Raw genomic sequence first — 113,708 nt, forward strand, 5'->3', positions numbered from 1 at the left:
ACTCATTCCCAAGATGCCCCCAGTCTCTCCTGAGCGTCTCAACCGTCTCTCCGGCCCGTCCCACCGTCTCCCCGGTGCGCCCCCAGCGCCTCAGCAGCGCCGGTGAAGGGGGTTCTAAGGATAACCGCATACCTCCGCAACCGAAAAATGACGTCTTGAACGATTTTTTTGCATTTTCCTAATTAGTTTAATGATTTCAAACAATTAAATAAGACCGATGACCACTTAGAAGCTCCAATTAGACCGCTCTCGGCCGAGGGCGCCTTTACCCTTACTGCGTCGCATTCAAGCCCCACGCTATATATAGTCCAACGCCCGCACTCGACCACAAGACTCAACCGAGTCGTCATTATCCCAATGAGTCGGATTTTGGGAAATTTCCGGTTCCGAGACGTGATTCAGGTTCACAGAGAAGACATCTCGTAACCCCGACTCTTGCGCATTCGCGCAGGATGCTGTGAGGTCGCCAATTAGAGATGCCCAGGCTTACCGCAATATGATATCCAAACACGCTGACACTTTTCCTCGCATTAGCACCGTTGGTTTTGACGGCCTTCTGATTTCCTTCGCCGATACGATGGCCGAACCGTCGAACCGTGCGGCGCTGGCTTTTCGCGGTGCAATCGATTCAGCCTCGTGGGACGGCATTCTCGAAACCTCCGCATCTCTGGCATCGGCCTATGTCCGGTTCGACCCGGACAAGTTAACCCACGCCGAGATCCGGGATCGCGTGCAGCGCCTATTGAAGCAACAAGACTGGTTTGAGGCATCACTGCCCTTGGGCCGCAGACTGTGGCGCGTCCCTACGGTTTATGGCGGTGAACTTGCGCCGCAACTGGATGAGGCCGCGGCAGCCGCAGGACTGGACCCGGCCGAGGCTGTAAGGCGCCTCGGTGAAACGAGGGTTCGCGTATTGACCATCGGCTTTGCGCCCGGTCAGCCGTATCTTGGCCCGCTTGGGCCGGAGTTCAACATTCCGCGGCTGAAGGAACTGACACCGATGGTGCCCGAGGGGGCTTTGGTTTTGGCCATTTCTCAATTCGTGCTGTTCTCGGGGCCCACGCCGACCGGATGGCGGCACGTGGGCCAAACGGCTTTTCGCTGTTTCCGTCCCGAGGCAGCGCAGAGTTTCGCGTTAAGACCGGGCGACGAGATGCAATTCCTGTCAGTGTCCCGCGACGAGTTGGAAGCCATCCGTGCCAATGACGCGGACGGATCAGGTGGGGCCACCTGCGAGGAGATCGTGTGATGAGCTTGATCGTCCACCGCATCGGTCCGGCTTGCACGATACAGGATCAGGGGCGCACCGGATATCTGGATCAAGGGCTTTCCCGTTCCGGGGCTGCAGATCTGCTCGCCTTGCATGAAGGCGCGGCGTTGTTGGGTCAAAGCCCCGAGCTTGCGGCGCTGGAGATGGCGGGCCTGGGTGGGGAGTTCGAGGCGACGCAACCGACGGGCATTGCCCTGACCGGCGCGACGATGCAGGCCAGCATTGACGGATCGCCAGTCGTTTGGAATGCGTCTCACCATATGGAAGCGGGGCAGCGGTTGACGATTGGCGCTGCGACGCGCGGGAACTATGGCTACCTGCATGTAGGCGGCGGAATTGCCTCGGAAGAATTCCTGGGGTCACGCTCGGCGCATTTGACGGCCAAAATTGGTCAGGCCGTTCAGGCCGGAGATACTTTGCCCGCCCACGGTGAACCCTGCACAACCGCCATGAAGCTTCCGCCCGATGACCGGTTTTCCGGCGGTGTTCTGCGTGTGGTCGCCAGCTTTCAGACCCCATTGTTCGACACGGACACTCTGAACCGCTTTACCCAGACCGAATTTCAGCGCGGCAGCAGAGCCAACCGAATGGGGATGCAGCTGGATAGTGATGGGAAAGGGTTCGCGGCCAAAGGGCAGCTGAACATATTGTCCGAAGTCATCACCCCTGGGGACATACAGATGACAGGCACAGGGAACCCGTTCATCCTGTTACCCGAATGCCAGACCACCGGCGGGTATCCTCGCATCGCGACCGTCCTGCCCTGCGACCTGCCGCGGGCGGCGCAGACACCGGTCGGCGTAAATGTCAGATTTCAGTTCGTGCCACTGGACGAAGCCACTGTGCTGCAAGCCGCCTACAAGGCAGAGCTGGCCAAGTTGCCCACGCGGATCGAACCATTGGTCCGTGACCCGCATGACATCCCGGACCTGTTGTCCTACCAATTGATAAGCGGAATGATCTCTGCCGCCGACTAAGGAGAGTTGCCGATGCCAAGCGTCGATCTGAATGCCGATATGGGAGAGAGCTTTGGCCCCTGGAATATGGGCGATGACGAAAGCCTGCTGAAGATCATCACTTCGGCCAATATCGCGTGCGGTTTCCACGCAGGGGACCCGGACGTCATGGCAAAGACAATGACTCTGGCCGCTGACAACGGTGTCGGCATAGGGGCACATCCCGGATTTCCAGACCTGCAGGGCTTTGGCCGGCGCAACATGAAAGTGCCGCACAATAGCCTGCGCAATCTCGTGCGTTATCAACTGGGCGCAGCCCAAGGTATGGCGGCAGCCGTCGGTACGAATGTACGGCATCTGAAACTGCATGGGGCGCTGGCTAATATGTGCTCGGTCGACATTGATATGGCGCGGGCCTGTTACCAGGGCGCTTTGGATGTCGACCCGGATATCATCATCATGGTTTTGGCTGTCACCAAACAGGAAGCGGCCGTACGCGACCTGGGATGCAAATGGGTCGGAGAGATTTTTGCCGACCGCGCCTATAACGACGACGGCACTCTGGTAGACCGCAGCCTGCCCGGCGCAATCATCCACGACCCGGAAGTCGCCGGACCCCGCATCCTGAACATGGTGCGAGAAGGCGCCATCATCACCGAAAGTGGGCAACGGCTGGACACATCCATCGACACAATTTGCCTTCACGGCGATGGCCCCACTGCAGTTCAAATTGCCCGTTCGGTCCGGGAGAACCTGATTGACGGCGGTGTCGAAGTGACAAAATTCACCCGTTAGACAGGCAATCGTAAGCTCAACGACCCACTTTCTTACTGTTGCCTGCACGGGATTCAGCCCCTAGCATGCCTGCAAGTGCATGTTCTGAATACCACAATTCCAAGCAACGCCATGCCGGATTGGTATGGGCAAGGAGGTTGGCCAATGTCTTTTGATCTGAAGTCTTACGAACCGCGCGGTGACAAGAAGAACTCGGAATTCTTCAACGAATACCTGCCGATGATCTATGAACGCCGCAACAGTTCGGGCGTGGCCGAACAGGTCGGCCCCATGAGGGCGATCGTGATACAGGTCGAGGCGGATGCGGTGTTCGACACCCTGCTCGAGCTTTATGTCATGACGCCCTATCGCCATACAGCCAGCTATCTGGGGCAGACCCACAGGTTTTCGGTGCTGCACTCACATGCCGACTATCCGGCAATGATCGTGATGGCACCGCTGAGCCCGACATTCGAGGACTTTATCCCTCGCATCAACCGCATGTACCCGCTGGCTCGAAACACGCCCCAGACCCGATATGTTGGAGAGGTGTTTGGCGCCAGGGACCTGAACACCCTCAGCAAAACGCTGGAAGATCAAAACATCCGGTTCGAGTATAAGGGCGACACTGAGAATCCATTCTACACGATGGAAGGGTTTCGCTTTACCACGCCGTCGGATTTCACGTGTAACCGGGTCGGCTATTCGACGCTGGACTTCAACGACCCCGATAGTTTGGGCCTTGGAGACCGGGTATTGTTGAGCGACGACGAACAGGCACGGCTGGATCAGGCGGCGGCGTTTGGGGCGGACAGCAAGATCGCACCCTTAATGCTGGGGATCGACCATCTGGCCACGCGGATTCTGGCGGGCGAGCGTGAGGACGCGATCCTCGAATTCCTGACAATGGTTCCTTATTATTTCTGGGGCGCGTACAACATCTTCGACATGAACTCGTCGACCAATGTGAACCGGAACGCGAATGTGGATGACGACAAGAAATCCCCTGCCAAGGTCTTCACCGCCAACAACACCCCATCCTTTGTGAACTCATTCGAACAGCTGCCCATGCCGACCGAGGATTTCGTGCGGAACTTTGGGCGCCGCCTGCATCATATGGCCGTCGAGATCCAGGACGGCGATCATGGCGCGGGCGAAAAGAACGTCGATTTCGTGGTCAACACGCTTAAGGACAAGGGCGTGCCGTTCCTGGCCCACGTGGTGGGTGAATGTAAGGACGACCCGAACCTCAAGCAGATTTTCTCGAAACACTCGAAATACACCCTGCTGATCACCGAGTATATCGAACGCTGCCACCACTATGACGGGTTCTTCACCAAGGACAACGTGGCGGCCCTGACTGCTGCGGCGGGTCAGGACGAACAGTACGAACACGGCCACGTCTTTGATTAAAAAAGGCTGCGAGTTGCCTCGCAGCCCAGATCCGTTCAGGAGAGTATGTCGAGCCTTATGACGGCCCGATCATGAAACAAGTGACGTTCCGGGCCTGAAGCCGGCGACAGGCCAGATCGGCCTGTTCACGGGTCATGCCCTGGAACGTCGCATCAAAGCCGCGCGAGCTTTGGTTCACCTTGCGCAGCGTGCCTTCCAGAGTGGTCATTTCCGATAGCGCGGTTTTCAGCAAAACCTTTTCCGCCTCATATCGGGTGGTATAGCGGCCCACATTGACGCCCCAGAGGCGTCCGCCTGATGTGGACAGTCGGGTTACAATCTCTTGTTCCGGCTCTGGTTGCGCTGCCGGGTCGGTTGAGGCCAGAACCAGGTCTTCCGGGCGTGCAGCCGGACGCGGTGCGTCCCCGTCGCCAGCCGGTTGGATGTCGGCGGCCGCAATGGCTGCGGCGATTCCATTCTGAATACGAGCACCGTTCTTGGCGGCGGTTTCCGCCACCGTGCCTGCCACCTGAACAGCTGCTCCCGGCCCGGGGCGTAGGACCGGCCGCAGGCTGTTCTTCGGTGCGCCGACCAGACTCGCGACTTTTACTGCGTCGCCCAGCCCTACATTTCCGGCATATGCCGGGCGCGCGGGTTTACGGATTGGCGCGCGCGACGGGGCGCGGCGGAATCCCATGTCCAGCAACTCTGCCACTTTGGCGTTGCGAGACGCACCGGATTGCCCGCCAAAAACCGTGGCGATGATGCGTTCGTCCTTACGCTTGGCCGATGCAACCAGGTTAAAGCCAGCGGCCCGCGTGTATCCGGTTTTGATTCCGTCCGCACCTTTGTAGGCAGCCAGAAGGCGACGATTTGTGTTGGGGACCGTCTTTATCCCTGCATGAGTCGATTGGCGCGAAAACAGGTTGTAATACTGCGGGTAATCATAAAGCAGATGCCGCCCCAGCGTGGTCATGTCCCGCGCGGTGGACAAATGGCCGGACTCGGTCAAGCCATGTGCGTTCTTGAAGGTCGTGCGGCTCATGCCCATTGCCTTGGCGGTACGTGTCATGCGGCGGGCGAATGCGGCCTCGGACCCGCTGATTGCAATCCCGATGGCCGTTGCCGCGTCATTTGCGGACTTCACCGCAGCCGCGCGGATCAGATAGCGGAACGCAATCGTCTGCCCGGTACGCAAGCCTAGTTTCGAGGGGGGTTCGGACGACGCCTTTTTTGTGATTCGAACCGGAGTGTCCAAGGTGATCTCGCCATTCCGCACCGCTTCGAACGCGATGTAGAGCGTCATCATCTTGGTCAGTGATGCCGGATGCAGCCTTGTGTCTGCGTTGCGCGAATGCAGAACCTCTCCGGTTCGTGCGTCGATGACCATCGCCGCATATGGTGCTGCTATCCCTTGCAACGGCGCAAAGGAGAGCAGCCACAAGAATGCTATAAGAAATAAGCCCATTCGGGCCGGAACTGTCCGCCGAACCTGCACGATCTTTGCCTCTGTCTACCTCTGGCCGCCGGGTTTTCCCGGTCAGCACCAATTTTGTTTTATTACCCTCAACGGTATCACAGAGACCCAATGAAATAAACCGAAAGCGTTCAATTTCGCTGTTTCGTTATTCCCCGCGCCGGACACCACATATGGGCCACAGGGCGCGGCGAACCACTAAATCCACAGGGTCGGCGCGCGGAAATCCCTGACCTCAAGTCGTTTTTCAAAAACTGCGGCCAATTGGCAACATCAACTCAGGCGCTGAACATACTCCGCCAGATCGCCCAAATCTCGAAGCTCTTTATAGCGTGGATGACCCGCCGGTATTTCGGCCTTCTCGATTTCCCAGACCAGCCCGTGCGGAACATAGACGCCCCAACACCCGGCCTGAATCGGGGCAACCACGTCGGATCGCATCGAATTGCCCACCATCATTGCAGTTTCCGGCCCCTCACCATGTCGCGCAAAGATATCGCGGTAGGTTTGTTCCGATTTCTCGGACACGATCTCGACCTCATCAAACAGATCGCCAAGGCCGGACTGCGCCAGCTTTCTTTCCTGATCGATCAGATCTCCCTTGGTGATCAGAATCACCCGATGCGTTTCCGCCACCGCCTCAACGGCGTCTCGCGCGTGCGGCAAAAGTTCAATCGGATGGGCCAGCATGTCCTGTCCGGCCTCGATCAATTGACGGATAACCGAGGATGGAACCCGGTCTTCGGTCACTTCGATCGCGGTTTCGATCATCGACAGAGTGAACCCTTTGATTCCGTACCCGTAGTGCCGAATATTGCGCTTTTCCGCCGCCAACAGCCGGTCCATCAGGTGGTCGCGATCGGCGTGATCAGCCAGCAATTCGGCGAAATGCGCTTGTGTCAGCTGGAAAAACCGTTCGTTATGCCATAAGGTATCATCCGCATCGAACCCAACCGTGGTCAGCGTTTTTTCCATTTCGATTACGTCCTGCTGGCTCTTTTCTCTGACCCCCTGCACGTTATATAACCGACCAGACAAACCGAAGCCTGAATCGGACAAAGGCGCGCAATGACTGAATACCAATGGATGATGTCTGACAAACCGGACGACGACGGTGACCCGTCGCTGTTGGTGCAGACGCGCCCCAAGACCAAGCGCCCGCCTTTGTACAAAGTGCTGCTGCTGAATGACGATTACACCCCAATGGAATTCGTGGTGCATGTGTTGGAGCGGTTCTTTGGCATGACCCATGCCGAGGCGTTTGAGATTATGCTGACTGTCCATAAAAAGGGCGTAGCCGTCGTAGGCGTCTTTAGCCACGAGATTGCCGAGACCAAAGTGGGCCAGGTCATGGATTTCGCCCGCAGACACCAGCACCCCCTGCAATGCACAATGGAACGTGAAGAGTAAGGTCATTGCGACCCTCTCTTGCGAAATTGCCGATGTCCCCTCGCCTAGACCTTGCCTTGCAAAGCGGCCTTGAGCTGTCGCAGCCACTGACCGTTTTGGGGCCGACGCTGGCCAGTGAACTGTCAACATTGCCACACGACACGCAGGTGGTGCAGCCGTTTAAGCCGTTTCACGACCACTTTGCCCAACAGGGTTTTGCGGCCACGCCGGAATCTCATGAGCCTTGTCAGGATGCCATCGTGATCCTACCTCGCGCCAAGGCTCTGGCGCGGAGCATGGTGTATCAGGCCTGTCAACGTGCAAGCGGGCAGATCATTATCGACGGGGCCAAAACCGATGGGGTGGACAGCCTGCTGAAAGACATCCGCAAACGCGTCGATGTCGAAGGGCCCATTGCCAAGGCGCATGGCAAGATCTTCTGGTTCCGATCCGCACCCGAAGCGTTTGCCGACTGGTCCGCGCCCGAAGTGCAGACCGTCGACGGATTTCGCACCGCGCCCGGTGTATTTTCTGCTGATGGAATCGATCCGGCTTCGGCGCTGTTGCTGAAATCACTGCCCGACAAGCTGGGTGCCCGGATCGCCGATCTGGGCGCAGGCTGGGGGTATCTGTCGGCCGGAGTGCTCAAGATAGCCAACCCACGCACACTGCACTTGGTCGAGGCTGACCACATCGCCCTGACCTGCGCACGCGCCAATCTGGCCGATACCTGTGCTCAGTTTCACTGGGCCGACGCCATTACCTGGACCGCGCCGGAACCGCTGGACACGGTGATCATGAACCCACCGTTTCATACCTCGCGCGCTGCCGACCCGGAATTGGGTCAGGGCTTTATCAAATCCGCCGCTCGAAACCTGACCCGCAGCGGCAACCTGTGGATGGTTGCTAACCGGCACCTGCCCTACGAGGTCACGCTGACCGAGAATTTTGCACAGGTTCACGAAGCGTCCGGCGACAATCGGTTCAAGGTGTTTCACGCCTCTCGCCCTCGACGGTGATCCCGGTTAATCTTCACCGCAAATCAGGAGGCAACGCATGTCCTTTTCCATCGCCGGCAAGACAGCCATCGTCACAGGCAGCGCCAACGGCGTCGGACTGGCAATCGGGCGCCATTTCGCGGAGGCAGGAGCCAACGTCATGTTCGCCGACATGGATGAAAAACGGCTGGCCGAAGAACTGGGCGAACAGGCGGACGACAGCAATATCAGGTTCTTCGCTGGCGATCTGCGGGAAAAGCTGACCATTGCGAACCTGCTGTCAGCTACGCTTGATGCCTTTGATCAGGTAGATATTTTGATCAATGGCGCACGACAGGTGATCCCGTCCGATCCGCTGGACACCGAGGATGACTCGGTCCGTTCGTTGCTTAACCAGAACCTAATGCCCGCCCTGCGTCTAAGCCAGGCGGTCGCCAAACGAATGATCAAACAGGCAGGTGACGATGACGAAGGCCCCGCCGGATCAATCATCAATTTGTCCTCGATTGCTGCGCGGCGTACGCACCCAGACCTGATGGCCTATTCCGTGTCCACGGCGGCACTGGATCAATTGACCCGATCGCTGGCAGTGGCTTTGGCCCCTAACCGAATTCGCGTCAACTCCATCGCGCTTGGATCGGTGATGAGTGCCTCGCTGCAGTCCACCTTGAAAGAGAACCGAGATTTTCGGGACGATATCGAAAAACACACACCACTCGCCCGGATCGCGGCTCCGAATGAACTGACCGAAACGGCGCAGTTCCTGGCCTCGGACGCCGCCGGGTTCATCACTGGCCAAATCCTGACAATTGACGGCGGCCGCACCCTGCTGGACCCCGTTGCAGCCCCTGCACACTAATCCCCATGTTTGATTCAGAAAAAGCAACCGCCGCCACCTGGTTCCGCCAATTGCGCGACGAAATCGTCACCGCCTTCGAGGCGCTTGAAGATACCCACAACACCGGGCCCTTCGCGGATGCCAAGCCCGGGCGGTTTGAGGTCAAGGAGACCAAACGCCAATCGGATGACGGCTCCGATGCGGGCGGCGGATTGATGTCTGTGATGCGCGGCGGACGGGTATTCGAAAAGGTCGGCGTCAATGTCTCGACCGTTTTCGGAACTCTTGGCGAACGCGCGCAGCATGCCATGGCGGCGCGCAAGGGTATCCCGGGGATGACGGAAGATCCGCGTTTCTGGGCCTCGGGCATTTCCCTTGTTGCGCATATGCGTAACCCGCATGTTCCAGCCGTTCACATGAATACCCGCATGTTCTGGACACCGCACGCATGGTGGTTCGGTGGTGGTTCAGATCTGAACCCGTGCATCGAATATGATGAGGACACGGCGCATTTCCACGCCACCCAAAAGGCGCATCTGGACCCGCATGGGTTAGGTCATTACCCCCGCCTGAAGGACTGGGCAGACGAGTACTTCTATATCCCGCACCGAAAGCGCGCCCGTGGCGTCGGCGGGATCTTTATGGATGACTATTGCACCGGAGACTGGGCAGCGGATTTCGCGCTGACTCAGGATATCGGCCGCGCGTTTCTGCCGGCCTTCCTGCCACTGGTCGAAAAACGCCGGGTGCAGGGCTTTGGAGAGGCCGAGAAAGACACGCAACTGGTGCACCGGGGCCTGTATGCGGAATACAACCTCGTTTACGATCGGGGCACGAAATTCGGGCTGGAAACCGGCCATGATCCGGATGCTGTACTGATGAGCCTGCCGCCATTGGCCAAATGGGTCTGATGACTTACCGGAAGCCAAAGTCCATGAAATTGTCCCAGCAATAACCTTGAGCGGACCCCGCAGACATGTTCTCGCCCACGCGTTTCACGGTGACCGAATAGCCCGGAGTGGTATCGACCCCTTCGGGCGGAGTTAAAGAGAACTGCACTGTGCGGGTCTGTTTTTCATAGGCACGGGTGATATAGATGCGCTGCGTTGCCTTGGTCCTGAGCGTGCGAATGGCAAAGTCGCCAATACCACACCAATAGGAAACCGGAGCGGACGACCCGCTAACAGAGACTTGGTAATCCCCATTTTTCAGTGGCGTGACGGTGGTTTGAAAAGCCGGATAAACACCAACACCAAACCCGATTCCCTGCGCGAATCCCGGCCACAGCATCACTGTTGCCACGGCGGCCATTTTCAAAACTCGCATAGTCGCAATACCCATTTTTTAAACAGAACTATCCAAAGATCATAGTCGGCCATTGGGCTGAGTAAAGCCGGGGCACATCGGTCTTGGATTTGACCATCAACGCCCCAGACTGTACCCACACGGCCAAAAAAGTATATTTCCGGGCAACAAGAAACTAAAATCCAGAGCTGTACTAGGCAGGGGATTGTATTGAGCAAAGCGTTTCCTAAAGACTGGTTTGACATCCCGCCCGAAAAATACGCGGATTTCGGTGCCATGTTCTATTTGGCGGGTCTGACCAAAGCCCATCAGAAACGCAGTCTCGCTCAGGTTCTTTATGCCTTCGAAACTCCGCTCCGGTTGGGGCAATACCACATCTTTCGGCAAAACGGCTTCCCACGCGGGTTCGTAACATTCGCTGGGCTCAGCGCAGAGGCAGAGTACAGATATGCGGTCGAGGAAAAACCTCTGACCGATAAAGACTTCACCAGTGGCAACTCATTCTGGATCGTAGATCTGGTTGCTCCGTTCGGACAAACCAATCAGATTGTAGATATGCTGAAGAAAAGCATCCCCCATCCGCGGGTTCGTACGAACCGGATGGACAGTGACATGTCGCGAAACCGGATCGTGGAATGGACCCGCGACGATGCGGGCGAAGTACACATGCAGTTGTATCGCAAGCAAGAGTTCGAGCGGATTCTGGCGGGAGAGGGCATGTAGAATGGTTTCAATCACTATCACTGGCGACACAACCGGCAATGTCACCGGCGACCCACCAAACCAGGAGACTGGCGACCTGGTTCTGGATAGCAACGTTACCATTCTTTCACAGGAATGGACTATCTCATCGCAACCAGCTTTCGGAACCGCCAGCATCCTTCCTAACGGAGAATGGACCTATACGGTCGACCCCACTTTCTTCGATAGTCTCGATTTTAACGAGACCGTCGAGGATACATTCACGGTTCAGGTAACGGGCGAATACAGTGGTTTTTTTGGGCCAGTAGGTTTCGTACGTGAGCAGAATATAACGATCACGATCGAAGGAGTCTGCTTTACAGCGGGTACCATAATCGACACAGAGGAAGGCGCGCGACGGATCGAGACCCTTTCGGTTGGCGACTATGTGCTTACCGAGGACAATGGCCCGCAACCGATCCGTTGGATCGAAAGCAGCGCCCTGCCCCCAGACCGGTTACGAGACAACCCCGCGATGCGTCCCGTTCGGATCAAATCGGGCAGCTTGGGAGCGGGGCGGCCAAAACGGGATCTGTTGGTGTCACAGCAACACCGCATTCTGGTCAGTGGGCCGAAAGTGGAGCTGCTGTTCGGCGCACCCGAAGCCTTGGTTGCGGCCAAGCATCTGTGTTCCTGGCCTGGTATCGCAATTGAAACCACAGACGATCCGGTCGAGTATTTTCACATCCTACTGGACAATCACGAGATACTGACGGCCGATGGAGCATTGGCCGAAAGCCTGTTTCTGGGTGAAGAATCCCTATACACCCTGTCATCAGACGCATTGCAGGAGCTTTCCGCCATCTTCCCCGACACACCTGCCCCAGACGGCATGGGTTTTGGACGCGCCGCCCGCCTGATCCTGCGTGAATTCGAGGTGCGTGCGCTGGCTTAGTGTCCGCCCAAGTGCCCGCCGACGTCCTGAGGCGCCAACGCAACCGTTTTGATAACCGCAAAACACGGTTTATCCGGGGCCAATCCCAGCGCGTCGACCGAACGCCGGGTAACACGCGCCAGAATGGTGCCAGCAGGCGTTTTCACCGACACAATCGCCCCCGGCCCCTCGCCCGCGCGGATTGTGTCGACGGTGCCCGGCAAAACGTTCAAGGCAGACAACCCTTCGGGGCGTTTGCTGGACAGGATGACCTCTTGCGCCGGAATACGGATGCGCAACTCTTCAGCAACCTCATGTGGAATGCGCGGCAGAAACAACTGGGCACCACCCGCGTCCAGTTCGGTCAGCCCGTCCGAATGGTGCTTGGCCACCCGAACCTGAAGCACAGCACCGACTGCCCGAACACCGGCCGGAGCGACCGATGGATCCGCCAGAACCTCCGAGGCAGGACCGTGCCTTAGCGCTTTGCCGTCCTGCAACGCCACAACCGACGTGGCCAGTCGCGCAACCTCGGCTGCCGAATGGGTGACGTAAAGAATCGGCACCGAGACTTCATCCCGCAACCGTTCGAAATAGGGCAAAATCTCAGCCTTTCGCGCGTCGTCCAAAGCTGCCAGCGGTTCATCCGCCAAGATCAGGCGCGGGCTGGCCAGAAGGGCGCGGCCAATGGCGACACGTTGCTTTTCGCCACCAGACAATCCCGCAGGACGGCGATCCAGAAGGTGCCCGATCCCCAGCATTTCGATCACCTTGTCCGGGTTTTCACGCCGCGCGCCCCTTGGCGCAAACCATTGCCCATAGAAAAGGTTCTGGCGAACGGTCAGATGCGGAAACAGACGGCCTTCCTGAAAGATGTAACCCAGTCGCCGTTTGTGCGGCGGCAACCAGAGGCCCCGATCCGTGTCGAACAGATCCCACCCGTCTACAGACACCCGCCCAGCCTTTGGCCTCAGCAGTCCGGCAACTGCGTTGACGACGGTTGTTTTTCCCGATCCCGAACGCCCGAACAGAACCGTCACGCCGGGAGGGGCGTCAAAGCTGAGATCCAGCTTGATGTCGGGCAGGTCATGCTGCAGGTGGACAGACAGGCTCATGATCCGGCCACCCGAGCCGCAACGCGCCTGCCGACGAACTCGGACAGTAATAACGCCCCCATGGCGATAACAATTGAGATCACAACCAGCCGGGTCGCCGCAGCTTCGCCACCCGGCACCTGCAGGAAAGCGTAGACGGCAGACGGCAACGTCTGGGTCTGGCCAGGTATGTTCGAGACAAATGTGATTGTGGCACCGAACTCTCCCATCGCCTTGGCAAAGGCAAGGATCGCACCCGCGATGACGCCGGGCAGGATCATGGGCAAGGTAACCGTAGCGAACACAAGCGGACGCGAGGCACCAAGCGTCGCGCCCGCTTGCTCAAGCTTGGGGTCGACGGCCTCAATAGACAGGCGGATAGCCCGCACCATAAGCGGGAAAGCCATAATCCCGGCAGCCAGCGCCGCCCCGGTCCAACGGAAAGCAACGACGATTCCGAATTCGGCTAGCAGCTTGCCCAACGGCCCCTGAATTCCGAAGGTCAGAAGCAGCAGATAACCGGTCACCACCGGCGGCAGAATCAAGGGCAAATGCACCAGCCCGTTCAACACCTGCCGACCTGGAAACCGCCAGCGGGCCAGCGCATAGGCAACGAACACTCCGAACGGCAATGTCACCAGGGTAGCCCAAAACGACACACGCAGCGACAGCTTCAGTGCTTCCAGCTCTGCAGGTCCCAGCCAACCCATGCAGTTACCCGTTCGGCAGGGCAAAACCCTGCTTTTCAAAAATGGCCCGGGCAACCTCAGATTGCAGATGTGTCAGAAAAACCTGCGCGTCCTGTGCGCCTACTTTCGTCACAGCCGCAGGGTAGACAATGGAAGGATGCAAATCTGATGGGAATTCCGCAACAACACGCACCCTGTCCTCGGCCTGCGCATCGGACCGATAAACGATCCCCAGCGGAGCGGCCCCCGCCGCAACAAGCGCAAGTGCTGCACGCACGTTGTCGGTCTGCGCGATCTGACCCTGCACGCCTTTCCACAGCCCCAGGCTTTCCAGCGCCGCCTTTCCGTAAATCCCGGCCGGAACAGCGTCGACCAGAGCCATAGCCAGATACCCTCCATCCAGTGCCGTGTTCAGATCGACCTCGGGGCTCATCTCGCCGAGATCCGAACGATCAGCGCCGCCGATGAGAACCAGCCCATTGCCCAGAAGGTCCACACGGGTGTCCGTGTCAATAAGGTCCTGTTCTTCCAGAACATCCATCCAGTCTTCATTGGCCGAGATGAACAGGTCCGCCGGAGCACCCAACTGAATCTGTCGTGCCAAAACAGACGAAGCCGCATATGAGACGATCACTTCGTGGCCCGTCTGCTGCTCGAAATTGGCGGCAACCTCGTCCAATGCGTTTTTCAGGCTGGCAGCGGCAAATACCAATATCCCCTCAGCCCCCGCGCGAAGCGGAGCCAGCGTCAATACGCCCAGGACCAGGGCCGCGATCAAAACTCGGCGCGCGTGGGACAGGATCTTTCTACTCCCAACCGGAAAGTTGCAGTCCCTCCGGGGATATCTGAGGCGGCAGGTGACACGCAAGCGACTTTGCAAACATCGGCAATGCTGAACTTGAGCCGAAAGCGCAGACCCCCGGTCAAACCGGGTTCAGGGATCATTTCAATCTCAAACAAAGAAATTGTGTCACACCCTCTTGCGCCCGGGCGCAGGCTTGGCTACATGCACCGTCACGGGTGATTAGCTCAGTTGGTAGAGCGCTTCGTTTACACCGAAGATGTCGGGAGTTCGAGTCTCTCATCACCCACCATTCTCCTCAGATGTATCGCAGGGCCTCGCGTCACACGGATTGCCACTTTGCAACCGATTGCAAGTCTGATGCAATAGTGCATAGTATTTTCACCATGAATTCACGTATCAGCCATACCCCGAACCGCGGGCGCCAATCATGAGTGTCACCTTAAAAGACGTCGCTGCATTGGCCGGTGTTTCGCGGTCTGCCGTTTCCAGAACATTCACCGAGGGTGCGTCCGTTTCAGCCAAAACACGGAGCAAGGTGGAAAAGGCCGCGCAAGAACTGGGGTATAGCCCGAATGCGCTGGCTTCTTCATTGACGACCGGCCGTACAAAGTTGATCGGGCTGATATCCAACAACTTCCACAACCCCATTTTCCTTGAGGTGTTCGACCAGTTCACTCGGGCTCTACAGGAACGGGGTCTGCGTCCCCTCATCGTGAATCTGACCGATGAAACGGAACCAGCCAACTCGGTTCGAATGCTGCGGCAATACTCGGTCGACGCCGCGATCGTTGCCTCGTCCACCCTGCCGCCCAGCTTTGCAAAAGCGTTCCACGACGCCGGAGTTCCTGTCGTGCACACGTTCGGACGCTCGGCCACGTCGCCAGAAGTCCACGTTGTGGGAATCGACAACGTCGAATGCGGTCGGATGGCAGCACGGGAACTACTGGCACGCGGGTATCGGCGCGTTGGGTATCTGGGCGGGCCCAAGGATGCGACCTCGTCCATGGATCGGTATCGCGGCTTCATGGAAGAGGTCGAGAAACATTCCGATCTCGAAGTGTCTCACTCTTTTGCAGGCGCGTATTCTTTCGAGGCCGGGCGCGAGGAAATGCTGAAGCTGTTAAAGGATGAACCGGCAGACGGGTACTTCTGCGGCGACGACATCCTGTCTATCGGGGCGCTATCCGCCCTGTCGGATCATGGCCTGAAGCCCGGCGAAGAAATCGGAATAATCGGCCTGAACGACATGGAAATGTCCCGCTGGGAGAGCGTGAATCTGACGACGATTCACCAGCCGATCAAGCAGATCATCACGTCTTCGGTCGATCTGGTCGAGGAAATGCTGAAAGACCCGCAGCGCTATCCTGAGGCACGGATCTTTCCCTGTCGCGTAATCGAGCGAGGCACGCTGCGGCCCCGCCCATAATCAACGAAACATCGGTGGGCGCGCGTCCGTCCAGGCGCCGTCGGCCTTGGACGAAGCGACCGCTGCATGGACCGCCGCAATCGAACGAACCCCATCGGATGGCGTTGGAAGACCGTCCCGGACCTCTCCTTGAATCGCGTCGGCCAGATCGCAATAGATGTTTGCAACTGCTAGCGGGAACCCTTCGGGATGCGCGATGGCGACACGGGACAGGCGCTGCGCTTCGTCGTGCAGCCCACCTTCGCCCTTTTCAATGATCTGCGTGCGGCCGCCAACGGGTGTGTGAATCAGCTGATTGGGTTGCTCGGACGCCCAGCGAAGACCACCAGTTTCACCAAACACCTGAATGTCAAAGCCGTGCTGACGCCCGATGGCCACGGAAGAGGTCCACAACCGGCCAACCGCGCCGCCTTCTGTGCGGAAGTTGATCATCGCATCATCTTCCAATTCACGGCTTGAGATGGTCGAAGCCATGTCGGCTGACAGGGTTTTCACCTCATCATCACTGATGAAGCTGGCCATGTGCAACGCGTGAATACCGCAGTCGGCGAACTGTCCCGATACACCCGCCATCGCCGGATCATAGCGCCAGCGGACGCGTGGATTGTCGGCGTCGGTTGCGTCGCCGTGGTGGCCGTGGCTGAAATTTGTCACAACCAGCCGGACTTTGCCGATTTCCCCGGCCCGCACCATTGCACGGGCCTGTCGGACCATCGGATAAGCGGAATAACAGTAGTTCACTGCACAAATCTTGCCCGAGGCTTCGGCCACGCGCACGATCTCTTCCCCTTCTTCCACTGTCATGGTCATGGGTTTTTCGCACAGCACGTTGAATCCGGCCTCAAGAAACGCCTTGGCGATCTCGAAATGAGTCGAGTTCGGCGTTGCAATCGTCACCAGATCAATCCGATCCGTGCGGTCTTTTTCGCCTGCCAGCATCTCTTGCCAGTCGCCATAGGCGCGGTCTGCCGCAACGCCCAGCCTTTGGGCATATTCGCGACCGACATCGGGCCGGTGATCCAGCGCACCGGCGGCGAATTCGAACATCCCGTCCGCCAATGCGCCCAATCGGTGCGCTGGTCCGATCTGGCTGCCTTCGCCACCACCAATCATTCCCCATTTCAACTTTGCCATGGTTCTCGTCTCTCTTAGGTGTATTCGTTTTTCAGTGTTCAGAGCCCGCTGACCTGTTGCCACTGGCGTTGCTCTGACGACTTCAAAGCCGCAGCTAGCACGCAGTTGACCTCATGCCCGTCGCGGAATGTGGGCCAGATCGCTTTTCCGGTATGGATGGCTTCAAGGAAGTCCTTGGCCTCAATGATGATCTGGTCCTGATATCCGGTCCCATGTCCGGGTCCCTGGCAGAACGGCTCATAATCCGGATGGGCCGGACCCGTCAGGATCTTGGTAAAGCCTCTTTCCGCCTCAGGCCCTTCGCAACGATAGAGCCACAGGGCATTCTGATCTTCCTGATCGAACCGGATGGCGCCTTTTGTACCTGATATTTCATAGGCATAGCCCATCTTTCGGCCCGTCGATATCCGGCTGACGTAAATGTTTCCCATCGCGCCACTGGCGAAGCGGCACATGATCTGGGCGTGGTCATCATTGGTCACCGGGCCGCCGGGACGCTCGTGGTGAACGGTTTCCACTTCGGCCATAACCTCGACAATCGGCCCGATCAGAGCCATGGCGCCATTGACCATATGCGGAGCCAGATCGCCAATCGTACCGTTGGCCATTCCGGTTGTGCGCCATGTGGCCGGAGCCTCAGGGTCTGCATAGAAATCCTCGGTATGCTCGCCGCGGAACCAGGTTATGTCCCCCAGCTCACCCTGCGCAATCAGCTGGCGCGCGAACTGGGTCGCCGGGGTACGCACATAGTTGAACCCGACCATGTTGGTGACACCGGCCGCCTCAGCCGCTGCAACCATGGCCTGACCGTCCTCCAGCGACGAACCAAGCGGCTTTTCACACAGGACTGGTTTGCCTAGCGCAAACGCCACCTCTGCGATCTGTCGATGCGTTGTTTGTGGCGAGGCAATCACCACAGCCTCGACCGCCGGGTCGTTGACCAGCACGCGCCAATCCTCGGTCGCGCGTCGGAAACCATAAGCCGCGCGATACCGCTCGGCGCTTTCCGGGCTGGACGCACAGATCATCTCAAGACGCGGTCGCAACGCAGTATTGAACACCGCGCCGACGGCAGACATCGCGACCGAATGAGCCTTGCCCATATAGCCGCCACCAACGATTCCAATTCCGATTTCAGGCATCTGTCACGGCTCCGAACAATGTATTTGCAACCGGTTGCAAAATCAGTATCGTGTGAATCGATTCAACGCAAGGACCAACGATCCTTGCCAGCCCCTTTTTGCCGGAGGTGACGACGTGAGCGCTTTGATAGACGGTATCAAAGGAAACCGGTTTGCGGTCTTTGGCCGTGCGGGCATGGACGTGTACGCAGACCCTGTTGGCGTCAAAAGCGAAGACGCCGACACGTTCCACGCCGATCTGGGTGGATCGTCTGCGAATATCTGCGCCGGGTTGGTCAAACTGGGCAGCCAGGCGTCGCTGATCACTTCGGTCTCAGATGACGCCGTAGGCCGGTTCTGCATGAACAAGCTGGCGCATTACGGCGTCGACACCTCTTACATCCGGGTCGTCGGTGGCGAATACCGTATGTCACTTGCCGTCTATGAAAGCCGGATCGAGAATTTCCAGAATGTTATCTATCGCAACGGTGCCGTCGACTTTCAGGTGACCGAGGGCGATATGGATAAGGTCGACTACGACAAGTTCTCGGCGGTGATCTCGGCCGGAACAGTGTTCGCCTCGGAACCGTCGCGCAGCGCCACGTTTCGCGCATTCGACAACGCCCGCAAGGCAGGCTTGCCGATCATATTCGACATCGACTACCGCCCCTACAGCTGGCCATCACCCGAAGTCGCAGCAGAGGTTCTATCGCGTGCGGGCGAGGCCAGCGACCTGATCGTCGGCAATGACGAAGAGTTCGGATTTATGGCCGGAGGCATCGAAAAGGGCTTGGACAAGGCAAAGGAACTGGCAGCAAAACCGGGGCGTATCGTCATCTACAAGATGGGCGAAAAAGGCGCAGTCACGTTGGTGGACGGACAGGAAATCGAAACCGGCATCTATCCGGTTACCGCCGTCAAACCCAATGGTGCTGGCGACAGCTTTATGGCTGGCCTGCTGGCCTCAATCGCCGCGGGCAGCCAGCTCAAAGACGCCGTCATGCGCGGCTCGGCCTGCGCATCAATTGTCGTATCAAAACCCGGGTGTGCCCCGGCCATGCCAACAATACCGGAACTGGACGCGTTTCTCGCCTCCCATCCCGGCCCTACGACATAGGAGACTCCCATGCATATCGCACCCTATGACAATCAGAACAAACCCATCGTCGATGCGGACGATCCCACGGTGCCGCTGAACTATTTCAACATCGTCAAACTGAAAAACGGCGAAGCGTTCGAGTATCAGGTGCCGGGTTATGAGACCTGCATCGTTCCCGCCACCGGCAGCGTCGATGTTGACGTCGAAGGGGTACACTTTGCCAAATTGGGCAACCGGGGCGAAGACGTTTGGGACGGCGACCCGGAAGGTGTTTACGTGCCGGTCGGTGCCAAGGTCCAACTGGTCTGCGTGTCAGATGAAACCGAAGTTTTCATTGCGGGCGCCAAGCACGACAAGGTGCTGGATCCGTTCGACGTGCGTGAACATGATTTGGTTCAATACGGCAGCGACGACACCAAAACTCATCGCAAGATCAAGCACATCCTCGGCCAGAAACAGCACGACAAGGTCGGTCGCCTGCTGGTCAGTGAGCTGTTCACCGTTGGTCAGGGCGGTTGGTCCGGCTTCCCTAGCCATAAGCACGACACCGACCGTCTGCCGGACGAAACCCGGCACGACGAGACCTATAACTTCCGCTTCAAACCCAACTGGGGGTCCGGCCTGCAGATGCTGCAGCGCGAGGACAACGAGCCAGGCGATGCGTATCACATCGTCGACGGCTCAACGATCTGCATCGACAAGGGATACCACCCCTGCTGCGTGTTGCCGGGGTACGAGATGTATTATTTCACCATCCTCGGCGGCCTGACGCAGCGCTCTCTGGTCCAGTTTTTCCAGCCCACCCATGCCTATCAGGTCGAAACGATCCCGGGCATCAAAGACATGATTGCCAAGTTCAAATGACCCTAGTCACTCTCAGAGACGTTCTGACCCCGGCATACGAACAAGGCTACGCCGTCGGGGGCCTCGTCACCCTTGGGTGGGAAGACATGCGAGCCTATGTGGCCGCAGCCGAGGCTGAAAACGCACCAGTGATCCTGCAGGCAGGCCCAAGCTGCCGCGAGCATACTCCGCTGCCCATTCTGGGTAAGATGTTTCGCCACCTGGCCGAGAACGCCTCGGTTCCGGTCGCGGCCCATCTGGACCACGGTTACACGTTCGAGGACTGCAAGATCGCGCTGGACAGCGGGTTCACATCGCTGATGTTCGACGGCTCGCGCAAGCCCCTGCAACAGAATATCGACGAAACCGCCGCCATTGCCGAAATGGCACATGCGGCCGGTATATCCTGCGAAGGCGAGATCGGGTTCGTGGGCTATTCCGGCGGTGAAGGGTCGAACGGGACCGATCCGTCCGAGGCCGCAAAGTTCGCCCGTGAAAGCGGCGTGGACGCAATGGCCATCTCGGTCGGCAACGTCCACCTACAGCAAAACAAAGAGGGCGGGCTGGACGAGGCTCGCATTGCAGAAATCGACGCCGCGACCGATGTGCCGCTGGTCATTCACGGCGGGTCTGGCGTGCCGGTAGAACAACGTAGCCGGTTGGCGCGCGAAACATCGATCTGCAAGTTCAACATCGGAACTGAGTTGCGTATGGCGTTTGGCAATGCCCTGCGCGAGGCGGTCAACCGAGATCCGGAACGGTTCGATCGCGTGACGATCCTGAAAGAAACCCATGACCCGGTTGAGGCCGCAGCCCGCATGGTGATCCGCGCCTTTGGAGCCCCGCCGCAAGGGTAAATCCTTGGGGCGGGATCGGTTTCGACTATCCGTCCCGCTCCATAATCCATTCGACTTCGGGGGCCGGGACGAACCGCCATTTCCGCAGCGGTCCGGCCATGACGTTCAGATAGTACATTTCGAACCCGTAAGGCGCACCGCAAGGGTGATGGCCGCGCGGGACAGTCACGACGTCTCCGTCCGAAACAGCCATGGTTTCATCCAGTTGGCCATCATCAGTGTAGACCCGCTGAATGCCAAAACCGTTGGCCGGGTTCAGACGGTGGTAATAGGTCTCTTCCAGATAGGTGATCCGGGGATAGTCGTCCTCGTCATGGCGGTGGCTTGGGTAGGACGACCAGTGACCGTTCGGCGTAAAGACTTCGGTCACGAGCAAACTGTCGGCGTAGTCCTCGGCTTCCATCGCAATGTTGTTGATGTAGCGCGTATTCACGCCCTTTCCCCGCTCGGTCAGGGTTATACCTTCCGGCCCGATCCGGCGCGCCTCGTGACCACCTTTGCCCGGCGCTGAACACACGGCGATCACACAATCGGTTTCGGCCACGGCCGTCCAGTCGGTGCCATTCGGAAAGTACAGGCAATGCGGCGGCGTCTTCTCGAACACATTCATCCGGTCACCCAGAACGCCCCAATCCTGCCCTGCTCCGGTGATCCTGGCCTTACCCTCGACCATGACCAGGATGACCTCACGATCACCGGTTACCTCACTGGCTGTGTCCCCCGGCTTCAGGTGGTAAAGACCGAAGCCGACATAGCGCCAGCCGGCGCTGGCCGGTGTAATGTCGTGCACCTTGCCCCGGGTTCCGAACGGTTTTTTCAGCAGGTCTGCCATGTGCATTCTCCTTATTGGGCGGGCCTGAATGGCCCACCGGGTCTTGAATTCAGGCAGCTTGCCTTGTTCGCAGGTCCGAGAGCGCCTCGGACAACCGCACCTCGGTCCAGCCTTCGGAAACGGCCCGACGCAGAATATCAGCCTGACTTTCCGGAGCGTTGCCATTGATCGGAGGATCTGTATCCAGATTGGTCGGGAAGGGGTAACCCTCTGCCGTGGCGGCAATGGCTGCGTCCAGCTCGGCTCCAGCCAGTTCACCACGCTGTTTCAACGCGACAAGCGAGGGGAAGACCGCCTCGGACATAGATCGCCGATCAACGGCTTCCATCGCGCGTCCAAAAGCGGATGAGATTTGCAACAGGTTGGCCATCCGGTCGATATCGACGCTGCGGTTTTCCCCCGCTGCGTGAAATAGCGCGGGGTTGAAAAAAACGGCATCTCCCTTATCCAGCGGCAACTGAATGCAGTTTTCTTCGAAATGGACCCGATGGCTCTCGTCGTGGAACGCAAGGTAGCCCGGCGGATACAATTGGGAAAACGGCAACAGCTTGGTTGGACCGCTTTCCACCGGCATGTCACAATGGGCAACGGCGCCTTGCAGCGTCAGTGATGCCGTAACCAGATGAGCCCGCGCAGGATAAAGCGCTGCCCTGTCCGCGCTCTGAAACCCCAGATGGTAATCCCTATGCGCCTGTTGCGCTTTACCGCCCGGACGCACCTGATTAATCTGAGCGGTGACCTGATAATTTGGCCCCAGCCACGCCTCACACGCCGCCGCGATCGCGGTGTTCCCGAAATAGAGCGCGAAACCTTCGGGGTCGCGTAGGCACTGCTTTTGCAGCGCATTCCAGATCCGGTCGTTCGCACCAGAGGCAGCAAAGTGATCACCTTCCCCGGCGCCGCTTTGACGTTCCTCTACGATGATCTGGCGAAAAACATCGCTTGCACGGTCGATTACGGATGTATCTGCGAACGCTCCCTTTAGCGCGATTACTCCGGCCGATTTGCCCAGAACACGGCCCCACTCCGCCAACAGAACTCTGCGCGAGCCTGCATCCTCCAGCGCGGGGCGCAACGCGTGCATGTCGTAAATCGGGACATTCTTCTTAATTGCGGCGGCATGTGGCACCGCCTCGGTTACCAGGCTCTGCGAGGTCAACACCTTGAATTCATCCAGATCACAGGATTCCCGGTCGAAATAACCGACGAAATCTAGTTCCTGACTTACCATGATACGTCTCCTATTTTCATGGCTTCGGTGTTGCCCCGCAGGGCTGGATGTTACGCTTGGACCTCCAATCCTGCTTTTGCGCAGACGTCGAGGATATGCTCGTAACCCTTCTTAGAATACTCGTGGGGCGGCGCCTTGGCGGGGTCCTGCTCGGCCTCGACGACGATCCAGCCGTCGTAATCCATGGATTTCAGGGCATTCGCTACCGCCTGAAAGTCGATGCAACCATCACCCGGAACTGTGAACGCACCTGCGACGACGGCGTCCAGAAAACTGAGGTCGTTTTCGCGCACATCCCGTACGACCGTCGGACGGATGTCCTTGAAATGAACATGATGCACCCGGTCCCCCCAACGGTTCAGGGTCGCCATGACATCGCCGCCGCCAAACAGCAGGTGGCCGGTGTCAAAGCACAGCTTTACCTCGGAGCCTGATCCTTCCATCACCCAGTTCACGTCATCTTCGGTTTCGATGATCGTGCCCATGTGGTGGTGGTAGGCCATTGTCATACCCTGATCACCCATCCATTTGGCCAACTCGGTAATCTTGGCGGCATAGGCCAAGATCTCGTCCCTGGACAGTTTGGGGCGGTTGTTGACCGGAGTACCGGCCTGCCCCTGAACGGTATTCGAACATTCGGCATAGACGATGCAGGGACTATTCAGTGCCACGAACTGCTCAACCTGCTCACGCACCGCTTCGCGTTCTGTGGCGAAGTCGTTGACCAGCGACGCGCCCGAGCACCACCCACCGCACAGCGCGATATCATTGCCTTCCAGATAGGCGCGCAACCCTTCAGTATCGCTGGGCATACGCTGCCCCCGCTCGACACCTACGTAACCGATCTCACGCGCCTCTTTCAGCGCCTGTTCCATGGTGTAAGCAGCCGTCAGATCCGGCAGATCATCATTCTGCCAGGCGATCGGAGAAATCCCGATTTTCACGCTCATTTCGTGTTTCTTTCCTTAATCGCCAGCTCATAGGCTGCGCGTTTTTCGTTCACTTCGGGGCGGATGCTGACTTCCGGAACGGCCACTTCCCACCACGTACCTCCGTATTCGGTCGAGGGGTACGGATCGGTGTCGATGACCACCACATAAGGCCCTTTGACATCGCCACGTTTAGAAAGCGCATCTTCGAGTTCGGCAATCGAGCTGACCTTGACCGAGGTCGCACCCATCGCCGCAGCGTGGGCCGCAAAATCGATGGCCGAGGGGTTCTCATGCACGGCATGATCCAGCAGGTTGTTAAACTCGGCTCCGCCGGTGCCCATCTGAAGACGGTTGATGCAGCCAAAGCCCCGGTTATCGGTGATAACCACGGTGAACGAGATGCCCATCATCGCCGCCGTCGCCATTTCCGAGTTCGCCATCATATAGGTGCCGTCGCCGGTAAAACAGATCACATCGCGATCCGGCTGCGCCATCTTGATGCCCATAGCGCCGGCAATTTCATAGCCCATACAGCTAAAGCCGTACTCCATGTGATAGGCGCCGGGACGCGGGGCTTTCCACAGCTTGTGCAGCTCTCCGGGCATGGTGCCCGCCGCGCACATGACGACAGTGTCATTGTTCGAAGCACGCTGAACTGCACCAACAACCTGCATATCTGTCGGCAATGCGTTCCCGTCGCCGGGGGCATCGGTCAACTTGTCGACCTTGCCGAACCAATCCGCTTTGGTCGTATCTGCAAAAGGATCGGCGCGGTATCCCTGCAAGGCCGCTCCCAGCTCCTCCAGCCCAACGCGGGCATCTGACTGCAGTGGCATCGCGCCGTGTTTTTCCGCGTCATAGGCAGCCGTATTCAGGCAGATCATCTCGCGTTCCGGGTTGGAAAACAGCCCCCAAGACCCGGTGGTGAAATCCTGCAAGCGCGAGCCAATGGCCAGCACCAGATCCGCTTCGGCACAGACCGAGTTGGCCGGTTCGCCACCGGTCACGCCGACGGGTCCAAGGTTCAGCGGATGATCCCATGCCAGCGCGGATTTGCCCGCCTGTGTCTCGGTAATCGGAATATTGTGCGTTTCCACGAAACTCTGCAGCGCGTCGGTTGCGCCCGAGTAATGCACCCCGCCCCCGGCCACGATGACCGGGCGCTTTGCCGCCTTGATGGCCGCCACGGCACGGGCCAACTCGCCCTCATCCGGACGGATACGGCGCTGATACCAGACACGCGGCTCAAAGAAGCTTTCAGGATAGTCATAGGCCTCGGCCTGTACGTCCTGACAAAAGGCTAAAGTCGCCGGCCCGCAATCAGCCGGGTCCGTCATGGTGCGGAACGCGCGCGGCAACGCGGTTAACAGGTGTTCGGGCCGCGAAATACGATCGAAGTACCGGCTGACGGGCTTGAAACAATCGTTGGCGCTGACCGTTCCATCGCCAAAGCTCTCGATTTGTTGCAGCACAGGATCAGGCCCACGCGTCGCAAAAACATCCCCAGGAATGATCAAAACCGGCAACCGGTTCACATGCGCCAGAGCGGCCGCCGTCACCATATTGGTCGCACCCGGCCCGATGGACGAAGTTACAGCCATAGCCCGCGTGCGTTGCATTTGCTTGGCATAGGCGATGGCAGAATGCGCCATGGTCTGTTCATTGTGGCCACGGTACGTCGGCAGGCTGTCCTTGACCGCGTGCAGCGCCTCGCCCAGCCCAGCCACGTTGCCGTGACCAAAAATAGCCCAGACACCTGCGATAAAGGGCTCTCCGGCCTCATTCATCTGCGCGCCCAGATAGCGGACCAGAGCTTGCGCTGCGGTCAGTCTGATAGTCTTGCCCATTGTGATCCCTTTCAACTTAAGGCCACCCCGGCCAGTCGGTTGAATTACAGTTTCTTCAATATGTCCGGTCCGCGCGGGAACGCGTCAGACCGTGCCGCCCAAAGACCCTTCCAGCTCGGCCAGTTCCTGACCACCTGCCATCAGATCCTGCAGTTCCTCGGGCGAGATTTCGCCGCGTTTGGCCGTGCCCAGCGTCTGGCCCCGGTTCAACACGGTAAAGCGATCGCCGACAGCCAGTGCGTGGCGTACGTTGTGACTGATGAATACCACGCCCACACCCTGACTGCGCACCTTGTCGATGGTCGCCAGAACGTTCGATGTCTGACGCACACCCAGCGCCGAAGTCGGCTCGTCCAGGATCAGGATTTTGGCGCCGAAATGCACCGCACGTGCAATCGCAACCGTCTGACGCTCACCACCGGACAAGGTCCCCACGGCCTGATCCGGCCCACGCAGGTTGATGCCCATCTTGCGCATCTCTTCCATGGTGATTTCGTCGGCCAGTTTCTTGTCGAAGAAGTTGATCCCGGCGACTTTGCGCGTGGGTTCATTGCCCATAAAGAAGTTCCGGCTGACACTCATCAGCGGGATCATCGCCAAGTGCTGGTGCACCGTCGCGATACCGGCTTCGATGGCATCGCGCGGGTCCTCGAAATGCATCGGTTTGTCTTCGAATATGATCTCACCCGAAGTCGGCTTATGCACCCCTGACATGGTCTTGATGAAAGTCGATTTGCCTGCACCATTGTCGCCCAGCAGGCAGTGACACTCCCCCGGTTTCAGATCAAAGCTGACCCCTGCCAGAGCGATCACCGAGCCAAAGTGCTTTTGGATGTCGATCATTTGAATGATCGGCTTCTGATTCTGAGCATCGCCATGATGGAATTTTGTATCTTCGGTCATCTCAGCGTTCTCCTGTGATGATGCGACGGATGTAGGTGTTCAGGATCACAGCACCCAGCAGGATCACGCCGAGGAACACCCGGAACAGAGAGCTTTCGACGCCGGCGAAGAACAGCCCCTGCTGCACCACACCAAAGATCAGCGCCCCGAGGGCCGCACCCAGCACCGAACCATACCCGCCGGTCAGCAACGCGCCACCGATCACCACGGCAATGATGGCCTCAAACTCTTTCAGCAGACCGCGATCCGCACCGGCCGAGCCAAACTCCATCACCTGACAGGTGGCGAAAACCGTTGCGCAGAAGGCCGTGAACATGAACATCAGGATTTTGACCCGGTTCACAGGAACACCTGAGTTCCTTGCGGCCTCGGCGTCTCCGCCCGAGGCAAAGATCCAGTTACCGAACTTGGTTTTGGTCAGCAGCACATGGCCAAAGATGATAATCAACAACGCCCAGATCAGCAGCATCGGAATCCCGTCGACCACAGGTTGGCCCTCGCGCGTGCCGCGTTCGAATGTTTCAATCAGGCCGTTGTCACCGAGCCAGACGAAAAAGCCCTGCCCAACCTTGCCGCCGAAAACCGACGCCAGCCAGTCGCCCTCGGCCACATCGCGGATGCCGCCGATGATGGTTTTCCGCTCGATCGTCTGGGGCAGGTAAATGGTGAAGCCGCGCAGAATGAACAGGAAAGCCAACGTCACGATAAAGCTGGGCAGGCCAGTGCGCACGACGATGTACCCGTTGACCGCCCCGATCGAGACGCAAAGTGCAAAGGTTACGATGATGGCCATCCAGACCGGCCAGCTGAGCGTGACCGAAAAGATTGCGATCATCATGCCGGCAAAGCCGATCATCGAACCAACGGACAAGTCGAACTCGCCTGCGATCATCAGCAAGCACGCACCAACGGCGATGATCATGAACTGTGCGGAAACCACGGACCAGTTCATCACGCCCTGTGCGGTGAACATGCCGCTGTCAAAGGCAAACAGCAGGAAAAACGTGAAGACTGCCACCGTGCCTACCATGCCGCCCAATTCCGGGCGGATCAGGGCTCGGCGCAGGGGTGAGATCTCTTTGATCCGCTCGTCGCCGCCACTTGCGGTTTGCGCTGACTCAGCCATTGTTGCCTCCTTCGCGCGTACTTCTGAATGCTTAAATCAGGGGGTGCGGACGCATGCAGGGCGTCCGCACCGTTATGAAGATCAGCGGTATTCGCCCGCGAATTCTTCGATCTTTTCCAACCCGTCTGCGGTCACGAAACCGGGGCCCGAGTTGATGTTGTTGCCCGGCAGAACGCCATACCGGTGGTAGTTGGCCATCACCACGACCGGCAGGTAGGCCTGCAGGAAGGGCTGCTGGTCGATGCCCCACTGGATCACGCCGCTTTTGATGCCTTTGACGATCTCGCCACCCAGGTCGAATGTGCCAAAATAGATGTCACCGGCCATGCCGTTTTCTTCCAGCGCCAGAATGGTCGGGTCGGCCGAGGTTGGGCCAAGCGTCAGAACGGCGTCGGTTTCAGGGTTGGCCGACAGGTAGGCCAGAACACGGTTCTTGATCTCCGCCGGGTCCTGACCTGCGTCGATCATCTGTTCACCCAGTTCGACACCCAGACCGTCTGCAAAACCCTGGCAACGCTCCTGGCTGGACGGCTGCACGATATAGTGGTTCACGCACAAGAATGACCCGATGCCGTCATCCTTGGCGCGCTGACCCGCTGCGAACCCGGCGTCATATTCCGGCTGACCCACATACATCAGCGCGCCAACTTCACGCGCCTTTTCCGGTGTGCCGGTGTTCATGATGATGACGTCGATCCCAGAGTCCACGGCCGCCTTGATCGGGCCTTCCAGAATGTCCGGGTCGGCCAAAGTTGTGATGATGCCGTTTGGCCCCGAAGCTGCAGCCTGATCAATGATCCGCGCCATGTCGGCAAGATCCCCGGTCGGCGGGTTGCGGTATTCGACCTCAACGCCCATCTGATCACCCGCCAACGCGATGCCGTTTTTGATGGTATTCCACCAGCTGTCGCTGTCCGGAGCGTGGCTGATCAGAATATACTTTTCGCCTTCTGCTGCCGCGCCAGTGGCGCCGGCGAACGCGACGGCGCTGGCCATCAGAACCCCTTTAACGAACGTTTTCATTTCCATTCCTCCCAATAGAACTGTCAATCGTATTGTCTGGGCGTCAGCCCCAGTCATTCGGCTCGGGCCGAATCTCCTCTGCCCCTAGGTAAACCGGGGCTTTCATTAGTTTCCGGAAATCCGATCATTTTGCAACCGGTTTCAAAACTTCATCCAATATGACCGGCCTTCCGGATTGCGATGACCGGGTCGCAGCCTCGGCCATCGCCAGCGCGGCAACACCGTCTTCCAGAGTGACCGGCATGTCTGAACCGGACTCGACAGCGTCAACAAATGCACTCCATTCCGCCCGATAGGCATTCATGTAGCGCTCCAGGAAGAAATAGGTCGGCTTGGCACCAACAACACCGTCGGCCGTGGACTTAACAACCGAGTTTTCCAGAACGTTATGCGCCTGGAGCAGTCCCTCTGACCCCAACAGTTCGACGCGCTGATCATATCCGTAAACTGCCCGTCGAGAGTTCTTGATGACCGCGATCCGACCATCCGCATAAGTCATTGTAACAACAGCCGTATCGACATCTCCAGCTTGACCAATCTCAGGATCGACAACGGAGGTTCCGACTGCCGAAATCACCGTAGGCAACTGCCCCATGAGATAGTTCGCCATATCGAAGTCATGGATCATCATATCCCGGAACAACCCGCCCGAGACCTTGACGTAGCTGACCGGAGGCGGCGCCGGGTCAAACGACGTGATCGACAGCAACTCAGCCTTGCCGATCTCATTGGCATTAAAGGATGCTTTCATCGCTGCAAAGTTAGGGTCGAACCGGCGGTTGAACCCGACCATGACCGGCCGACCCGTGTCCGACGCGACTTTCTGACAGGCGATGGCCCGTTCAAGGTCCAGATCGACAGGTTTCTCACACAGAACGGCCTTTCCGGCCCGAGTCGCGGCCTCGATAAGGTCAGAATGCGTGTCCGTAGGTGTGGCGATCAGAACCGCATCTATCGAGGAATCGGCTATGATGTCCTCGGAACCGCGCGTTTCGGCGTTGTATTCACCCGCCAGGCTTTCCGCAGCCTCTGAAACGGCATCGGAAACTGCGACCAGTTGGCTTTTGGAGTGCTCTGAAATGGCACGCGCATGCACACGACCGATACGTCCGGCCCCCAGTAGTCCAATCTTGAGCATACGGCTTCTCCGAATCCATTCTTTGCCGCGCAGAATGTTTCGCTTTGCAACCGGTTGCAAGAATTTTTTCACCAAGTTGGAAAATTAGCGAGTCACCGCCCCGATTACCTCGGGATGCCAAACGCACAGGTGCGCACCTGATACGGACCTTGGCCGTAACAAAACCAAAGGAATGCGTGAATTTTTCAGGCAATGGCGATCCCGGAAGGACTCGAACCCTCAACCTGCTGATTAGAAGTCAGCTGCTCTATCCAGTTGAGCTACGGGACCGCTGTGCCCTTCTTGCGGTTTTTATTCCCGGGGTTCAAGTGCCAAGCGCATGAAGGCGCTGTTCGGGTCGCTTTCATAACCGAATATCGGACCGCAATAGGAAAAACCCAGACGCTCATAGAGTTTACGGGCGGCAGAGTATTCGGTCAGATGCTCTGCCCCCGTTTCCAGAATCAGGGCTGATACCCCCTCGGCGCGCGCGACGTCCGTCAGATGGTTCATCATCACTTGCGCCAACCCGCGTCCCCGGGCCCCAGACAGGATATGAACGGACTTCACTTCGGCCGTGCCATCGGGCAGAGCCTTCAACGCCCCACACCCAATGGGTTGCCCACTTTCATACATGGCCCAGAACCGAATCCCGTCTCCGGCCAGCGCATGGGCATCCATGGTGTGATTACTTTCCGCAGGTCCTGCCGTTTCGCTATGGGCAAAATGCGCCTCGACCACCGGGCGCAAATCATCCGCGGTCGGATCGGCCTCACGGATTTCGATCATTCAGTGCGTCCAGGGCGCGCGCCGGTCGGTGGCAAAGTTCTCGCCATAGCCACGCGCGCGCAGATTGGGTTTGCGCTTATGAGGCTCACTGACCTGAGCGTCGATGCCATTGTCCTTGGCATAGTCCAGCGCCTCTTCTTTGGTGTCGAATTTCAGGCGCACCTGAGTCTGTGTATCCGACGAAGACGTCCAGCCCATCAGCGGATCAACCTCACGCGCTGATGCGGGTGCGTATTCCAGAACCCACTTGCGGGTCTTGCCCATCCCCGAAGTCATCGCATTCCTTGCAGGCTGGTAAATCCGTGCGCGCATGTCGCCTCTCCATACTCACTTTGATGGGATTGTTTATGCGTCAGAGCGCGATCCGGAACAAGGTGGCAATTGTCGCGGCTGTTCACGCACCTGATGTCAGGAACTGTCATCAGGGCCGGTTATAGATTGCGAGACCCCACAATGAGGACAAGACGATGATCCACCACGAAAGAAGTTTGGAAATCGACGCTCGGCCCGACGCGCTGTGGGCCATCCTGAGCCGGTTCATGCATATCGACGAGTTTGCACCTCAGGTCGTTTCCGTAGACGCCTTGACGCACGGGGAAAACGGCATTGGGTCAATGCGGCGTTGCCACTTTGAAAACGGGACCTCTTTGGTTGAGGAAGTCACAGATTGGCATGTTGGCAAAGGCTATCGTGTCCGCTTGTCCGAGATGTCGGCTATGCCTTTGACTGAAGCATACGCAGCGATCGCCATTGAGCCACTTTCCGACTATCGCTCGCGTGTGATCTGGAGCATGGATTGCCAGATTATGTACGGTCCATTGGGCTGGATGATGGGGCAAACCCTGGTGAAAACCATGATGGGCCGGGTTCTGGATAGCAACCTGAAAGCTCTCGCCGAAAAGGCGCAAGCGGATGAAATCCCTTACATGCAGTTTGCCTACTACTGAAACTGAGTCTCCAGATCGGATCAGCCCTTGCAGTTGGACAAAATAAGAACAAATGTAGGGGCCTGACCCGGAGCCTGCCTATGCCCTACGCCCATTCCGACAAGACCCAACTGACCGCCGAAGACGTCCGCGCGCGCCTGAAACTCGAGGGCGGCAAGCAGTTCGTCATGCATACTGAGTTCGCCCCTGCAGGCGACCAGCCCACGGCGATCAAGGAACTCGCCGGAGGGGTTTTGGACGGCGAGCGCGATCAGGTTCTGCTGGGGGCGACCGGTACGGGTAAGACATTCACCATGGCTAAGGTGATCGAGGAAACCCAGCGCCCTGCCATCATCCTCGCGCCAAACAAGACACTCGCGGCGCAGCTGTATGGAGAGTTCAAGGGCTTCTTCCCGGAAAACTCGGTCGAATACTTCGTCTCGTACTATGACTACTATCAGCCCGAGGCCTATGTGCCGCGGTCGGACACGTATATCGAGAAAGAATCGCAGATCAACGAACAGATCGACCGGATGCGCCACTCGGCCACGCGGGCACTATTGGAACGCGATGACGTGATCATCGTGGCTTCGGTCTCGTGCATCTACGGTATCGGCTCGGTCGAAACCTACGGGGCAATGACCCAGGATCTGAAGGTCGGCAACGAATACGACCAGCGGCAGGTGATGGCCGATCTGGTCGCCCAGCAATACCGGCGCAACGATCAGGCGTTTCAACGTGGGTCGTTCCGGGTGCGGGGCGATTCCCTGGAAATCTGGCCCGCCCACCTTGAGGATCGCGCCTGGAAATTCTCGTTCTTCGGCGAAGAACTGGAACAGATCACCGAGTTCGACCCACTGACGGGCGAACGCGCCGCGACGATGGAGCAGGTGCGCGTTTACGCGAACTCGCACTACGTGACGCCGAAACCGACGATGCAGCAAGCGATCATCGGCATCAAAAAGGAACTGCGTATCCGGCTGGACCAACTGGTGGGCGAGGGCAAACTACTGGAGGCCCAACGTCTGGAACAGCGCACCAACTTTGACCTTGAGATGCTTGAGGCCACCGGCGTCTGCAACGGGATCGAGAACTACTCGCGCTATCTGACCGGGCGCGCTCCGGGTGAACCGCCCCCGACCCTATTCGAATTCATCCCTGACAATGCGATTGTTTTTGCCGACGAATCCCATGTCAGTGTCCCCCAGATCGGCGGCATGTACCGGGGCGACTATCGGCGTAAATTCACATTGGCCGAACACGGGTTCCGCCTGCCCTCCTGCATGGACAACCGCCCCCTGAAGTTCGAGGAATGGGACGCCATGCGCCCGCAATCGGTCTTTGTCTCGGCCACCCCGGCGAAGTGGGAGATCGAGCAGACCGGCGGTGTGTTCACCGAACAGGTGATCCGCCCCACTGGCCTCTTGGACCCCGAGGTCGAAATCCGACCCGTTTCGATGCAGGTGGACGATCTGCTGGACGAGGTGCGCAAAGTCGCCGCCGATGGCTATCGTACGCTGGTCACCACGCTGACTAAACGCATGGCCGAAGACCTGACCGAATACCTGCACGAACAGGGCATCAAGGTCCGCTACATGCACTCGGACATCGACACGCTGGAACGGATCGAAATCCTGCGCGACCTGCGGCTGGGGGCCTTCGACGTGCTGGTCGGGATCAACTTGCTGCGCGAGGGGCTCGACATCCCCGAATGCGGACTGGTCGCCATTCTGGACGCGGATAAAGAGGGCTTCCTGCGCTCGGAAACCTCGCTGATCCAGACCATCGGCCGCGCCGCGCGCAACGCCGATGGCCGGGTGATCATGTATGCCGACAAGATCACCGGCTCTATGGAACGCGCCCTGAACGAAACCAACCGCCGCCGGGCAAGGCAGATCGCCTATAACGAGGAGAACGGCATCACGCCTGCGACGGTGAAAAAGAATGTCGAGGATGTTCTGGCCGGTCTCTACGAAGGCGACGTCGACATGAACCGCGTCACCGCCACCATCGACAAACCGATGCACGGCGCGAACCTCGAAGCCCATCTGGACGGTCTGCGCGATCAGATGCGCAAAGCCGCCGAGAATCTGGAATTCGAAGAGGCCGCCAACATCCGCGATGAGATCAAACGTCTGGAAGCGGTCGATCTGGCCATCGCCGACGACCCCATGGCGCGCCAATGGGCGGTCGAGAAAGCCTCGGAAGACGCGGTGAAATCGCGCGGACGCTCAACGGCCGGCAGGCCGGGGCAGCGGGGTGGGAATGTGAAGAGGAGGAAGCGGTAGCTTGGTGTTGCCTTACGGGGATTGACAACCTTAAGAGGAAGTTCATTAGTGGCCGTCCAAGAAAAAGAGACGATAAACTTGTTGGATTTTAAAGACGAACTCCTACCCGACCTCCATTTTATGTTTGATCGGGCAATGGCTGAAGTATCTGAATTTGAAGAAAATATCTCCCCCGGGGACTTAAGCGCATCGGATGTTCTAAAATCCCATTTTTCGATTGTCGACTTTTTTTGAAACAAGGTGAAGGGGATGGCGTAGGTGGCTTCGGCCCCAAAGACGTAGGGCTTCTACTCTCAGCCCTAAGCCGGCAATTCGTCGGCTACAATGGTGAAACGAAGTGGAACACAATACCTGAAAAGGCAGCGACACTTTTGTATGGGCTCATTCAAAACCACCCATTCCACGATGCCAACAAGAGAACCGCGTATCTGAGCACTGTTCACTACTTGTACCAAAATGGGTTGATCATCACGGTCTCTGAAAAAGCTCTGGAAGACATGACCGTTAACGTTGCGAACGGCAAGCTCACTAAATTCCCAAGGTTTCGGGATTTGCAAAAAAAGATGCCGATCCTGAAGTACGGTTCCTAGCGCATTGGTTAAGGCAAAATACTCGTAAAATCGATAGGCAACAGTACCTCATCACCTACCGCGAGTTGGACAAGATACTTAAACGATACGACGCTTGGCTGGAGAATCCGAACAACAACCAAATCAACGTTATGCGTTGGGAATGGGTAACCCAAAGACCCGGAACCTTCTTTCGGAAGGAAGTTAAAACAAAAGAAATTCGACGTGCTTGCGTCTTAGGGTTTCCCGGTTGGACCAAGCAAGTAGGTAAAGGAAGAATTCGACACGTTCGCGAAGCGCTTGGCCTGATGCCCGAGAACGGAATTGATTCACAGTCTTTTTTCAAAGACGTTGACGACATGAAAATTCTCATTGAGCTTTACGAAGGCGCGCTAAAACGGCTTGCTTTTCGATAAGCTGCAGCAACTCGCTATCGGGGTTTATGACCTTTGATTTATTGGTTTTTCTCTGTGCTGGTGAAATGAGAAACCATCCCAAATCCCAGTTTCACAAAGTATTTGCCACACACACTTCAAACTTGCAGCCCAGCGCCCTCTGCTTCACGTTTGAAATCACAAATTGTGATTCCAAACGGTTGCCATGACGAACCCCAACACCCTGCCCAGCACGCATGAGGTCCAAAGCGCCATTCACAGGGTGCTCGGTACCCGCGTGGTGCTGGCCGAGGATCTGGCGCAGTTTCTTTTGCAAAGAAAAGGGCGGGTCCATCCCCGCCCAAACCTTTACCCCTTATCCCAATGGGCAATCACATCGTATCCGACCGGTGAGGGCGGGCCTTCCATGAATTCGGCGAAATGGCCCCACAGTTCGGCCACTTTGGGCGCGTTTGCGTTCGAGGTTGCCTCGCTCTCGACGACTGAGATCACATAGCCCGAACCGTCCTCGTTCATCACGTTGGTAAAGCAGTGCATCCCGGGCATACCCATGATTTCGGATTTCAATGCATTCATCTTCGCCGTCGCCGCCTCCCGCGTACCGGGCTTCATTTTGTATTGAGTAATTCGCGCAAACATCACTTTCCTCCCTCGTCTGGCGAAATTGCCATGTAGCGGGCCGGAGCGGCCTCGCCGCGCGCACCCTAGCATGACAGCGCGAAATCTCGCATTGACACAAGGGATTTGTGGGCGTTTTCAACTAGACGCCTGACCGCATCCGGGCGGCTGACACTTCAAGGTTGCAGCCCAGCGCCCGCTGCTTCACTTTTGAAATCACAAATTGTGATTCCAGACGGTTGCCATGACGAACCCGAACACCCTGCCCAGCACACATGAGGTCCAAAGCGCCATCCACAGGGTGCGCGGTATCCGCGTGGTGCTGGCCGAGGATCTGGCGCAGTTTTATGGAAAGTCCGTCAGCGCCTTCAATCAGGCCGTGTCGCGCAACAAGGACCTGTTCGAGGGCTACCGCTTTCAGCTGACCGATGCTGAAGTCGCCGATTTGCAATCACAGAATGTGATCTCAAAACCCAAGGGTCGCGGCGGGCGGCGGGTCAATCCGTGGGTCTATACGGATTACGGTGTGGCCATCGCCTCGGCCCTGTTCAAGGACCCGCGCGCCATCAAGATCACAAGGATGATCACCGAAGCCTTCGTCGACGGCGCAAACGCTCTGGCTGAAACCCCGCGCAGCGTGCCGGAAATCCTGCCACCTGAGGACGCCCCTGCCCCGCTGCTGCCCAATGGGGACCAATTGCGCGATCTGGCTGAAAACATCCTCGATTCCGGTCAACAGAGCCTTGTCGATTACATCGCCAACCCCACCACGAAACGGCAGCAAGCCGTGGCGATGATCATGAAAACACTGGCGGAAACCGCAGGCGAAGAGGTGCGCACCCAACAAGAACGCTTGCGCCTGCGTATCGCCGAACGCCTGGCGACCGGTGACTACACCGATGACGGCGACCGGAAACAACTGCTAGAATTGCTGCAGGCGATGAAAGGTTAAACGCCCAGTTCCGCCCGCATTTTCTTGGTCAGCTTGGCCACGACCAGATCATAGGATGTCACGATGTGTTCACGCAGGGATGCGTCGGACATGCCGCGTTTCTCATGGACCTGCAGCCACTTCATCCCCCGCGAGGCCAGATAGGGCGCTGGGCGGATACCGGGTTCATCGCTGAGGACTTCAAACGCCAGATCGGTGGCCTTGAAGGTGAAGGCATCCTTCCCATCGTTCCAGCCACAGATCGCGAACACTTTGCCACCCACTTTCCACACATCCGCATTGCCCCATTGGACAACATGGGTCGTGGCTGTGAGGTTGGCGCAGAATGTGTTGAACTCATTACGTGTCATGGACGTAACTGTGACGACCGGAGCAGAGTTAGGCAAGCACAGCACGTGCCATGATAGCCATCAACTTAGTTTAGGGCCGCACGAATTTGGCTGTTCCAACCGTCCGCTGTCGCGGGGGCTCGGCCTGCTGCGGTGTTGCGACTTGAGGAGGGATGCCGCAGGCCACACCATCACCATCCGAGTCGTTGCGCGCGTGATATCCCGGCTCACCGTCCCGATACGGTCCCGGCACAAGGGATTCAGCCGCCTGGCAACCGGCCATTGCCACAAGGTGCAACAAGGCGTCCTCGCGTTTGAATTCAGATGTGCGCAGATAGACGCCGACCGCGATTCCTGCGGTTGAGATTGGCAGCATGAGGACCATCAGAATTATCCGAACGGGCGACAATGCCCGTTTGCGCAATGCATCGGCACGCCGGTGCCGTGCCGCGGCTCTATTGCTTTTCCGTTGGGCAGTGGTCTCAGGATCTTTGGACGCCATGGTAGCCACTTACACGAGGTTTGTGGCGAAACCGAGACCTGAAAAACTGTGCGTTTGACATTGAGAGGGCTCGCGCATTGACCGCCATATGGCTAGGGTCCGGTCGTGTCTGCCCCAGAAGGGTATATTAGAAATGACCAAGACCGATCCTTACCGTCCCGTTGACGATACCGCCCGTGAAATGGCCCGTGACCTGATCGCAGGGGCAACGTACGGAGCCATGGCTGTTCTGCGCCCGGATACGGCACTGCCTTCGGTTTCACGTATCGCCCTGGCGACGGACGTACGTGGACTGCCAGTTACGTTGATCTCAACCCTGGCCGACCACACGCGCTCACTAAAGGCCAATTCAGCCTGTGCGCTACTGATCGGTGAGCCCGGCAGCGCGGGCGATCCGTTAACCCATCCCCGACTGACACTGCATGCCGACGCGCGATTTGTAGCGCGGGGGACTGACGACCATGATGCGCTACGCACACGCTACCTAAGCATCCGGCCCAAAGCCAAACTGTACATGGATTTCACCGATTTTGGGTTCGTCACCTTTGCCGTTTCCGACGCCGTTCTGAATGGCGGCTTTGGCAAGGCGTGGCGCCTTGCCCCAAGCGATATCTGGCCAGATCAACGTACGACGTGAACTGCGCAGGCGGCATGGCGAACCACGTGGTTCGCTGTGGATCCCAGCAACAAATCCTGCATACCCGGGCGGTGAGAGGCCATGATGATCAGGTCCGGTTTGTGCTCTTCCGCCCAATCGAGGATCGTACGGCCCGAATGCCCTTCGATCACGACACCCCTGGCGTTTGGCAGTTTTTCAGCAAGGCTGTCCAATTCGGTCTGCAACGCCTTACGGGCTTCGGTCAGATACTCGGGCGGCATGTAGGATATGGCGTAGTTCGGAATATGCTCGACCACGTGCAGCAACGTGACCTGCGCATCCGGTGTCGCGAGCACCTCGGCCAGTTTCAAAGGCCCTGAAATATCCCGTTCGGCATCAAAGGAAATGGGGACAAGAATGTTGTGATACATGACGCGCACCTCCGTTTTCACGTCATAAAATTGCACTAAGACAAGCCGTTAGGCTTTGATCCAGATCACGACCCGCCAAACGTCTCGGCCACATCGTACATCACCGGCTCGAAGCTTTTGCACAATTCGTTGATCTGACGGTTGCGGTCCCGCATTTCTGGGGTGCGCAACATGGCCAGGAAATCTTCGCGGCGCTGCCATTGCGAATAGTTGGCGATCCGGGTCTGAGCATCGTTCACATGCAGACCGGCAGAAACAAAGCCAGGTTGTTTCGAGATGAACTCAGCATAGGCGTCGGTCAACGCTTCCAGCAGGTCCTGACAGGTGCCGGGTGTCATTTCAAAGGTTGTGATAACTGTCTGGACGCTTGCATTCTTTGCGATCTTCGGCATCTGGATTCTCCTTTGTCTGCTACAAACTTAACATAGGTTTTGAAAAGGTCTTGCGTTTCCTTTGCATCTCAGCGGCATAGGTTTCCGACAGGAATTGAGGAAAATCCTAACGATCCGTTAACCAAGCTAACGGATGCTGCGCCCATGCATCGGGTTCTCACCATTCTGTTCTTGCTCTTGATGGCTTCTCCGGCCTGGCCCGGTGCGTGGTTGCGGGACAAGGGGACTGTTTTTGTTGCGGCTTCCCTGACGGCCTTCAAAGAACAGGACGACGGTTACGACTATAAAACGTCTCTGTACGCCGAATGGGGGCTTCGGGAAAACATCACTCTGGGTCTGGATGTCGAAGAACATCGCGACCTGTACGGGCATGCCACGGTCTTTGCCCGCCTACCCATTGCCAATTTCAAAAGAGCAGGCCGCTTTGCGGCTGAAATGGCAGTCGGAGCACATCACCGTCAGATGCGCGTTTGGGCTTTGTACAAAGCAACATTGTCGTATGGCAAAGGGTTTCAAACCGGTTGGGGCAACGGTTGGGTCGCCGTTGACGCTGCGTTGGAATACCGAACGCACGAAGCCTTGTACCGCAAACTGGACATTACCGCAGGCCTGTCATCTGCGCGGTTGGTGAACCCATTGCTGCAGATCGAAACCGCCTACCGGACCGGTCATCCGCTGCACTGGAGGGTCAGGCCTTCGGTCATGATCCGCGCAAAAAACAGTCCGACCACCTGGATACTTGGGTTTGAACGAAATGACGCCCGCGAAAATACGGGCATCAAACTGGCAATCTGGAACACTTTCTGAAGCGTCCTGGCGCTCATAACATCTGCGCCTAGTATTCGATGCGCATGATCGTCGACACCGAACCACTAACCGGTTGAGGCCAGCGCAACTGGATGGCGTCACTATTGGAGCCTTGCTCCAACTCAACGTATGGCGCCGTGTGTATTGTATGCCCGGCCGTGTTTCTGAGCGGCCCCAACACGGTGACCGCATCACATCCACGCGCTTTGCCGCCAAAAGGCAATCTACCCTGAGCGGAAATCACCCAGACCGAAGACGCCGATTCCTGCGCGCTCCGAATACGCAACGGGTTTTCAACCTTTGCGTCGATGCCGTTGAAGGTGTTGTTCTCAAAAATCACGTTCAGATGTGCGTAGTGGTTCAGGTCCGCAAAGGTGGTATCGACCCGCTCGGCCCGATCGATACGACCGCTGCTGGAACGAAACTTGTTGCCGGTAACGATCACACCATTCAAATAGTGCCCGGCACCATGTGGGCGGATGACGATCTGGCTGAACCACGGCGCCACTTCGCTGGCATAGAAGATGTTGTCCGAGATCGTCATCGAACTGAACGAGTACCCGGAAGTATAGACGGGGTTTGCGTCCCGCTCGTTGGTCCATTCTACAAAGCAATTGTCGACATAGTTCTCTGATATGGTCGAACTATTATAGGTGGCTGTCATGATCAGCCCTGCGCTGCGGACGCCCTGCGGAATGCGGTCCCCCTGGAAGAAGTGGTTGCCCAAGACTAGGTTGTTCGAGCCTGCCAGCACCGCAAAATGCAGGAAACGCACAGCGCGATTGTGGCGCAACTTGATGTCATTCGCATTGGCATTCAATGCAATGGAATTGCGATCGGGAACGTTCAAGGCTTCTTCGGTCGACAGAAACTGGCAGTTATCAATTAGCATCCCCTGACACCCGGTGCCGTGCGACGTGATACCGCGATCTTTCGGTCGGCTGATAAAGCAGTTCGTGACCGCGAATGTACTGCCCGACGGCGCAAGCCGGATCGCGCTGGAACGCCCGTTGCACTGGAATTCGATTTCTTCCATGCCAAATTTGCGCAACGTGCTGAAACCACTGAAATCCAGCAGGTATTTGAACGATTGGAAGGTGAAGGTCTGCGTACCCGCTGCATCGAAGAGCGGGTCGTTCAATGTGATCTCGCCAGCACCGACGTCCTTGGAACGCACATAGATTTCACGACCGACACCGTTGCCCTGTACCAGCGCTCCAACCGGGATGTTTGCGATGTTCTCCACATTGGTCAGCGTAGTCGAATTCGCCGGATCATACGTCGCCACCGAGGTGAAGGTTTCCGTGTCCCAGGCCGAGCTGCTTTTGACATCAAACTGCCCGTTGCGGATCACGCGCCGGGTCGAAAAACCGCCCTGTCGGTTAGGGACAGCAGCTGCCATGTCAATCGGCGCCGTGACCGAGATCTTTCGCCCGCCCATGTCCAGCGATTCATGGTCCGAATTGTTCAAAAGCGCCTGAAACGCCTTCTTGAACGCCAGCTCTTCATTTCCGAATGCGGCAATATAGGCTGGCAAATCAAAATTCTTGGTCAACAACAGCATTTTGTCGTCGGGCATTGTGATCGTGCCCTCAAAGTCCATCTCGGACGACATTGAGGTATTCTGCGCCAACAAATACGTGCCCTTGGGCACATAGATCCGGCGGCCGCTGGCGGCCTGATCCGCTGCTTCGAATGCAGCGGAATCGTCCACGACCCCATCCCCGATTGCACCATAGTCGCGCACATCGACGGTGCTGATCATTTCCCGCAGGAAGATACTGGTGACATCTGAAATCTCGATGTCATCGACACGAATGACCGAACCATTTGCGCCTTCGATGTTCAGGCCGAAATGCCCGTAAAGCGCCGCGACACCCCAGGGCATATCCACGCCCGAGCGTTTGCCAGTCCCCACAATGGCCTTGACTTCATGCACCGCGCCATAGCCCGAAAGCTGAGTGGCCGGCCCCTGATCGATCACGCCGGTCACTTGCTGGTCACCAGCTCCACCAGCCCAGGCCGCGACACGGACCTGAGGCAACGGTCCGCTGATTGCTTTTACGCGCGCCTTGATCTGCAGATAGCAGCCCGGGATCAGGGGCGTCTGCCCCATGTAACGCAATTTCTGCGTTGCCTGCACTTTCAGGATTTCAAGGCAACCGCTGAAATCCGGGTCCGCCGGAACATATGCTCCTGTGCCCGAGCCACCATAGGTGGGCGAACCCGGTGTTCCGTCGCCGCTGGACCAGACGTTCAAACCGTTCGCAAATGCGGGTGGCATGAAAACGATGCCGTCGGTGATTGCCTTGTTCATAGAAATCCCTTTCCCAATCGCGCAGCAGACCACCGCGCGCATAAACCCATTGCTCGGGGTCGCCCCGAACGCAAAAGCCTGAGTATCGAAGAGGGATTAACCGCCGCTCATACCACCGTGACGGTGGTGTTGCGTCACGCCGCCGGGTCCGAGTTACCCAGCAGTTGCACGCCATTGATCTTCCAGCCGTTCTGTTGTTGCACCATCTGATAGTCCAGGATGTGAACCTGCCCTTTGCCGTCGGTGATCATGACCTTTTGCCACAAGGCGCCTGCGACCTCGCGCAGTTCGAGAAAGCGAATCTCGGAAGGTCGCCAGACCATAGGATAGCCATTGCGGACCATGGCTCCAAAATTCTCGGGCGTCCGGAACAGGTTCTGGATGTTTGGGCTGGCGAAGGTAAAGGCTGTGACAAAGTCATCCGCCTTGAACGCCTGTATCTGCGCCGCAATGTTGGCTTCGATCTCATCACTCTGGGCAAACGCACCCGAGGCCAGTCCGGCGCTGAGTGATATGGCAAGCAGTAATCGACGCATGGGGCCACCTCCTGCTTAAAGGGTAGCCCCACACAGTATCGGGTCAAATCAGACCAGTTCTCCGGCCAGCGCCTTGTCAATCAACGCGATGGTTTCCGGCACGCCATACAGCGCGATAAAACCACCAAACCGCGGACCTTGCGACGCGCCCAGCAACACCTCGTAAAGTGCCGTGAACCAGCCACGCATAGGATCGAACCGCTCGCGCCCGATCGAATAGACCACCGATTGCAGCGCCTCATCCTCAATTGGGCCATCATAGACCTCAAGGGCGGCTTTGAGCGCTTCCAGAGCTTCACGTTCCTGATCGGTCGGCGCGCGGTGCTGGCGGGTGGGCTTCACAAAGTCGTTGAAGTACCGCACTGCAAAACCAGCCGCCTCATCCAGATCGGGATGCGTTTCCGGCGTGGCTTCGGGCGCGTACCGACGGATAAAGCCCCACAGAGCCTCTTTGTCCTCGGCCCCCGACACGGACGCCAGGTTCAAGAGCATTGCGAACGGTACGATCAGTGTAGATTCCGGAACGTTTCCGCCATGAATATGCCAGACCGGGTTGTTCAGTTGTGCTTTCAAATCCTGCCCCGGATACGCCCGCAATTGCTGATGATACTCATCATAGGCTTTCGGGATGACGTCGAAATGCATCCGCTTGGCCGTCTTGGGTTTCTGGTACATGAAATATGCCAGAGACTCGGTCGGCGCATAGGTCAGCCATTCGTCAATCGACACGCCATTGCCGGACGATTTCGAAATCTTCTGCCCGTTTTCATCCAGGAACAGTTCATACGAGAAATGCTCGGGCGCACGCCCGCCCAGCGCACGACAGATCGCGTCATAAATCTTTTCGTTGGTCGCGTGTTCCTTGCCATACATCTCGAAATCGACGCCCAGTGCCGCCCAGCGCGCACCGAAATCCGGTTTCCACTGCAGCTTCACGTTGCCGCCGGTGACAGGTAGCGTCCATTCCTTACCGTCTTCGTCGTCGAACGTGATCGTGTAGGTTTCGGCGCAGACCTTCTTCATCGGGACATAAAGAACACGGCCGGTCTCGGGGTGGATCGGCAGGAAAATCGAATAGGTCTGCTGACGCTCTTCGCGCAGACTTTTCAGCATGATGGCCATCACGTCATCATACCTTTCAACTGCCCGCTTCAGGATCTCGTCGAATTGACCCGAGCGATAGAAATCGCGCGCCGAATAGAATTCGTACTCGAACCCGAAAGTATCGAGGAACCGCCGCAGCATAGCGTTGTTATGCTCGCCAAAGCTGGGGTATTCGCCAAACGGGTCCGGCACCGAGGTCAATGGGCGCTGCAGATGCTCCTCCAGCACCTCGGGGTTCGGTACGTTGCTGGGCACTTTGCGCATTCCGTCCAGATCGTCCGAGAAACAGATCAGCTTGGTCGGGATATCCGACAGCGCCTCGAATGCGCGCTTGACCATTGTGGTCCGCGCGACCTCGCCAAAGGTTCCGATATGCGGCAGCCCCGACGGACCATAGCCAGTCTCGAACAGCACATATCCCTTTTCCGGAGCCGCTTTCTGATAGCGTTTGAGCAACCGGCGCGCCTCTTCAAAAGGCCAGGCCTTGGACGTCATAGCGGTTTCACGCAGTTCAGACATTTGATTTACAGCTCCATCGGGAAAAAACAGCGCCGATCACCTCATGCAACCGACCGACCCCTCCTATTGTGCCGGTGCAGCATGAGTCAATAAAGCGCGCTGTTTTTCCTGACGGGAAACCGCAATTGCGACGGTTCAGGCAGTCAACTGATCGAGTTTTGCCGCCCAGATAAAATCGTTTTCGCTGAGCCCACCTATTTCGTGCGTGGTCAGCTTAACATCCACATATCCCCACCCGAACGAGACATCAGGGTGATGCCCCTGTTGATCGGCAAGCCACGCGCAAAGGTTTGCAAGATAGGTGGCCTTTGCAAACCCTTTGAACTTGTAATGCCGGCTTAACATCTTTGCGTCCGCATCCAACGTCCAGTCTGATGAAAGTTCGGCCATGTGAGTGTTGGCCTCTTCGCGAGTCAAAGCCGGGACACCGCCGGAACAGGGCACACAGGTTCGATCCGATAGGCTGCAGGTTTCTCCTGAAAGTGTCATGATCCGTTCACTCCGCTGCGGTTGCTTTTTCCGGAAACTTGTTCGGCAGCAACCCAAGTGACTGCGCCTGACGAACATCTGCCAACAGGTCTCGCTCGGCGGCTGCAAACAGCTCCTCCGGCGAGTTTAGCACGAAATAACCCATCTGGTGCATGTCGATCCGATACGGCGTCCGCAGGATCGTCATGATATCAAACGGATCCCGATCAGGAACGTCGCATTCGACGGCATACACAAGCTCGGTCGGTGACGATGCAAGACCCGACCCAAGCGCTTTGATCTCACCATCCTGACGTCGCAGTCCGAATTCAATCGAGAACCAATACAGCCGGATCAGCCAGGAATAGTCTTTGTCACCGGCCTGGACCCCGGCCTTCCCGATAGCGTGACTGAAGGCCGCGAACCGAGGATCACTCAACAAAGGCGTGTGCCCGAAAATCTCATGAAAGATGTCCGGTTCCTCGATATAGTCGAAATCTTCGCGCGATCGGATAAAGGAAGCGGCAGGAAAAACCCGGTCTGCCAACATCCCGAAGAAGGTCTTGAACCCGATCAAAGCAGGAACCGGCTGAACTCGCCAACCGGTCATATCCAACAACCGCTCAGAGATGTCAGCGCAGGAGGGAACGCTCGTTTTTGGCAAATCCAGACGCGCCAGCCCATCCAGATAATCCCTGGCCATGTAGCGTTGAACATTCGCCTCCTGAGCAGCGTAGAGATCCGCCCAGACGGCATCCTCCTCTGGCGTGTATGCAATATGGCCGCGCTCATCGGCAACTTTGGCGACGTATTTGGTCGACTTGGGCATTACTTCTCCTCCTCAGGAAAAGTATAACCGCGCGCGCCGAGAATTTTGGTTTGGATTACCGGCACTTTCCCAGTAATTTGGCAAATATATATCATTGGATCACCTTTTATGAAACAAACCCTTCAACCCGCTGATATCGCCATATTGCAAGAGCTTCAGACCGATGGCCGGTTGTCCATGCAGGATCTCGCAGACCGCACCGGGCTGTCTGCCTCACAATGCTGGCGACGCGTGCGCGATCTGGAGGCCGCAAAAATAGTGTCGGGATACGCCGCGCAGGTGCGCGCCAAATCGGTTGGCCTGAACGCCATCGCCTATGTCCACGTGGCCCTCCGTGATCATCAGGAAGAAAGCATCAACGCCTTTCTCCGCCTGATCGAGACCGAGCCTCAGATCGTCGAATGCGCCTCGATCACCGGGGATCATGATTTCATTCTTAAGGTCTATGCCAAAACCCCCGAGGCGCTTGAGCATTTCATCATGCAGCGGCTATTAAAGTCGGGCCTTGTGCGTGACACACGCAGCAATTTCGTGCTGCGACAGACCAAAACACGAGGCCCTCTGCCCATTCTCTGACCGCAATCTAGGCAAAATCCGTTGAACCTGCCCGGCAGCCCTCCTATCGTGCGCTTTCAAAACAGCCCAATCAGGACGACACCATGACCGAACAAGTTCCACACCCGATGTCCCCGCAGGATTGCCTTGTTGCGATCATGGTTGCGGTATCCGCGTCTGATGAAACGATCCGCACGGCCGAGCTGGTCAAAATCGAAGGCGCCGTGAACATGCTGCCGGTTTTTGCCGAATACGATATCGACCGGACTCGCCGCGTTTCGCAAACCGTGTTCGATCTGTTCGAACAAGAGGACGGGTTGGACGCACTATTCGGATTGATCCGGGAGAACCTGCCGGAACGGCTGAACGAGACCGCCTATGCGCTGGCTTGTGACGTCGCTGCTGCAGACGGTTCCCTTGCTGAATCCGAGCTGCGACTGCTTGAAGAAATCCGTTACGAACTGAACATAGACCGGCTGCACGCCGCCGCGATCGAGCGTGGCGCTAGGGCACGCCACACAACCTGATCTCAGCTACCGGCCAACGATCCCCAGCGCTCGATCAGGGCGCGCTGCAACTTACGCGACCGATTGTTCCAGCTGCGCGCACCTTCCGGCCGCTCGCGATGCGCGCGCGGGATGGTCGCGCGGTGGTCGACATCGGCGGTAAAGATGGCAAACGCAAGGTCCGATCCGCCCGGTGTGGTGATAAACCCGCCCAGACCGGATACGAAATTCAGCGTGCCGGTCTTTGCATCCACCTTGATCGGGTGATCCTTGACCGGCCGCCCCTGACTGTCCGCTAGCGTGAATTTCTTCAGCAACGGCCGCAACGTGCCCGCCTTTTTCGCAGCGACCAGGGCCGTCACCAGATCGCCGGGCGCCATGCGGGATGCATCCCCCAGCCCCGAGTGATCCACCATCGCGATCCCTGTCACACCATAAGCCTCTAGCGCCCAACGATTCATCTCGGCCGCTGAATCAGCCAACGATTCCAACGTTGCGCCACGAGCGCGTGAGGCCGCCATACCGACCATTTCCGCCGTCAAATTGGTCGAATACTTCAACATGCCGCGTAGAATGCTATCCAACGGATCGCTTTGATGCAGCACAAGCACTGTTCCCTGCGGCGCTTCGCGTGTGACTTGCACCCGCCCCAGCACGATTCCGTTCGCGCGTGCCAGGGTTTTAAAGACATCGCCCGCGTACAGCGCAGGCTTGCGCACGGGCAACCACCGCGCACCGCCACTTCCCAACGCTCCTTTGGCCACCGTCCATCGGTCCTGCCGCGCGCTGGGTTCATATGTGTAGATCGGTAGCTTGCGGTTCTCGACGCGCATAGACGCCATATCGACCGAGGGCGTGTAACGCGAGCTGCGCGCATCCATGGTCACGTCGTAACGGGTGCCGTCGCGTTTCCATTCAAAATGCACACGGTTAAAATTCAGCGAAATGCCACTGATCGACGGGCTATAGCCCAAATGATCAGGTTGCCCCGGGTCGATGCTGAACACGTAGGGCAGCGCCCCCTCATAGACTTTGAACGCGCCCTGCACCTCGGCAATCCCAGCCTCGCGCAAGTTGGCCGCCATTGTGGCCAAGGCGTCCGTGTCCAGCAACGGATCACCACCGCCCACAAGGATCAGGTCGCCTTTGAGGATTCCGTTTTCGATGGGACCATCCGCCATCAGCGCCGTTTCGAACCGGTAGTCGGCACCAAGAACATCCAACGCATATAGCGCGGTCAACGCCTTGGCGACACTGGCCGGAGGTAATCCCTGACCGCCTCCGTACTCCTCGACCTGCGCACCAGTCTCAGCGTCGGCCACTGCGAACACCACCTCACCGCGCAGCCCTGCCGCCTGAACCAGCCGTTCGGCCCCAGAGGGCAGATCTCCGCGCAAATGCGGTCGCAGCGACACCAGAGGTGCCTCGGCCAAAACCACGCCGGGGATCAAAGCCGCCCCCAGCCCTCCTAGAAATCCACGTCGAGAAAACCGATCAGCCATGGGTCAAATAAAATCTCACAGATCAAATGCGCACAACCATTGATATGGATTATGCGCGCTTTGGGGCTATTCCGGCAACACCTTGCCGCCCCATCCGCCGCGCGCCCGGATCTGACTGGAGCTGACATCGACCATTGGCACGTTCACAAAACACCACGCCGGCGCCTCTGCCCTACCCAACAGGTGGCGCGCCTGCCCATCGATCCGGTACTTTCCGTACAACCGCGCCGCCGGGGACATCCGCGCCGAAATTCGGTCACCCGGCCGCGCGATCACGCCTACCGGTATGCTGTCCATTATCGTCCGCCAGTCTTTCCATTTGTGGAACTGTGCCAAATTGTCCGCGCCCATCAACCACACGAATTTCACCTGGGGGTACAGACGTCGCAATGCGACCAGAGTATCCGCCGTCGCGCGTGTCCCGGTTAGTGCTTCTATGTTGGTCACCTCGACCCGCGGATGCGAAATCATGCGCCTCGCCGCTTCCAGCCGCTGCTCCAACGGCGCAGGTCCTCGTGCCTTCAGCGGATTGCCCGGCGATACCAACCACCAGACGCGATCCAGCCCAAAGGCTTTCATCGCCTCAAGCGTCACATGCACATGGCCCCGATGCGGCGGATCAAAAGATCCACCGAAAAGCCCGATGACCTGCCCCGGCCGCGCATATGGAATGTCGTGTCGCTCCATTCCTCGCTGATGTTCAGAACTGTGCGGGGATGTCAATCAACAGGTTGCACCGAATCACCTAGCTGAACTCGTCCCGGCGTGACAACTTCGGCGCACCACCCGCCATGCCCGCGCACGGCGGAATAGCCGCCCTTACCCAGCGCTTCCTCCATCCGGCTGCACGGCGCGCAGATCACGGTAAATCGCAGAATGGCCCCACCCACCTGCACCTCACGCCCCTTGAGCGCCGCCAGATTGATCCCCGAAACCACCAGATTGCGCCGCAGGGTTTCCGGTGCTATCGACCCTTGCCCAAGATAAGAGCCAATCGCCGCCAGATGTTCCTGCTGCATCATAGTCACGGCCCGTTTGCCTGCGCGGCTGCGGTCACCTTCGAAGCCGTCGGGTGAAATCAGAGCGGTTTCAACCGACCGCATCTCTTCTCGCCGTGCTGGCCGTAGTGCGATCCAGTCAACACGACCCGGCTGCGCCCAACCAGCAATGAGATCTTTCAATGACATCAAAGGCTCCGAGATTTTCACACCTCCACTCATCTAGCAGTCTGACCGTTCCCGAGGCAGCCGCTAATAGTAGCGCTGATTGATTTGTGAATTGCAGCCAAACATGCGCCTGACCATACCCGAACCCAAAATCAAGCTCTACAAAGATGGGTTTGACGAGCACGACAAACTCTCACGCAAGCCCACCGGCGACAAACTGTCGGAACTGGTGGAGCGCATCGACGATCCATTGGTGATCGCTTTGGACGGAGCGTGGGGATCAGGAAAATCGTTGTTCCTAAAGTGTTGGGTTGGTGAACATCTGAAACGCGAAGAGAACACGACACAGACCGTCTATTTCGATGCGTTCAAGTATGACTATCTGGATGATCCGCTTGTTGCCTTGACCGGAGCAATTGCTGATCGGTTTCGAACACCAGAAAATCAACAGCATGTAGAAAGCGAAAAGCGGGCACAAAACCTTAAGAAGACTGCGTGGGCTGTAAGCAAGGCCGCGGGGCGAATTGGGCTATCTGCAGTCACTTTCGGTGCAACCGAAATTCTCAGCGATTTGGGTGATGAAATTGCTTCGGCCGTAGGCGAAGAAGCTAAGGCATTCCTCAACAAAGAAACCGGCAACGAACAAGCTGAGCATTTTTGGGACGCGCATAGAGCGAAAATGGCAGCGATGGAGGCCTTTCGTCTCGCACTGATCGAATTAACCGAACCCGAGACAAAAGATAGCGAGGAAAGACCCGCAAAGAAGCTTGTGATTATAGTAGACGAACTGGACCGCTGCCGCCCAGATTTTGCTCTTTCTTTACTGGAAGTTATCAAGCACTTCTTTAATGTCGATGGCGTTCACTTTATTTTGGGTGTTAACCTTAGCGAGTTACGAAACAGTGTGATTGCTCGGTATGGCAACAAATCCGATGCACAGACCTACCTGCAAAAATTCGTAACTTTGACGCTTCGCCTACCAGAAAAAAACACATATTTGCAGCCGATCCCGATTTGGGTCGAGCACTTTCAAAAAGCAAGCGAACAAATGCAGTTTCCCGATAGGGCAAAACCGCTGTTGGAACCCGTCGAAGTTATTCTAATAAGCTTAAGAATGGACAGGCCTGTTTCACTTCGGGACGCCGAAAGAGTTCTAACAACCTTAGCTACGATCCCAAGGCTTCAAGAGGGATTTAATGCCATATTCCTTGCCGGTTTAGCGACCATGGCAGTATTTAAGGTGTTCTTGCCGGAAACCTATTACCGATTTCGGGACAACGAAGACGCAAACTTTCGATACTTAGATTACTTTGACAAAGAAAAGATTTTAAGCACTCACACCGGTGGTCGTGTCGAGCTGACGTGGCGGGCCATCCAAGACTTCTCGACGTTGACCGAGGAAGATAAAACAACGATTAGGCAGACAGATTTTATGTATGGGGAAAACCTCATTAAAGATTTGCTAGCTAAAGTATCTAAAGACCTGCTCGAAACCTTTCAGTTTTATGATACTTGACGTCCATTGCCCCCACCCACCGCATCCGCTATCACACCGCCCAACTTGATTTCCCCGACCCAGAGGACGCGACATGGCCGCCTATCAATATGTCTACCACATGCAGGGTGTCTCCAAGACCTATCCCGGTGGCAAGAAGTGCTTTGAAAACATCCACCTCAGCTTTCTGCCCGGCGTAAAAATCGGTGTCGTCGGCGTCAACGGCGCCGGTAAATCCACGCTGATGAAGATCATGGCGGGCCTCGACACCGATTTCACTGGTGAGGCATGGGCGGCTGAGGGCGCCAAGGTCGGCTATCTGCCGCAGGAACCGCAGCTGGATGAATCGCTGACCGTCCGCGAAAACGTCATGCTGGGCGTGGCGGCGAAGAAGGCCAAGGTCGACCGGTTTAATGAGATCGCCATGGAGATCGCCGAAAACTACTCGGACGAGCTGATGGAGGAGATGACCACCCTGCAGGACGCCATCGACGCCGAGAACCTTTGGGACCTAGACAGCCAGATCGACGTTAGCATGGAGGCGCTGCGCTGCCCACCGGATGAGGCCAACATCGCCAACCTCTCAGGTGGTGAGAAACGCCGCGTGGCGCTCTGCAAACTGCTGCTCGAAGCGCCCGACATGCTGCTCTTGGACGAACCGACCAACCACCTGGACGCCGAGACCATCGCCTGGTTGCAACAGCACCTGATCGACTACAAGGGCACCATCCTAATCGTCACCCACGACCGCTATTTCCTGGATGACATCACCGGCTGGATTCTGGAACTCGACCGCGGCCGCGGTATTCCTTACGAGGGCAACTATTCCGCATGGCTGGAACAAAAGGCCAAACGGCTTGAGCAGGAAGCCCGCGAGGACAAGTCCAAGCAGAAGACCCTGCAACGTGAATTGGAATGGATGCGTCAGGGCCAGAAAGCCCGTCAGGCCAAATCCAAAGCCCGGATCAACGCCTATAACGAACTGGCCGAGCAGTCCGAGCGCGAAAAGCTGACCCGCGCCCAGATCGTCATCCCCAACGGCCAGCGCCTTGGTGGCAAGGTGATCGAGGTTGAGGGCCTATCGAAACACATGGGCGACAAGCAACTGATCGAAGGGCTGGACTTCGCCCTGCCCCCCGGCGGCATTGTCGGCGTCATCGGCCCGAACGGTGCCGGTAAATCGACCCTGTTCAAGATGCTGACTGGCCAAGAACAGCCCGACGGCGGCACCATCACGCTGGGCGACACGGTTGAGCTGTCTTATGTCGACCAGTCCCGCGACGACCTGAAAGACAACGACACCGTGTGGGAAGCGATCACCGGCGGCGCCGAGATAATCCAGCTGGGTGACGCGCAGGTCAATTCCCGCGCCTATTGCTCGTCCTTCAACTTCAAGGGCGGCGATCAGCAGAAGAAGGTCTCGCTGCTGTCAGGCGGTGAGCGCAACCGCGTCCACATGGCCCGTCTGCTGAAAGAGGGCGGCAACGTCCTGCTGCTCGACGAACCGACCAACGATTTGGACGTCGAAACCCTGCGCGCGCTGGAAGACGCGCTGGTCGATTTCGCTGGCTGCGCCGTGGTCATCTCGCACGACCGCTTCTTCCTCGACCGGATCTGCACGCATATTCTGGCCTTTGAGGGCGATGCCCATGTAGAGTGGTTCGAGGGCAACTTCGAAGATTACGAAGAGGACAAAAAGCGCCGTCTGGGACCGGACGCGCTGGAGCCCAAGCGGTTGAAGCATAAGAAATTTGCACGGTGAGCAATTGCGCCAACGATTCGGCAGTGAATTCTCCTTTTCGCAGTCTTGATACTTAAGAGCACAACTTGGAGTATTTTGCTTGCCGTCTAAGACTATCGCAAAAGCGCTGACATTCCTATTCTTAGCATCCTCGGGACGGGCGGAAACGTTGCTCGTTCCGGCGATTCCGGACGGTCTGGCGAATGCGACTGCGGTGTTTGACTCTTTAGTATTATATAACGGCGAGGCTGTAGGAAAATCCCCGCAGCTTTACTGGGGAGAAGTGCTTGGGAAGAGATTCATGGCACAGTTCGGAGCGCCGCCTGCCAAACGCATGTTTCCAATGACCATCGCGGTCGATGAGTTGCCTGAGCCGGTGGTTCACTTGCTCGCAAATACACTGACTGCAGATCATTGCTCAAAAGCTGAACTCAGTGGAATCAACGTTGACTGGGCGGATACTGCAATTCGTTTTGAGGGTGAACCGTTCGACGGTGGCTGGTCAGTGAAAACAGCGTGTAGAGAAAAGTTAGAATTGGAATGAGGGGCATGGGCTAGGAAATCCTTAACAAACTTCCCCTTGCCACATCCCCACCCCGATGCCATATCAATGGCGCTTACGTTTTTCTATTTCGACCCACTGTCCCCGATTCCGGCGCTCAGTCTATCGATCCAGACAACGACGCCGGGCTGCCGCAACACCGTGGGCAGCGCTAAACAGGAGACAACGGATATGCCCGCAGGCACCGTAAAATGGTTCAACACCACCAAAGGCTACGGCTTTATCGCACCCGAAGATGGCGGCAAGGACGTGTTCGTACACATCTCGTCCGTCGAGCGTTCGGGCCTGACCGGTCTGGCCGACAACCAGAAAGTCACATACGAGCTGCGCTCGGGTCGTGACGGCCGCGAAAGCGCGGACAATATCGAACTGGCATAAGTTCATGAAAGGGCAGAGGTTTCCTCTGCCCTTTTCTTTTTAGGCAGGGCACAGCTGCAACAGAAGTGTGTCCCCACGATTACATCACAAATCAGTTACTCTCCCCCAATGATTGACCAGATCGGTTATCATTCCGACACTGGTTTACGATTTTTCTGTTGTCCTCAAGAGAACCGATATGTTCACACGCCGCACTTTCCTTGCAGCTTCCGCAGTAGCGGGCCTGACGCCCGGCATCGCTCTGGCGAAGACGAAAGCTGTTGAATACGACCCCACACCGCAGTTTGTCCGGGTCAAAAAGCAGTTCCAGCCGGGACAGCTCCTCGTGGCACCCCGGTCGTTTTACCTCTACCTGATTACCGAACCTCGCAAGGCAATCCGGTACGGATGCGGCGTTGGAAAGGCCGGATTGGAGTTCACCGGCACGGCCACGATCGACGTCAAGAAAGAGTGGCCGACATGGCGGCCTACCGACGAGATGATCGAGCGGGAGCCGATCACCTATGCCCGATTCAAGGACAATGACTATGTCCAGCCCGGCGGAGATGATAACCCACTCGGAGCGCGTGCGCTGTACCTGTTTCAGAATGGCGTCGATACCTATTTCCGCATCCATGGAACAACGCAGCCGCAGACCATCGGACGCGCAGCCTCAAACGGGTGTATTCGAATGCTGAACGCGCATGTGATTGACCTTTACGCGCGGGTGCCGATCGGAACGGTTGTCACGGTGGTCTGACGCCCTCAGGGTCCGGACCAGTCGACGTCTGTCGCCTCTTCGATATGCAGCAATCCGTCAGGCCAGGGCAGTGTCAATGCCTTGGCCTGTTCTTCGGAACCGGTAAGCCAGGTCTGAACACCAGCGCGGTCCAGCAGGACTCCCATCCGGTGATGAATGGGTTCCACATCTGCATTCGGGGCGCATGTTACGGCAGCGAACTGGTCGACGTGCAGACCACCCGGAGCGTTCCATCTGTCGGTAATCGCCGCAAAGAACAGAGGTGAGCCATCTGCCGCTTTGATCCGCCACGCGGTTTTGCGGCGTTTGTCACCGGTCCACTCATACCACCCGTCCACCGGCACCACCGCGCGGCCAACGCCCTCGAAGGCCGTCTTGTCAAAGACAGTCTCGGATCGGGCATTGATGATGGTTTCCATCACGGGTCGCCCGCGGGCATTTACGCGGCCGACGGGGATCATACCCCAGCGCATTGGTTTAAACCCAGCCTCCGTCAGTACAATCACTTCCTGGCCTGGCTGTATGTTTCGACGCGGTGGTTGAGGGCCGATACCGTTCGGGATGTTCAGCATTTGGGCAATCTCGGACATGGGTCGTGTCAGGAAAAATCGCCCCGGCATTGCTCAATCCTGCCCGGCAGACGCATCGACCAGCTCCAATACAGAAGGGCCGAGCGCTTCTACGATCAGCGCGACACCTGCTTTGTTCGGGTGGATACCGTCAGGTTGCATGAAAGGCCTTACTGCGCTGGGATCACCGTTCGATTGTAACCCTTCGAAGAAGCTTTCCGCAAACAGCACCTGAAACTCTTGTGCTAACTCCGGGTACATCGCATCAAAGGCTTGTTTGTAATCGGTGCCATAGTTTCCCGGTGCCTGCATTCCGATCAACAGAACCTCAACATCAGCCATACGCGCAGTTTTGACGATTGTCTGCAGGTTGGCGCGCGATAGGGCTGGATCTATCCCCCTCAGCAGATCGTTCCCGCCCAGCGCCACGATCATTCCATCCACATCGGGCGTCAGTGTCCAGTCCACACGCGCAGCGCCACCGGCAGTTGTATCCCCGGAAACGCCGGCATTGATCAGGCGTACATCCGCACCCTGATCTTTCAGCCATTGATCCAACTGAGGGACAAAACCATCCTGTTCCGGTAGTCCGTAGCCCTGAGTGAGCGAATCTCCAAGTGCCGCAATGACCACTGGCTCCGCTGTGGCGGCAAAGCCGCAACACACAAACAGTACCGACATCAAGGCCTTGCGCATTTTGCGAACCGCTCCATATCCCAATTGACCGCCCCCTCTTGGAAAGATCTATGACGACACCTGTTCTTTCGCTTAAAAATGCCGCTTTGTCGCTGGATGGCAATGCTGGTCGGGTGAATATCCTGCATGACATTACCCTGACCGTGCAAAAGGGCGAAACGCTGGGGCTGGTCGGGCCGTCAGGATCGGGCAAATCCTCGCTATTGATGCTGATGGGCGGTTTGGAACAGGCGACCGGTGGCAAGATCACAGCCCTTGGTCACAACCTGACCGAAATGGACGAAGACGCTCTGGCGCGTTTCCGGCGCAACGCGATGGGGGTGGTGTTCCAGAATTTCCACCTGATCCCAACCATGACCGCGCTTGAAAACGTGGCCACACCGTTGGAACTGGCCGGACACAAGGATGCGTTTCAACGCGCCGAGGCCGAATTGGATGCTGTAGGCCTTTCCCACCGGCGCGACCACTACCCGGCGCAATTGTCGGGTGGCGAACAACAACGTGTGGCGCTTGCCCGCGCCGCGGCGCCGCGCCCGCAGATTTTGCTGGCGGACGAGCCCACAGGAAACCTCGACGAAGCGAACGGCGCGGCCATCGTGGATTTGCTGTTTGGCCTGCGCGACAGACACGGGGCCACGCTGGTTCTGGTGACGCACAGCCACAGCCTTGCTCGCAAATGCGACCGGGTGGTCCGGTTGCGGGATGGGCGTATCGCGGAAGAAACACATCAAGAGGCTGCGGAATGAGCCTCCGCCTCGCCGGGCGTCTGGCACGCCGGGAACTGCGTGGAGGGTTGCGCGGGTTTCGCGTTTTTCTGGCCTGTCTCGCGCTTGGTGTAGCCGCGATTGCCGCCGTTGGGTCAGTCCGCCATGCGATCCAGGCGGGTTTGACCAAGGAAGGCGCGGCCCTGCTGGGCGGGGACGCTCAATTGGAGTTCACCTACCGGTTCGCAACGGATGACGAACGCGCATGGATGGACCGGACCGGGACCGATGTGTCCGAGGTGGTTGATTTCCGGTCCATGGCTGTTTTCGAACAAGGCGCCGAAGCGCAACGCGCGCTCACCCAGGTCAAGTCGGTGGATGACACATACCCCTTGTTGGGATCACCCGTTCTTGAACCTGCAATGCCGCTTTCGGACGCACTGGGCACGCATCAGGGCCTTCCCGGGGCGATTATGGACCCGTCGCTGATTGATCGGCTTGGCCTTACGGTCGGAGATCGCTTTGCCCTCGGCACGCAGGAGTTCGTTTTGACGGCGGCTCTGATCCATGAACCGGACGGGGCCGCGGACGGTTTTGGACTGGGTCCGCGCACGCTGGTCAGAACTGAGGACTTGGAGGCATCGGGTTTGTTGGCACCGGGAACGTTGTTTTCCACGAAGTACCGGTTGAACCTGTCTTCGGACACCAATCTTGAACGCCTGTCGGTTGAGGCGCAGCAGAATTTTGATGGCACCGGCATGCGCTGGACCGATGCACGAAACGGCGCGCCGGGGATCGCGGAGTTTGTTGGACGGCTCAGCGCCTTTTTGGTGCTGGTTGGACTGTCCGGTCTGGCTGTCGGCGGCATCGGCGTATCTGCCGCTGTGCGCGCCTATTTGTCTCAGAAGACGGAAACCATTGCGACGCTGCGCACTTTGGGGGCAGACAAGGCGACTATTTTTCAGACCTATATGATCCAGATCGGTGTTTTGTCGGGGATCGGCATCCTGCTTGGCGTGGCCTTGGGCGGAGCTCTGCCCCTGTTGCTCGCACCGCTGATTGAAGCCAGCCTTCCGGTACCTGCTGTATTTTCGCTGTATCCTGCGCCTCTGGCAGAAGCCGCGCTTTACGGGCTGCTTACGGCCTTTCTGTTCACGCTCTGGCCTCTCGCCCGCACCGAAGAGGTGCGCGCAGCGACCTTGTTCCGCGACGCGCTGACTTCGGCCCAGGCGCTCCCCCGAGGCGTCTATGTCATTGCGACCGGAGCGGGCTTAATCCTGCTGGTCCTATCGGCCGCCTGGTTCAGCGGCTCGGCGCGTCTGACCCTCTGGACCGCCGGCGGGCTGGCAGGCGCGCTGCTGTTGCTGTCTGTTGCCGCCTTTGCGGTGCGCAGGCTAGCGCGCATAAGCACCCCATCGGCGCGCGGACGCCCGGCCCTGCGGTGGGCTTTGTCAGCCATTTCCGACCCGCGTGAAGGCGCTGCATCTGTCGTGCTGTCTTTGGGGCTTGGGCTTTCGGTCCTGGCCGTCGTCGGTCAGATTGACGGCACCCTGCGCAACGCAATTTCCGGAAATCTACCGGATGTCGCCCCCTCTTATTTCTTCGTCGACATACAAAAGGACCAGATGCCGGGCTTTTCCGAGCGTCTGACGTCCGACCCGGCAGTCAGCCGGATCGAAAGCGCGCCGATGCTGCGCGGGATCATCACACAGATCAACGGCCGACCCGCGCGCGAGGTAGCAGGCGACCACTGGGTTCTGGATGGTGACCGGGGTGTCACCTATTCGGTCCAACCGCCCGCAAACACGCGCATTACCGCCGGAGAATGGTGGGACGAAGACTATTCAGGCGCGCCGCAAGTAAGCTTTGCGGCCGAAGAAGCTGAGGAAATGGGTCTGAAACTTGGCGACCAGCTGACAGTCAACATATTGGGGCGGGACATAACCGCAGAACTTACGTCCTTGCGCGAGGTGGATTTCTCGAACGCTGGCATGGGCTTTATCATGTCATTGAACCCGTCGGCATTGGCCGGTGCTCCGCACAGCTTCATCGCGACGGTCTATGCCGAGGAACAGGCCGAAGCCGCGATACTGCGCGATTTGGCAGGGCAATTCCCCAACATAACCGCGATCCGGGTTCGCGACGCCATTGACCGTGTGTCCGGCCTGCTGGCAGGGATAGCGGCCGCCACCTCCTATGGCGCGGGCATTTCCCTGCTGACGGGTTTCCTGGTCCTGATCGGCGCAGCCGCCGCCGGAGAGCCCGCCCGCCGGTACGAAGCCGCGATCCTCAAGACACTCGGCGCGGATCGGCGTAGAATTCTGCTCAGCTTTGCGTTGCGCGCCCTATTTCTGGGCGCTGCCGCAGGTGGCGTTGCCCTGCTTACAGGCATTCTGGGGGGCTGGGCGGTAGCCACCTATATCTTCGACACCGGGTTTTCCGTCATCTGGACGTCCGCGATCGGTATCGTATTGGCAGGCATCATCGTGACGCTCGGCGCAGGGCTGATCTTTGCATTGCGCCCCTTAGCCGTTCGTCCTGCAACTATCCTGCGCGCCAGCGATTAAGCGACGCGCGCGCAGGCGACCGGTTGCAGGATTTGCAGCAGATGATCGTTGTCGCACACAAGGGCGTCCAGGGTGATCTCGTCCAGCGAGGCGTAGAACACCTCTGCCGCGTCCTGCAGCGCCAATCGCAGACGGCAGGCGTCCGTCAACGGGCATGTGTTGTCTGCATCCGCAAAACACTCGGCCAAGGGCAGATCGCCTTCGACATGACGGAACACCGACCCGATGCGTATCTGATCAGCCGACCGGCCAAGCATCATGCCACCATTGCGTCCGCGCTGGGTGCTGAGATAGCCTAGTTGGCTAAGCTGATTGATCACTTGGGCCAGATGGTTCTCGGAAATATTGCACACTTCGGCAATTTCAGATTTCGTGACCAACCTGTCCTGATGCGCCGCGCAGTACATCAGCAAGCGCACTGCAATGTTCGTTCGTTTGGTAATCCGCATAGGGGCCTCCCTAAAATCAAGATGCGACCTTATTGCATGTCCGGCAAAAAAGCGGTTTGACATACATCAATCGTCAGGAAAGGACCGAACGGCGCATGGCAGACCCCTATTTCTTTGGTTACGGCAGCCTCGTGAACCTTGCGACCCACGACTTTCCCGACGCGCGTCCAGCCCGGTTAAAAGGATGGCGGCGCGCCTGGCGGCATACCGACCTGCGCCCGGTTGCCTTTCTGACGGCCGTGCCGGACGCAGAGTCAGAGATCGAAGGCATGATCGCCCACGTCCCCAAAAACGACTGGGCCGCATTGGACGAGCGGGAATGGGCGTATGACCGGGTCCCCGCGACTCAGTCGGTTACACACCCGTTGAAGCATGAGGTCGAAATTGCCGTCTACGCGGTGCCGCACGGCCGCCACAACGCTCCGACCAATCGCCACCCGCTTTTGCTGAGTTACATCGACGTGGTCGTTCAAGGCTATCTCCGCGCGTTTGGCGAGGACGGAGCGGATCGTTTCTTTGCCACCACCGATGGTTGGGAATCCCCGATCCTGAACGACCGCGCCGAGCCCAGATACCCGCGCCACCAGCAGTTGAAACCGACCGAGGTCGAGTACGTGGATGACCGCCTCAACCGTATCGCTGCGCGGATCGTGCAGACGGCATAGAAAAAGGCGGGATCGTTTGACCCCGCCCTTCAGCTCAATATCATTGGACGCTTAGCCGCGCGCGCGGATCACCTGCAGCAATGGCAACAAGGTAGCCATCTCAGGCCCACGCTCCATACCGGTCAGCGCCTTGCGCAGCGGCATGAACAGGCCTTTGCCTTTACGGCCCGTGGCCTCTTTCACGGCGCTGGTCCATTTGCCCCAGGTTTCGCCATCGAACGGATCGTCGGGCAGCAGGGTCATTGCCTCGGCGATAAAGTCACGATCCTCATCCGCAATCAGAGGCTCGGCCCCGTCACGGCACAGCTCCCACCAGCCCTTGAGATCGGCCAGAGTGGTGATGTTCTCACGCGCCATCGCCCAGAACGACTCGGCCAGATCAGCTGGAACGCCCGCCTCTGCCACAGCCTCGGCCACATCGGCCAGCGGTAGGGACTGCAGGTGCTTCGCGGTCAGCGGGAACAGGTCCTGAACGTCAAACTTAGTCGGCGCCGCGCCAAAGCGGTTCACGTCGAAGCCTTCGATCAGTTCTGCCATGTCGGACCGCAGCTCGACCGGATCGGACGAGCCCAAACGTGCCATCAGGCTCAGCAGCGCCATTGGCTGCACGCCCTGTTCGCGCAGATCGCGTAGGGCCAGCGTGCCAAGACGTTTCGATAGCGCCTCACCTTGCGGGCCGGTCAGCAAGGAATGGTGGGCAAAACGCGGGCAGTTGCCGCCCAGCGCTTCGATGATCTGAATCTGCGTCGCGGTGTTGGTCACGTGATCCGAGCCACGCACCACATCCGTCACGCCCATCTCGGTATCGTCAACCACGGAGGCAATCGTATAGAGAACCTGACCGTCGCCGCGGATCAGCACAGGATCAGATACCGATGCGGCGTCGATCGAGATGTCGCCCAGAATGCCGTCATTCCATTCGATCCGCTCGTGATCCAGCTTGAAGCGCCAGACACCATTGCCACGCTCGGCGCGCAGGGCCTCTTTCTCAGCGTCCGACAGGTTCAGCGCAGCCCGGTCATAAACCGGCGGCTTGCCCATGTTCAATTGCTTCTTGCGCTTCAGGTCCAGCTCGGTTGGCGTCTCGAACGCCTCATAAAACCGACCCATCTCGCGCAGCTTGTCAGCGGCTTCGGCATAGCGGTCCAGTCGATCCGACTGCCGCTCAACCCGGTCCCAGTGCAGGCCCAGCCACTCCATATCCTGTTTGATGGCGTCGACATATTCTTCCTTCGACCGTTCAGGATCGGTGTCGTCGATGCGCAGGATGAACGTGCCGCCTGCTTTGCGGGCGATCAGATAGTTCATCAGGGCGGTGCGCAGGTTGCCCACATGGATGTAACCGGTGGGCGACGGGGCAAAACGGGTGGTTGTCATAGGTGTCTCCTGTTGGCGCGGCTCTTGTCACAAAGGCGCGTTTTTGTCCAGCAGGGGTTTCAGGTCGGCTCGACGGGCCAATGTTGGTTGAGGTCTTTCAACCCGGCTCGGATCAGTTCGGAAAGAACGTCCATATCGATATCCGCCAGCTTGTTCACGTAGAGACAGGATTTGCCCAGCTTGTGCTTGCCCAATCGGGACAGGATATCCCCGAAGTCCGCGTATCCGGGCATGATATAGATCGACAATGCCGTTTTGCGCGGGGAAAAGCCGGTTGCCAGAAAGTCGCCTTCGCGCCCGGTTTTGTACCGATAGTGGTAACGGCCGTACCCAACGATTGATGTCCCCCACATCACAGGTTCAAACCCGGTGGTTTTTCGAAACAGCAAGTTTAAAGCGCACGCATCTTCCGCTTTTTTCGCGGGCTGAACGGCAGAAAGAAAGCTGTCGACACTTTGTCCGGTAGGGACGGTCTTATTCACAGATCGCGACATAAACAAAAATTAACACGTAATGTTCATCCACGCAGCCCATTTGAAAGATGTATAAACTGGCAAGAGACTTGCGCTGACCTAACTCACCTATTGGTGTTCTGACAGGGAGAACCAAAATGACCATCAAAATGACACGCCGCGCAGCCCTAGGCACCGCGGCAGCTTTGCCGTTTGCCGCAGCCGCCGCACCGGTTCTGGCGGCCGGAACTGAGACCAAGGCAAACTCGACCATCGCCAAGTCCTTTAAGCTGGGCGATTTTACCGTAACCACTCTGCTGGATGGCAGCCTGCCCCGCGACGGAGCGCAGGAGATCTTTGGTGGTGGCGCTTCGGACGAAGACTTTGCGAAAGTGTCGGCGGATAACTTTATCTCACCGGATGTCGCGCAATTCTTCTTTACCCCGACACTCGTCAACACCGGGTCAGAGCTGGTTCTGTTCGACACAGGGCTGGGACAAGGCGGTATCCAGGCAGCACTGGCGGATGCCGGTGTCACCCCGGATCAGATTAATGTTGTCGTCATCACCCATATGCATCCCGATCATATTGGCGGCATGACCACCAATGATGCGCCGACCTTCCCGAATGCGCGCTATGTGACAGCGTCTCCGGAATACGATTTCTGGGCAGCGCAGGACGCGGGCAATCGTGTCGGCGATCTGGTCGCAGCCAAGGTGACGCCGTTGGCCGAGAAAATGACCTTTGTGGAAGACGGTGGCGAAGTGGCATCCGGGATTACCGCTACTGCAGCTTACGGGCACACGCCGGGTCACACCGTCTATCACCTGGAAAGCAACGGTCAACGCCTGGTGCTGACAGCAGACCTAGCAAACCACTATGTCTGGTCCTTTGCCCATCCGGAATGGGAGGTTCGCTTTGACATGGACAAGGCCGCAGCCACCGCATCCCGCCGCAACGTCCTGGGTATGTTGGCGGCAGACAAAGTCCCGATGATCGGCTATCACATGCCGTTCCCGGCGGCTGGCTTTGTCGAGACACGCGGCGATGGGTTCCGCTTTGTCCCGGTCAGCTATCAGATGATGGGCTGATACATCAGTAACCCGCGTCCGGCCGTACTTTTGACCCATCCGTGAAACGGGACAGGCGAAAGGCGGCCGGATCTACGCATGGCGTGGTTCCACAAACCAGATCGGCCATCAATCGGCCCGCGCCGGGACCGATGCCAAAGCCGTGACCTGAAAATCCTGTGGCAATGAACATCCCCGGAATTTCATCGACGCCAGATACGACAGGGATTGCGTCTGGCGTGACGTCGATTAAACCTGCCCAACTTTGGACAATCTCAGCCTGATCAAGTGCCGGGAAACCTTTGCGTGCATGAGCCCAAGCTTGCCTCAGGGCCTTGGCAGAGGGCTCCGGATCGAGAACGCGGCAATGCTCGAACGGTGTTACGTCAGTGGGCAGCCACGAACGGTCCTGCCCTGCCTCCGCCGCCCAGCGTTTTGAGAACCTGAAACGCAGGGATCGCCATTCCTGTCGGAATGCCGGCAGAAACTGCAACCCGAGCCGGAAACTGTCCGGCACGATGTCCACTGTGTTTTCATGTCCCGACGCAATGGTATAGCCGCCATCGGCCCTCTTCCGTATCGCGAAATCGCTGGACCACAGGGCTGTTTCGGGTCCGTCCGCTGGCGAGGTGCGCAGAACCGTATTAAGCACCTTGAGCTGCGGTAGTTCGATCCCGGCATTCCCGGCAAACAAGCGAGACCACGCGCCGCCGGCCAGAACAACACGCTCACAGGCGACCCGGCCGCGCTCGGTAAACACACCCGCGATATGACCGGCCTGAACGTCCACGCTGCGCACCGCGCAGTTGGTGACCAAAGATGCACCCTTGTCACGCGCAGCCTCGGCGATTGCGGGGGCCGCCCATTGCGGCTCAGCCCTACCGTCCTGAGGCATAAACAGGGCACAGTCCAATTCAGTTCGGTTCCCGGGCAGCAGAGCCTCCAACTCAGCGCCTGACACCATCTTCGCACCGGTTTGCAACCCGTCCACGTGACACGCCCAGCGCTCCAAGTTTTTCTGATCTCGTGCGCCAGAGGCCCCGAATAATATACCAGAGCGTCTAAAGCCGGTCTTTCGGCCGATGCGGTGATCCAGGTTTTCCCAAATGTTCTGGGCCTCAAGAACCAATGGAATTTCACGCGGGTCACGCATACCCAAACGGACCCAGCCCCAATTCCTGGAACTCTGCTCGCCCGCAATCTGGCCCTTTTCGCACAAAAGAACGGACGCGCCCCGTTCTGACAGTTCCAGCGCGGTGGCGGCACCAATAATTCCCCCGCCGATAACAACGACATCAACAGCTTTGGGCAGGTGAAGATCAGGTTCTACGGGGGTTGGCTTTGGGCCGGGCATCTACCGCTCTTACTTCATTGCTCGGACCGCAATGAATGCCCGGTATCCGCCCTTAGGCAACACGTCGGACGACGTGAGTTTCACAATTTTCAGAAGCTGTGGCCATAGTGCCAGAATGGACCCGAACACTATTTGGCCAACTGAGTCGGGCGGTTATGCGGCACCGCACAGTTCAGCCCATTTTTGGCGCAGAGTGGCTGCAAGCCCAGCCTCATTGCCCGAGGTTTCTTCGTTCAAGCTTTCCTGTGAAGGTAGTTCCGGAAGAACCGAAGAGGTTGCCGGTTCGCGCTGCGTCTTTTGCGGCTCTGACGGCGCCTCGGCCCCCATCAGATCGGCAATCGCAGAATCGAGTTTGCTTTCGTTCAGTTCGCGTCCCTCAGACTCCATGGTTTTCCACGGCAATGGCGAGTGGAGAGACCTATCGTATTGCTCACGCATTTTCACACCAAATCGTTAACACAGACACCCAGCTACTGATGCGACACACGCGACCCGGAACAGGGGCACCGAGCCATTTCAAATGCGCCGCATCTGCCCCACTTGAGGCGGCAATTAAGCTAAAATGTGGCAGAAAAATGTCATACTTTCAAGCGCGTTGCGCCGCGGGCGGTAAATTCACAAAAGCATTGTAAGCACATCAAAAACAATGCGCGCACACAGGATCATTTTGCGAATTTCAGAAACTTAGAAAAACTCTGCGCTGCCGCGTCCGGATTCGGTTCAGGATCGATCCCGCCAACGGTTTACGATCGGGTATCTGCGGTCCAGCCAGAACGCCCGCTTGGTCAGACGTGTCCCGGGCGCGGACTGAAAGCGTTTGTACTCGCTGATATAAATCAGGTGTTCAACGCGGCGGGCAACATCGGCGTCGAACCCGGCCGCTTCGCAATCAGCGATCGAACCGTCGCGGTCGACCAGAATTTCCAGAATGGCGTCCAGCTCGGGATAATCCGGAAGGCTATCGCTGTCCTTCTGATCTTCGCGCAGTTCGGCACTGGGTGGCTTGTCGATGACCGAAGGGCGGATCACCTCGCCTTCAGGGCCCATCATCCAGTCGCGGTGATTGGCGTTGCGCCAGCGGCAAGTTTCAAACACGCGAGTCTTGTACAGGTCCTTGATCGGGTTATAGCCGCCATTCATGTCGCCATAAATCGTGGCATACCCGACTGCGACCTCGGATTTGTTGCCCGTGGTCAGCAGCATCTCGCCGAATTTGTTGGAGATCGCCATCAACAGCAATCCGCGCAGGCGGGACTGGATGTTTTCCTCGGTCAAGTCCGCGTCACGCCCGGCGAACAGGCTGGCCAGAGTGTCGGTAACCGCCGCTCGGCTGTCCGAGATCGGCACGTAGTCGTAATGCACGCCCAGCGCCTTCACGACAGCCTCAGCGTCATCCAACGAGGCCTGGCTAGTATACTCCGACGGCAGCATCACGCAGCGGACGTTTTCAGCGCCGATGGCATCCACGGCAATGGTTGCAACCAAAGCCGAATCCACGCCACCCGACAGCCCCAACAGTGCCTTTTTGAACCCGGTTTTACCCATATAGTCGCGCAGCGATTGGACCATTGCGCGATAGTCCTGCTCCCATTCATCGGGTTGCGGCACGATATCGGTCGGCACAATGCGCCAGCCACCATCACCGCGTTCCAGGTCAATCTGAGTAACGGCCTCGTCGAAAACCGGCATCCGGAACGCCATTTCACCGCCGGGGTTGAGGCCAAACGTTGCCCCATCAAAAACCTGATCGTCCTGCCCGCCAACCATGTTCAGGTAGATCAGCGGCAAACCGGTTTCAACCACACGGGCGACCATATGGTTCAGACGCACATCGTATTTATTGCGAAAGTAAGGCGAGCCATTCGGGATCAGCAGAAATTCTGCCCCGGTCTCTTCCAGCGTCTCTGCAACGTCCGGGTGCCAGCTATCTTCGCAGATCGGGCTGCCGATCCGGGAGTTCCCGACCGAGTAGGGCCCGCCCAGCGGCCCGGCATCATACAGGCGCACTTCATCGAACACTGTTTCATTCGGCAGGTGGTGCTTCAGAACCTTGCTGCCGATGCGGCCACCTTTGAGGATGAGGTAAGCATTAAAAAGATCACCGTTTTCCGCCCAGGGACCTCCAATGGCAATCGCCGGGCCATCCGCACATTGCGGCGCCAGGTTCTGAACCGCTGCCATGGCCGCCTGGTGAAACACCGGCTTCATTATCAGGTCCTGCGTATTGTAGCCGGTGATGAACATTTCCGGGAAAGCCACCAGATCAGCGCCAGCTTCTTTCCCTTGTTTCCAGGTCGCCAACGCCTTGGCCGCATTCCCTTCGATATCCCCAACAGTGGGGTTGAGTTGCGCCAGAGTGATGCGGAAACGGTTGGTCATGCTGCCCTCTTGCCCTCGTCAGTCCTATTGCCATTTAGCAGATCGCACCGCGAGTAAAAGGCAAATGCGGCAAAACACGTTGCTCTGTCCGCACGGGTATCTTAGTTTTGCGCGAACAGGTGACAACCGGGCAACGCAGGAACAACCATGAACGCTATCCGCATTTCTTTTGCCGCCACGGCGCTGGCTTTTCTGGCCGCATCCGCCTTTGCGCAGGACGGGCAGGTGATCGTTGCGGATGACGATGTCGGTGGTGTGTACGAAGGTACATTCCTGAACGGCCTGCGCCACGGCGAAGGCACCTATCGCTTGCCGAACGGGTTCGAATATGTCGGCGAGTGGGTCGAAGGCGAAATTCAGGGCAAGGGCATCGCGCGCTACGTCAATGGCTCGGTCTATGAGGGGATGTTCGCGCAGGGGCAACCCGAAGGTCAGGGCAAGATTATCTACCCGGATGGCGGCAGCTACGAAGGTGAATGGTCCAACGGCTCATTCAACGGAACCGGCGTCGCGACGTACTCGAACGGCGTCCGCTACGAAGGCAACTTCAAGGACGCGCGCTATCACGGCAAGGGTGTTCTGACCGATCCCAGCGGGTACAGCTACGATGGCGATTGGGTCGACGGCGTTAAGCATGGCAAAGGTAAAATCACCTCGGCGCAGGGCAGCGTTTACGAAGGCGACATCAAGGACGGAATGCGCGACGGACAGGGTACCCTGACTGTATCCGATGGAATGACATACACCGGCGATTGGTCCCAGGACAGCATGACCGGAAAAGGTCGCCTGTTGCAAGCCAATGGTGACCTCTACGAAGGCGATCTGATCGATGGTCGCCGACAGGGAAGTGGCAAGGCCACCTATGCCAATGGCGCGACCTATGAAGGCGAGTATTTGGATGACCGCCGCCACGGCAAAGGGCGCTTTCTGGGGACCGACGGGTTTGACTACACGGGAGAATGGAAAGACGGGCAAATCGAAGGGCTGGGTGAGGTCACCTACCCCGACGGCGCGACCTATACCGGAGATTTCAGCGCGGATCTGCCTCATGGCAAGGGCGTCCAGACCTATCCAGACGGAACAGTCTACGACGGTGAATGGACCGCCGGTATCTTTGAAGGCAATGGCAAGGCCACCTACCCCAACGGTGTCGTTTACCAAGGGCAGTTCAGAAACGGGCTGAGCCATGGCACCGGCGTTCTGACCTTTGCAAATGGCTATCGTTACGAGGGCGATTGGGTTGAAGGCGCGCGCCAGGGCAAAGGCAAAGCCAACTTCCCTGATGGAACGGTCTATGAGGGCGACTTCAAAGACGGCCAGCGCCATGGTCAGGGAACCATAAATACGCTGCGCGGCTTCACCTATACCGGTGCTTGGGCCGAAGGGAAGATCAGCGGTGAAGGGACCGCGACCTATGCCACCGGTGACGTTTATGAGGGAACCTTCCTGGATAACAAGCGGCACGGGAACGGCACAATGCGGTACGCGAATGGTCAGGAAGAAACCGGCGTTTGGGAAAACGGCGTCCTTCCGAGAGAAAACGTTACTGCACCTGAGGAAAACAACACCGAAAGCGAGCCGGAAACCCCGCCCTCTGACGGCTGACCTACTTCACCACGGTACCGGTCGACCGGCCCAGTCGAAAAACCCACCCGTATCGGCCGGGCTCAGGGCCTTTGCTACGGCTAACAGGTGTTCCGCTGCTTCATCCGGCTCAACGGCCGGGTGCCGCCCCACATATTTTTCAGTGAAAGCTGTCTGTACCGTGCCCGGATGCAGGGCCACGCAAATTGATTGCTTGTGAGTTCGGGCCAGCTCAATTGCGGATGTCCGGACAATCTGGTTCACCGCTGCCTTGGACGCCCGATAGCTGATCCAACCTCCGAGGCGGTTGTCACCAATAGACCCGACACGAGCCGACAGAACAGCAAAAACCGACCGCCGGTCACGGGGCAACAGGCGCGCGGCGTGGCCCAAAACCAAAGCAGGACCTACGGCGTTTAACGCGAACTGATCCATCATCGCCTGTGCAGATACTGATTTGATGGTCTTTTCCGGCGGCGCTCCGTTGACCTCCAAAGCTCCGGACGCAATCAGGATCAAGTCAAAAGGCCCAGCCGTCTCTGTAAGCGTCTGGTTAACGACCTCGGGGTTGGTCAGGTCAAAGCTGTCCTGCGATCTCGACAAGCGAGTGACCGCAACCGACTGCCGTTCGAGGTTTTCACAAATTGCGCCCCCTATTCCGCCCGATGCTCCGATGATGAGTGCAGTTTTCATACAGAATGAACTAGCCGCCGGGATGTCGCGATCAACGCCCGCACAAGAGAAAAGGAAACAGCGGCAAACGGAAGGTGCAAATTGGTTCTTTTCATTCCTGTCCCGCGATGTATAACCTCAATCCCATGATCAACCGCGCAGATATCCTTGTTGCCGACACCGCCATTCGCGGTGCGTCTCTGCGTGGCCTACTGATCCTAATCCGCCTCTGAGCGTGCCATCCGGCGCGCCCGCTCAGAGGAGGACGCCCGCGCGCCACAGGCTTTAGGACAGAAGAAGAAAGAGATTCCCATGAACAACGTGACCGACCAAGACCGTGTCTTGATCTTTGACACAACACTGCGCGACGGCGAGCAAAGCCCCGGCGCGACCATGACCCATGACGAAAAGCTCGAGATTGCCGAGCTGCTGGACGACATGGGCGTCGATATCATCGAGGCCGGGTTCCCCATCGCATCCGAGGGTGATTTCAAAGCGGTATCCGAGATTGCCCAACGGTCGAAAAACAGCCGTATCTGTGGTCTGGCCCGCGCCAATTTCGCGGATATCGACCGCTGCTGGGAGGCTGTGAAACACGCAGGCAAAAGCCGGATTCACACCTTCATCGGCACATCGCCGCTGCACCGCGCCATTCCGAACCTCACACAAGATGAGATGGCCGAGAAGATCCACGAAACGGTCAGCCACGCCCGCAATCTGTGCGAAAACGTGCAGTGGTCGCCGATGGATGCGACCCGGACCGAGTGGGATTACCTGTGCCGCGTGATCGAGATTGCGATCAAGGCCGGTGCGACGACGATCAACATTCCTGACACCGTGGGCTACACGGCACCGATGGAATCCGCCGACCTGATCAAACGCCTGATTGAAACGGTTCCGGGCGCGGACGAGGTGGTCTTCGCGACCCACTGCCATAACGACCTTGGCATGGCGACCGCGAACTCGCTGGCTGCGGTCGCGGGTGGTGCGCGTCAAATCGAATGCACCATTAACGGTCTGGGTGAACGCGCAGGCAACACCGCATTGGAAGAGGTTGTGATGGCGCTGCGCACGCGCAACGACATCATGCCGTGGAAAACGGGTATCGACACCACCAAGATCATGCATATCTCGCGCCGTGTCGCGACGGTGTCGGGCTTTAACGTGCAGTTCAACAAGGCCATCGTCGGCAAGAACGCGTTCGCACATGAAAGCGGCATCCATCAGGACGGCATGCTGAAGAACCGCGAAAACTTTGAGATCATGCGGCCCGAAGATATCGGCCTGTCCGGCACGTCATTGCCCCTGGGCAAGCATTCGGGCCGCGCGGCGCTGCGCGACAAGCTGAACACGCTGGGTTATGAGGTTGGCGACAACCAGCTCAAGGACATCTTCGTGCGGTTCAAAGAACTGGCTGACCGCAAAAAAGAAGTGTTCGACGACGACATCATCGCATTGATGACGCTGGATGATGATGACGGCGACGATCACCTGCAGCTTGTATCCATGAAGGTCACCTGCGGCACCGTCGGCAAGGCCGAGGCCACAATCGAGATGGAAGTGGACGGCAAAGAGGTCATCGCCACCGAAACAGGCGATGGCCCGGTCGATGCCGCGTTCCGCGCCATTCGCGTGGTGCATCCGAACACAGCACATCTGCAGCTGTACCAGGTACATGCCGTGACCGCGGGAACGGACGCACAGGCCACAGTATCGGTGCGGCTGGAAGAGGACGGCATGATCGCAACCGGTCAATCTGCCAATACGGATACGGTCGTGGCCTCGGCCAAGGCGTATATCCACGCGCTGAATCGCCTGATCGTGCGCCGCGAAAAGGCCGGCCCGGGTGCCGACACGCGCGAGATCAGCTATAAAGATCTGACCTAAACACACAGTGTTCAGAACAGACGGCCCGAGATTTCGGGCCGTTTTTTTGGTCAAGACGTAGGCTCTCAGGAAAGGCCTGCCTTCTCTAGCCCCTGAACCAGGTGTTGTACGGCATCTTCGGTGTCATAGTGCAGCGTGGCAATCAAATCCGCGATTTTGAAGTCGGGGTTTTCGGCATATATAGCCCGAGCGTACCTTTTTGCCTTATCCGAATTTCCCAGCCATCCGTGGCACGCGGCGACATAGGCATTCTGAGCCAAGTCCAACAGCGGCAAGCGGGCAAAGTCGTCCAGCGCCAGCTCATACTGTTTGGCAGTGAATCGGGCGCGGCCCAGATGGCTCCAGAATCGCGCTGGGTGGTGGGGGTTGAGGCGCATTGCCTTCTGAATCCACTCGGCCCCTTCCTCGGGTCGGCCCACCCAGGTCAAAAGCTCGCCCATCTGGACCACAACCAAATCATAGTTCGGGTTCAATGACAGGGCACGTTCCTGATGATACCGGGCGCGCGCCAGCTTGTTGCGCAGGATTGCAACGGCAGCCATCAACCGATGCACGTCTGCGTCATTGTCATCCAGGGACGCTGCTTTGTGGATCGCCGCCTCACACTCTGCCAGCATCTCTTCCGGGTCATCGCACCAGCCATATCCCCAGGCCTGCCCGCGGATACACCCGCTCCAGGCATGCGCATGCGCGTATTCGGGGTCCAATTCGATCGCTCGGTCGATCAGCTTGGTGGCCTCGGCATTATCCTCGCGCGTGCTGCGATGATGCAGGACTTTTGCCGCCAGAACGCATTCATATGCAGCCAGGTTGGACGGTTGCTTACGCGTCAGCCCCTCTTGCTGCGACGCCTCAATACGCCCCGGCAGGGTGGCGACAACTGCCGATGTAACCTCATCCTGGATCGAGAATATGTCGTCCAGATCGCGGTCATATTTTTCGGCCCAGATATGCCCGTCACTCTGACTGTCGATCAACTGCACGGTCACTCGCAATCGGTTGCCAGCCTTGCGAACGCTGCCTTCGACGATGTACCGCGCGCCCAAAGCTTCGCCTACCTCGCGCAGGTTCACGGCCTGCCCCTTGTAGACAAAACTCGAATTGCGCGAGATCACAAACAGCTCGTGCCGACGGCTGAGTTCGGTCAGCAGATCTTCAGTCAGGCCGTCGACAAAGAACTCCTGCTCCGGGTCGCCGCTCATGTTCTCGAACGGCAAGACCGCAATCGAAGGTTTAACGACTTTGGTCGAACCCTCGCCCGCCACACTTTCATCTGCAGCCTCGGCCGGTGCGTCCAATTCGACGCGAAAGGCGCGTACAGGCTGGGTCAGATTCTTGAGCGAAAGATCCCCCAAATCCTGATAGCCCAAGTCCAGACGGTTGGTGACCTGATCATGAACGGTGCCGGAAATCAGCACCTCTCCGGCATTGGCGGATTGCTCAAGGCGGGCGGCCACGTTGACCCCGCTGCCAAAGATATCGTCGTCTTCAAAGATAATCTCATCAAGGTTGATGCCAATCCGGAATTGGATGCGCTGATCCTTTGGCACGTCGGCATTGCGGCGAAACATCCGGTTTTGGACCTCGACCGCACACAGAACGGCATCGCTGGCGCTGGGAAATTCGACCAGCATTCCGTCGCCCGTCGTTTTGATGATTTTGCCGCCGTTTTTTTCAATCGACGGATCAATGAGTTCGATCCGGTGTGTGCGCAGACGGGCAAGCGTGCCCTGCTCATCGGTTTCCATCAACCGGCTGTAACCAACCATATCGGCTGCCAAAACTGCGGCAAGTCGGCGATCCATCGCACCCCCCCCTGCGGCAATTCTAGTGCCGGGCGGCACACCCTAACAAGGAAATTCGCGGATATGGGCGGTTCAGGCAGCTTGGCGAATGATGTCCATAGCCCCAGTTCTCTGCCTGAAAACCGAGTTATTCAGACAAATAAGGGCAGCCTTCGTCAGGCCGCCCCCATCGTGTGATGGAACTGTGAATGCTCTACGGCCAGTAAAACAAGGTCAGGTCCGCTGGCTTTTCCGTCCCGACCAGCGAGTACTCATACACCGGCGAGTCGTTGAGGTCATTCATCCCCGACACCGCGTACCCCTCGGTCGGTATGTAATTTGCGTCATAGTTCAGGTCATAATCCCCGTTCTCGTCGTGAAAGGCGATTATGGCAAAGTACCCGCTATCGAGATCGGGAAAGTCGAACCGGAGCGGTGTCTCGGACGCCGGAGCCTCAAGATAGCCGGCGGCCTTGGTGTAATCCATATTGTCAAACGCCGTCTGCTGGTCAAAGGCCATGACGATCACGTTGCCCTTGGTGCTGCGTGCGCCGTGCAGATTGACGGTCAGGCCCTCGTTTTGCGAAGCTCCGGTGGTCGAGGCTGCGGCGTCGTCAATGTTGGTACTAAAGCCCGAGGCGACCCAAGCCCCTCCGACGAACAGCCCTGCTGTCACGATGGCCGCGACGATGCGTTGAGTGTTGCTTGGCATCTTTTGCGCTCTTTCGTGCTACTCTGCTGGTTTACGTTGCTTACGGCTGTTCTTTGGCTGCCAGCCCGGCGGTCCGAAGAAGACACCCAGCTTGTTGCCGAACCCCGGCATGTTCCATACGTCCTTGAACAGGCGGGCAAAGCCATGAAGGAAGGCGACGAAGGGATTGATCGAGTCGATTGGCTTGACCAGACCATAGACCACCTTTTCGTTTTCCTCTTCAAAGGTTCCGAACATGCGATCCCAGATGATCAGGATGCCGGCATAGTTCTTGTCCAGATATTTGCGGTTGGACCCGTGGTGCACACGGTGATGCGAGGGCGTGTTGAAGATATACTCGATCGGGCGCCACAGCTTCTTGATCACCTCGGTATGCAGGGCCGTCTGATACAGCTGTACCAGCAGTTCCGCGACCAGAACCATGAACGGGTTGAAGCCCAGAAGAACCAGCGGCAGGTGGAAAAACAGCGGCCAGAAACCGTCCAGCGGACCATGGCGGTAGGCCACCGAGATATTGAAGAAGGGTGAGCTGTGGTGGACCGAGTGCGTGGCCCAGAGGAAGTTGATCCGGTGAAGAATCCGGTGCTCCCAATAGTAAGCAAGGTCCGCAAGGATCAGCACGATGATGAACGAGGCCCAGGTGGTTGGTATGTCGAACACTGCGAATTGCGACGCCCAGACATAGGCACCGATGTAGAAACCGGCCAGCAGAACAAAGCTGATACCGATGAAGAAAACCAGCGTGATGAAATTGGTGACGGTGTCACCCATCATCTGCCAGTTCAGTTTTTTGACGACGGCATAGCGGATCAGCTCGAAGGCCAGAAAGGCCATGGCGAAGACGAAAAACCAGTCGTCAATCAAGGTTTCCCAGTAACTCAGATGAAAGTCACTGATATGGCGGCTTAGGAAGTCCATCGAAGCGTTCCGATTCCTGTTTTCTGTCACAGATGACAGCTTATTTACGGAACCGCAGTCAGAATTCAAGGTCCCGTCTTTAAAAAACAGGGAATCTCCCGCAGTGTCATTACTGTCACAAGTGGTTTCATGCCGGACGACGTTACTGTTCGGCAAAGAAAACCCTTGAGCTCGTGGAAAATGTACCTGTGCAGGCTTAGGCAGACAGCCTGCCGAACAAGTTACGCAGCGTTCTGGCGGAATCGCTCAGACCATGGGGCGCGTTCACAATGAACATGCCGGATCCCACCATCCCGTGCCCCTTACGCGCGGCTGGGAACCGCACTTCGTGATGCAGAACCTTGGGAAATTCTCGCTTTGCCAATGCGTCGCGCATCGCCTGATGCCGCCCATTGGCCAGGATCGGATACCACAGCGCAATCACACCCACATTCCATTTTCGGTTCAATGAGGCGATGATACCAGGCAACCGGTCATAATCGGATTTGATCTCATAGCTTGGATCAATCAGCAAAACGCCTCGGCGCGGTGTCGGCGGCAGCAGGGATTGCGCCAGCTCAAAGCCATCCTGACGATAGGTCCGGGCATCGGTCGTGACCAATGCATCAGAAAGCGCGCGGTATTCCTGTGGATGCAACTCGGCCAGATGCATCCTGTCCTGTGGACGCAACAGGTTCGCTGCGATCAACGGTGACCCCGGATAGGCGGACTGGCCGTATCGCGCCTGAACGGCGGCAATGGCCCGGCTCAGCGGATGGTCCGCAGAAAACCAGTCTTCGGTCAATGCGCGTTCGATACCGGCTGCAGCTTCGCCGGTCTGAACGGCCTGATCCGAGTCCAGATGGTACAGCCCGCGCCCCGAATGGGTTTCGATGTAGCTCAGCGGTTTGTCCTTCTTGGCCATATAAGCCAGCGTTTCCGCCAAAATTGCGTGCTTGTGGACGTCCGCGAGGTTACCAGCGTGGTAAATATGTTGATATGAGAGCATGTTGCCTTCTAAAGTCCCTACCAATTAAGGCGGAAAGGTGCTGATTGCCGTGGAATCAACCCTTTTACCGGGCGTGTTGGCACCCTATAAGTCATCCGTCCCGGAACCGTCGAGTCGCGGGCAGTAGAAAAAACCGACATACAGGATCAGGGGAAACATGGGGATCTTTGGCAATCTGGGCGGCCTGTTCACAGCGGACATGGCTATTGACCTTGGGACAGCGAACACGCTGGTTTACGTCAAGGGGCGCGGTGTGATCCTGTCTGAACCCTCTGTTGTCGCTTACCACGTCAAGGACGGTGTGAAAAAAGTTCTGGCCGTTGGTGAGGACGCCAAGCTGATGCTGGGGCGGACGCCGGGCTCGATCGAAGCCATCCGCCCAATGCGCGAAGGCGTGATCGCCGACTTTGATACTGCCGAAGAAATGATCAAGCACTTCATCCGCAAGGTGCACAAGCGCTCGACCTTCTCGAAACCCAAGATCATCGTCTGCGTCCCCCATGGCGCAACTCCGGTCGAAAAGCGGGCAATCCGTCAGTCGGTTCTGTCAGCAGGTGCGCGCCGCGCTGGCCTGATTGCCGAGCCGATTGCCGCTGCGATTGGCGCTGGCATGCCGATCACCGACCCGACCGGTAACATGGTCGTCGATATCGGCGGCGGCACCACCGAGGTCGCCGTTCTGTCACTGGGCGACATCGTTTACGCCCGCTCGGTTCGCGTCGGTGGAGACCGGATGGACGAAGCCATCATCTCGTACCTGCGCCGTCAGCAAAACCTGCTGGTCGGTGAATCCACCGCCGAACGGATCAAGACTACTATTGGCACCGCGCGTATGCCCGATGATGGACGCGGTCAGTCGATGCATATCCGCGGCCGCGACCTGCTGAACGGCGTGCCGAAGGAAATCGAGATCAGCCAAGCTCAGGTGGCCGAAGCCCTGTCCGAACCGGTGCAACAAATTTGCGAAGCAGTGATGACCGCGCTGGAAACCACTCCGCCCGATCTGGCTGCGGACATCGTGGACCGCGGCGTAATGCTGACCGGCGGCGGTGCGCTGTTGGGAGATCTGGACCTGGCGCTGCGCGAACAGACTGGTCTGGCCGTGTCGATTGCTGATGAAAGCCTGAATTGTGTGGCTTTGGGTACCGGCAAGGCGCTGGAATACGAAAAACAACTGCGCCACGCGATTGACTACGAAAGCTAAGGCGCGCACCCTTTAAGATATAGGGTAAATTCGGCACGAGCAGCACGGGAAGGTAACCTGTGGCAAAAGACCGATCACAGCGCGATGAATACACGACCCCCTTGCGCCGCTTGCTGCTGGGGATCGTTGTGTTGTGCCTGTTGGCCATCTTTCTAATATGGCGGATCGACAGTCCTCGTGTTGAACGCTTTCGCGCGCAGGTCGTGGACCGCGTCGTGCCGTCTATGGAATGGGCCATGGTTCCGGTCACGGCTGCCGTCAATCTGGTGCGCGACTTCCAAAGTTATCAACGGCTGAGCGCCCAGAACCAGGAGTTGCGCAGCGAATTGCGCATCATGCGCGCCTGGAAAGAGGCGGCCCTGCAGCTGGAACAGGAAAACGCCCGACTGCTAGACCTGAACAACGTGCGTCTGGACCCCCGCCTGACTTACATTACCGGCGTTGTGATGGCTGACAGCGGCTCGCCGTTTCGTCAGTCCGTCCTGCTGAACGTGGGTGAGCGTGACGGCATCCGCGACGGTTGGGCCACTATGGACGGGATCGGCGTCGTGGGCCGTATCTCGGGCGTTGGTCCGGATACGGCGCGGGTTATTCTGATGACGGATGCGTCCAGCGCTATTCCCGCAACGATTCAGCCCTCCGGTCAAACCGCCCTGATCGCTGGCGACAACACCCCCTCACCGTCGGTAGAGTTCCTTGAGAACCGTGAGCTCGTGCGACCGGGCGACCGCGTTGTGACTTCGGGTGACGGCGGTGTGTTTCCCGGCGGGCTGCTGATCGGACAGATCACCGAGGACCCCGGCGGGCGATTGCGGGTGCGTCTGTCGGCAGACTTTGAACGCCTCGAATTCCTACGGGTGCTGCGGTATCATTCCGCCCCAACAATTAACGATCCCGGCGGTATCGTAGGACCACGACAACCAGCGGCCGCCCTGACGCCGTCGGAGGTCGGCGATGGATAGGCAGGTCTCGCATCTTTGGATCAAGCGCAGTTTGTACCTGTTCCTGGCGGTGTTAATCATGTTCCTGCATCTTCTTCCGCTGGACACGCAACCGAATCGTTGGCCGTTTCCGGATTTACTGCTCGCTTTGACCTTCGCCTGGGTTCTGCGGCGACCGGAATATGTTCCAATCCTTTTGGTCGCGGCGGTCATGCTGATGGCCGACCTACTTCTTCAACGGCCACCCGGCCTGCTGGCGGCGCTGGTGGTTCTGGGAAGCGCATATCTGCGCTCAGCGGGCGCCGGAATGCGTGATGCGGGGTTTGTAACAGAGTGGACAACCGCCGCAGTCGTGATCACGGGGGTTTTTGTTTTGAACCGTGTTATTCTTGCTATTCTATCAGTACAGCAAGCGGCATTGGGTCCTGTGGTGATACAAGTGGTTCTGACAATTGCGGTGTATCCCTTGATCGTTCTTCTCAGCCAAAATGTTTTTGGCGTCCGACGCGTGTCGGTTGCTGACCCCAGTCCCGGAGGGGTGCGGGCATGAAACAACGCATCCCCAAGTCACGAGGTCTGGCCTATAAACGCCTGCCCCGCAGGGCCCTGATTTTGGGCGGGCTGCAGGCGGCCTTTATCGGCGGGCTGGCGGCTCGGATGCGCTTTATGCAGGTGGATCAGGCCGACGAATACCGCCTGCTGGCCGAGGAAAACCGCATCAACATTCGCCTGATCCCGCCGACACGCGGGCGCATCTACGACCGCAATGGGCAGATCATCGGTCAAAACACGCAATCCTATCGGATTGTAATGGTCCGCGAAGATGCAGGCGATGTTGACGAGGTGATTTCCAAACTCTCGGACCTGATCCCCTTGACGCAGGACGAGATCGACCGCGCCAAAGCTGAAATGCGCCGATCTGCGCCGTTCCTGCCGGTCACGTTGGCCGATCAGGTCACGTGGGAAGATATCTCGAAGGTCGCCGTAAATGCCCCGGCCCTGCCCGGTGTCACGCCCGAGGTGGGCACGGCTCGTCTGTACCCTAGGTACGAGGATTTCGCCCATGTAGTCGGCTATGTCGGCCCGGTCAGTGACTATGACCTCAGTCAGATCGAAGACCCCGAACCGGTATTGCGCATCCCCCGTTTCCAGATCGGCAAGGTTGGGCTTGAGGCCAAGCAAGAAATCACGCTGCGCGGCAAAGCGGGCGCTAAACGGGTCGAGGTTAACGCAACGGGCCGGGTGATGCGCGAGCTTGACCGGCAAGAGGGCGAGGCCGGCGCCGATCTGCAATTGTCGGTCGACGCCGATCTGCAGCAATACGCGCAGGCCCGGCTGGCCGGGGAAAGCGCTGCCGCCGTCGTAATCGACTGCGAAACCGGGGATATCCGGGCCATTAGCTCTGCCCCGAGTTTCGACCCAAACCTGTTCGTACGTGGGATATCGGTTGCCGATTACCGAACGCTAACGCAGGATAATTATCGCCCGCTGGCTAACAAGACCGTGCAAGGCACTTACCCGCCGGGCTCAACGTTCAAAATGATCACGGCGATGGCTGCGCTTGAGGCCGGAGTGGTTGCCCCCGGTAGCACCGTGTATTGCCCCGGCCACCTGAAAGTCGGTAGCCGCCGCTTCCACTGCTGGAAACGTGGCGGGCACGGTACGGTTGATCTGAATTTGTCGCTGAAACGCAGCTGCGATGTCTACTACTACGACGTGGCCCTGCGCACCGGAATCGACAAGATTTCCGACATGGCCCGCACCTTCGGACTGGGCGTGAAACACGATATCCCGATGTCAGCCGTTGCCGCCGGGTTGGCTCCGAACCAAGCGTGGAAGGAACGTGTTCACGGTGAAAGCTGGCTGGTCGGTGACACGGCGAACGCCTCTATCGGTCAGGGCTTCATGCTGGCCTCGCCCTTGCAACTTGCGGTTATGACGGCGCGGATCGCAACGGGGCGCGCGGTCAAGCCGCGTTTGGTTCGGTCCGTGAACGGGGTCGAGCAACCCTCGGGCGCCGGGAAGCCACTGGCGGTCAATCCGGCTAATCTGGACCACATCCGCAAAGCCATGTTCTCGGTTTCCAACGATCGGGGCGGCACCGCCTATCGCAGCCGCATCATAGCGGACGACCTGCGCATGGCTGGCAAAACCGGAACAAGTCAGGTGCGAAACATCACCAAGGCCGAACGCGCCGCTGGTGTGATCCGGAACGAGGACCTGCCCTGGGAACGCCGCGACCATGCGCTGTTCGTCAGCTTCGCGCCCTATGACAACCCAAAATACGCCGTGGCGGTGGTGGTGGAACACGGCGGTGGCGGCTCCAAGGCCGCAGCTCCGGTCGCGCGGGACATCATGTTGCAGGCGCTTTACAACGGCACCCCTCCGCTGGAGGCTTACCCGGTTGCCGATCGAGATCGCATAAAAGAACAACAGAAACGGCTTGAGGGCGACCGCCGCCCCAAAGCGCGTCCGACCGAGAAGGACCGCGCATGAGCTATCTTGAATACGCCGTCAAATCCACGCCAACGGGGTTTCGCAAGTTCCTGTACATGAACTGGCCACTGACGCTGTTGCTGATCAGCGTGGCCAGCGCCGGTTTCCTGATGCTGTATTCCGTGGCCGGCGGGTCGTGGATGCCTTGGGCCGAGCCGCAGATGGAACGGTTTGGACTGGGTCTGACCGTAATGTTCATCATCGCGCTGGTGCCGATCTGGTTCTGGCGCAACATGTCCGTCCTAGCCTATCTCGGCTCGATCGTTCTTCTGGTGTTTGTGGAACTGTTTGGCACCATCGGCATGGGGGCGCAGCGGTGGATTGACCTTGGCTTCATGAGGCTTCAGCCGTCCGAAGTCATGAAGGTCGCATTGGTCATGGTTCTGGCCGCCTATTATGACTGGCTGCCTTCGCACAAGACATCACGCCCGCTATGGGTTTTGATCCCGGTTGTCCTGATCCTGATCCCAACTGCCATGGTACTGAAACAACCAGACCTCGGCACTTCGATCCTGTTGTTGGCTGCGGGCGGAGGGCTGATGTTTCTGGCGGGTGTCCACTGGGCCTATTTCGCCGCCGTGATCGCGGCCGTGGTCGGCTTGATCGCGACCGTTTTCAACAGTCGCGGGACCGAGTGGCAATTGCTCAAGGATTACCAGTTCCGCCGCATCGACACTTTCCTTGATCCATCCACCGATCCGCTGGGGGCTGGTTATCACATTACGCAGTCCAAAATCGCGCTGGGATCAGGCGGCTGGAACGGGCGTGGGTTCATGCAGGGAACGCAGTCGCGCCTCAACTTTCTGCCGGAAAAGCACACCGACTTTATCTTCACCACACTGGCTGAGGAGTTCGGCTTTGTCGGCGGCATCACCCTGTTGACCCTTTATGGTCTGATCCTGATTTTCTGCCTGGTCACCGCCCTGTCGACCAAGGACCGGTTTTCGTCGCTGGTCACACTGGGCATCGCGCTGAACTTCTTCCTGTTCTTTGCCGTCAACATGTCGATGGTCATGGGCCTCGCCCCTGTTGTGGGTGTTCCGCTGCCGATGGTCAGCTATGGCGGCTCTGCCATGCTGGTTCTCATGGCTGCCTTTGGTATCGTTCAAAGCGCACATATCCATCGTCCCCGTTAATTTGAAAGGCCCCTCATGCCCGTGAACGTCCTGTTTTCCGCGCGCCCTGAACAATGGCCCGTGTACGAACCCTTGCTGTCCAAAGGCCTTTCCGAAGCGGGGCTGGATTTCCGTCTGGCAACTGAGTTCGAGCCTGATCAGGTCGATTACGTTGTTTACGCCCCCACCAGCGGTTTGCTGGATTTCTCACCCTATACACATCTGAAAGCGGTTCTCAGCCTTTGGGCCGGTGTCGAGAAGATTGCCGGCAACGAAACGCTGACTGTTCCATTGGCGCGGATGGTGGATCACGGGCTGATGCAAGGTATGACCGAATGGGTGGTCGGCCAGGTGCTGCGATATCATCTGGGTATGGACCGCTATATCACTGTACAAGATGGCGTCTGGACCCCCGACGCCCCGCCGTTGGCTACCGAACGAATTGTTTGTGTACTCGGATTGGGTGCGTTGGGTGAAGCGGCGGCGCGTGCCCTTGCCGCCCTCAACTTTCAGGTCACAGGTTGGAGTCGAACCGCAAAAGACATCCCCGGAGTGAGCTGCCTGCACGGTGCAGACGGCCTGCGCACCGCCTTGTCCAACGCCGAGATCGTGGTGCTGCTACTGCCAGATACTCCGGCGACCGTGAACGCGCTGAATGCGGGAACCTTGGCGTTGCTGCCCAAAGGCGCGCGGATCATCAACCCGGGACGGGGGCCGCTGATCGACGATGATGCACTGCTGGCCGCCCTGGATTCGGGCCAGATTGGCCATGCGACATTGGACGTGTTCCGCGTCGAGCCCCTGCCACCGGAACACCCGTATTGGGCGCATCCCAAAGTGACTGTCACGCCGCATATCGCATCAGAAACCCGCCCGGTAACCGCAGCGCAGGTTATTTGTCAGAACATCATCCGAGGTGAGAAGGGAAAGCCCTTTCTGCACCTCGTTGATCGAAATCTGGGCTACTGACCCGTCAGGCCGCGACCAAACCGCGGCCTTTCAACAGCGCCTCAACGCCCGGCAAACGGCCACGGAACGCCAGATACAGATCTTCGGCCTCGCGTGAGCCGCCGGTGGACAGTATATTCTCTTCCAGTGCTTTGGCACGGTCGGGGTCGAATGCTCCGCCAGCCTCTTCAAAGGCGGCAAAAGCGTCAGCGTCCATGACCTCGGACCACATGTAGCTGTAATAACCCGCACTATAACCGTCGCATGCAAACACGTGTGCGAAATGCGGTGTGGCGTGGCGCATACCAATGGCCTGCGGCATCCCGATGCTGGTCAGAACCTCGGCCTGTTTAGCCATCGGATCGGCCGGCGCTGCGCTCTCGTGGAACGCCAAATCGACCAGAGCCGAGGCCACGTATTCCACCGTCTGGAACCCCTGATCAAAATTTGCAGCCTTCAGAACCTTCTTCAGCATCTCTTGAGGCATCGGCTCGCCGGTTTCCGCATGCGTGGCAAATTCGGCCAGCACTTCGGGCACTTCCAACCAGTGTTCATAAAGCTGACTGGGCAGTTCCACAAAATCGCGCGCAACGCTGGTGCCCGAGATGCTTTCATAGGTCACGTTAGACAACATCTGGTGCAATGCGTGACCGAATTCGTGGAACAAAGTCCGCGCATCATCATAGGACAGCAACGCCGGATCGCCCTTGGCGAAGTTGCAAACATTGATCACGATCGGCGCCTGCACCTTTGGAAACTTCGCCTGAGACCGCATCGCACTGCACCAAGCGCCCGAGCGCTTCGAACCACGCGCGAAGTAGTCCCCAATGAACACCGCGATATGTTGCCCGTTGCGTGTCACTTCCCAAGCCCGGCAGTCCGGATGATAGAGCGGCACGTCTAATGGCGCGAATTCCAACCCGAACAACCGGTTGGCACAAGCAAAAGACGCCTCAATCATGCGGTCCAACTGCAGGTAGGGTTTCAGTGCCGCCTCATCCAGATCATGTTCGGCTTTGCGGCGCTTTTCGGCGTAGTAGCGCCAGTCCCACGCCTCCAGCGGACCGTTGACGCCATCCTCCTGCATCATAGCGGTCAGGATTTCCGCATCGACATCAGCCCGCGCCTTTGCCGGCTGCCAAACCTGCAACAGCAGATCGCGAACGCGATCCGGCGTTCGGGCCATTTCGGTTTCCAGTTTGTAGTCGGCGAAACTGAAATACCCTAACAGCTTTGCGCGTTCCTCGCGCAGTTTGAGAATTTCAGCCGCAATCTCGCGGTTGTCCGTTTCCCCGCCATTGGCGCCCCGCGCAGTCCAGGCCCGATACGCTGTCTCACGCAGATCGCGGCGGGGTGAGAATTGCAGGAACGGTACGATCAGCGAACGGGACAAAGTCACCACAGGACCGTCCACGCCTTTCTCTTCCCCGGCGGCACGGGCCGCGCTTACGACGAAATCCGGCAGGCCCTCCAGGTCATCTTCGGACAGGTCCATGAACCAATCGCGTTCGTCGGCCAGCAGGTTCTGGGTGAAGGATGTCCCCAGTGAGGCCAAGCGCGCCTTGATCTCCTGCATGCGGGAATCCTCGTCCCCCTCAAGCGCGGAACCAGCGCGGACGAACCCGCGGTGGGTCAGCATAAGAACGCGCGCCTGCTCGTCGGTCAAACCCAGCTCATCCTTGCGAGACCACAAATCCGCAACACGGCGGAACAGTGCCTTGTTTGACGAAATCCCCGAGAAATGCGCCGACAGTTTAGGCGAGAACTCACGCTGCAGTTCTTCACGTTTGGGATTGCTGTCCGCCCCTGCGACCGTGAAAAAGACCGACAGCACCTTGTCCATCTGCTCTCCGGCGGCCTCAAGTGCCTCGATCGTGTTGGCGAAACTTGGCGGCTCGGCGTTGTCTGCAATCGCGTCGATCTGAGCGTTATGGGCTTGCATCGCCTGCTCTAGCGCGGGCGAGAAATCATCGTCCGAAATCTCAGCAAACGGTGCGATTTCAAACGGAGTGGTCCAGTCGGACAGGATCGGGTTGGTCATGCGGATCTCCTTTGCTGGTCAAGCTAGGGAGAGCGGGTGGAATGGTCCAGAGGTGGCGCCCTTGATGCGTCCAATTTCTCTTGCGCAATAGGACAGCCGCGCGCAGGGTCGCGACGAGGAGGACACAGGACATGAGTAAACCAAACCTAACCGCAGGGATCATGACCACCGCCATTCATGCAGGCGATCCGCCTGATGCCTCGACTAATGCATCCGCGCCGCCGATCCATATGAGTTCAACCTACGTTACCGAGGATTTGGCAGGGTTCTCTGCCCATGACCTGACACCCGACAGTCCCTATGTCTATTCTCGCTGGGCGAACCCGACCGTCGCGGGGCTAGAGGCAAAGATCGCCGCTTTACAGGGCACCGAAGCATGCCTTGCTACTGCCTCAGGCATGGCTGCGGCCTCGGCGATCTTTTTCACGTTTCTGTCCGCCGGGGATCATCTGATTGTTTCGGATGTGTCCTATGCCGGCGTTGCCGAACTGGCGCGTGAAACTCTGCCACGGATGGGCATTGCCGTGTCGGCCGTGAACATGTCCGACCTTGAGGCGGTCGCTGCTGCAATTCGACCCAACACACGATTGATCCATACTGAAACTCCGGTCAATCCGATCAACCGCCTGACGGACTTGGCCGAGATCTCAAAACTTGCGCGGCAGGCAAGTGCGCTGCTCAGTTGCGATGCAACGTTTGCCTCACCTTTGGGAATGGACACGGTCGGGCTGGGCGTCGACCTGACCATGCATTCGATCACCAAATACATCGGCGGCCACGGAGATGCTATTGGCGGTGCCGTGGCTGGCTCTGCCGAACTGGTGGCCAAAATGCGCGCCGAGGCGGCTATTCATCACGGCGGAATTCTGTCACCGTTCAATGCTTGGCTCATAGCGCGCGGCGCTTCGACCCTGCCGCTGCGCATGAAGGCGCACGAAGCCGGGGCTATGGTCGTCGCGGATTGGCTGGAGGCGGACCCGCGCGTGTCCCGAGTCATTTATCCTGGTCTCGCTTCGCATCCGCAGGCAGAATTGGCCCAGCGACAGATGTCGAACATGTCCGGGATGATTTCCTTTCAGGTCGGCAACGCGGCGGACGGTGAGCGCGTTGCCCAACAGATGATCGAACGCCTGAAAGTCATTCACTATGCAGTGTCATTGGGTCATCACCGCAGCCTGATCTTTTGGATGGGAACAGAAGGCCTCATGGAAACCTCGTTCAAACTGCAGGGCGCGCAGTTGGAAGACTATCGGCGTTATGCGGGGGATGGAATCTTCAGGCTGTCCGTCGGACTTGAGGATGCCGAAGATTTGATAGCCGATCTTGATTGCGCGTTGGGCTAAGTACTCCCGCCCCTGCAGCGCGCATCAAGGATGCGCCTTGGCAGAGTTGGGCCAAGCCGCGCGCAATTGCGCGCGGCGGTTGCCTTATTCCCCTGACGCACCGCAGATCGGGCAATCTGCACGTCGTGACAGCTTGATTTTGCGGCTCTCTCCGTAGAGGGCGTCATAGATCAACATCTCGCCACGCAGGGCCTGGCCAGCCCCCGTAATGACCTTGATCGCCTCAACGGCCATCATGGACCCCACCACGCCGGGCAGCGGGCCTATGACCCCGGCCTCAGCACAAGACGGGGCCAGACCAGGGGCCGGAGCTTCGGGAAAGATACACTGGTAGCAGGGTGCGCCATTGGTCGGGTCAAAGACACTTAGCTGCCCCTCCCATTGCGACAGCGCGCCCGAGATCAGCGGTTTGCCCAGTGCAACCGCGGTGCGGTTGGCCAAATAGCGAGTATCGAAATTGTCGGTGCCGTCCAGGATGAGGTCAAAATCGGCGAACAGATCCGCCGCAATCTCTTCAGTCAGACGGCGATGATAGGGCAGGACGACCACATTAGGATTCTGCGCCTCCATGGCCTGTTGGGCCGAGAACACCTTGGGCATGCCGATATCGGCGTCACGGTGGATCACCTGCCGTTGCAGGTTGGCGTTCTCGACAACATCGTCATCAATCACACCGATTGTACCGACGCCCGCCGCCGCCAGATACTGCAGCGCTGGCGCACCAAGCCCTCCGGCACCAATCACCAAAACGCGGGCCTTTTTCATCTTTTTTTGCCCCGGTCCGCCCAGCTCACGCAAGACGATATGACGGGCGTAACGCTCCAGTTCAGCCTCGGAGAACTTGTCGGACGGCATGGCGGGTTCCTCGGCAGGCGTTGGCGCGGCGCGGTTTCGCAACGCCTTGAGCATCCTGCCATAGATCAGAACCAGAACCGCGACACCACCCAGTATCAGCCACAGGGCTGCAGAGCCGCCGGTTGCTTCGCGCAGCGGGTGCCCATCCGGCAATGTCAGTTGAATAATCAACACGCCGACCAGCAAAACCCCTACCGAAACGGAACGGGCCGTCCGGGAAACCCCCGCCAGATATCCAATGCCCCACAGAGCGGCGGCGAGGATCAATACCAAAAACATCAGCCGCGTCCGGTCGAGCCGAAACCACCCGCACCGCGATCCGTGTTGCTCAGTGCTTCAACCGGCTCGAAAGTCGCCTGTACAACCGGCGCTACAACCAACTGCGCGATGCGCTCACCATGGGCAATCTCGAACGCCTCCTGACCCGCATTCAAAAGGATCACGCCCAACGGCCCAGTGTTATATAGAGTGGGAAGGCGATTGAATGTAAAATCCAAAGAGTATTCCATGTGTAAGCGCCTTCATTTCCGATTGCACGATGCATAGGACTATGTCCGGTAGCGTCTAATAGGTCTATGCATCTTCTTGAAGAGATCAAATAGCACGAAACGTTCATTGTTCATGGATTCATACAGGCCTCTGCCGCGCCCGCAAGATCAATAATAAGCCGAAAGCGGACGCGTTTGCAGCCGTTCACAGAACGTGGAAAGCCATGAAGGTGAAGCCCTTTTTTCCCACAGTTTGAGAACTTGGACAAATGCGGTTCCAGCTGAGCGTAACTCCAGTCAGCCCTTCGATTTACATTGGGGAGTATGCATCAGTTTCATCACGTTCATAGTGGGTCGGCGAGTTGAATGCCGTCAGCAACCAACCTCTTTCTACATCGTGCTTGTACAGTCGCTCCGGGGCCAAACGCTCTTGCAAGAGACACGTGACCTTTTCCTCGTACTCCGGGGATTCATCAAACAGACCCAAGTATGTAGTCTTTGAACAATCAAACTCGACCTGCTCGATCATCGACATCAATCCAGGCCGTCCTTGAGTGTTACTCCAATCCCACCGCGAAAACAGAACCCCTTTTACCGAGCAGATTTCGGAACGGAGTTCAAAACGAACACGCCCATTCTTCTCATTGAGGACCAAATTGCCATTGACGACCGCATCAATCAGAAGTTTGATCAGCCCTTTATGTGTGTTCATCGCTTTCCCTTAAATATTGTTGTTGGCTTGAGGGAAGTGTGTTCACAACAAAAAATAGCAAAAAAGTTTGTTTGCGAGGTCAAGTGTTGGCCAACGATTGAAAGCCTTGCTGCTGAATAGCCAACGCTCGCTCCTTAAACTGGAACGCAAGAGACCTTAGGGGCCTGTCGCTCGCTACAACTTGCACCAACGGACCTGAGCGGACATCAGATTTCTAAACCGTGTCACAGTGCGGCTGGATAATCCGCAAATTCGCTGCATGCGCCTATCAATTGCTCACAGCACATCATGTCTGAGCCCTGAGACCCGGGAAGCTAAGGGATGTTCACGCCAAGATTTTCGTCGGCTTAGTAGATTGAAATCAGGAGAAAAACTCATCAGAAAAGCAAGGAAAATGCGGGAGGGACGTTCAGAATGGACTAATACGCTTCTGAGTATTGGTCCGCACTGTCCCGAAGACCCACACTTCGCTTGAAATTTCTCGCTGGGCTGTATCCCAATGTCGATTGGGGCGGGAAGCAGACCTTCGCTGCACTGTTCGTCGAGGTTCGCAGAATGGAGCTAACCAGACGTTGGTTAGGCTCGGAGACGGCGTACAAGGTGCGCAAAGCGTGATGTCAGTGGTAGAACGGCTGGATCCAAGTATTGCCAAACCAAACTTTCTGCACCCTTGTTAGTCAAAAAAGATAAGGTGAGGCTTCAAGTGGTGTAGCTGCATTTGGGGGATCGAATTTTGAGCCTCGTCTACCTATGGGCATTTCTCGTCACGCTTGTGCAGATGTCTTTAGCCTTCGGAGTCACTGTACATGCTGTTCTGAGAAAGCGCGATACGCGCGCGGTCATTGGCTGGTCAGCCCTTGCTTGGCTTGCGCCGTTTGTTGGCTCCTTGGCGTACATCATACTGGGCGTCAATCGGATCAACCGGGCTGGTACACGGATGGGCCTGTCAGACACCATGCGCCGAATTCCAGGTTTCTCTCTCTCGGAAAGTGAGAGAGTGTTGTTTGAAGAGGCTAATATCCAACTACCTCACTTGGCCGGATTAGCCCGTGCCGGGGAAGCTCTTAGCGCAAAGCCACTCTTGCCGGGAAACACGGTCGATTGCCTGCGAGATGGTGATGAGGCCTTTCCGGAGATGATCGCGGCCATAGATAGCGCCAATTTATCGGTTGGATTGTTGAGCTATATTTTTGACAGCGACCGAGCAGGAGAAGAATTCTTGAATGCGCTCGTCCGCGCCAAGGATCGCGGCGTGGTAGTGCGCGTTCTTATCGACTGCGTTGGCGCGCGCTACAGCAAGGAAAACATGGTTATTCGTTTGAAAGAGATGGGCATTGAGGCCGCGAGTTTTCTTCCTACAAGCGGGTTCTCCTCACGCCGCTTTTCAAACCTCAGAAATCACAGAAAAATCCTTGTTGTGGATGGCTGCATTGGCTTCACAGGCGGCACCAATATTCGCGAAGCGCATTGCCTGAACTTCGATCCCGAAGCGCCGACACAATGCCTGCACTTCAAATTCGAGGGGCCGGTTGTAAGCCACTTCAAACAAGTGTTTGTCACGGACTGGGCCTTCACCACAGGTGAACAGTTGAGCGGCCCGGCATGGTTTCCAGAGCTTACCCGCCATGGCACAGTCTGGTCGCGGGGAATTTCGCACGGACCAGACGAGGATTTCGAGACGCTCAGCAAACTCATTTTCGCAGCGCTGTCGGCCGCGCGGGAACGGGTGCGTATTGTCAGCCCTTATTTCCTGCCAGATTCTCGGCTGATAGAAGCGCTTTCAGTGGCGGCGCTCCGTGGCATCAAGGTCGAAATCTACCTGCCATCCAACAACAACGTTAAGGTTGTCGAGTGGGCAGCTATGGGGCAGATCGGGCAAATTTTGGAACATGGTTGCCGGGTTTTCTTCACCAAGCCACCATTCGATCACACGAAAATCATGCTCGTGGACGACGTTTGGGCTCTTGTTGGAAGCACAAATTGGGATCCCAGAAGCCTGCGATTGAACTTTGAGTTCAATGTTGAATGCTATCATCGAGAGCTGTCGGAAGAACTCCATGCCATCCTTGACTCAAAAGCACTTGGCGCTCGGGAAATTAGCCTTGAAGAGATCAATGATCTCCCGCTTTTGGCCAAATTGCGCAACGGTTTCGCCCGGCTACTTTCCCCCTACCTGTAGGATGCACAACTTAGCCTCAGGCCCGAATTTCCCGAAGGTTCAAGACACTTGACTGCCATGACCCTGGTTGCCGCTCAATAGGATCGTGCTGTCTGTTTTTCACAGGCAGACGACGGCCCATTGGCGCCTCAAGTGCATGGGGGTTGGTTCTGTCCGCCGCAAGCGTTAGCACCAATTTGCGCACCAGCAGCGGCTCCCACCAGAGTTGCAGCTGTTCTCCCACTGCCGGAACCGATTTGGTTCCCCACCGCCGCGCCAACAAGTGCTCCGGAGGCCGCGTTCACGCCTTGATTATTTGTGCAAGAGGCAAGACTTGCCCCACAAAAAATCAACACCACAGTTGCCTTAACAATTCCTTTCATAGGATCCTCCGTTTGCTACATGTGTCCCAACCATTCGTGCGCTCGGACAAATGGTTCTATTTCACAGCCAAATGGACGTCAGATACGATGCCGTGGTAGAAGACGACTTCGATTGCATCCCCCTGATCCATTTGCCAGCGTTCAATTTTGCCGATTTCAGAAAATTCCAAGATACTTTCGCGAGCGAAACCATTGCGTTGCAACCAGTTTGTGGCCGACGCATCGCGGCTTCCCACAAGGCTTTTGCGCACAAATTCTGTACCGGACACTTCTGAGGAACCGGTTTTGCCAAGCTCTCGGCAATTGAGCGGCCTCATCTGACTGGTCCAAGTTGATTGTTAGTGCATCGTCGGCCTGTGATCCATCGGGATGATGGTTTCGGGCGCCGGTGGGCGATAACCCAATGCACTGTGGGGCCTCTTTGTGTTGTAGTGTTTCCTCCATTCTTCGATCAGGATTTGTGCTTCTCGCAAGCTGTAGAAGATCTCGCCGTTGAGCAGTTCATCCCTCATCCGCCCGTTGAAACTTTCGCAGTATCCGTTTTCCCAAGGAGACCCTGGTTCGATGTAGGCGGTCTTGGCCCCAACGGCAGCGATCCAGTCCCGAACCGCCTGAGCAACGAACTCGGGGCCATTGTCGGAACGTATGAAGACAGGAGCGCCACGCAGGATGAACAGATCCGTTAGAGCATCAATCACATCCGAAGAGTTGAGCTTGCGCTTCACCTTGATCGCCAGGCATTCCCGGCTGTGCTCGTCCAGAATGTTCAAAGTGCGGAACACCTTCCCATCATCTGTCCGACAATGAACAAAGTCATATGACCAGACATGGTTTCGATATTCAGGCCGCAGCCGGACGCATGATCCGTCATTCAGCCAGAGCCGCCCCTTCTTCGGTTGTTTTGCTGGAACTTTCAGCCCCTCTCGTCGCCATAGTCGTTCGACACGACCGTCACTGACCGACCAACCCGCCTCTCTGAGCAGAGCCGCTATCCGACGATAGCCGTAGCGGCCGTACTGCCTGGCCAGTTCGATCATGTCGGCAACCAACCGGTCCTCATCTGCACGGCCTCTCGGAGCGTGCCTCTGTGTCGAACGATGTTGCCCCAACACGCGGCAGGCCCTGCGCTCAGACACTTTGAACTGGCTTCGCACATGATCGATGCAAGCTCGGCGACGCGCGGGGCTCAGTAGTTTCCCCGTGCAGCTTCCTTCAAGATCAGCTTGTCGAGCGTCAGATCCGACACCGCTCGTCTCAGCCGTTCGTTCTCCTTCTGAAGTCGCTTCAGTTCCTTCAGCTGATCCACGCCCATTCCACCATACTGCTTGCGCCACCGGTAATAGGTCTGTTCAACAACACCTATCTGTCGGATCGCGTCCAGACGGGGCATGCCTTGCCCCATCAACACTTCAACCTGCCGCAACTTCGCGACAATCTCTTCGGGCTTCGGTCGCTTGTTCGCCATTCTCAGTCCTCCGTTTCCTAAACATAACGGTGGACCAGTTCAGATGGGGAGGCTCAGTTCGGCTTCGGCCGACACCATTGTTGCCTTGGCACCGTAGGCAACTTTCTCGGAACCCGCCGGGTTTTCGCGAGACAGGTTGCAAATACGCTTGCGCAGCCTGCGGATCATGTCCTCGCCAAGGACGCTCGAAAGATACCCCAGCACCCATTTCAGCGCGAGGCTCAGGGTTATCACCGCGCCCATAGCAGCACCAAGCCACAGCAAGCCTCCGGGGCTTATGTTCTTTTCGGTCAGACCGTTCACGATTTCCTTCTGGTAGTTCAGTGGAAACGCCGCCAGGGCGGCAATGGCCAGCGACAGCAAGATGTTGACCACCTGACGATGTCCCGTAGTTCTCAAGATAGATTTGTAAAATTCGATCACTCGATCCCCCAAAGTCCAAGAGCACCTTTGCTTGAAGGTGCGGGTACATTGTTGTGACTGCACCCTAACACTCAATCCAATCTGAATATAAATCTACCTATTCTCCGGACTAAACGACTACGCTTGAGACGCTCGAATTTAGGAGCAACGAAATGAGTGCAACACATACAGTGGGAATTGAGAGCGGCCGCTGAGGTCCAATCCTGGAGAAACGGAGCTGCACCAAATAGACGAGAGATCTCGAACACAATTTGGTGGATTGGTCGACTTACAGGTTGACCGGAATCTGAGATTAGTTCGAATGTCGGCTCTTGATGCTACAACGCAGAATGTGATTGAACGATGAGTGTCCGGAACGGGCCGGGCGAGTAGCCTTAGATTGGAGTTACGGCACGTACGGTGACCAACTGCCTGGCCGCCACCCTTTCGCGATGTATCATATACAGCCCTGCACCGATGATGATGGCAATGCCAAGCAGGCTAAGCGTGTTCGGGAAATCATTAAAGACAAGATAGCCGAACAAGGTCGCTATCGGCAGCTCAAAATACTGCAGCGGTGCCAGCGTGACGGAAGGCGCAAAAGACAGCGCGTAGGTCATCATCATGTGGCTCACCGTCGCAAAAAAGCCAGCGCCTAAAAGCCACAACAACGCGATATCTGTCGGCCAAACGGGATCAAACAAATCAGAGCCGGAACCTTGGGCAATAATTAGAGCTGGAATGCAAAACAGGCTGGCGATCAGGCCGGTGTGGAATTGCAGGGTCACAGGGTGCACCCGACGCGACAATCCCCGGGTCAACAGAATGTAGAAGGCGAAGGCAATTGCCGTGCCAAGCGGAATAATGGCAACCGCGCCGAATGCTGCGAAACTGGGCTGGATGACTAACAACACCCCGACAAACCCCACAAGCGCCGCGCCAACGCGACGCGGGCCGACGTCTTCACCAAGATAGAACTTGCCGATCAACAAGACGATGAAAGGGGCAATGAACACGATTGCCAGCGCATCGGCAAGGGGCATCACCCGGATTGCGGCAATGAAACAAAATGTTGCGAACACCAACAGCAATGAGCGGAAAACCAGCACCATCACCTGATCTTTCGCCACGCGCACTGACAGACCCATTATCCAGATGAAAGGCGCCATTAGCGCGCATTGCACCACAAACCGGGCAGCCGTAATCTGCCCAACCGGCACGCTGGTCGACGCGAGTTTCGCAGAAACGTCCAGCAAAGGAGCGGTTAGGCAAAACCCCAGCATCAGCGCAACGCCGACAAGGGTGCGATCCGGAGATTGGGGTATGGTTTCAGCAGAGGTCATCGTTTCATTTAGATATGTCGCCAAATGCGTGTCTGTTCTCAATACGACGACAGGCAAAAATCCCGCAATCCACGAGTTCGGGTTGAATTGGATATAGCGCTCGCGGCGAATGTCTCCTCTGACGGGCCGTACAGCCGCATCAGGTGGCAGGGTCAAAGGCAGCTAAGGGCCGTTTGCTTCTTTGGGACGCCAGGGCGGAAAGCAGTCATTTTCTGCACTTGCCAACTTGATCATCGAGTACCCGGAAAGCGGACGTTTACGTTAATCAGCCATGGGAAGCCTTTGAACCGACGCCTAACGCCACGAGCATTGATAGTCTGGGAGCAAGTTCAGCTGTCCTTGATCAGCAGAACCAACCGGAATGCAGTTTTAGAGAAGATCGTTGTCGCCAATTGTCAGTCAAATGCGGTAAGCTTGGTTTGAATAACGAACCGTGTTACCGGGTCAGTTTTTTCGTTTTCTAATATAGCTTTGAGTTTATGATCCAATCGAGCTTCTTGCCAGTCGCGCGCGGCGATAGCGATGTTCAAAGCCAATTCGGGGTCTTCGTTCAGACATCTGGAAAAAATACTGATGATCACATCTCGTAGGTTCGGAGAGACCGATCCAGCGTCGGCCAATGCTCGTACGAGGTTCTGTCTGTTTTCCAGCTTCCGACCAGGCATTTGAAGTGCATTGTCGATGGTTTCCACGGCGGCTAACCCATCCAATTCCACTCCGGCCAGCGCCCATTCGTATGCATAGCTACTGCCCTTATCCAGTGCTTGTTCATAACGTGACTTTACGATCTTGGCGGCCTGCGCATCGTCCGTTTGCAGGCCAAGGAGACGAATTGAAACGGGTAGAAAGCTGATGCGGTTGATATTGCGAAATTCTTGCGAAAGCTGGTCAATTGGAACTTTTGGGCGCAGGGCTCTAACAACGGAATACGGCGCACGATCCAATTCGATCAACGCCGTGTCACGCAAAACAAGATCGTCGGAGTTCAGATACCGGGCGAAAAACTCTGCGCGTTCAGAAGTGGTTCCGCTGTCGAAAGGCCAGTGTCTGGCTGCCGCCTCAAGATCAGTCAGAAACTTTTCCCTGTCCGCTGTCAGGGTAAAAATCCTTTTCCAGCTGCGAGAGAGGCTGCGTCCGGCAGCATCTTTATCTACAGCACCATAAGTAAACAGGACGCTCTTTTCTGGGTCATTGAGAAAGGTTGCCCGGGTTGTGCTATCGACGAGAAATGGGATTTCAGAGAGACTCGCAAGGTCCTTCTGAGTGCCTTTAATCAGTTTCTTAGGCGTAAACCGGAACGGGTTGTCCGGTGCGGGTCCGGCCAAAACGATGATCTCGGCTGAAATCAAATGGTCCGCAAGTGATGCATCTGGAAGCGTCGTACACACCGGGCATGCGTTGGCGGGATAGGGAGCGGATACAAGAGCAATCAAAATGCCGACAACCAAGGCAGGGGCTTTCAGAAAACGCATGAAGCAATTCTTGAGCGTGTAGTGACTGCCACAAAAGAACATTTGATATACCACCATTTTCGAACGGCCAACACAACTAATCATGGAGTGGTCAAGGCTCTGTTGTAAAGTTCAATGCACGGCGTGTGAGTTCATCGATCCCGTTGGATCCAGATCAATAGGTCTGCGAGAGGCCCGTTTCCGATAACAAAAACACGATCTTTTGCGCTGAGGTGGATTCGACAGGAAGTCGAAGGCTTTGCTAAATGGGCATGAGCCCTAAACAATCAATTCGCGGAGCAATGTAACATCTAATATCCCGACTGAACCATAATCTGTTGTTATTCCGCCTTCGCGCACGAGATCTGACAGCAGAGCCGAAGTTTTTGAGAGTGAAAGGCAGGCCGCGTCTGCAAGTTCCCGCTGTGTGACCGGGACTTGATCGAACGGAGGGTTGCCTTGAAAGCCATTACGGTACCCTGCAAGACGCAGCAGAACCGACACCAGTCGCTGCTTTGAATCCTTTACTAAAAGATCATCGGCTGCGCCGAGTGCAATCGCCTGATTCAGACCGGCCAGCATAGCGACGGCATGCCAGGCTCGTGGGTCTTGAAGGGCAATCTTGTCAAACACGGCCCGTGTGATTTCGTTTAAGGTGGAGTTTTCCGCAGCGACCATTTCCATAACACGGGATTGAGGTATGATGAACTCAAACTCGCCAAACCAAAAACCCGAACCGGCCACATGTGCGAAATTCAGAGGGTGGTCATTCACCGAAACAAACATTCGCACTTTACCGCTCTGAACACCAAAAAGGCTCTGTTGTTCCTGTCCGACGGTGTAGATGATATCACCCTCGGCGTAGGTTCGCAGGCGAGATTTCTGGATTAAAGTATCCGCTAAGTCGCGCGGGAGGTTTGAGAGCCAGCCTGACAAGTTTTTGTTACCCCTTAGCGCAACCCTTCTCACTTTCGGTCCTATCATTTGATTAACAGCATAGATCAATTATCCAAATTTGGATAATTGCAAGAATTTTTATTGCTATCAATGATACAGCAGCGACCCCGAAATTTGAGCGAAACCCTTTATGCGCCGACTTCTTTGCATTGCTTCAGGACTGATCCGGCCATCCTCTATGGCAGCGCAAGAAACCTTGGCAACCAACTACGGAGAAAGTCCATACCGCAGCTCGTTATTGTCTTAGGTGTTTTCATCTACGCCGCCTCGAACGCCTTTCTTACGGGGGGGCTCGGCGTTGCTGCACGGGATATTGGCATGAGCGAGTTTCAGGTTGGGATCATCCTTGGTCTCGGTGCACTTCTCGTTATTCCGACCGCGCCTGTCTGGGGCACGATTGCCGAGGAGGTAAATCGGCGAACTCTTATCTTGATCTCGCTTCCGATGGTTGCTGTTGGGCCGTTGGCAATGGCCTTGGTTTTCTCAAATATGATGACGCTAACTGTAACGTCGGCATTCTGGATGCTTGTTGTGGCGAGATCGATAAAAGGTATCTTCGGCGGGGCTTTGCTAACAACGACGCAAGCCCTCATTGCGGATACAACGGCGACCGATTGGCGTGTCTCGGGCATGGGTGCCATGGGAGCGTCAGTGACCGCAGGCGCTCTGTTTGGCTCTATACTTCTTTGGTCGGCTGCTGGTTGTGGGATAGCCTTTGGTTTCTTCCTATTGGTCCTCGGCGTAATAATAGCCTTTGCTATATCGTACGTCTGTTTACCAAATGTGCATGCAGCGGCGGGTAGAAAATCAACAGAACCTGTACCTGTTCGGAATGTGTGGCACTTTTTCTTGATGACCTTTCTGGGCTTCACATCTTACGCGATGATTGTTCCCACGATCGGGCTCAGGCTGGTAGATGGTTTGAACCTCTCAAGCACTGATGCAATTGCAACAGCGGGTCTCATTTTGGCGCTTACTACATTTGCGCTCACTATCTCGCAGTTGATTATTTCAGCTTGTAGAACATCGGTGTCGGTGTCGCTGTTTTGGGGCTCTGGATTGGGTGTCCTAATCGGCCTGATCGCGTTGTTTGCCGCGGAAAGGGTACTTTCCACCGCGATTGCGATGCTCATCATTGGCGGATCATTGGGGTGTTTGGTTCCATGCTTAATGGGTGGGTTGAGTCTTTCGGTGGGACCGGGAGTTCAGGGCAAAGTCGCAGGTTTGAACATAGCCTTCCGGGGGTTGGGGCTGGCTGTGGGGCCGATCATTGGGACCTGGTTGTATCGCATCGACATGAATGCCCCACTGATTGCCGCTGCGATCGCAATGCTATTGCTTTTGCCGACATCGTTACGCAAATTTCAACCCGCTTTGTCTTAGGTCAGTCAACGCCGTCTGGAAGAAACCCAAAAAGTCGATGGTCTGATTGAAAACCTATGAGCGTATACTGCTGCGATTCCTTGGCGCACCAGTATCAGGACATGGCAACAGCCTCTAATTGATCAACGTCCGCAAGACGGATTGCGCCTCGTTCGATCGATAACAATCCATCAGTTTGCATCTGATTCAATAGTGGACTCAGCCTACCTTTGGATAAGTTAACAATCCCTCCCAAGGTTCGTTGGTCGAAATCTATCAACGCAGGCCGCCCTCCAAAGCTGTCGTAGCACCCGGCCAATTGTAGAAGGATTAGCGCCAGTCTCTTACGACTGTCGCGCTCCATTAAAGAGTCGGCTATGCGAAGTATTTGCAAGTTGTGTTGCTGAGACAGATCAAAAAGATGCTTCCAAAGAATTGGGGCCTGATCCGCGATCTCACGAAGTGCCTTTAACTCCAGGTAAGCTACAATGCTGGAGCGCTTGGCCCGAACACCCATTAGGCGATTTCCTCGAAACAAAGATGCTTCTCCTACCCAGTGTCCACTGTGAAGCAAGTAACACGGTTGCGGTGAACGCGGGCCGACGAATACCTCGAGCTCCAAGCAACCGTCAGCCAATCCCACCATGCCGCCCGGTTCAGCTCCAATAGAAAACGGCCTGTCTCCTCTTTCGATTTTCCGGAAGAACAGCTTCTGTTCGAATGGCTTTTGTAAGTGATCTGGTAGGCTTGCCAGCCAACCATTTGATCGCAGAAACGTGAGATTTTCTTCGAACTTCAATTTGCAACGTCCACTTTTGGACGTAATTATTTCCCCAACCCTTCATAGTCAACATGAATCTCAAAGAGATATTTAGAGGTGCGGATTGCCATTTTCGTTTGTTTCTTACTCTTCGAGCGTGGTCTTGACTTCCTCGATTCTGGCGTCGGCCGCATTGGCCCAGGACACGCCACCTGTCGCTCCTACTGCCGAGTATTCACCCTATCCCAGTCAGGATTTTCCAAATCAGGTCTATTTTGGCGACACCCATGTGCACACGACGTATTCCGCTGACGCTGGTCTGATCGGCAACACGATCGGACCGGATGAAGCTTATCGTTTCGCAAAGGGAGAAACGGTGACGTCATCGACCGGGCTGAAGGCCCGTCTGGCCCGCCCGCTGGATTTTCTCGTAGTGGCAGATCACGCCGAAAATCTGGGAACTGCGCCGCTGCTCGCGGCGCGAGATCCTCGACTGCTTGAAACGGAATACGGGCAGTCGCTTCAGGCCGCCGTTGATGCAGGGGATCTACCCGGAGCCTGGGAGATTTTTTCGCTGACCAAAGCATCTGGTGAAGACCCGTTAGCAGATGTGCCCGGCGTGTACGATAGTGTTTGGCAAGAGATAACCGCAGCAGCTGAGCAGCATAACCAGCCAGGCGCCTTCACTGCCTTTATCGGGTTTGAGTGGACTTCGGCGTTCAATCGCTCGAATCTGCATCGCAACGTGATCTATCGTGGAGGCAAAGGGAACGCCGATACACGACTGCCGTTTTCAGCGTATGACAGCGTAGACCCAGAAGATCTTTGGGATTGGATGGCGCAGTATGAGGCAGATACCGGCGACCGCCTCTTGGCAATTCCGCACAACGGCAATCTGTCAAATGGACTAATGTTTGACACCGTCAAACTGGATAGCGATGAGCTTCTTGATGCCGACTACGCAACTCGCCGCGCCCGTTGGGAGCCGCTCTATGAGGTGACGCAAATGAAAGGGGATGGCGAAGCCCATCCTATGTTGTCACCCGACGACCTGTTTGCGGATTTCGAGACATGGGACAAAGGACAACTTGGTCCGAACCCAAAAACGCCCGAGATGATCCCCAACGAATATGCGCGTGAAGCGCTGAAGCGAGGTCTGGCCTACCGTACCGAGCTTGGCGTGAACCCATTCAAATTTGGGATGATTGGCTCGACGGATACCCACACCTCGCTGTCAACCGCTCAAGAAAACAATATGTTCGGTAAAGTCGTGGCCCTCGAACCGACGGCGGATCCGATCCGGTTTGAAGAAGTGGTCGGTGGGATTGGGGGTGACGAGAGCGTCGCGCAGTACGCTTGGCAAACCTCCGCCTCAGGCCTCACCGCTGTGTGGGCTCGCGAGAATACACGTGAAGCGATCTTTGACGCAATGATGCGCAAAGAGGTTTACGCAACTTCGGGCACTCACATCCGGGTGCGCGTTTTTGCCGGCTACGATTTTGAAGAATCCGACCTCCCTCGGTCGGACTTCGCGGCGCATGGCTACGCCAATGGCGTACCTATGGGGGGTGATCTGGGAAAGAGTGAAGGCCGTGTGCCGCGATTCCTAATTCGGGCGTTGCGAGACCCCGACGGAGCCAACCTGGACCGGGTTCAGGTCATTAAAGGCTGGCTGAACGCCGACGACACCACATCCGAGAAAGTCTATGACGTCTCATGCGGTGGTCGCGAGGTTGTCGACGGGGCGTGTGATGGTCTGGTCGGCGATACGGTTAATGCCGAGGAGGCTTCATACACCAATGAAATCGGCCAAGCCATTCTTGGCGGTTACTGGGAAGATCCGGATTTTGATCCTGATCAGAGTGCATTTTACTATGTACGGGTTCTGGAAATCCCAACGCCGCGTTGGACGACCTACGACCGCAAGTTCTTTGGTGTCGAACTTCCACCAGAAGCTCCGATCTCCATCCAGGACCGCGCCTATACATCTCCCATTTGGTATACTCCGGAGTAATTCTAATGAACACTTTTTCAATTGCTTCTACCATTTTCGTTTTTGCTGCAACCGCAGCATTATGCCAAGAAACGCCACCCAACGCGACCGCCAACGTTTTGAAAGGTAGACCCTATTCGCCCTACGCGGACCGGGCGTACCCAGAGCGCGTCTACTTTGGGGATACACATGTTCATACCAGCCTTTCGGCGGATGCCGGCGGCGGCGGAACGCGGCTGATGCCGCGCGACGCTTACCGGTTTGCGCGTGGCGAACAGGTGATCTCAAACACGGGCCAGCCTGTCAAACTCGAGCGGCCTTTCGACTTTTACATGATCACAGATCACTCCGACGGGATGGGCGCGATCACCGATATAATTTCGGGTGCTCCGAATATAATGGCGGATGAACAGGGGCGCAGTTTCCACGAAGCATTTAATCAAGGCGGCGAAGCTGCACTCAGAGCGGCGCAGGAGATGACCGCAAGCTTCGCGCAAGGCACGCTCAGTCCTGCCCTGAACTATCAACCGGGCAACGAAGCTTATGAGCGCGTTTGGGACAATCTGGTCACCATTGCCGAGGAGTATTACCAGCCCGGTGTTTTCACGACCTTCGCCGCCTACGAATGGACGTCGCTCGTAAGCGGCAACAACCTGCATCGTAACGTCATTCTCCGCGATGGGCCGGACAAGACCCGACAGCTTGTACCCTACACCACGACGCCGCCGATGGGATCACCGAACCCCCGTGATCTATATACCTGGCTTCAGACTTACGAGGACACCACGGGCGGCGACGCATTGGCGATCGCCCATAACGGTAACCTGTCCAATGGTTGGATGTTTTCACTGGTTGACGACTTTGCAGAAGGCACCCCACCTCTGGACCGGGAATACGCTGAACTGCGCCAGAAATGGGAGCCGCTTTACGAATGGACACAGTACAAGGGAGATGGTGAAGCGCATCCGTTCCTGTCGCCCGATGACACATTCGCCGACTTCGAAACATGGGACTACGGAAATCTCGATAGTTCTGAACGCAAAACGAAGGAAATGCTACCGGGCGATTACGCACGATCTGGCCTTTTGAGGGGGTTGGCTCTTGAAGCAGAATTGGGAGTGAACCCGTTTAAATTCGGCGCGAGTGCTGCAACGGACACCCATACTGGCCTTACAACGGTGGCTGAGGATAACTTCTTCGGGAAATTCACCGCCTATGAACCGAACGCAGAACGCGCAGTCCACGTGGGCCGGAGATTTCCGGATGGAGAGGCGGCCTATTATTCTTCCCAATACAACGCCGCAGGATTGACGGCTGTTTGGGCGCGGGAAAATACGCGTGAGTCGATTTTTGATGCGATGCGACGTCGTGAGGCCTACGGGACGACTGGGCCGCGCATGACAGTGCGTTTCTTCGGAGGGGATTACGACCGCGATGCTCTGGCGCGGCGAGATCTCGCTCGCATCGGTTATTCCGGCGGGGTGCCTATGGGTGGTGACTTGGCAACACCCTCGGGCGGGGACGCGCCAGATTTTCTCGTCTACTCTTTGCGCGATCCAAATGGCGCAAACCTCGATCGCATTCAGATCATCAAAGGCTGGATCGACGGGGAAAGCGGAGAAGCCATGGAAATGGTCTACGATGTGGCGTGGGGTGGTGATCGGTCGCCGGATGCAGCCGGCAAGCTGCCTCCTGTGGGCAACACCGTCGATCTGTCTATTCCCTCCTGGACCAACTCGATAGGCGCGCCGGAGTTAGGCACCGTCTGGACCGACCCCGATTTCGACCCTTCAGAACCTGCATTCTATTACGCTCGCGTGATCGAAATCCCAACGCCACGCTGGACAGCTTACGACGCGGTAAAGTTTGGCACAGAAATGCCAGAAGGCACGCCGATGACCACGCAGGAACGCGCCTACACGTCGCCCATCTGGTACACGCCCTGACCCTAAAACCCCAATAAAGCGCGGCAGCCGCGTCAAGAAGTTAGAACGAGGTGACAAATGAAAAGGCTTTTGCGCGAGATGCGCTCAGCGATGGGTGCGGCGGCCATAGCTACGTTTGCAGTTCTGCCAGTCAAACCGGCGGTTGCGGTTGAAGGAGGGTTGGGCGCCTATTTTCTGGGAACCAGAGATACGTTTGCGGGATTTGTTCCAGAGCCGGGAACTTACACAAGCCTGACCTTCGATCATCTTGATGGCAGCGTAGACGGTGTTTCGCTTGCGGGGCTTCCGATCGCAGCTGACGCAGACCTTGAACTTAATCTCTGGCGACTGGGTGTAACTCAGGTTTTCGACGCGCAGCTCTTTGGCGGAACACCCGCCATAAATCTCACCGTCCCCTTTCCCGTCGCCGAACTCACCTTTACCGCGATCCGTCCCCCTTTGCAGGGTGCGAACATTGACGACACGCTCTCAAGCTTCGGCGACATCAGTCTGACCGGTCTGGTGGGGTGGCACCGGGGAAATCTGCATTACAGCACTGGCCTGACCGTTTATGCGCCAACTGGCGAATACAATACCGCATCTATTAACGTTCAGCAGCGCACCGTCCAAGTTTTGAATGCCGGCAAGAATGTCTGGTCTTTCCAACCCTTTTTTGCCGCAACCTGGTTCGTTCCGGAGCGTGGTTTTGAGGTTTCGGGCGCGGCCAGCCTGTTGTTTAGCGAAGAAAACGATGCGACCGACTATCAGACTGCTCCTGCATTTCAATTAGAAGGAGCTGTTGTGCAACGATTCCGCTCGGGCTGGGGGGTTGGTCTTGCCGGGTACACTTACCATCAGCTTGAAGATGACAGTGGTGCAGGCGCCGAGCTCACCCGGATCGCCTTGGGGGCCAGCAGCCTGCGGGCTCAGGTCAGCGGTATTGGCCCGCTTGTCACCTACGATGGCGGAACATTGCTGGGTGCCGACGCTTCCCTAAAGCTCAAGTATACGCATGAGTTTGCGGCAAAACGTCGATTTGAAAGCGATGTCCTGACGGCCGTGATCTCTCTGTCTTTTTGAAGGTGAAATCAGGGTGTTAAACGTGTCGAAGAAAACTATCATGTGGTGGTTGGTGGCTGCTCTTTTGGTCCCTTCGGGTGTTCAGGCGCAGGGCAATTCGGAATCGCTGCAATCTGCGGCCAATGACCCGACGGCTTCGATCATGTCGTTTCAGCTGCAGGGGTTTCACTCGTTCAAACTGCACAATTCACCCGAGAACAGCAGCCTGTTGCAATTCCGCGCCGCGATCCCGTTTAAGTTGGGGGCAACCAACCACATTGCACGGCTTACACTGCCATATGTGACGGACAGCGCCACCGGGCAGTCGGGGCTGAGCGACACCACCCTGTTTGACCTTATAACCTTTGATCGGCGCTGGGGTCGTTTCGGAGTGGGTGCCGTGGCTCTGTTGCCCACGGGTGAGGATGGATTGAGCGCAGAGAAATGGGCCTTGGGACCAGCGGCAGGATTTGCGAAACAGGAAAAATGGGGGCTTTGGGGGCTTTTCAACCAGAACCTTTTCACCGTCGCTGGGGATGGTGACCGGCCAGATGTCAATCTGTCCACAATCCAGCCTGTGTTCAATTACAACCTTGGCAATGGTTGGTCAGCCGGAACATCCGAGATGGTGTTCGTTTATGATTGGGAGGCCGGCGAATTCAGCAGCCTGCCACTGGGGGTCAAAGTGTCCAAGCTCGTCAAAGGCGGAGGCCTGCCCTGGCAGTGGTCCCTGTCTTACGAACACAACTTTGACGATGACGCGATCTCGTCGGCCGACACAGTGAGTTTTACGCTGAAACTATTGTTGCCCAAGGGCGGGTGAAAGCATGGATGACGAACTGTTGAATGTGAGCTGGCAGACAAGGAATCCTCCGCGCGGGTCAAAGCCGACGGCAAGCAAACAGAGCCTGTTCCGGCGAATTGTTACGGAACCGTTTGTGCATTTTGCGGTTCTCAGCCTTGCGATCTTTGGCTGGTTCAAACTGGCGCAACCGGACGAGTGGGCCGTTGATCCGGATGCCCGGGTTATCATCATAGATCAGCGGCAGGTCGAGCTTCTGGCCGGTCAGTTTGAGTCCACCTGGCGACGCCCTCCGACGGCCGAGGAGCTGGCAAAACTCAAAGAGGATTGGCTGAACCGCGAAGTGCTGTACCGCGAAGCATTGGCGCTGGGGCTGGATGGCAATGATGAGATCATCCGCAACCGGTTGGTGCAGAAGATGAACTTCCTTTTGACCTCCGAGGCGGGTGCTGCGCGACCAGAGGATGAAGTGCTGCAAACATACCTGTCCGACAACGCCGACGCATTCACGACCCCCGCGCGGCTTGCGGCCAGCCTTGTTTATCTGGGGCAAACCCCAAGCGAGACATTCGTTGAACAGACGCGGACGCGTTTGGCCGCCGGCGAAGATCACCGCCAATTGGGTCAGGCGTCATTGCTTCCAACAGGATTTGAACTCAGCGCGCGCACTTTGGTTGATGGCAACTTCGGAACGGGTTTCTTTGACCAATTGGAACCCCTGCCATTGGGGGAATGGAGCGGACCTGTTCAATCGTCCTTCGGGCTTCATATGGTTCGTCTCGACAACAGATGGGACGCGGTCTTGCCACCTTTTGTCGCGATCCGGGATCGCGTTTTGGCCGATTGGCGCGAGAAGCAGGCCGAGCGCGCGACGGAGGTGTTCATAGAGAATCTGCGATCCACCTATGTGATCGAGGACCTTGCAGAAGCTAACCACTCTGTGGGTGAATCATGAAGCGCCTGCTGACGCTGATCGCGCTACTGGTGGGTCTTCTGGCGCCTGCCTTTAGCCATGCCCACGCGCTGGAACCGGGTTATCTGGAAATCTCGCAGGAAACCGACAGTGATTGGTACGTGTTCTGGCGCAAGCCGGATGTTCGCGGCGCGCCGATGGATATCGACGTTGCGCTTCCGGAGGTCTGTACCGCGCCCACCTTTGATGCACCAGTCTTTGACGGTCGCGCCTGGACACAAGTCTGGCGCATGTCCTGCACCGAAGACCTGCGCGGCAACGCAATACGGATCGACAAGCTTGAGGCGCAAAGAACAGATGTCCTGCTGCGGGTGGGATATCTGGACACGGTGAATATGGCGACCTTCCGCCTGACCCCCGATGCACCTGCTGTGACGCTGCCCGCGCAACAGGGGCTTATCCAGACGCTATGGCAATATGGTGTGTTGGGCTTTGAACATATCCTCGAAGGCTGGGATCACCTGCTGTTTGTCTTTGCCTTGCTGGTTCTGATCCGCAACCTGCGCCAGTTGATCTGGGCGGTGACTGCCTTCACCGTCGCGCATTCGATCACGTTGGGTCTGGCCACTTTCGGCGTGCTGAACGTCCCGGGCCCGCCGGTCGAGGCCGTGATTGCCCTGTCAATTGTCTTTCTCGCGACCGAAGTGCTGCGGTCAAAGGACAAACCCAAGACACTGGCCAGCCGGTTCCCTTGGGTGATTTCCTTTGGGTTCGGCCTGCTGCACGGTCTGGGCTTTGCCGGAGCGCTGGCCGAGATTGGCCTGCCAGAACAGGACATCCCGGCGGCCTTGTTGGCCTTCAACCTCGGCGTTGAGGCTGGGCAGCTCGCCTTCATCTTTGCAGTGTTGGGTGTGTTCCTGACGGTCAGGAAAGGCGCGCAAGCGGTTTGGGGCTGGTCGATGGCACAAGGGCCGTCGCGCCAGATGCTTGGATATCCCATCGGATGCATTGCTGCGTTTTGGCTGGCCGAAGGGCTCGCCGGATTTTGAACAAAGAAGGAAGGAGAAGGGACAGTGATTAAAACACTTGGAGGCGTGATGATGGTCGCTGTAGTCGCGCTTGTTGGCTGCGACGTGGTGGACCCGGATTGCACACCGGAAAAGGCTGCGAAGCGCCAGGTCCAGCAGGCAACGATCGGGGTGAGCAATCGTTGCACTCCGGCCGAAACAGCACGCGATACTGCCGGTATCGACGGTTGAGGAATTCGGACGTTCCAATACACTGAGCGCAATTTGAGTGGTGGCGAAGTGACACCCGATATCGTCCATTAGTTACGGTTGTCACTGCCTCAGGCTTTGGAAGCCCGGATCGGTTCCCCGTTCAAACCTCGTAGACCGGGGAACCGTCAAAAACTGTGATAGACTACCCGAATTGTTTGGGGGCCGCATGCGCTGGAAAGGACGACGTACAAGCCGTAATATCGACGACCGACGCCATACGTCGCGCGGTGCGTCCCGTGCGGGTATCGGCGGTCTTGGCCTGATCGTGGTTGTTGTGGTCGGCCTGTTCCTGGGCGTGGATGTGACCCCGTTTTTGACCGGTGGTGGTCAACTCTCGGCGCCGCAAGCGAATGCGCCGGTGCAGATTGACGACGAAACCGAAGAGTTTGTAGCCGTCATCCTGGCCGATACCGAAGAAATCTGGTCAGAAATATTCCGAAACTCCGGCATTCAATACACGCCCCCCGTGCTGGTCTTGTTTGCTGACCGAACCCACTCAGCATGTGGGCGTGCCATGTCCGCGACCGGTCCGTTCTATTGCCCGGTTGATCAGCGCGTCTATCTGGATACGTCGTTCTTTCAGGTTATGGAACAGCGCCTTGGTGCGCGCGGCGACTTTGCCAAAGCCTATGTGATTGCGCATGAAGTTGCCCATCATGTTCAGAACAGCCTTGGCGTTCTGGAGCAGGTGAACCGCGCCAAAAACCAGTCCAGCCAATCCCAGGCAAATTCCCTTTCGGTGCGCGTGGAACTTCAGGCGGATTGTTATTCCGGTGTCTGGGCCCGCGCCGTTGATCAGCGGTTTGGTGTTTTGGAACCCGGCGATATCGAAGAAGCATTAAACACCGCTGCCGCGATTGGGGATGACGCTTTGCAACGCGCGCAACAGGGCGTGGTGGTTCCGGACAGCTTTACTCACGGCACAAGTCAGCAACGGCAAAGCTGGTTCTATCGGGGATATGAAACCGGGAACCCCAACAGTTGCGACACCTTCTCGGCGAACCGGCTGTAGGATTTGGTGATGGCGGGCGCATTGAAACCACGGACCAAATACTGGTTCGAAAAAACTCCGAAACTCGTTCTTCGGAAAATCAATTTCTTTCAATGATCTTAGTATGAAACGTAAATTTTCTTTGATCCTGAGTATTTCTGTGCTGTTCACTTTGGCATTATTGCCCGACAACGGCAGAGCACAGGATAGTAGAGGCTCGGTGCCAATCGCTGCAGCGGTTTGTCCACCTTTCGTGATGCAGGAAGGTGACAACCTGGATGGGCTGGCCATCTTCTTGTGGGATCGCGTCGCCAGAGAGCTTGGACTGGACTATGACATCACGCTGATGAACTTCGGAGACATGATCGACAGCGTTGCTGCGGGGCAATCGGCTGTCGGGATTTCCTGTCTGTCGATCACACCCGAACGAGAAGAACGGGTGGATTTTTCGCATTCGTTTTTCGAGACCCACAAAGCCATCGGGATCAAGAAAGCCAGCTACCTCAGTTCCATTCGGCAGTTTCTTCTGAACCCGCGCATTCTGACCGCGATCATCATCGTGTTGGGGGCAGCCGCGCTGGTAGGTGGGGTGTTCTATCTGCTCGAACACAAGATCAACGCAAAGCTCTATGCGATGAAAACACGCGGCGGGAAGGTGATGGAGGCGCTGGTCATTGGCCTGCTGTTCGTGACCCGCGGTCCCATTCGCTACTACGAGTTCAAAACGCCAACAGCGCGCATTTTGTCCGCCGTATTGGCAGTGGGCAGCACGATCATGGTCGCCAGCATCACAGCCATACTGGCCAGTGCCTTTACCTTGGAGCAAATCCGATCTGAAATACGCTCGCCTGACGATCTGGCAAATGTGCGGGTTGCGACGCTGGCGGATTCAACGTCGGCGGAATATCTGCAACGGTCAGGCATCGCCGCGCGCAGCTTTGCTACTTTGTCAGAAGTGGTGACCAGCCTGGATGCGGACCAGGTCGATGCGGTTGTCATGGATGCACCCGCCCTGAAATATGAAATCCTGCGTGGCCGAGAGCAGGGTCGTTTCGAGGACCTCGAAGTGCTGCCCTATGAGTTCGAAGAACAGAACTATGCCTTCGCCTTGCAGGATGAGAGCGAATATGTCGAAGTTCTCAATCGCGCTTTGCTTTCGGTGCGGAAAAGCCCTGCATGGGACACCGAAGTTCTAAGATACATCGGGAAGTGAGCCCGTTCATCTCCATCGATCAAGGTTGGCAAAAACTGACAAAAAAAGGAGAGACGATGCCGTAGAAACTACTATGGGTCTTGTTGGAACATTCTGAGTTGGAATGAAACGCTGGATACAATCTCAGCAAATCTTACAGAGGTGAGCGAAGGCTCGGTCGCGCTCTATGAGTCGGGCGAAATATCCAGTTCTGCAAAGGACAACCTAACATCACGTGACTGGATCGTGGAAGAGACAGGTCTTATCAGCCCGGACGCCTTCCCGCTGAGATGATCACAGAAATAGCTAATTGAACGTACCAAGAGCGCCCTTGCGCTATTCGAACAAAGAGCCCTGGATATGGTCCCCACCGCTCATCTGATTATGCAGGTACTCGTTCCAGTAAGGAGTCCATGACACCAGCGCCTTTCCGGTTCCTTCAAACAACCGCAGCCGGGTCTGACCGGAAATAAGGTTCCTGGGAAACCTCGCCGATCGCACGGACCGAAACTTCAACCCCGAGGTACGGCCTAAAACAAGGCGGCCCTGCACTTTGAGCTCTCCATCCGTAACTGAAATCTCTTCGACCGGTCCCGGCGCGTTGATCGCTACTTTGCCGGCACCGCGCAATGTTGTCTTCCAGGCGAACAGGCCATCACCGGCCCACCAGCTTGCCAGCATCGGGTCACGGTGCAGGCCAAGCTTTACCGATCCTTCGCTCGCCCAGTATTCGCCGGGCTCCAGTATCCATTTCTCCTTAGGCTGAACGTCGAACACGTGAAACCCGGCAAGCGATGGCTGTAAATGGATTGTCCCGGTCCCGCTGTAATATGGCCTGATCCGAGATTCACGGGCGAAGATATTGCGAAAGATGTCCCCCACCCCGGGCAGTCTGGGCGTAAAGGATATGTCGCCCCGGAAATTGGACAACGCGCCCCGGGCGGCCTGAACCGTTTCCTCATCCAGATGCATACGCAGTTGGCGCATCCCCTCGACATTCGTAACGTCGAACCTGGCCATGTCAGAACCTCTCGCCTGGGGGTTCATCCCATACCATCAGGCGACTCCAGAGAAGCCTGAAGGGTTCAGGCTGCAGCGCCGCACCACCGCGCAAGGGTCGATCAAGCGTCACGATAACGAAGAGGATCACACCCAAGAAAACCGCTGTGATGCTGCCCAGAACAAGGTGCTGACGAATCCTGATCCGAAACATGGTCATCAACAGAATGCTTATCCCGGCGCCGACCAGCACAGCCTGCCAAAGCACGTCGGGAATTGCCGTTCCAACACCGGCCAATCTCAACTGCCGTGCATCGGAAAAGTCCTGAAAGGATGACACAACTTCGGTGTGCACGATTTGCTCTGCCCCGGTTTCGGGGGAATACTCGGCCAGCTTGCGGCGAATAGCCTCTGCGCGATTGTAACCGCCGTTCAGAATCTGGCCTTCTTGGTGGGCAGGCCACTCAGTGTGGATGGTGTAGAGGACATAGTCCCGCATGATCAGCTTCACTTCGCTGCGGTATGGTTCAGCATAGACGTTGAGCTGCGCATAGAGCGATCCGAGCGATGTTGCCTCAAGCAGGATGCTTTCCTTGGTACGTTCGGAATTCTGGTAAGCTGCTACCGTCAGAAGGCCCAGCAAAAGGCCATAAAACAGGCTGAACCCGGAGGTCACATAGTTTATTGATGAGTTGAAATCGGGGCCTGTTCCCAGAAGAATACGAAGAATGGGTTTGACGATAAACAATCCGACTACAACCGCAGCCAGAGCGATCAGAACAAACCATATAGCCAAGCTTTGGGTCGGGATGTCATAAATGAAATCAGGCATATCCCTGCCACTTGTTAATACCCTTGAAATAATACGATTGGTTCGGACAATGACAAAACGGTTATTCGGTGTTTTCTTGGGTATTTCCCTTTTTTTCCCGGGATTTTTGGCCGCTCAGGAGGTCAAGGTCTTCAGCATTGGATCTGGGAATGTTGCGGGCAATTATTTCCCTGTTGCCAGTGCGATCTGCGATGCTTTCAACGCGCGCGACGACTCGTTGCGAAGATGCAGTCCCGAGCCCACACCGGGCAGCGTTTACAACCTGAAAATGATGCAATCAGGTGAGCTGGATTTTGCGATCGCGCAGTCGGACTGGCAGCAGGCTGCGTTCGAAGGCACGACCTTGTTCGCGAAAGATGGGGCAATGGACGACCTGCGCGTCGTTACCCCCCTGTTCAAAGAGGCGGTGACGATCCTGGCGGCACCAGAATCGGGCATCCTGACAATTCGTGATTTGCGCGGCAAGGCCGTAGATATCGGGCGCTCTGCATCCGGCAGGAACGCGTCTATTCGAAATTTCCTTGATGAGATGGGACAGGGGTTGGACTTGTTCGGCGCGACCTACGAACTGGAGCCGTCCAATGCTCTGCAAGAGCTTTGCGAGGGGCGCATCGACGCAAGTATCTTTGTGCTGGGGCATCCTAATCAACTGATCCAGCAGGCGCTGGACAAGTGTGAGGCGACAATTGTCTCGGTCGCGGGTCCCGGCATTACAGAGTTTATCAACCAAAACCCGGTATACCAAGTGGCCGAGATTGACATGGAACCGTATGGGCAGCCGGGTCGACAGTTCACTACGATTTCCGTTGTCGCCGCGCTGGTGGCCCGCGATGGGGTTGAAACCGGCCTTGTCGCCGATCTGGCGAATGCGATCGAAGACGCGCGTCAGAAGCTAACCGCTGACCTTCCTGTATTGGACGCGAGTATATTGAAAAATCCCGAGGTTCTGAACATGCCTGTACCTGATCATCCGGGGGTTTCTTTGGTTCAGAACTAAGCTGTTGGAGTCGAAGAATTTCCGCTTCGGCAGCCGATACCGCGGCGGGTACACTTAACAAGCATGAGGCGCATTTATCCTAATGAGTAAATCGAGATGTCCCGGATGCCTGACGATTGCGATCATGGCGGTCATATGCGCATTGCCGGTGCCAAGCGCGAATGCCGGTAATGATGAGGAAAAACTGGTGTTCGAGATTGCCGCCGATCGAGTGCCATGCGTCGGAGTTGCGCCCATGCAGTGTATGGTGGTCAATGGCGACTTTTTCTACGAGAGCATAGTCGGATACAGACATATCGATGGACAGGCCGCTAAGATCTGCGTGTTGCGCACAAAGCGGCCCGAGCCAATACCTGCCGATCTTGGAGCGTTCATATTCACACGTGTGTCCTGCGAAGACTGAGGCACCCATTGTAGCACTGGCTTTCGCATCGCAACCAGTCGTGATCGATGGGCTTTGCCACTTGCGGAAGTTCAGTTTTAGCCATGAGCGGTTCCAAGCTAACAAACATCCCAAAACTTGACGCTGCAATTGCCACCTGAAAACGGGTAGCTCGCTGCGCTGCCAAAATCTCACACCGCGAGAGCGAGGGTTTTCTGCCTCAGCCATAGCGTTAAGAAACAAAGGCGGCTTCGTACCGAACTTTTAACCCTCCTCCGCCTCACAGTTCGCGGCAAATGGCGAACGTTTTGGATTTCAGGACGAGCTTAGGCTTTGAATTGGTGCGCCTCAAAACAGGGTCACGATGCAGGATGCTCCGATAACTCTGCGAAAGGTGGTAGAAACTTTTCAGTCCAAACAGTCTTGGCGTTGATCCGACCCTGAAGCTTGCGATGTTGACTGCCAGAAGAAGCCCAGTCCAACGTCCGCTTTGCAGACTGCATATGCAGCATCCTCAAGGTCAGCCAAAGGTCCGGTGCGGGCCGCTTAAGTGGCGGAAAGAAATCACGGTATCACCTTAGATATCAGCGCTATCGCTCAGATTAAACTAAGTTGGCTATGCCAATTCGATGGCCATCGATTTCAGGTGGCGCATGTCTGTACCGCAGCACCCTCCAAATACTTGGATCGACGGATACTGCCTCGCAATCGAGGCAATCTGTTTACCAAGTTCAGCTGGATCGCCTTCGTCCAGCTCATCTGCTTCGTCAAGTTCCGCATGCGAGCAACTCGAAGCGTTCGCCACGATGCCTCTCAGACGGGGGTGGTTGCCAAGCGCTCCGGCGAAATGGGTCGGATGAGCGCAGTTGACCATAAAAAACAGCGCCGCCGCGTCGGTTGCCGCGTCGATCTGGTCAATTCCATCCACAAGTTTGGTCCCGTCTGCCAGGCACCCGTCCGTTTCGACAACAAGAGACATGATGATAGGCAGATCTGCGTCTCCGGCGGCGAGGATGCATCCCGCAGCCTCACTTGGACGGTTGAACGTATAAGCGGTGACCAGGTCGACGCTTGTGTCTTTCAGGCTGTGCATTTGAGCGGCGTGGTATTGGCGTGCATCTTCGACCCTCACCGGAGGGACGTCGGCGTAAGGGTCATAGCGCGGGCCGATACAGGCCGACACCAGTACATCATCGCGAGCGGCAGCCTGGCGCACCTCCTCCATTAGACTGACCGCATCTTTGTTCACCTCAACGAGCCGGTCTGTATCGTACCCCAACGGCGCTGCCCGATCGGCGTTCGCCATCCATGTGGGTGCATCAAGGATGCATCCGACACTCATTTCATGGGCGAGATCGACAAGTGCCTCCATTTGACCGGCCAGTATTGCCCTGGTGCCAGGTTCTTCCAGCAATGGAAACGATGCGAAACCGGGTAAATCAACGCCATGATTGAATATCAGGTCGGTGCCAGTGCCGGCATAAACCAGAAAGGTTTTGTCACCTTCGAGCGGGAACTGTCGCGCCATTCTGATCCACACCTATTGACGTCAAGTCTTCATAGATACCTACATTATCTCGGGTCTCCTGTGAACCTTAGTGCGGCGACAGAGTGTATTCCGTGAGCATGACCTCATCTTCCCGGGCATCTCTCAACCGCAGCGAAATTCTCCTTCGGCGGGCCACACTGCAGCGTCATCAAGCCTTAGCCAACGGCAGCATAGGGCCGGAGCCCTATGATATCAGGCATCCGTCATATGCTGGACCAGTGAGGTCAGCTGTCTGTCGCCGTAGCCATCGTCCCAAGCCGCCTTGGTGCGCTCATGCATCAACCGGATGAAATCAGCGGGCGCATTAAGTGAGAGATAGGTCTTCAACGCATCCTCTTGCGCCATCGCGTAAACCTTCAGGGAGGCTTCCGCACTGTCGTAATCTTCAAACGGAACAGTTCTGGCAAAGAGATCATGGTAGTCATTGACCAGTTTGATCGTGGCAGGGAGTTGGTCGGCATAAACCTGCATCGGGATGCCCGCTTTTTGGCAGACAAGTGCACCGTAGATCATTCCGAACATGAACCCCTGTCGAACCGTGAAGAGGCCGGCAAAGAGCGCGGCAAGTGCCGTTGGTTTCTCTCCAACATGGGCGGACTTTCCACCCAATTCTCTGATGATACTGCCATAGCGGTCCCAGGTTCCGGCACTGCCCACCGTAAGGATTGTGGTTTCATCACCACCAATGCCGGAAGGGTAGGCATTGATCATGCCCAGCATGTAGCCTGCCCCCTGTCCCTCAAGGATGGCGACCAGTCTATCGGCATCCGAGGTATCGCCCGTGCTCATGTCACAGATGGTCTTACCCTTTGGCGAGACGCTCAGCCCGTTGACCAGTTCAACAGTTTCCTTGTGGCTCTTGATACAAATTATGACAAAATCAGACGCCGCAATAGCATCATTCGGTGAAGAGCAGATCGTGGCTCCAGCCTCAGCAAAAGCCTCTGCTTTTTCCGACGTGCGGTTCCAAACGCTGACTTCGTGGCCTGCCTTGAGCAAGCAATGCGCCAGCGCTGAGCCCATATTGCCCAGTCCCAAAACAGCAATTTTCATGATGTTTGTCTCCGGTGGTCGCCAATGAATTACTGCACCAGCATGCGTCGGCATCAGGGGATCACATAGTTGTAAATTTTTCTATATTGTTAGATTATCTTACTTATGGATTGGCGCACGCTTCCCTCTTTGACATCTCTCAGAGCCTTCGCCGCCGCTGCCGAGTTTCGAAATCTGACCCGGGCGGCAGAGGCACTGAACGTGACCCATTCCGCAGTCAGCCAGCAAATCCGCGGGCTCGAACAACATCTCGGCACTCGGCTTGTCATCCGTACCCGGCACGGTATTTCTCTGACATCACAAGGCGAATTCCTGTCGGCTGGCCTGCTTGAAGCCTTCGCGGAAATGGCCTCCGTGACTGAGAGCGTGTCGAGTGCAGAGGCG

At 57.2% G+C, this 113,708-nt stretch carries 114 protein-coding genes, 2 tRNA genes and 1 pseudogene (1 of these 117 running past the window's edge); 56 read left to right on the top strand and 61 right to left on the bottom strand.

The features are described 5' to 3' along the window. Positions 1–496: 496 nt before the first annotated feature. From ACR0AA_RS08415 to ACR0AA_RS08430, 4 genes are all read left to right on the top strand, one after another. The gene (locus ACR0AA_RS08415) at positions 497–1,249 is read left to right on the top strand and encodes a 5-oxoprolinase subunit B family protein (RefSeq protein WP_480663883.1); all 753 of its coding nucleotides are present in this window, start codon (positions 497–499) and stop codon (positions 1,247–1,249) included. Then, positions 1,249–2,247 carry a 5-oxoprolinase subunit C family protein gene (locus ACR0AA_RS08420; RefSeq protein WP_480663885.1) on the top strand — a complete coding sequence of 333 codons (999 nt, stop codon included), beginning with the start codon at positions 1,249–1,251 and terminating at the stop codon, positions 2,245–2,247. The genes ACR0AA_RS08415 and ACR0AA_RS08420 overlap by 1 nt, the downstream gene beginning before the upstream one ends. Before the next feature lie 12 nt (positions 2,248–2,259). Continuing rightward, on the top strand, positions 2,260–3,021 hold the full coding sequence (locus ACR0AA_RS08425) for a LamB/YcsF family protein (RefSeq protein ID WP_480755841.1): 762 nt from the start codon (positions 2,260–2,262) through the stop codon (positions 3,019–3,021). A 144-nt stretch (positions 3,022–3,165) separates the two neighbouring features. After that, positions 3,166–4,413: a hypothetical protein gene (locus ACR0AA_RS08430; protein WP_480663889.1), complete on the top strand. Its 1,248-nt coding sequence runs from the start codon at positions 3,166–3,168 to the stop codon at positions 4,411–4,413. A 55-nt stretch (positions 4,414–4,468) separates the two neighbouring features. Here ACR0AA_RS08430 and ACR0AA_RS08435 read toward each other — a convergent pair whose 3' ends face one another. Continuing rightward, positions 4,469–5,860 carry a D-alanyl-D-alanine carboxypeptidase family protein gene (locus tag ACR0AA_RS08435; RefSeq protein WP_480663891.1) on the bottom strand — a complete coding sequence of 464 codons (1,392 nt, stop codon included), beginning with the start codon at positions 5,858–5,860 and terminating at the stop codon, positions 4,469–4,471. A 282-nt stretch (positions 5,861–6,142) separates the two neighbouring features. After that, entirely contained in the window at positions 6,143–6,844 is a 702-nt protein-coding gene (locus ACR0AA_RS08440) for an HAD family hydrolase (protein WP_480663893.1), read from the bottom strand. A gap of 93 nt (positions 6,845–6,937) precedes the next feature. Between ACR0AA_RS08440 and clpS the strand changes: the two genes are divergently transcribed. From clpS to hemF, 4 genes are read left to right on the top strand one after another with little or no spacing between them, the layout of a single operon-like run. After that, positions 6,938–7,279: an ATP-dependent Clp protease adapter ClpS gene (clpS, locus tag ACR0AA_RS08445; RefSeq protein WP_480663895.1), complete on the top strand. Its 342-nt coding sequence runs from the start codon at positions 6,938–6,940 to the stop codon at positions 7,277–7,279. A 32-nt stretch (positions 7,280–7,311) separates the two neighbouring features. Then, positions 7,312–8,277 carry a class I SAM-dependent methyltransferase gene (locus ACR0AA_RS08450; protein WP_480663897.1) on the top strand — a complete coding sequence of 322 codons (966 nt, stop codon included), beginning with the start codon at positions 7,312–7,314 and terminating at the stop codon, positions 8,275–8,277. A gap of 37 nt (positions 8,278–8,314) precedes the next feature. Continuing rightward, positions 8,315–9,115, top strand: a complete 801-nt coding sequence (locus ACR0AA_RS08455) for an SDR family NAD(P)-dependent oxidoreductase (RefSeq protein WP_480663899.1) — start codon at positions 8,315–8,317, stop codon at positions 9,113–9,115. Positions 9,116–9,120: 5 nt separating this feature from the next. Next, positions 9,121–10,005 (top strand): oxygen-dependent coproporphyrinogen oxidase, encoded by an 885-nt coding sequence (gene hemF / locus ACR0AA_RS08460; protein ID WP_480663901.1) that lies wholly within the window; start codon positions 9,121–9,123, stop codon positions 10,003–10,005. Between the two features lie 4 nt (positions 10,006–10,009). On the opposite strand, the gene ACR0AA_RS08465 is transcribed toward hemF, so the two are convergent. After that, positions 10,010–10,420 (bottom strand): hypothetical protein, encoded by a 411-nt coding sequence (locus ACR0AA_RS08465; protein WP_480663903.1) that lies wholly within the window; start codon positions 10,418–10,420, stop codon positions 10,010–10,012. Positions 10,421–10,609: 189 nt separating this feature from the next. Between ACR0AA_RS08465 and ACR0AA_RS08470 the strand changes: the two genes are divergently transcribed. Together ACR0AA_RS08470 and ACR0AA_RS08475 are read left to right on the top strand one after the other, a co-directional pair. Then, complete coding sequence (locus tag ACR0AA_RS08470) at positions 10,610–11,122, top strand: toxin-activating lysine-acyltransferase (protein WP_480663905.1); 513 nt, start codon at positions 10,610–10,612, stop codon at positions 11,120–11,122. Position 11,123: 1 nt separating this feature from the next. Continuing rightward, positions 11,124–12,035 (top strand): Hint domain-containing protein, encoded by a 912-nt coding sequence (locus ACR0AA_RS08475; protein ID WP_480663907.1) that lies wholly within the window; start codon positions 11,124–11,126, stop codon positions 12,033–12,035. Here the strand turns inward: ACR0AA_RS08475 and modC are convergent. Genes modC through modA form a run of 3 tightly spaced genes read right to left on the bottom strand, consistent with a single transcriptional unit; the run spans position 12,032 to position 14,575 of the window. Further along, on the bottom strand, positions 12,032–13,129 hold the full coding sequence (gene modC, locus ACR0AA_RS08480) for a molybdenum ABC transporter ATP-binding protein (RefSeq protein ID WP_480663909.1): 1,098 nt from the start codon (positions 13,127–13,129) through the stop codon (positions 12,032–12,034). The genes ACR0AA_RS08475 and modC overlap by 4 nt on opposite strands. Beyond that, entirely contained in the window at positions 13,126–13,818 is a 693-nt protein-coding gene (gene modB / locus ACR0AA_RS08485; RefSeq protein WP_239338730.1) for a molybdate ABC transporter permease subunit, read from the bottom strand. The genes modC and modB overlap by 4 nt, the downstream gene beginning before the upstream one ends. A 4-nt stretch (positions 13,819–13,822) precedes the next feature. Further along, complete coding sequence (gene modA, locus ACR0AA_RS08490) at positions 13,823–14,575, bottom strand: molybdate ABC transporter substrate-binding protein (protein WP_480663911.1); 753 nt, start codon at positions 14,573–14,575, stop codon at positions 13,823–13,825. Positions 14,576–14,815: 240 nt separating this feature from the next. Here modA and ACR0AA_RS08495 point away from each other — a divergent pair. Both ACR0AA_RS08495 and ACR0AA_RS08500 read left to right on the top strand, forming a co-directional pair. Continuing rightward, positions 14,816–14,891: transfer RNA gene (locus tag ACR0AA_RS08495), tRNA-Val, on the top strand. 138 nt (positions 14,892–15,029) lie between these two features. Beyond that, entirely contained in the window at positions 15,030–16,028 is a 999-nt protein-coding gene (locus tag ACR0AA_RS08500; protein ID WP_480663913.1) for a LacI family DNA-binding transcriptional regulator, read from the top strand. Here ACR0AA_RS08500 and ACR0AA_RS08505 read toward each other — a convergent pair whose 3' ends face one another. After that, positions 16,029–17,162: a Gfo/Idh/MocA family protein gene (locus ACR0AA_RS08505; RefSeq protein WP_480663915.1), complete on the bottom strand. Its 1,134-nt coding sequence runs from the start codon at positions 17,160–17,162 to the stop codon at positions 16,029–16,031. A gap of 38 nt (positions 17,163–17,200) precedes the next feature. Continuing rightward, positions 17,201–18,304, bottom strand: coding sequence for a Gfo/Idh/MocA family protein (locus ACR0AA_RS08510; RefSeq protein ID WP_480663917.1), 1,104 nt, complete (start codon positions 18,302–18,304; stop codon positions 17,201–17,203). Between the two features lie 115 nt (positions 18,305–18,419). Here ACR0AA_RS08510 and iolC point away from each other — a divergent pair, with 115 nt between their 5' ends. From iolC to ACR0AA_RS08525, 3 genes are read left to right on the top strand one after another with little or no spacing between them, the layout of a single operon-like run. Further along, complete coding sequence (gene iolC / locus ACR0AA_RS08515; RefSeq protein ID WP_480663919.1) at positions 18,420–19,400, top strand: 5-dehydro-2-deoxygluconokinase; 981 nt, start codon at positions 18,420–18,422, stop codon at positions 19,398–19,400. A gap of 9 nt (positions 19,401–19,409) precedes the next feature. After that, positions 19,410–20,246 (top strand): 5-deoxy-glucuronate isomerase, encoded by an 837-nt coding sequence (locus ACR0AA_RS08520; protein ID WP_480663921.1) that lies wholly within the window; start codon positions 19,410–19,412, stop codon positions 20,244–20,246. Then, positions 20,243–21,082 (top strand): class II fructose-bisphosphate aldolase, encoded by an 840-nt coding sequence (locus ACR0AA_RS08525; RefSeq protein ID WP_480663923.1) that lies wholly within the window; start codon positions 20,243–20,245, stop codon positions 21,080–21,082. Before ACR0AA_RS08520 ends, ACR0AA_RS08525 begins: the two co-directional genes overlap by 4 nt. A gap of 25 nt (positions 21,083–21,107) precedes the next feature. Here the strand turns inward: ACR0AA_RS08525 and iolB are convergent, their stop codons facing one another. The 11 genes from iolB to ACR0AA_RS08580 form a co-directional block, all read right to left on the bottom strand. Continuing rightward, entirely contained in the window at positions 21,108–21,914 is an 807-nt protein-coding gene (gene iolB, locus ACR0AA_RS08530; protein WP_480663925.1) for a 5-deoxy-glucuronate isomerase, read from the bottom strand. A 49-nt stretch (positions 21,915–21,963) separates the two neighbouring features. Continuing rightward, positions 21,964–23,145, bottom strand: coding sequence for a phytanoyl-CoA dioxygenase family protein (locus tag ACR0AA_RS08535; RefSeq protein ID WP_480663927.1), 1,182 nt, complete (start codon positions 23,143–23,145; stop codon positions 21,964–21,966). A 50-nt stretch (positions 23,146–23,195) separates the two neighbouring features. After that, positions 23,196–24,095: a myo-inosose-2 dehydratase gene (gene iolE / locus ACR0AA_RS08540; protein WP_480663928.1), complete on the bottom strand. Its 900-nt coding sequence runs from the start codon at positions 24,093–24,095 to the stop codon at positions 23,196–23,198. Next, positions 24,092–25,924 carry a 3D-(3,5/4)-trihydroxycyclohexane-1,2-dione acylhydrolase (decyclizing) gene (iolD, locus tag ACR0AA_RS08545; protein ID WP_480663930.1) on the bottom strand — a complete coding sequence of 611 codons (1,833 nt, stop codon included), beginning with the start codon at positions 25,922–25,924 and terminating at the stop codon, positions 24,092–24,094. Before iolD ends, iolE begins: the two co-directional genes overlap by 4 nt. 84 nt (positions 25,925–26,008) lie before the next feature. Beyond that, positions 26,009–26,827, bottom strand: a complete 819-nt coding sequence (locus ACR0AA_RS08550) for an ATP-binding cassette domain-containing protein (RefSeq protein ID WP_209223955.1) — start codon at positions 26,825–26,827, stop codon at positions 26,009–26,011. A 1-nt stretch (position 26,828) separates the two neighbouring features. Beyond that, positions 26,829–27,953, bottom strand: a complete 1,125-nt coding sequence (locus ACR0AA_RS08555; protein ID WP_480663933.1) for an ABC transporter permease — start codon at positions 27,951–27,953, stop codon at positions 26,829–26,831. An 81-nt stretch (positions 27,954–28,034) separates the two neighbouring features. Then, the gene (locus ACR0AA_RS08560; RefSeq protein WP_480663934.1) at positions 28,035–28,976 is read right to left on the bottom strand and encodes a sugar ABC transporter substrate-binding protein; all 942 of its coding nucleotides are present in this window, start codon (positions 28,974–28,976) and stop codon (positions 28,035–28,037) included. Between the two features lie 124 nt (positions 28,977–29,100). Then, positions 29,101–30,114, bottom strand: coding sequence for an inositol 2-dehydrogenase (gene iolG / locus ACR0AA_RS08565; RefSeq protein ID WP_480663936.1), 1,014 nt, complete (start codon positions 30,112–30,114; stop codon positions 29,101–29,103). A 193-nt stretch (positions 30,115–30,307) separates the two neighbouring features. Continuing rightward, a tRNA-Arg gene (locus ACR0AA_RS08570) sits at positions 30,308–30,384 on the bottom strand. Positions 30,385–30,405: 21 nt separating this feature from the next. Next, the gene (locus tag ACR0AA_RS08575; RefSeq protein WP_480755842.1) at positions 30,406–30,882 is read right to left on the bottom strand and encodes a GNAT family N-acetyltransferase; all 477 of its coding nucleotides are present in this window, start codon (positions 30,880–30,882) and stop codon (positions 30,406–30,408) included. After that, the gene (locus ACR0AA_RS08580; protein ID WP_480663948.1) at positions 30,883–31,194 is read right to left on the bottom strand and encodes an ETC complex I subunit; all 312 of its coding nucleotides are present in this window, start codon (positions 31,192–31,194) and stop codon (positions 30,883–30,885) included. Positions 31,195–31,349: 155 nt separating this feature from the next. Here ACR0AA_RS08580 and ACR0AA_RS08585 point away from each other — a divergent pair, with 155 nt between their 5' ends. The 4 genes from ACR0AA_RS08585 (at position 31,350) to ACR0AA_RS08600 (ending at position 34,686) form a co-directional block, all read left to right on the top strand. Next, positions 31,350–31,829 carry an SRPBCC family protein gene (locus tag ACR0AA_RS08585; RefSeq protein WP_480663950.1) on the top strand — a complete coding sequence of 160 codons (480 nt, stop codon included), beginning with the start codon at positions 31,350–31,352 and terminating at the stop codon, positions 31,827–31,829. Between the two features lie 80 nt (positions 31,830–31,909). Further along, complete coding sequence (gene uvrB, locus ACR0AA_RS08590; protein WP_480663952.1) at positions 31,910–34,096, top strand: excinuclease ABC subunit UvrB; 2,187 nt, start codon at positions 31,910–31,912, stop codon at positions 34,094–34,096. 48 nt (positions 34,097–34,144) lie between these two features. After that, entirely contained in the window at positions 34,145–34,330 is a 186-nt protein-coding gene (locus ACR0AA_RS08595; protein ID WP_480755843.1) for a hypothetical protein, read from the top strand. Further along, on the top strand, positions 34,327–34,686 hold the full coding sequence (locus tag ACR0AA_RS08600; RefSeq protein ID WP_480755844.1) for a type II toxin-antitoxin system death-on-curing family toxin: 360 nt from the start codon (positions 34,327–34,329) through the stop codon (positions 34,684–34,686). The genes ACR0AA_RS08595 and ACR0AA_RS08600 overlap by 4 nt, the downstream gene beginning before the upstream one ends. 486 nt (positions 34,687–35,172) lie before the next feature. On the opposite strand, the gene ACR0AA_RS08605 is transcribed toward ACR0AA_RS08600, so the two are convergent. Together ACR0AA_RS08605 and ACR0AA_RS08610 are read right to left on the bottom strand one after the other, a co-directional pair. After that, on the bottom strand, positions 35,173–35,394 hold the full coding sequence (locus ACR0AA_RS08605; protein ID WP_480663957.1) for a hypothetical protein: 222 nt from the start codon (positions 35,392–35,394) through the stop codon (positions 35,173–35,175). A 14-nt stretch (positions 35,395–35,408) separates the two neighbouring features. Beyond that, positions 35,409–35,699 (bottom strand): hypothetical protein, encoded by a 291-nt coding sequence (locus tag ACR0AA_RS08610; RefSeq protein WP_480596449.1) that lies wholly within the window; start codon positions 35,697–35,699, stop codon positions 35,409–35,411. 223 nt (positions 35,700–35,922) lie between these two features. Here ACR0AA_RS08610 and ACR0AA_RS08615 point away from each other — a divergent pair, with 223 nt between their 5' ends. Then, positions 35,923–36,630 carry an ORF6N domain-containing protein gene (locus ACR0AA_RS08615; protein ID WP_480755845.1) on the top strand — a complete coding sequence of 236 codons (708 nt, stop codon included), beginning with the start codon at positions 35,923–35,925 and terminating at the stop codon, positions 36,628–36,630. On the opposite strand, the gene ACR0AA_RS08620 is transcribed toward ACR0AA_RS08615, so the two are convergent. Both ACR0AA_RS08620 and ACR0AA_RS08625 read right to left on the bottom strand, forming a co-directional pair. After that, complete coding sequence (locus ACR0AA_RS08620) at positions 36,627–36,980, bottom strand: MmcQ/YjbR family DNA-binding protein (RefSeq protein ID WP_480755846.1); 354 nt, start codon at positions 36,978–36,980, stop codon at positions 36,627–36,629. The two genes, ACR0AA_RS08615 and ACR0AA_RS08620, sit on opposite strands and share 4 nt — an antisense overlap. A gap of 70 nt (positions 36,981–37,050) precedes the next feature. Continuing rightward, complete coding sequence (locus ACR0AA_RS08625; RefSeq protein ID WP_480663962.1) at positions 37,051–37,344, bottom strand: excalibur calcium-binding domain-containing protein; 294 nt, start codon at positions 37,342–37,344, stop codon at positions 37,051–37,053. A 250-nt stretch (positions 37,345–37,594) separates the two neighbouring features. Between ACR0AA_RS08625 and ACR0AA_RS08630 the strand changes: the two genes are divergently transcribed. Continuing rightward, positions 37,595–38,098, top strand: a complete 504-nt coding sequence (locus ACR0AA_RS08630; RefSeq protein WP_480755847.1) for a HugZ family pyridoxamine 5'-phosphate oxidase — start codon at positions 37,595–37,597, stop codon at positions 38,096–38,098. Here ACR0AA_RS08630 and ACR0AA_RS08635 read toward each other — a convergent pair. Further along, positions 38,083–38,490 (bottom strand): universal stress protein, encoded by a 408-nt coding sequence (locus ACR0AA_RS08635; RefSeq protein ID WP_480663965.1) that lies wholly within the window; start codon positions 38,488–38,490, stop codon positions 38,083–38,085. The two genes, ACR0AA_RS08630 and ACR0AA_RS08635, sit on opposite strands and share 16 nt — an antisense overlap. A gap of 65 nt (positions 38,491–38,555) precedes the next feature. Further along, on the bottom strand, positions 38,556–38,882 hold the full coding sequence (locus tag ACR0AA_RS08640; protein WP_239338784.1) for an antibiotic biosynthesis monooxygenase family protein: 327 nt from the start codon (positions 38,880–38,882) through the stop codon (positions 38,556–38,558). A gap of 144 nt (positions 38,883–39,026) precedes the next feature. Between ACR0AA_RS08640 and ACR0AA_RS08645 the strand changes: the two genes are divergently transcribed. After that, complete coding sequence (locus ACR0AA_RS08645; RefSeq protein WP_480755848.1) at positions 39,027–39,689, top strand: hypothetical protein; 663 nt, start codon at positions 39,027–39,029, stop codon at positions 39,687–39,689. A gap of 28 nt (positions 39,690–39,717) precedes the next feature. Here the strand turns inward: ACR0AA_RS08645 and ACR0AA_RS08650 are convergent, their stop codons facing one another. The 5 genes from ACR0AA_RS08650 to ACR0AA_RS08670 all read right to left on the bottom strand — a co-directional run bounded on the left by ACR0AA_RS08650 (position 39,718) and on the right by ACR0AA_RS08670 (position 45,462). After that, on the bottom strand, positions 39,718–42,006 hold the full coding sequence (locus tag ACR0AA_RS08650) for a glycosyl hydrolase family 28-related protein (protein WP_480755849.1): 2,289 nt from the start codon (positions 42,004–42,006) through the stop codon (positions 39,718–39,720). 134 nt (positions 42,007–42,140) lie between these two features. Beyond that, complete coding sequence (locus ACR0AA_RS08655; protein WP_480755850.1) at positions 42,141–42,542, bottom strand: DUF4864 domain-containing protein; 402 nt, start codon at positions 42,540–42,542, stop codon at positions 42,141–42,143. A 48-nt stretch (positions 42,543–42,590) separates the two neighbouring features. Continuing rightward, positions 42,591–44,165, bottom strand: coding sequence for a lysine--tRNA ligase (locus ACR0AA_RS08660; protein WP_480663974.1), 1,575 nt, complete (start codon positions 44,163–44,165; stop codon positions 42,591–42,593). A 135-nt stretch (positions 44,166–44,300) separates the two neighbouring features. Continuing rightward, the gene (locus ACR0AA_RS08665) at positions 44,301–44,654 is read right to left on the bottom strand and encodes a 4a-hydroxytetrahydrobiopterin dehydratase (protein WP_480663976.1); all 354 of its coding nucleotides are present in this window, start codon (positions 44,652–44,654) and stop codon (positions 44,301–44,303) included. A 7-nt stretch (positions 44,655–44,661) separates the two neighbouring features. Beyond that, a complete protein-coding gene (locus ACR0AA_RS08670) occupies positions 44,662–45,462 on the bottom strand; it encodes a phenylalanine 4-monooxygenase (RefSeq protein WP_480663978.1) in 801 nt (266 codons plus the stop codon). Between the two features lie 108 nt (positions 45,463–45,570). Here ACR0AA_RS08670 and ACR0AA_RS08675 point away from each other — a divergent pair, with 108 nt between their 5' ends. Then, a complete protein-coding gene (locus ACR0AA_RS08675) occupies positions 45,571–46,038 on the top strand; it encodes an Lrp/AsnC family transcriptional regulator (RefSeq protein WP_480663980.1) in 468 nt (155 codons plus the stop codon). 83 nt (positions 46,039–46,121) lie between these two features. Beyond that, entirely contained in the window at positions 46,122–46,544 is a 423-nt protein-coding gene (locus tag ACR0AA_RS08680) for a tellurite resistance TerB family protein (protein ID WP_480663982.1), read from the top strand. A 2-nt stretch (positions 46,545–46,546) separates the two neighbouring features. Here the strand turns inward: ACR0AA_RS08680 and dacB are convergent, their stop codons facing one another. The 3 genes from dacB to ACR0AA_RS08695 form a co-directional block, all read right to left on the bottom strand. Further along, entirely contained in the window at positions 46,547–48,025 is a 1,479-nt protein-coding gene (gene dacB, locus ACR0AA_RS08685; protein ID WP_480663984.1) for a D-alanyl-D-alanine carboxypeptidase/D-alanyl-D-alanine endopeptidase, read from the bottom strand. Between the two features lie 66 nt (positions 48,026–48,091). After that, a complete protein-coding gene (locus tag ACR0AA_RS08690) occupies positions 48,092–48,712 on the bottom strand; it encodes a nicotinate-nucleotide adenylyltransferase (protein WP_480663986.1) in 621 nt (206 codons plus the stop codon). Between the two features lie 32 nt (positions 48,713–48,744). Then, complete coding sequence (locus ACR0AA_RS08695; RefSeq protein ID WP_480663988.1) at positions 48,745–49,212, bottom strand: MOSC domain-containing protein; 468 nt, start codon at positions 49,210–49,212, stop codon at positions 48,745–48,747. 103 nt (positions 49,213–49,315) lie between these two features. On the opposite strand from ACR0AA_RS08695, the gene ACR0AA_RS08700 reads away from it, so the two are divergent. The 5 genes from ACR0AA_RS08700 to ACR0AA_RS08720 all read left to right on the top strand — a co-directional run bounded on the left by ACR0AA_RS08700 (position 49,316) and on the right by ACR0AA_RS08720 (position 54,106). Then, positions 49,316–50,707 carry a KAP family P-loop NTPase fold protein gene (locus tag ACR0AA_RS08700; protein ID WP_480663989.1) on the top strand — a complete coding sequence of 464 codons (1,392 nt, stop codon included), beginning with the start codon at positions 49,316–49,318 and terminating at the stop codon, positions 50,705–50,707. 73 nt (positions 50,708–50,780) lie between these two features. After that, positions 50,781–52,448, top strand: a complete 1,668-nt coding sequence (gene ettA / locus ACR0AA_RS08705; RefSeq protein ID WP_480663991.1) for an energy-dependent translational throttle protein EttA — start codon at positions 50,781–50,783, stop codon at positions 52,446–52,448. Between the two features lie 79 nt (positions 52,449–52,527). After that, on the top strand, positions 52,528–52,971 hold the full coding sequence (locus ACR0AA_RS08710) for a hypothetical protein (RefSeq protein WP_480663993.1): 444 nt from the start codon (positions 52,528–52,530) through the stop codon (positions 52,969–52,971). Positions 52,972–53,160: 189 nt separating this feature from the next. Further along, positions 53,161–53,367, top strand: coding sequence for a cold-shock protein (locus tag ACR0AA_RS08715; protein WP_155149991.1), 207 nt, complete (start codon positions 53,161–53,163; stop codon positions 53,365–53,367). Positions 53,368–53,545: 178 nt separating this feature from the next. Next, on the top strand, positions 53,546–54,106 hold the full coding sequence (locus ACR0AA_RS08720; protein WP_480663995.1) for a L,D-transpeptidase: 561 nt from the start codon (positions 53,546–53,548) through the stop codon (positions 54,104–54,106). A 5-nt stretch (positions 54,107–54,111) separates the two neighbouring features. Here ACR0AA_RS08720 and ACR0AA_RS08725 read toward each other — a convergent pair whose 3' ends face one another. Further along, complete coding sequence (locus ACR0AA_RS08725) at positions 54,112–54,726, bottom strand: SOS response-associated peptidase (protein ID WP_480663997.1); 615 nt, start codon at positions 54,724–54,726, stop codon at positions 54,112–54,114. 3 nt (positions 54,727–54,729) lie between these two features. Continuing rightward, on the bottom strand, positions 54,730–55,356 hold the full coding sequence (locus ACR0AA_RS08730; RefSeq protein WP_480755851.1) for an arylesterase: 627 nt from the start codon (positions 55,354–55,356) through the stop codon (positions 54,730–54,732). Positions 55,357–55,421: 65 nt separating this feature from the next. Between ACR0AA_RS08730 and ACR0AA_RS08735 the strand changes: the two genes are divergently transcribed. Next, the gene (locus ACR0AA_RS08735) at positions 55,422–56,117 is read left to right on the top strand and encodes an ABC transporter ATP-binding protein (RefSeq protein ID WP_480664001.1); all 696 of its coding nucleotides are present in this window, start codon (positions 55,422–55,424) and stop codon (positions 56,115–56,117) included. Further along, a complete protein-coding gene (locus ACR0AA_RS08740; protein WP_480664003.1) occupies positions 56,114–58,642 on the top strand; it encodes an ABC transporter permease in 2,529 nt (842 codons plus the stop codon). Before ACR0AA_RS08735 ends, ACR0AA_RS08740 begins: the two co-directional genes overlap by 4 nt. Here the strand turns inward: ACR0AA_RS08740 and ACR0AA_RS08745 are convergent. After that, positions 58,639–59,091 carry an RrF2 family transcriptional regulator gene (locus ACR0AA_RS08745; protein ID WP_480664005.1) on the bottom strand — a complete coding sequence of 151 codons (453 nt, stop codon included), beginning with the start codon at positions 59,089–59,091 and terminating at the stop codon, positions 58,639–58,641. The genes ACR0AA_RS08740 and ACR0AA_RS08745 overlap by 4 nt on opposite strands. Before the next feature lie 95 nt (positions 59,092–59,186). On the opposite strand from ACR0AA_RS08745, the gene ACR0AA_RS08750 reads away from it, so the two are divergent. Beyond that, positions 59,187–59,756, top strand: a complete 570-nt coding sequence (locus ACR0AA_RS08750) for a gamma-glutamylcyclotransferase family protein (protein WP_480664007.1) — start codon at positions 59,187–59,189, stop codon at positions 59,754–59,756. Between the two features lie 51 nt (positions 59,757–59,807). Here ACR0AA_RS08750 and gltX read toward each other — a convergent pair whose 3' ends face one another. Both gltX and ACR0AA_RS08760 read right to left on the bottom strand, forming a co-directional pair. Next, a complete protein-coding gene (gene gltX, locus ACR0AA_RS08755; RefSeq protein WP_480664009.1) occupies positions 59,808–61,133 on the bottom strand; it encodes a glutamate--tRNA ligase in 1,326 nt (441 codons plus the stop codon). 59 nt (positions 61,134–61,192) lie between these two features. Then, a complete protein-coding gene (locus ACR0AA_RS08760; protein WP_480664011.1) occupies positions 61,193–61,627 on the bottom strand; it encodes a DUF1801 domain-containing protein in 435 nt (144 codons plus the stop codon). A gap of 116 nt (positions 61,628–61,743) precedes the next feature. Between ACR0AA_RS08760 and ACR0AA_RS08765 the strand changes: the two genes are divergently transcribed. Continuing rightward, entirely contained in the window at positions 61,744–62,676 is a 933-nt protein-coding gene (locus ACR0AA_RS08765) for an MBL fold metallo-hydrolase (RefSeq protein WP_480755852.1), read from the top strand. Between the two features lie 4 nt (positions 62,677–62,680). Here the strand turns inward: ACR0AA_RS08765 and ACR0AA_RS08770 are convergent, their stop codons facing one another. From ACR0AA_RS08770 to ACR0AA_RS08780, 3 genes are all read right to left on the bottom strand, one after another. Next, positions 62,681–64,009 carry an NAD(P)/FAD-dependent oxidoreductase gene (locus ACR0AA_RS08770; RefSeq protein WP_480664015.1) on the bottom strand — a complete coding sequence of 443 codons (1,329 nt, stop codon included), beginning with the start codon at positions 64,007–64,009 and terminating at the stop codon, positions 62,681–62,683. 153 nt (positions 64,010–64,162) lie between these two features. Then, the gene (locus ACR0AA_RS08775; RefSeq protein ID WP_480664017.1) at positions 64,163–64,396 is read right to left on the bottom strand and encodes a hypothetical protein; all 234 of its coding nucleotides are present in this window, start codon (positions 64,394–64,396) and stop codon (positions 64,163–64,165) included. A gap of 333 nt (positions 64,397–64,729) precedes the next feature. Beyond that, on the bottom strand, positions 64,730–66,388 hold the full coding sequence (locus ACR0AA_RS08780) for an NAD+ synthase (protein ID WP_480755853.1): 1,659 nt from the start codon (positions 66,386–66,388) through the stop codon (positions 64,730–64,732). Between the two features lie 147 nt (positions 66,389–66,535). On the opposite strand from ACR0AA_RS08780, the gene ACR0AA_RS08785 reads away from it, so the two are divergent. Further along, the gene (locus tag ACR0AA_RS08785) at positions 66,536–67,993 is read left to right on the top strand and encodes an MORN repeat-containing protein (RefSeq protein WP_480755854.1); all 1,458 of its coding nucleotides are present in this window, start codon (positions 66,536–66,538) and stop codon (positions 67,991–67,993) included. A gap of 6 nt (positions 67,994–67,999) precedes the next feature. Here the strand turns inward: ACR0AA_RS08785 and ACR0AA_RS08790 are convergent, their stop codons facing one another. After that, the gene (locus ACR0AA_RS08790) at positions 68,000–68,665 is read right to left on the bottom strand and encodes an SDR family NAD(P)-dependent oxidoreductase (protein WP_480755855.1); all 666 of its coding nucleotides are present in this window, start codon (positions 68,663–68,665) and stop codon (positions 68,000–68,002) included. A 291-nt stretch (positions 68,666–68,956) separates the two neighbouring features. On the opposite strand from ACR0AA_RS08790, the gene ACR0AA_RS08795 reads away from it, so the two are divergent. After that, positions 68,957–70,531, top strand: a complete 1,575-nt coding sequence (locus ACR0AA_RS08795; protein ID WP_480755856.1) for a 2-isopropylmalate synthase — start codon at positions 68,957–68,959, stop codon at positions 70,529–70,531. 65 nt (positions 70,532–70,596) lie between these two features. Here the strand turns inward: ACR0AA_RS08795 and ACR0AA_RS08800 are convergent, their stop codons facing one another. The 4 genes from ACR0AA_RS08800 to ACR0AA_RS08815 form a co-directional block, all read right to left on the bottom strand. Further along, on the bottom strand, positions 70,597–72,336 hold the full coding sequence (locus ACR0AA_RS08800; RefSeq protein ID WP_480755857.1) for an adenylate/guanylate cyclase domain-containing protein: 1,740 nt from the start codon (positions 72,334–72,336) through the stop codon (positions 70,597–70,599). Between the two features lie 193 nt (positions 72,337–72,529). Further along, a complete protein-coding gene (locus tag ACR0AA_RS08805; RefSeq protein ID WP_480755858.1) occupies positions 72,530–73,027 on the bottom strand; it encodes a DUF2141 domain-containing protein in 498 nt (165 codons plus the stop codon). A gap of 18 nt (positions 73,028–73,045) precedes the next feature. Continuing rightward, positions 73,046–73,945 carry a sterol desaturase family protein gene (locus ACR0AA_RS08810; protein ID WP_480755859.1) on the bottom strand — a complete coding sequence of 300 codons (900 nt, stop codon included), beginning with the start codon at positions 73,943–73,945 and terminating at the stop codon, positions 73,046–73,048. A 196-nt stretch (positions 73,946–74,141) separates the two neighbouring features. Then, positions 74,142–74,933 carry a 23S rRNA (adenine(2030)-N(6))-methyltransferase RlmJ gene (locus ACR0AA_RS08815; protein ID WP_480755860.1) on the bottom strand — a complete coding sequence of 264 codons (792 nt, stop codon included), beginning with the start codon at positions 74,931–74,933 and terminating at the stop codon, positions 74,142–74,144. A 157-nt stretch (positions 74,934–75,090) separates the two neighbouring features. On the opposite strand from ACR0AA_RS08815, the gene ACR0AA_RS08820 reads away from it, so the two are divergent. Genes ACR0AA_RS08820 through ACR0AA_RS08845 form a run of 6 tightly spaced genes read left to right on the top strand, consistent with a single transcriptional unit; the run spans position 75,091 to position 81,658 of the window. Then, positions 75,091–76,137: a rod shape-determining protein gene (locus ACR0AA_RS08820; RefSeq protein ID WP_039523195.1), complete on the top strand. Its 1,047-nt coding sequence runs from the start codon at positions 75,091–75,093 to the stop codon at positions 76,135–76,137. 59 nt (positions 76,138–76,196) lie between these two features. Continuing rightward, positions 76,197–77,099 carry a rod shape-determining protein MreC gene (gene mreC / locus ACR0AA_RS08825; RefSeq protein WP_480664034.1) on the top strand — a complete coding sequence of 301 codons (903 nt, stop codon included), beginning with the start codon at positions 76,197–76,199 and terminating at the stop codon, positions 77,097–77,099. After that, positions 77,092–77,628: a rod shape-determining protein MreD gene (locus tag ACR0AA_RS08830; RefSeq protein WP_480664036.1), complete on the top strand. Its 537-nt coding sequence runs from the start codon at positions 77,092–77,094 to the stop codon at positions 77,626–77,628. The genes mreC and ACR0AA_RS08830 overlap by 8 nt, the downstream gene beginning before the upstream one ends. Further along, positions 77,625–79,574, top strand: coding sequence for a penicillin-binding protein 2 (mrdA, locus tag ACR0AA_RS08835; RefSeq protein ID WP_480664037.1), 1,950 nt, complete (start codon positions 77,625–77,627; stop codon positions 79,572–79,574). Before ACR0AA_RS08830 ends, mrdA begins: the two co-directional genes overlap by 4 nt. Beyond that, a complete protein-coding gene (rodA, locus tag ACR0AA_RS08840; protein WP_480664039.1) occupies positions 79,571–80,710 on the top strand; it encodes a rod shape-determining protein RodA in 1,140 nt (379 codons plus the stop codon). The genes mrdA and rodA overlap by 4 nt, the downstream gene beginning before the upstream one ends. Positions 80,711–80,725: 15 nt before the next feature. Further along, positions 80,726–81,658: a 2-hydroxyacid dehydrogenase gene (locus tag ACR0AA_RS08845; protein WP_480755861.1), complete on the top strand. Its 933-nt coding sequence runs from the start codon at positions 80,726–80,728 to the stop codon at positions 81,656–81,658. 4 nt (positions 81,659–81,662) lie between these two features. Here ACR0AA_RS08845 and ACR0AA_RS08850 read toward each other — a convergent pair whose 3' ends face one another. Further along, positions 81,663–83,678 (bottom strand): M3 family metallopeptidase, encoded by a 2,016-nt coding sequence (locus tag ACR0AA_RS08850; RefSeq protein ID WP_480755862.1) that lies wholly within the window; start codon positions 83,676–83,678, stop codon positions 81,663–81,665. 131 nt (positions 83,679–83,809) lie between these two features. Between ACR0AA_RS08850 and ACR0AA_RS08855 the strand changes: the two genes are divergently transcribed. Beyond that, positions 83,810–85,021 carry a trans-sulfuration enzyme family protein gene (locus tag ACR0AA_RS08855; protein WP_480755863.1) on the top strand — a complete coding sequence of 404 codons (1,212 nt, stop codon included), beginning with the start codon at positions 83,810–83,812 and terminating at the stop codon, positions 85,019–85,021. Positions 85,022–85,105: 84 nt separating this feature from the next. Here ACR0AA_RS08855 and ACR0AA_RS08860 read toward each other — a convergent pair whose 3' ends face one another. The 3 genes and pseudogenes from ACR0AA_RS08860 to ACR0AA_RS08870 form a co-directional block, all read right to left on the bottom strand. Next, complete coding sequence (locus tag ACR0AA_RS08860) at positions 85,106–86,155, bottom strand: HesA/MoeB/ThiF family protein (protein WP_480664046.1); 1,050 nt, start codon at positions 86,153–86,155, stop codon at positions 85,106–85,108. Next, a pseudogene (locus tag ACR0AA_RS08865) lies at positions 86,155–86,331 on the bottom strand (dUTP diphosphatase); the annotation flags it as partial. The gene ACR0AA_RS08860 and the pseudogene ACR0AA_RS08865, both read right to left, overlap by 1 nt. Positions 86,332–86,674: 343 nt before the next feature. Further along, positions 86,675–87,076 carry a hypothetical protein gene (locus ACR0AA_RS08870; RefSeq protein ID WP_282027773.1) on the bottom strand — a complete coding sequence of 134 codons (402 nt, stop codon included), beginning with the start codon at positions 87,074–87,076 and terminating at the stop codon, positions 86,675–86,677. A 733-nt stretch (positions 87,077–87,809) separates the two neighbouring features. Between ACR0AA_RS08870 and ACR0AA_RS08875 the strand changes: the two genes are divergently transcribed. Beyond that, the gene (locus tag ACR0AA_RS08875; protein WP_480755864.1) at positions 87,810–89,255 is read left to right on the top strand and encodes a phospholipase D-like domain-containing protein; all 1,446 of its coding nucleotides are present in this window, start codon (positions 87,810–87,812) and stop codon (positions 89,253–89,255) included. A gap of 128 nt (positions 89,256–89,383) precedes the next feature. Here the strand turns inward: ACR0AA_RS08875 and ACR0AA_RS08880 are convergent, their stop codons facing one another. The 6 genes from ACR0AA_RS08880 to ACR0AA_RS08905 all read right to left on the bottom strand — a co-directional run bounded on the left by ACR0AA_RS08880 (position 89,384) and on the right by ACR0AA_RS08905 (position 95,283). Then, positions 89,384–89,617 (bottom strand): glycine zipper 2TM domain-containing protein, encoded by a 234-nt coding sequence (locus ACR0AA_RS08880; protein WP_480755865.1) that lies wholly within the window; start codon positions 89,615–89,617, stop codon positions 89,384–89,386. 338 nt (positions 89,618–89,955) lie between these two features. Then, positions 89,956–91,082, bottom strand: a protein-coding gene (locus ACR0AA_RS08885; RefSeq protein ID WP_480755866.1) for an IS3 family transposase whose coding sequence is annotated in 2 segments (ribosomal slippage) — positions 89,956–90,818 and positions 90,818–91,082 — 1,128 coding nt in all. Because the reading frame shifts where the segments join, the coding sequence is not laid out codon by codon here. Positions 91,083–91,121: 39 nt separating this feature from the next. Next, positions 91,122–91,457: a hypothetical protein gene (locus tag ACR0AA_RS08890; protein ID WP_480755867.1), complete on the bottom strand. Its 336-nt coding sequence runs from the start codon at positions 91,455–91,457 to the stop codon at positions 91,122–91,124. A gap of 422 nt (positions 91,458–91,879) precedes the next feature. Continuing rightward, positions 91,880–92,809 (bottom strand): DMT family transporter, encoded by a 930-nt coding sequence (locus ACR0AA_RS08895; protein ID WP_480755931.1) that lies wholly within the window; start codon positions 92,807–92,809, stop codon positions 91,880–91,882. Positions 92,810–93,222: 413 nt separating this feature from the next. Beyond that, positions 93,223–94,299, bottom strand: coding sequence for a hypothetical protein (locus ACR0AA_RS08900; protein ID WP_170336609.1), 1,077 nt, complete (start codon positions 94,297–94,299; stop codon positions 93,223–93,225). A gap of 258 nt (positions 94,300–94,557) precedes the next feature. Next, entirely contained in the window at positions 94,558–95,283 is a 726-nt protein-coding gene (locus ACR0AA_RS08905) for a Crp/Fnr family transcriptional regulator (RefSeq protein ID WP_170336613.1), read from the bottom strand. Positions 95,284–95,349: 66 nt separating this feature from the next. On the opposite strand from ACR0AA_RS08905, the gene ACR0AA_RS08910 reads away from it, so the two are divergent. Further along, positions 95,350–96,618 (top strand): MFS transporter, encoded by a 1,269-nt coding sequence (locus ACR0AA_RS08910; protein WP_480755868.1) that lies wholly within the window; start codon positions 95,350–95,352, stop codon positions 96,616–96,618. 94 nt (positions 96,619–96,712) lie between these two features. On the opposite strand, the gene ACR0AA_RS08915 is transcribed toward ACR0AA_RS08910, so the two are convergent. Continuing rightward, a complete protein-coding gene (locus ACR0AA_RS08915) occupies positions 96,713–97,396 on the bottom strand; it encodes a Crp/Fnr family transcriptional regulator (protein WP_480755869.1) in 684 nt (227 codons plus the stop codon). Between the two features lie 118 nt (positions 97,397–97,514). Here ACR0AA_RS08915 and ACR0AA_RS08920 point away from each other — a divergent pair, with 118 nt between their 5' ends. The 9 genes from ACR0AA_RS08920 to ACR0AA_RS08960 all read left to right on the top strand — a co-directional run bounded on the left by ACR0AA_RS08920 (position 97,515) and on the right by ACR0AA_RS08960 (position 107,533). Continuing rightward, entirely contained in the window at positions 97,515–99,371 is a 1,857-nt protein-coding gene (locus ACR0AA_RS08920) for a DUF3604 domain-containing protein (protein WP_480527586.1), read from the top strand. 5 nt (positions 99,372–99,376) lie between these two features. Further along, complete coding sequence (locus tag ACR0AA_RS08925) at positions 99,377–101,296, top strand: DUF3604 domain-containing protein (protein ID WP_480527583.1); 1,920 nt, start codon at positions 99,377–99,379, stop codon at positions 101,294–101,296. A gap of 57 nt (positions 101,297–101,353) precedes the next feature. Then, a complete protein-coding gene (locus ACR0AA_RS08930; protein WP_480527581.1) occupies positions 101,354–102,355 on the top strand; it encodes a SphA family protein in 1,002 nt (333 codons plus the stop codon). Between the two features lie 22 nt (positions 102,356–102,377). Beyond that, on the top strand, positions 102,378–103,157 hold the full coding sequence (locus ACR0AA_RS08935; protein ID WP_480527579.1) for a hypothetical protein: 780 nt from the start codon (positions 102,378–102,380) through the stop codon (positions 103,155–103,157). Between the two features lie 4 nt (positions 103,158–103,161). After that, entirely contained in the window at positions 103,162–104,091 is a 930-nt protein-coding gene (locus ACR0AA_RS08940) for a peptidylprolyl isomerase (protein ID WP_480755870.1), read from the top strand. Beyond that, positions 104,088–105,098 (top strand): HupE/UreJ family protein, encoded by a 1,011-nt coding sequence (locus ACR0AA_RS08945; RefSeq protein ID WP_480755871.1) that lies wholly within the window; start codon positions 104,088–104,090, stop codon positions 105,096–105,098. The genes ACR0AA_RS08940 and ACR0AA_RS08945 overlap by 4 nt, the downstream gene beginning before the upstream one ends. Before the next feature lie 24 nt (positions 105,099–105,122). Beyond that, positions 105,123–105,308, top strand: a complete 186-nt coding sequence (locus ACR0AA_RS08950; RefSeq protein WP_480755872.1) for a hypothetical protein — start codon at positions 105,123–105,125, stop codon at positions 105,306–105,308. A gap of 187 nt (positions 105,309–105,495) precedes the next feature. Next, on the top strand, positions 105,496–106,341 hold the full coding sequence (gene ypfJ, locus ACR0AA_RS08955) for a KPN_02809 family neutral zinc metallopeptidase (protein WP_480755873.1): 846 nt from the start codon (positions 105,496–105,498) through the stop codon (positions 106,339–106,341). 103 nt (positions 106,342–106,444) lie between these two features. Continuing rightward, positions 106,445–107,533, top strand: a complete 1,089-nt coding sequence (locus tag ACR0AA_RS08960) for a transporter substrate-binding domain-containing protein (protein ID WP_480755874.1) — start codon at positions 106,445–106,447, stop codon at positions 107,531–107,533. A 315-nt stretch (positions 107,534–107,848) separates the two neighbouring features. On the opposite strand, the gene ACR0AA_RS08965 is transcribed toward ACR0AA_RS08960, so the two are convergent. Beyond that, positions 107,849–108,532, bottom strand: coding sequence for an AIM24 family protein (locus ACR0AA_RS08965; RefSeq protein ID WP_480527564.1), 684 nt, complete (start codon positions 108,530–108,532; stop codon positions 107,849–107,851). A gap of 1 nt (position 108,533) precedes the next feature. After that, positions 108,534–109,343 carry a bestrophin-like domain gene (locus ACR0AA_RS08970; RefSeq protein ID WP_170744535.1) on the bottom strand — a complete coding sequence of 270 codons (810 nt, stop codon included), beginning with the start codon at positions 109,341–109,343 and terminating at the stop codon, positions 108,534–108,536. Between the two features lie 49 nt (positions 109,344–109,392). Between ACR0AA_RS08970 and ACR0AA_RS08975 the strand changes: the two genes are divergently transcribed. Beyond that, on the top strand, positions 109,393–110,340 hold the full coding sequence (locus ACR0AA_RS08975) for a TAXI family TRAP transporter solute-binding subunit (protein WP_480755875.1): 948 nt from the start codon (positions 109,393–109,395) through the stop codon (positions 110,338–110,340). A gap of 82 nt (positions 110,341–110,422) precedes the next feature. After that, positions 110,423–110,743 carry a DUF4377 domain-containing protein gene (locus ACR0AA_RS08980; protein WP_480527560.1) on the top strand — a complete coding sequence of 107 codons (321 nt, stop codon included), beginning with the start codon at positions 110,423–110,425 and terminating at the stop codon, positions 110,741–110,743. Positions 110,744–111,338: 595 nt separating this feature from the next. On the opposite strand, the gene ACR0AA_RS08985 is transcribed toward ACR0AA_RS08980, so the two are convergent. After that, on the bottom strand, positions 111,339–112,250 hold the full coding sequence (locus ACR0AA_RS08985; protein ID WP_170682336.1) for a homocysteine S-methyltransferase family protein: 912 nt from the start codon (positions 112,248–112,250) through the stop codon (positions 111,339–111,341). Between the two features lie 213 nt (positions 112,251–112,463). Further along, on the bottom strand, positions 112,464–113,324 hold the full coding sequence (locus tag ACR0AA_RS08990; RefSeq protein WP_170682337.1) for an NAD(P)-binding domain-containing protein: 861 nt from the start codon (positions 113,322–113,324) through the stop codon (positions 112,464–112,466). 129 nt (positions 113,325–113,453) lie between these two features. Between ACR0AA_RS08990 and ACR0AA_RS08995 the strand changes: the two genes are divergently transcribed. Further along, positions 113,454–113,708, top strand: partial view of a LysR family transcriptional regulator gene (locus tag ACR0AA_RS08995; protein ID WP_170682338.1) — the 5' portion only. The gene runs 639 nt beyond the window's last position; the window shows 255 of its 894 coding nt (coding positions 1–255); its start codon is at positions 113,454–113,456; its stop codon lies beyond the right edge, outside the window.

Source organism: Ruegeria sp. CE8 (assembly GCF_056537465.1).

Coding starts and splice junctions, on each gene's coding strand:
- mrdA (WP_480664037.1), top strand. CDS start 77,625: ATGAAACAACGCATCCCCAAGTCACGAGGTCTGGCCTATAAACGCCTG.
- ACR0AA_RS08735 (WP_480664001.1), top strand. CDS start 55,422: ATGACGACACCTGTTCTTTCGCTTAAAAATGCCGCTTTGTCGCTGGAT.
- ACR0AA_RS08855 (WP_480755863.1), top strand. CDS start 83,810: ATGAGTAAACCAAACCTAACCGCAGGGATCATGACCACCGCCATTCAT.
- ACR0AA_RS08970 (WP_170744535.1), bottom strand. CDS start 109,343: ATGCCTGATTTCATTTATGACATCCCGACCCAAAGCTTGGCTATATGG.
- ACR0AA_RS08770 (WP_480664015.1), bottom strand. CDS start 64,009: ATGCCCGGCCCAAAGCCAACCCCCGTAGAACCTGATCTTCACCTGCCC.
- ACR0AA_RS08820 (WP_039523195.1), top strand. CDS start 75,091: ATGGGGATCTTTGGCAATCTGGGCGGCCTGTTCACAGCGGACATGGCT.
- ACR0AA_RS08760 (WP_480664011.1), bottom strand. CDS start 61,627: ATGTCGCGATCTGTGAATAAGACCGTCCCTACCGGACAAAGTGTCGAC.
- ACR0AA_RS08845 (WP_480755861.1), top strand. CDS start 80,726: ATGCCCGTGAACGTCCTGTTTTCCGCGCGCCCTGAACAATGGCCCGTG.
- ACR0AA_RS08645 (WP_480755848.1), top strand. CDS start 39,027: ATGCATCGGGTTCTCACCATTCTGTTCTTGCTCTTGATGGCTTCTCCG.
- ACR0AA_RS08790 (WP_480755855.1), bottom strand. CDS start 68,665: ATGAAAACTGCACTCATCATCGGAGCATCGGGCGGAATAGGGGGCGCA.
- ACR0AA_RS08990 (WP_170682337.1), bottom strand. CDS start 113,324: ATGAAAATTGCTGTTTTGGGACTGGGCAATATGGGCTCAGCGCTGGCG.
- ACR0AA_RS08435 (WP_480663891.1), bottom strand. CDS start 5,860: ATGGGCTTATTTCTTATAGCATTCTTGTGGCTGCTCTCCTTTGCGCCG.
- ACR0AA_RS08725 (WP_480663997.1), bottom strand. CDS start 54,726: ATGCCGGGGCGATTTTTCCTGACACGACCCATGTCCGAGATTGCCCAA.
- ACR0AA_RS08605 (WP_480663957.1), bottom strand. CDS start 35,394: ATGGACCCGCCCTTTTCTTTGCAAAAGAAACTGCGCCAGATCCTCGGC.
- modB (WP_239338730.1), bottom strand. CDS start 13,818: ATGGGTTGGCTGGGACCTGCAGAGCTGGAAGCACTGAAGCTGTCGCTG.
- ACR0AA_RS08985 (WP_170682336.1), bottom strand. CDS start 112,250: ATGGCGCGACAGTTCCCGCTCGAAGGTGACAAAACCTTTCTGGTTTAT.
- ACR0AA_RS08510 (WP_480663917.1), bottom strand. CDS start 18,304: ATGCCTGAAATCGGAATTGGAATCGTTGGTGGCGGCTATATGGGCAAG.
- clpS (WP_480663895.1), top strand. CDS start 6,938: ATGACTGAATACCAATGGATGATGTCTGACAAACCGGACGACGACGGT.
- ACR0AA_RS08555 (WP_480663933.1), bottom strand. CDS start 27,953: ATGGCTGAGTCAGCGCAAACCGCAAGTGGCGGCGACGAGCGGATCAAA.
- ACR0AA_RS08575 (WP_480755842.1), bottom strand. CDS start 30,882: ATGATCGAAATCCGTGAGGCCGATCCGACCGCGGATGATTTGCGCCCG.
- ACR0AA_RS08665 (WP_480663976.1), bottom strand. CDS start 44,654: ATGACACTTTCAGGAGAAACCTGCAGCCTATCGGATCGAACCTGTGTG.
- ACR0AA_RS08700 (WP_480663989.1), top strand. CDS start 49,316: ATGCGCCTGACCATACCCGAACCCAAAATCAAGCTCTACAAAGATGGG.
- ACR0AA_RS08650 (WP_480755849.1), bottom strand. CDS start 42,006: ATGAACAAGGCAATCACCGACGGCATCGTTTTCATGCCACCCGCATTT.
- hemF (WP_480663901.1), top strand. CDS start 9,121: ATGTTTGATTCAGAAAAAGCAACCGCCGCCACCTGGTTCCGCCAATTG.
- ACR0AA_RS08465 (WP_480663903.1), bottom strand. CDS start 10,420: ATGCGAGTTTTGAAAATGGCCGCCGTGGCAACAGTGATGCTGTGGCCG.
- ACR0AA_RS08880 (WP_480755865.1), bottom strand. CDS start 89,617: ATGAAAGGAATTGTTAAGGCAACTGTGGTGTTGATTTTTTGTGGGGCA.
- ACR0AA_RS08625 (WP_480663962.1), bottom strand. CDS start 37,344: ATGGTCCTCATGCTGCCAATCTCAACCGCAGGAATCGCGGTCGGCGTC.
- ACR0AA_RS08775 (WP_480664017.1), bottom strand. CDS start 64,396: ATGGAGTCTGAGGGACGCGAACTGAACGAAAGCAAACTCGATTCTGCG.
- ACR0AA_RS08860 (WP_480664046.1), bottom strand. CDS start 86,155: ATGTTTTTGGTATTGATCCTCGCCGCCGCTCTGTGGGGCATTGGATAT.
- ACR0AA_RS08670 (WP_480663978.1), bottom strand. CDS start 45,462: ATGCCCAAGTCGACCAAATACGTCGCCAAAGTTGCCGATGAGCGCGGC.
- ACR0AA_RS08730 (WP_480755851.1), bottom strand. CDS start 55,356: ATGTCGGTACTGTTTGTGTGTTGCGGCTTTGCCGCCACAGCGGAGCCA.
- ACR0AA_RS08415 (WP_480663883.1), top strand. CDS start 497: ATGATATCCAAACACGCTGACACTTTTCCTCGCATTAGCACCGTTGGT.
- ACR0AA_RS08690 (WP_480663986.1), bottom strand. CDS start 48,712: ATGGAGCGACACGACATTCCATATGCGCGGCCGGGGCAGGTCATCGGG.
- ACR0AA_RS08980 (WP_480527560.1), top strand. CDS start 110,423: ATGAGTAAATCGAGATGTCCCGGATGCCTGACGATTGCGATCATGGCG.
- ACR0AA_RS08810 (WP_480755859.1), bottom strand. CDS start 73,945: ATGGACTTCCTAAGCCGCCATATCAGTGACTTTCATCTGAGTTACTGG.
- iolD (WP_480663930.1), bottom strand. CDS start 25,924: ATGGGCAAGACTATCAGACTGACCGCAGCGCAAGCTCTGGTCCGCTAT.
- ACR0AA_RS08630 (WP_480755847.1), top strand. CDS start 37,595: ATGACCAAGACCGATCCTTACCGTCCCGTTGACGATACCGCCCGTGAA.
- rodA (WP_480664039.1), top strand. CDS start 79,571: ATGAGCTATCTTGAATACGCCGTCAAATCCACGCCAACGGGGTTTCGC.
- ACR0AA_RS08830 (WP_480664036.1), top strand. CDS start 77,092: ATGGATAGGCAGGTCTCGCATCTTTGGATCAAGCGCAGTTTGTACCTG.
- ACR0AA_RS08535 (WP_480663927.1), bottom strand. CDS start 23,145: ATGGTAAGTCAGGAACTAGATTTCGTCGGTTATTTCGACCGGGAATCC.
- ACR0AA_RS08455 (WP_480663899.1), top strand. CDS start 8,315: ATGTCCTTTTCCATCGCCGGCAAGACAGCCATCGTCACAGGCAGCGCC.
- uvrB (WP_480663952.1), top strand. CDS start 31,910: ATGCCCTACGCCCATTCCGACAAGACCCAACTGACCGCCGAAGACGTC.
- ACR0AA_RS08785 (WP_480755854.1), top strand. CDS start 66,536: ATGAACGCTATCCGCATTTCTTTTGCCGCCACGGCGCTGGCTTTTCTG.
- ACR0AA_RS08610 (WP_480596449.1), bottom strand. CDS start 35,699: ATGTTTGCGCGAATTACTCAATACAAAATGAAGCCCGGTACGCGGGAG.
- ACR0AA_RS08505 (WP_480663915.1), bottom strand. CDS start 17,162: ATGGCAAAGTTGAAATGGGGAATGATTGGTGGTGGCGAAGGCAGCCAG.
- ACR0AA_RS08740 (WP_480664003.1), top strand. CDS start 56,114: ATGAGCCTCCGCCTCGCCGGGCGTCTGGCACGCCGGGAACTGCGTGGA.
- ACR0AA_RS08425 (WP_480755841.1), top strand. CDS start 2,260: ATGCCAAGCGTCGATCTGAATGCCGATATGGGAGAGAGCTTTGGCCCC.
- dacB (WP_480663984.1), bottom strand. CDS start 48,025: ATGGCTGATCGGTTTTCTCGACGTGGATTTCTAGGAGGGCTGGGGGCG.
- ACR0AA_RS08520 (WP_480663921.1), top strand. CDS start 19,410: ATGCATATCGCACCCTATGACAATCAGAACAAACCCATCGTCGATGCG.
- ACR0AA_RS08615 (WP_480755845.1), top strand. CDS start 35,923: ATGACGAACCCGAACACCCTGCCCAGCACACATGAGGTCCAAAGCGCC.
- ACR0AA_RS08585 (WP_480663950.1), top strand. CDS start 31,350: ATGATCCACCACGAAAGAAGTTTGGAAATCGACGCTCGGCCCGACGCG.
- ACR0AA_RS08440 (WP_480663893.1), bottom strand. CDS start 6,844: ATGGAAAAAACGCTGACCACGGTTGGGTTCGATGCGGATGATACCTTA.
- ACR0AA_RS08475 (WP_480663907.1), top strand. CDS start 11,124: ATGGTTTCAATCACTATCACTGGCGACACAACCGGCAATGTCACCGGC.
- iolG (WP_480663936.1), bottom strand. CDS start 30,114: ATGCTCAAGATTGGACTACTGGGGGCCGGACGTATCGGTCGTGTGCAT.
- ACR0AA_RS08450 (WP_480663897.1), top strand. CDS start 7,312: ATGTCCCCTCGCCTAGACCTTGCCTTGCAAAGCGGCCTTGAGCTGTCG.
- ACR0AA_RS08560 (WP_480663934.1), bottom strand. CDS start 28,976: ATGAAAACGTTCGTTAAAGGGGTTCTGATGGCCAGCGCCGTCGCGTTC.
- ACR0AA_RS08925 (WP_480527583.1), top strand. CDS start 99,377: ATGAACACTTTTTCAATTGCTTCTACCATTTTCGTTTTTGCTGCAACC.
- ACR0AA_RS08680 (WP_480663982.1), top strand. CDS start 46,122: ATGACCGAACAAGTTCCACACCCGATGTCCCCGCAGGATTGCCTTGTT.
- ACR0AA_RS08660 (WP_480663974.1), bottom strand. CDS start 44,165: ATGTCTGAACTGCGTGAAACCGCTATGACGTCCAAGGCCTGGCCTTTT.
- ACR0AA_RS08965 (WP_480527564.1), bottom strand. CDS start 108,532: ATGGCCAGGTTCGACGTTACGAATGTCGAGGGGATGCGCCAACTGCGT.
- ACR0AA_RS08720 (WP_480663995.1), top strand. CDS start 53,546: ATGTTCACACGCCGCACTTTCCTTGCAGCTTCCGCAGTAGCGGGCCTG.
- ACR0AA_RS08940 (WP_480755870.1), top strand. CDS start 103,162: ATGGATGACGAACTGTTGAATGTGAGCTGGCAGACAAGGAATCCTCCG.
- iolE (WP_480663928.1), bottom strand. CDS start 24,095: ATGAGCGTGAAAATCGGGATTTCTCCGATCGCCTGGCAGAATGATGAT.
- ACR0AA_RS08805 (WP_480755858.1), bottom strand. CDS start 73,027: ATGCCAAGCAACACTCAACGCATCGTCGCGGCCATCGTGACAGCAGGG.
- ACR0AA_RS08780 (WP_480755853.1), bottom strand. CDS start 66,388: ATGACCAACCGTTTCCGCATCACTCTGGCGCAACTCAACCCCACTGTT.
- iolB (WP_480663925.1), bottom strand. CDS start 21,914: ATGGCAGACCTGCTGAAAAAACCGTTCGGAACCCGGGGCAAGGTGCAC.
- ACR0AA_RS08945 (WP_480755871.1), top strand. CDS start 104,088: ATGAAGCGCCTGCTGACGCTGATCGCGCTACTGGTGGGTCTTCTGGCG.
- ACR0AA_RS08640 (WP_239338784.1), bottom strand. CDS start 38,882: ATGCCGAAGATCGCAAAGAATGCAAGCGTCCAGACAGTTATCACAACC.
- ACR0AA_RS08420 (WP_480663885.1), top strand. CDS start 1,249: ATGAGCTTGATCGTCCACCGCATCGGTCCGGCTTGCACGATACAGGAT.
- ACR0AA_RS08675 (WP_480663980.1), top strand. CDS start 45,571: ATGAAACAAACCCTTCAACCCGCTGATATCGCCATATTGCAAGAGCTT.
- ACR0AA_RS08930 (WP_480527581.1), top strand. CDS start 101,354: ATGAAAAGGCTTTTGCGCGAGATGCGCTCAGCGATGGGTGCGGCGGCC.
- ACR0AA_RS08900 (WP_170336609.1), bottom strand. CDS start 94,299: ATGCGTTTTCTGAAAGCCCCTGCCTTGGTTGTCGGCATTTTGATTGCT.
- ACR0AA_RS08750 (WP_480664007.1), top strand. CDS start 59,187: ATGGCAGACCCCTATTTCTTTGGTTACGGCAGCCTCGTGAACCTTGCG.
- ettA (WP_480663991.1), top strand. CDS start 50,781: ATGGCCGCCTATCAATATGTCTACCACATGCAGGGTGTCTCCAAGACC.
- ypfJ (WP_480755873.1), top strand. CDS start 105,496: ATGCGCTGGAAAGGACGACGTACAAGCCGTAATATCGACGACCGACGC.
- ACR0AA_RS08765 (WP_480755852.1), top strand. CDS start 61,744: ATGACCATCAAAATGACACGCCGCGCAGCCCTAGGCACCGCGGCAGCT.
- ACR0AA_RS08430 (WP_480663889.1), top strand. CDS start 3,166: ATGTCTTTTGATCTGAAGTCTTACGAACCGCGCGGTGACAAGAAGAAC.
- ACR0AA_RS08580 (WP_480663948.1), bottom strand. CDS start 31,194: ATGCGCGCACGGATTTACCAGCCTGCAAGGAATGCGATGACTTCGGGG.
- ACR0AA_RS08850 (WP_480755862.1), bottom strand. CDS start 83,678: ATGACCAACCCGATCCTGTCCGACTGGACCACTCCGTTTGAAATCGCA.
- ACR0AA_RS08500 (WP_480663913.1), top strand. CDS start 15,030: ATGAGTGTCACCTTAAAAGACGTCGCTGCATTGGCCGGTGTTTCGCGG.
- ACR0AA_RS08870 (WP_282027773.1), bottom strand. CDS start 87,076: ATGAACACACATAAAGGGCTGATCAAACTTCTGATTGATGCGGTCGTC.
- ACR0AA_RS08815 (WP_480755860.1), bottom strand. CDS start 74,933: ATGCTCTCATATCAACATATTTACCACGCTGGTAACCTCGCGGACGTC.
- gltX (WP_480664009.1), bottom strand. CDS start 61,133: ATGACAACCACCCGTTTTGCCCCGTCGCCCACCGGTTACATCCATGTG.
- ACR0AA_RS08635 (WP_480663965.1), bottom strand. CDS start 38,490: ATGTATCACAACATTCTTGTCCCCATTTCCTTTGATGCCGAACGGGAT.
- ACR0AA_RS08975 (WP_480755875.1), top strand. CDS start 109,393: ATGACAAAACGGTTATTCGGTGTTTTCTTGGGTATTTCCCTTTTTTTC.
- ACR0AA_RS08655 (WP_480755850.1), bottom strand. CDS start 42,542: ATGCGTCGATTACTGCTTGCCATATCACTCAGCGCCGGACTGGCCTCG.
- ACR0AA_RS08795 (WP_480755856.1), top strand. CDS start 68,957: ATGAACAACGTGACCGACCAAGACCGTGTCTTGATCTTTGACACAACA.
- ACR0AA_RS08800 (WP_480755857.1), bottom strand. CDS start 72,336: ATGGATCGCCGACTTGCCGCAGTTTTGGCAGCCGATATGGTTGGTTAC.
- ACR0AA_RS08550 (WP_209223955.1), bottom strand. CDS start 26,827: ATGACCGAAGATACAAAATTCCATCATGGCGATGCTCAGAATCAGAAG.
- ACR0AA_RS08620 (WP_480755846.1), bottom strand. CDS start 36,980: ATGACACGTAATGAGTTCAACACATTCTGCGCCAACCTCACAGCCACG.
- modC (WP_480663909.1), bottom strand. CDS start 13,129: ATGAGCCTGTCTGTCCACCTGCAGCATGACCTGCCCGACATCAAGCTG.
- ACR0AA_RS08960 (WP_480755874.1), top strand. CDS start 106,445: ATGAAACGTAAATTTTCTTTGATCCTGAGTATTTCTGTGCTGTTCACT.
- ACR0AA_RS08745 (WP_480664005.1), bottom strand. CDS start 59,091: ATGCGGATTACCAAACGAACGAACATTGCAGTGCGCTTGCTGATGTAC.
- ACR0AA_RS08525 (WP_480663923.1), top strand. CDS start 20,243: ATGACCCTAGTCACTCTCAGAGACGTTCTGACCCCGGCATACGAACAA.
- ACR0AA_RS08695 (WP_480663988.1), bottom strand. CDS start 49,212: ATGTCATTGAAAGATCTCATTGCTGGTTGGGCGCAGCCGGGTCGTGTT.
- ACR0AA_RS08715 (WP_155149991.1), top strand. CDS start 53,161: ATGCCCGCAGGCACCGTAAAATGGTTCAACACCACCAAAGGCTACGGC.